Source organism: uncultured Maribacter sp. (assembly GCF_947500985.1).
Lineage (GTDB): Bacteria > Bacteroidota > Bacteroidia > Flavobacteriales > Flavobacteriaceae > Maribacter.
In genome coordinates, this window is record NZ_CANMTX010000005.1 from 1 (window position 1) to 115,343 (window position 115,343).

A 115,343-nucleotide genomic window follows, 5' to 3' on the forward strand; every position below is an offset into this window, starting at 1 on the left:
TAAATTCTTCATCAAACCTGACCTAAATAATAATTATTTATCGAATTTAGAGGTGTCCTAATAAGGGGAAGCCTACATTTTTAGGGAAGCCTACAATAAGGGGAAGCCTACATTATAAACGCCAAATTTTATATTTAGCGGACTTTATTAATATGCCCAGAACTTTCGGTTAAGCACGAACGCCCAATGTTTTTTATACATTGTTGTGCGGTCGTGCTTTTTTCTCATTTTCTTTTTTCTTTCAATAATTCTAGAATTGGAGCATTTTCAGTATTGGCAGGAATGATTGGTTTGTCATCTTCGGTAATAACCATACTTTCAGGGTCATGAATTCCAATTTCCCAAGCATTAATAAATTTCAATTTAGTTTTAAGTATTCCTAGTTCAGGGAATGGTTTTATATTAAAATCTTTATCAACATATGCAGGTATTAATAGGTATTTATTAAAATGTTTATAGCCATTAATAAGATTATCTAAATTGGTACTGTTAGTAGGTTCCATTCTATGAAAACGATTAGATAAAGTAACAAAACCACCATCTTTTATTTTATTTTTTTTAATATTCTTACTTACTAAAACTTTATACCAATATGGTTTATCTTTTCTAATTCCTTTAATTATTGATATAGAAATTGTTTCCTCTTTATCGATTTTACCGTATTCTTTTATCCAATTTTCAAATATTTTTTTTCCTGCCTCTTCATTTTCAAAAGTTAGCATAATTCCAAATGGGTTTGGTTGTGGCATTGCCACAAAACCAAAAGCTCTCCATGTAGCTTTATCCCATAAATAAGTGTCAATTATTGTTTCTGCGGTCATGTTTTTATGAGTTGCAGAATTGAAATCTGGTTTTTCTTTGTTGTTTTCATCCTTATCCAAATTAGATATAGATATTTCTATAGGATTTGAAATTCTTTTTAAAGGAAAGTCTCTATTACTTTCTTTTACCCAATTTTTTAGAAAGAATTTTGGGTTTGAAGTTAAGGTGTTTGTTAAGAAATTTTTATGTTCAACTATTAAAGTTAATCTTTCATGAACTTCGTCATTTTTGTATAAATTCTCAAAAAACTCTTTATAATCTTTAAACAAATAGTTACTTCCAATAATTAAGGGTATTAATTCGTCCATTAATTCAGGTATGTCTTTTGAAGTATACTCATAATTTTGATTAATGAATAAGTCAAATAAGTTTTTACTATCATGTTTTATTTCAAAGAATTTATCTAATTTCTCATATTTAATATTTAACGTGATTTTTTCAGATAATGGAAATGCATCCTCAAAAGCTGTTGCTAAAAATGATTCTAAATAAGCAAAAATTGTTTCTCCTAAAATTAAAAGCTGTATATCATCTTTTGAATTAATGATAAACTTTATTCCTAATATTCTAGTGTAGGAGCTTATCTCATTTTTATTTAAAAAATTAGTCTCAAAAGCCATTTGTTCTACAAAAGGTTGGTTTGCTAATTTATTATAGAATTCTTTGAAATTTTCTCTTGTATATGAAGGACTTCTAGATTCGTTAATTTCTATTAAATCTTCATATCCCAATAAATATAAAACTGAATCAGAACTTAGCCAAAGTTCATTTTTAGTTAAAATATTTGATAAATCTGATAATTCTTTGAAATTTTTAAAATCAGTATTTAATAACCTTGTAGAAAGGCAACCATCTATGAGGTTTTCAATAGAGATTTCTTCATTTTCTAAATTTATTTCTGATTCGAAATAATATTTTATAACGTTAAATAATTCATACCAAGTAAGTAATATAGGAATACGACCAAGTATAACCTCATTTTTTAAAATTTGTTCAATACTATTATATAGTCTTCGATTAATTGTACCTGTAGTAAAGAATTCGTTTATATAAAGGTTAATAGCAGAAATCACACAATTATTAGCAGCCCAATATAAACCTAGATTCGAATATGCTTCACTTAATAACATTAAGCAAAAATAAAATTCGTCTTGTGTTTCTTCTTTTGCTAGTTTTCTTACAGCTTTTCCAAAGAAGATTAAACTTTCTTTATTTAAACCATTCTTTAATTTAGTGCTTCCTCTATTCAAATAAATTTTAGCAGAAGCTAATTCTGAAACTCTGGTTGATTCTAATTCTGCAATTACAAGAATCAAATCATCATAATCTTCATTGTCAGGAAGAATTTTATCATAAACATTAATAAACTCCTTTAATTGCTCAAATGGTATATCTAAATGTTTTTCACTTAATTTAAAGTATTCTTTAAGTTTTATCAGCTCATCAGAAACTGAAATTCCATTTTCTATATTTCTTCTCAACTGGAAGAATGATAAATGGAATTTAGCAAGGAGAGAAGTAGATGGTTTTTCTTTGTTTTTAGCACATTTAGTAATGAATGCTATAAAATCTTGCTCTTCTTTTTCGATGTCAATTACAAGTATATGTTTCGCCTCTTCAATGTATGATACAGTTTTAAGAATATTTAAAAGATTCAAATAAAACTCTATATTGTTTAAATTTGGATGATTTGGAACTAATTTTTTTACAATTAAGAACTCTTCGTAAAAAGATTTATAGTCGTCATACCAATTGATTAATGTCCAAGCAAGTTGATAATGGATTCTTATTTCTTGCTGTACACTATTTAATTTATTTACAAACCTTTTTGCTCTCTCGAATTTTCCTATAACTTCTGTCTTTGGCAATTCTATCATTCTAGATAAGATGGCACTTTCTAAACAATCCTCTACTAATTGAAAGTCAACTTCAAAAGTTCTATCTGAGTTATTTATTGTTTCTTCAATTTCAGATAATTTCTCTATCCTTTTCGAATCATTTGCTCCTATTTTCTTTTCTTCTAGATGTAAAGATGATAGGTTTAAACTGTCGATTACTTCATTTAAAAGGTGATTACTATAAATCTTTTCAATTATCCATTCAGCATCAAGAATAATAATTTCAATTCCGTATTTTTCATTAAGTAGGTCTTGAGTTTCTTTTTTATCCTTGCTACGTATTTTTTGATTTGAAAAAAAATATGTTTTTGTGTAACCTCTATTAGTTTCAACAATTTTTTTTACATCAGATTTAACTTTTGGTTTCCAATCTTTTTTTGCACTTATAGCAAATGCCCAATTCTCATTTTCGTTCCACTTATTTTCACTGATAAACCATCTATCAGAAATATAGTTAGAAACTGGATATGTTTCTGAATCTGTTTTTCCATCTCCACCACCTGTAGGTCCAACTTGTGGAATTAAATTTGGAGTGATTAATTTTTCAGCTAATCTGCGACAAAGGTTTTCAAAACTATCATGTTTTTGGTTCGTCGAAATTTGACTTATTTCAAAAGCTAACTGTTCTTTAGTTAATAGAACTTTGGATTCTGTTTTAGAATCTGAAAAAAATTCAGGTCTTCTATTTCTATAAAATTGTGAAGGAGTTGGGAATTTTTCTTTTTCGTTCATATTTGTACATGAGTGAGTGCATGCCGCACAACGGCTCGGCTATGATTAGTGTGGGGCGGGGATTTACAATTCCCATTGCGCCACAGCTCGTAGCCAAATCTTTTTGTTTTGTTTTATTTTTTTTGTCTAAAGCAAAATCCTAAAGATTTTGCGACCTCATAAATATACACAGACCTTAGCGTAAAAACCTAAACCCCACATTAATTATAGGCATTGTTGCCACACGTTTTTATTCCGTTTTCAAATGATAATTTAGCCAATAACTGCCCATACTTAGTTTCTCGTCCGTAAACATATTTTTCAGTTCAACCTTTTGGAAATAAGTACAACCTGAACAAACTGAAACTAATTCGGTCGATTTTTTAATTTTCGAAATCAAATTCAATTCCGTTTGGTTGAGTTTGTACTTTTCGAGTTCAGTCAGTTTTTCAAGAGTGATAACTGACATATACTTTTCCGCATTATTTCCTGAATTCAACTTTTTCGAAATCCATTTATAGTTTCCGCCATTAAGTTTTTTCGCAAACTTTTTTACCGTTTTAGATTCGCTCCCCTCAGAAAAACAAGCAAATCCCACCATTTCATTTTTGTCCACGTTGTCTTGAGCACTTACAGCGCTTAAAATTCCAATTAGAAATACTATGGTTAATATTTTATTTTGCATTTTCTTAAATGTGTGGCAACAATTGTATATAGTAACAAGTTACTATATACATCTTATATCCCAACTAATATAAAACAAAAAAAACCATCACTTTTCAGTGATGGTTTTTTATATCAATAGACTACATCTTACAACTTAGTTTCCTTTTTGGTAATCTGCCAAGAACTTAGCTAAACCGCTATCAGTCAATGGGTGCTTTAAAAGTCCAACAATTGAACTTAAACCACCTGTCATAACATCGGCACCAATTTTAGCACAGTCTATAATATGCATTACGTGACGTACAGATGCTGCAAGAATTTGAGTTTCGTAACCGTAGTTATCATAGATCAAACGAATATCAGCTATCAATCCTAATCCGTCTGTAGAGATATCATCTAAACGACCAATGAAAGGCGATACATATGTTGCACCTGCTTTTGCAGCCAATAATGCTTGACCAGAAGAGAATACCAATGTACAGTTAGTTCTGTATCCTTTATCAGAGAAATACTTAATTGCTTTTACACCTTCTTTGATCATAGGTACTTTAATTACGATCTGTGGGCTAATTTTAACCAACTTCTCGCCTTCTGCAATCATACCTTCATAATCAGTAGAAATAACCTCAGCACTAACGTCACCGTCAACTACATCACATATTTTCTTGTAATGCGCCAAAATATTATCAGCACCTGTAATTCCTTCTTTTGCCATTAAAGATGGGTTTGTTGTAACACCATCTAAAATACCCATATCCTGAGCTTCTTTGATCTCGTCTAAATTCGCTGTATCTATAAAAAATTTCATCTTTTTCTAATTTTTAATTTATAATGAATGTCTTTAGGAGTAAAACCTAAAAATCGTTTACTTTAAAAAATCTATTACTTGTTGGTATACTTGATCACCGGTGAATCCGAATTTTTCATCAAGTACCGTTGCTGGTGCAGAATAACCAAAATGCTCTAAACCGAACACTTTTCCGTTAGCTCCTGCTAATCCTTCTAAGTTTACTGGTAAACCTGCTGTAAGTCCGAAAACTGGCTTGTTTGGCGGAATCACTGCTTCTTGGTATGCTTCTGACTGTTGTCTAAATATACCTTCTGAAGGTATAGAAGCGATATTCACTTTTAATCCTTCTTTTTCTTCCAATAATTTTGTTGCAGCTACCAATGTTGCTACCTCAGAACCATTTGCAATCAATATTACATCTGGATCTGCTACTTCTTGTACCAAGTAACCTCCTTTTTCAGCTCCTAATGCTTCTTCATAACGGTTACCACTCTTTGCAGGAAGATCTTTTATCCCTTGACGAGATAAAATAAGTCCGGTCGGCGTTTTTTGGTTTTCCATTGCCATTTTCCAAGCTACGTTGGTTTCTTGAGAATCTGCAGGACGCAATGCTACGAAACTTTGCTCGTGGCTGTGGTTCTTTAATTTCTCTAACAAACGTATTTGTGCTTCTTGCTCAATTGGTTGGTGTGTTGGTCCGTCCTCTCCTACCCTAAAGGCATCATGTGTCCAAACAAACTTCACCGGTAATTCTTGAATACAGCTTAAACGTATTGCTGGCTTCATATAATCAGAGAATACAAAGAATGTTGCTACTACTGCCATTACCCCACCGTGAAGTGCGATACCGTTTGCCATAGTTGCCATTGTTAATTCTGCTACACCTGCTTGTAAGAATGCGCCAGAGAAATCGCCTTTCTTTAAAATGTGTGTTTTCTTTAAGAATCCGTCTGTTTTATCACTGTTCGACAAATCTGCAGATGATACAATCATATTCTCTACATTTTGCGCTAAATACGCTAAAACGTTAGATGAAGCTGCGCGAGTTGCCTGACCTTCTTTCTGTGCTACAGAACTGAAGTCTAATTCTGGTAATTTACCTTCTAAGAAGCCATCTAATTTTGCAGAAAGCTCAGCATTCTCTGAACGCCATGCATCGATCTCTCTTTTCTTAGCTTGTGCTTCGTCTTTCTTCTTATTGATAATACCTTCGTAGTACTCTTCTACTTTTGAATAGATATCAAAAGGGTTCGCTACGTCTGCACCTAAATTCGCTAAAGTTTTTTCATAATCTGCACCTGTATCGCCAATTGGCTTACCATGTAGTTCTGTATACCCTTCGTACGTGGTACCGTCTGCAGTTACACATCCTTTACCCATTATCGTTTGACCGATAATCAATGTTGGCTTATCTGTTTCTGCATTAGCATCTGTAAGTGCTTTTCTTATTTGATCATGATCATGGCCGTCAATAGTTACAACTTTCCATCCCCATGCTTCATATTTCTTAGCTGTATCTTCTGAAGTTACCTCATCTGTTTTAGATGAAAGTTGAACATCATTAGAATCATAGAACATGATAAAATTGCTTAAGCCTAAGTGGCCTGCAATTCTACCTGCACCTTGAGAGATTTCTTCTTGTACACCACCATCAGAAATAAAACCATAAATTTTATGGTTCATCCAATCTCCAAAACGTGCTTTCAAAAAGTTAGCAGCTACTGCAGCACCAACACCCATAGTATGACCTTGACCTAATGGTCCAGATGTGTTTTCTATACCTCTTGCAACATCAACTTCTGGGTGGCCCGGTGTTACCGATCCCCATTGTCTAAAATTAGCTACATCGTCTTTTTCATAATTACCCAATAAATAATACTGAGCGTACATTAAAGTAGATAAGTGCCCAGCATCCATGAAAAAACGGTCACGAAACGGCCACTTCATATCAGAAGGATCGTAGTTGAAAAATTCAGAATATAAAATGTGCATGTAGTCTGCGCCTCCCATTGGGCCACCTGGATGTCCAGAGTTTGCCTTTTCTACCATCGCTACAGCTAATGCCCTTATATTATCGGCTGCTAATTGATCTAGTTCCTTGTTCATTATATTATTAGATTATTTTTCAGGTTCGTGTTTATTTTATGATCTACTAAAATCTCTCCCAAAGATACTTTATATAAGGCGCTAATTAAAATATTTCGCCCAACATAATTCTATAGAATTCAAGTCATAAGCGCTCATACACCACTAGTTTCGCATAAATAATGTAACGAAAGGGTTTTCGAAAACATTCTATAAATCATTTTTTAACGCAATTCACCTTTAATTACTATAAGTAAGACACTTACGCTGTACATTTGCTCGCTTTATGCATTTTTAGTGAAGACGTATTACTGTAAGTTTTTATCGAATTCAAATTTTTATAAAACTGACAACCTTTGTTATGTAACGTTTTTATGGTATTCTGTTTATTTCGGATGCTCACCAAAACACTATAATTACGCTTATGACCTCAAAAATAGTTTTACATATCTTCAATTACAGCATTATATTATTTGGTTTCTTTACTACCGTTAGTCCCGCATTTGCATAAGATTCAAACTCCAAACTTGATGCCGTTCAAATGAAAACTTATAATTATGCCGATACCCTACAACTTGATTTTTATACTATCCCATCTAATGGCATAGAACTTAAACCAACAGTTGTTTTGGTGCATGGTGGTGGCTTTACAGCCGGACAACGGAATGGTGGCGATGAAAAAAGATTGAGTACTTACCTAGCTAAAAAAGGATTTAACGTAGCTTCAATAAATTACAGACTTTCTAGAAAAGGGAAATCTTTTGGGTGCGATTGCCCAACATCTATAAAAATTGATACCTACGTAGAGGCGGTTGCCGATCTTTCTAAGGCTATTAATTACATAACGAAAGATTCATTACCCTTTAAAGCTGATCCTGAAAAAATATTCTTGATCGGTAGTAGTGCCGGTGCCGAAACCGTTTTGAACTATCAGTTTATGCGATACGATTATCGTTTTAAAAGACTGCCCTACCCCAATGCCAATGTTGCCGGAGTAGTTAGTTTGTCTGGCGCTGTGTTAGATGAAAATTATATTGATGCCAGCAATAAGACGCCTATCCTATTTTTTCACGGAGTTAAAGATTCCGTGGTGCCTTATGATACGAATGCACATCGATTTTGTAAACCTACGGATGTTGGCTATTTACAAATTAACGGACCTAAAGCTATTGCCGAACGCCTTTCTGAGATTGATGGGAATTATAAAGTGTATTTCAATGAAGAAGGCGGACACGAATGGGCGTCTCTCGGATTTAAATTTCCTGAATTGATTTATGAATTTTTAGCGGATGTATTACGTGGTGATGCTACTATGAAAGATTTTGAATCGATTACCTCACCCATAGCTAGTAAAAAATAGCACTACGCTACATTTACCCCGAACAAATGCCCGATCAATGCAGTGATAACCATGGCTACCGTACCCCAGAAACTAATTCTTAAAACAGCTGTCAGAATATTTGAACCGCCTGCCTTTGCTGCAATAGCACCTAACACCGCTAGAAACAGAACAGCAAAACCATATTGCACATATTCCATTTGCTCTAACGGACCAAAATAAGCTACCAGCACAGGTAGCAATCCGCCGAAAACGAAAGATGCACCAGATGACAATGCTGCCAATAACGGATTTGCCTGTGTAATATCATTAATACCCAGTTCATCTCTAGCATGTGCACCCAAGGCATCATGTGCGGTTAATTGTGTAGCAACTTGTAATGCCAAATCTGAATCTAAACCGCGCTCTTCATAAATTAAAGCGAGTTCTTTAAGTTCTTCTTCGGGCATTTCTTCTAACTCTTTCATTTCGCGAGCTAAATCGGCTTTTTCTAAATCTTCTTGCGAACTAACAGATACGTATTCACCTGCTGCCATTGACAAGGCACCTGCAACCAAACCTGCAACGCCTGCTAAAATTATAGGTTCTCTAGTTGTGCTTGCAGCAGCGACACCAATTACCAAACTTGCTGTAGACAAAATACCATCATTAGCACCAAGTACTGCCGCTCGCAACCAATTACTCCGCGTACCATAATGTTTTTCATCTTGCATAGTTTGTGAATTTTACTGTAGTTAACTACTATCTCTTTTTTACAATAGCCTTCTTCCCTTTGCCAATAATAACCAAATTGGTAGTGGTTAAGAATAAACCGGTTTCTACGATGCCTGGTATTGTTTTTAATTGCTGCTCTAAATCGGTTAGCTTTATATCGGTATCCCAAATATCAATATCAACGATATCGTTATTCTCATCGGTTTTATAATCGTCAGCACCCCTCTTTCGCTGTACAGGAGACAATTTCATTGCTTCTAATTCCTTAATAATAAGTTGTGTAGCAAAGGGTATCGTTTCAATAGGCAATTTGAACTTACCTAGTTTAGCAACATTCTTAGAAGAATCTGCAATAATAATATTCATATCAGAATTATGGGCGACGATTTTTTCACGTAGTAACGCTCCGCCTCCGCCTTTGATCAATTGAAAGTCTTCATCGACCTCATCGGCACCATCAATGGTAACATCTAATCTTTTTGCTTCTGCAAGGGTAATCACATGTATACCCAGTTTTTTTGCCAATTTTTCAGTCTCGTCAGAAGTTGCAACGGCTTTGATTTTTAATCCGTTTAATACCATTTCGCCTATTGCCTCTATCATATAAAATGCAGTAGACCCAGTGCCTAGACCAACGGTCATTCCAGATTTTATATATTTTACCGCTTCTAATGCTGCTACTTTCTTCTCGTTTACCGCGCTCACTTTTTGGTTGTATTATGGTTATTTGGCTATAAAGATATTTAGAATTAATTGATAGCATTCATCAAAGCATTAAGTAATGCCTAAAATTTTGTGATGAACACTTCGCTAATAATTATCTAAAAGGAAGATCTTAATGACTGATACTGATGTTATTTTCAATTAATTGTAATGATAACATTGGCACATGGCAGCAGAAAATTGATTTACCAATAATATAATCATTGCACAATTTTCTTAAATAACTATTTGTATTGTTAGACATAACAAGTAGCTGACAATTAGTATGATCAACATACCTTTTTAAAGTGGTTGTTAAAGAATGTTCGGTATCTAATTTGTAGAAATTATGATATATAGACCCTAGTTTTTCAGCTATAATCTCATGATTTATATGTTGTAACTCTGTGATCTGAGGCATCGCATTTTGAATACTTGCAATTTGTACCGTACTATTAAAATACCGTGCAAATTCTACTACCGGGCTTAATTCATCGCTCTTAAATAAATGGTTGAGTTCTGATACAACAGAAATCGAATGTAAGTTTTCAAAAACTGCCCTTGGCGGTATTACCATTACCGGACATTTATCGACATGGTTTAATATTCTTACCGTATTTCTTCCCAAGAAAATAGATTCATCATCTGAACCACCGCTGGCACTCATAATTACAAAATCTATGTGCTGTTTTTCTACTACTTCTTTCACTTCGTCAATAAGCATTGAGAAGCTAGATATCGTTTTATACTTATGAAGCGGATTTTTATACTCTTTTTTGACGCGTTGAAGGTTTTTTTTCAATGCTTTTTCTGATGCTGTTTGCGCAGAATAATCTTTGGCGGCATCTGATACTCTCCCCGCCATTAAGCGGTTACTATGTAATTCTGGAGTGTAGGCATTTAAAAAGTGGAATACACATTCAGATTCTGCGAATAATTGCAAGGCATACTTTATAGCATTCCATGCTGCTAGTGAAAAATCAGTCGGTATTAATATATTTTTCATAAATGAGACACATCATTTGATGATAAATGTAGCCTCCCTACAGAACTGAAACTATGACATTTATCAGAATACTAAAAAATTTAAAATCCGTCAGCTAGTTCCTGCAACATCTCCTCTTCTACGATTCCAATCTTTTTACCTTCTGTCTTTATGAGTCCTTTTTTCTTAAACTCAGAAATCATACGAATTAAAGATTCTGTTGCCGCACCAACAATATTTGCATAATCATCTCTACTAAGTGTCAATAATAGAAATCCATTTTCGTCTTCACTATAATTTTTCTTCAAATAAACAAATGCCTCTGCCAAACGTTGTTTAACAGTTTTTTGAGACATGTTTACAATGACATCATCTGCTTCTTTTAAATCATGCGCCATATGTCGCAATACTTCTAAAGAAAAATAAGGGTTGGTATTCAATGTATTTGTAATGATCTCTTTAGGTATAAAACAAACCTCCATATCATTAATAGCGGTAGCACTTAAGTTGGTAAAATCTTCTGCAATTACAGAACGCTGCCCCATTATCTCACCTTTATTGGTCAATTTTACAATTTGTTCTTTACCATTACTACTTAATTTAGACAACTTAGAAACTCCATCACGTACGCAAAATACACCATCAAGCTTCTGCCCCTCTATAAATAAAGCCTCTCCTTTTTTAATCTTCTTAGAGGTTTTAGAGTCTGCCACCTTTTTTAATTCGTCTTTGCTTAACGCACGGAGCGAATTAAACTGTCGGATAATGCAATTTTCACATCTACTTTCCATAGCTTCATAAATTAATCTTAGACAAAATTAAACAAGCTTATAATTGTAGTAACTGACAATTATCATGTTTTAAAAACTGTATCATTTTCACCTTTGTAATTATTATTCTTTAATATTTATGCAGGCAACTAATTGTTTTCATTGTGGTGATCCTTGTGATAGACAACTTATAACATTTGATAAAAAATCATTTTGTTGTGCTGGTTGTAAAACCGTTTATGAAATATTTTCAACAAACGACTTGTCTCACTATTATGAACTTCAAGCTGCTGCAGGCTCTACACCTGATGTCATTGAAGGTAAATATGATTTTCTAGACAACGAAGAGATCATAGCTAAACTAACAGAATTCAATGATGGCAATATTCAAATCATCAACCTATATATACCTACTATTCATTGTAGCTCGTGTATTTGGATTTTAGAGAACTTGAACAAGCTTAATAAGAATGTAACTAATTCTCAAGTAGATTTTCCGAAGAAAACAATTCGTATTACCTACAAACAAGAGGGTTTCAGCTTAAAAGAGCTCGTCTTACTTTTGGCTAAAATTGGATATGAACCTTATATTTCTTTAGAAGATTTTGACGGTAAAAAGAAGGTCTCTGATAAAACCTTAATTTACAAACTAGGTGTTGCTGGTTTTGCTTTTGGTAATGTCATGTTTCTCTCTTTTCCTGAATATTTCGACTTAAATTCAAGCGCCACTTCTGGCGGTGAATATTGGTTAAATAAATACCAAGACTTATTTCGATGGATGATGTTCATTTTCTCGTTACCCGTAATGTTCTATGCTGGATGGGACTATTTCGTATCGGCATACAAAGGTCTATGGGCTAAGCTTTTAAATATTGATGTGCCAATAGCTCTTGGTATTTTAGTATTATTTCTAAGAAGTACCTACGATATCGCTTTTAATTTAGGTAGCGGATTCTTCGATTCCCTTACCGGACTCGTATTTTTTCTACTACTAGGTAAATTTTTTCAACAAAGAACGTATAGCTTTTTATCATTTGAGCGCGATTACAAATCATACTTCCCCATTGCCATTACTAGACTAAACTTAAAAGGTAAAGAAGAAACTGTGCCTGTTCAAGAAATTGAAAAGGGAGACAGAATATTGATCCGTAATGAAGAAATGATTCCTGTAGATGGCACTCTAGTGTACGGTAATGCACAAATTGACTACAGTTTTGTTTCTGGTGAATCTGAACCCGTTTCTAAAAATATTGGAGAACAAGTTTTTGCCGGTGGAAAGCAACTCAACGGTGTCATTGAAATGATTGCTTTAAAATCAGTATCACAAAGCTATTTGACACAGTTATGGGGAAATGCCATTTTTAAGACAGACAAGGTTACAGCTTTTCAAAACCTTACGGATAGTATTGGTAAACGTTTTACCATTGCCGTACTTTCTATTGCATTTATTGCTACTGCTTTTTGGTTATTCTATGACCCTTCTAAAGCCATGAACGTTTTTACGGCAGTATTGATTATAGCTTGCCCATGCGCAATAGCATTAGCCTCACCATTTACCTTGGGGAATATGCTACGTATTTTTGGTAAGAAAAAATTCTATATTAAAGACACCCAAACCATTGAGCGCTTAGCAAAAATAGATACTGCAATTTTTGATAAAACAGGAACCATTACAACCACCCAAAAAAGCACGGCGCACTACGAAGGTATGCCTTTAACACCCGATGAAGAATCGATACTTAAGAATACGATCAGAGCTTCTAACCACCCTTTAAGCAGATCTTTATATGATCTACTTAAAGAACAGAATATCATAACTTTAGATGAGTACGAAGAGCATATTGGAAAAGGGCTAGAAAGCTCTAAAGATGATATAAATATGAAGATTGGTTCTGCAAATTTTGTAGGTAAAGGCACCTCAGAAAATTTGCTCGACACCTCTATTTATATTAGCTCTAATAATGCTTATAGAGGCAGATACGTTTTTCAAAATCAATATAGAGACGGACTCTCTTCTGTATTCCAAAACATGTCAGAAACGTTAAACCTGGCGATACTTTCTGGTGATAATGAAGGAGAAAAAGAAAGATTAGAGGCATTGCTGCCAAAATTGACTCCGCTTTACTTCAATCAAAAACCCGAAACGAAACTAGAATTTATAAAATCTTTACAAGATCAAGGTAAAAAAGTACTGATGGTAGGCGACGGCTTAAATGATGCCGGTGCACTTGCCCAAAGTAACGTGGGTATTGCCATTTCAGAAAACATCAATGTCTTCTCGCCTGCTTGTGATGCCATCTTAGATGCTACCAAATTTCAGCAACTCTACAGCTATATTTTAGCTTCTAAAAAAGCTATACGCATTATTAAAATGAGCTTTATATTATCATTGCTTTATAACTGTGTGGGTCTATACTTTGCCATTACAGGACAGTTAGAGCCCGTAATAGCTGCAATTCTAATGCCTTTAAGCTCTATTAGCATCGTTATTTTTACTACGTTAATGACGAACCTCATTGGTAGAAAACTTCCCTAATCAGATAGCTGTTACGAGTATTGTTTCATGTAAAAAATTATAATCAGATGGTATTGTATTCTGCGATTTACATTCATCTTTTCATAAAATATGACATCATATATTTTAACATAAATACAATTAAACACCTCGCATCTATAAACTACTCAACTCATTTATATACAATACTTAACAGGTATTCTCCTCATGCTCCACGTCCCAAAATATTTAAGTTTTTTAAGAAAATTTTTAAAGTATGACAATTGTCATTTTCTAAGGTTTACAACCCACTTATTTTTACATCATAATTCAGGTAGGTATGAGTGTTATTTATGTTTTACTAGGTATAAGTCTAGTGGTGGCGATAATTTTTTTCGTCGCTTTTATTGTATCGGTAAAGCAAGGTCAATATGATGATTCTTACACACCTTCTGTACGTATGCTTTTTGATGATGAACTGGTTAAACCTAAGAAGACCAGTACCAAAGAGTTCAAACAAGAAAAAATCCAACTAAATAAACAAGTATAATTATGGAAGTACAGCAGTTTTATTACGATAACAAAATCGTGAAAAATTTCCTTTATGCAACCATGTTCTGGGGTGTTGTGGGAATGTCTGTAGGCTTATTATTAGCCTTTATGTTCATTTTTCCCAATGTAACCGATGGTATACCGTGGTTAAGTTTTGGTCGTTTACGCCCATTACATACCAATGCGGTAATTTTTGCATTTGTAGGGAATGCTATTTTTGCGGGAGTCTACTACTCCACTCAACGTTTACTAAAGGCGCGTATGTTTAGCGATTTTCTTAGTAAACTTAATTTTTGGGGCTGGCAAGCAATTATTGTTTCTGCGGCAATTACGCTACCTCTAGGTTATACCAGTTCTAAGGAATACGCTGAACTTGAATGGCCTATTGATATTGCTATCGCAATAATTTGGGTTGCTTTTGGTGTTAACCTTATTGGTACCATGATCAAAAGAAGACAACGCCACCTGTATGTGGCTATCTGGTTTTATCTAGCCACTTTTGTAACTGTTGCGGTACTTCATATTTTTAACAACTTAGAATTACCCGTGAGTGCTTTAAAAAGTTACTCAGTATATGCAGGTGTTCAAGATGCCTTAGTACAATGGTGGTACGGGCATAATGCGGTCGCGTTTTTCTTGACTACTCCGTTCCTTGGTCTTATGTACTACTTTGTGCCTAAAGCGGCTAATAGACCTGTGTACTCTTATAGATTATCTATTGTTCACTTCTGGTCATTAATTTTTATATATATCTGGGCAGGACCTCACCACTTATTATATTCTGCTTTGCCAGATTGGGCTCAGAATTTAGGGGTTGCTTTCTCAATTATGCTATTAGCTCCATCTTGGGGTGGTATGATTAACGGACTTCTAACTTTAAGAGGTGCTTGGGATAAAGTACGTACCGATCCTGTTTTAAAATTTATGGTTGTTGCAATTACCGGTTATGGTATGGCAACCTTTGAAGGACCATTACTTTCTCTTAAAAACGTAAATGCAATTGCCCACTTTAGTGATTGGATTATTGCCCACGTACATGTTGGTGCATTGGCATGGAACGGGTTCTTAACCTTTGGTATGATTTACTGGTTGGTTCCAAGAATGACAAAAACCAAATTGTTCTCTATTGGTTTGGCAAACTTCCATTTCTGGATTGGTACTTTGGGTATAATACTTTATACATTACCTATGTATGTAGCTGGGTTTACCCAAGCTCTAATGTGGAAAGACTTTAATCCTGACGGGACTTTAGTTTACGGTAACTTCTTAGAAACAGTACACGAAATTATGCCTATGTATTGGATGCGTGCCATTGGTGGTAGCCTTTATATAGTGGGTGCTTGTGTTATGATTTACAACGTAGTTCGTACCATTAAAGCTGGTAGTACTATAGAAGATGAATTGGCTGAAGCAGCTGCACTTACTGTTGTTTCTAAACGTAGAACAGCTGGCGAAACTTTCCATACCTGGTTAGAACGTAAACCTATCCAGTTAACCATTTTAGCTACTGTAGCTATTTTGATTGGTGGTATTATACAAATTGTGCCTACCATTTTAGTAAAATCTAACATACCAACAATTACCAGTGTAAAACCATATACGCCTTTAGAACTAGAAGGTCGTGATCTTTATATTAGAGAGGGTTGTGTAAACTGTCACTCTCAGATGGTGCGTCCGTTTAGAAGTGAGGTAGAACGTTATGGTGAATATGCTAAAGCTGGTGAATTTGTATATGATCACCCATTCCTTTGGGGTAGTAAACGTACTGGTCCAGATTTATTAAGAGTTGGTGGTAAGTACTCTGATAACTGGCACTTAAACCATATGTACGATCCTCAAAGTACCTCTTCTGGTTCTATCATGCCTTCATACTCTTGGATGGTTCGTGACGAGCATGACCGTAGCAATATACAAACCAAAATGGAAGCTATGGTAACCTTGGGTGTTCCTTATTCTGATGAAGAAATTGAAAATGCATATGCTCTTATGGATGCACAGGCTGAGAAAATCGAAAATAACTTATATAGTGATCCCGATTTTGCAAGATCTTATGAAGCAGATAAAAAATATGCTGCAGAAAACGGTGAGGAATTCATAGAAATGAGAGACCGCGAAATTGTATCCTTAATTGCCTACCTACAAAGATTAGGTACAGACATTAAGGTCAAAGAAACTGGTGAAATATTATCTGACAACTAAAACTAAAATCATGTTCAAATTTGTAAAAGGTTACATGGAAACTATAGAGGGTGTAGCAACCTACCCCATGATATCATTACTTATCTTCTTTGTGTTTTTCACATTGTTATTTTGGTGGGTAATTACAGCCTCAAAATCATATATTAAAGAAGTTAGCGAATTGCCTTTAGAAGAAGATAACCAACAAAACAACCAATTATGAAAAACAATACAGCCTGGTGGTTAAGAATAACAGTGGCCTTTTTCGCCGTCATTGTACTTATGGAAGTTTATATTGATAGTGGTGATCAACCAGCATTTCTGGTTTACCCTACGTTAATGTTTGGCTTTATGGCACTTATCCTATTATTATTAATAGCGATTGCCTTTATTGTACAAGCAATAGAGAATGTGCTTTACAACACGCTTGACGAAGAAGCTAAGGAGCGTTATTTAGCCACCAAAGAAGAAAAATGGGAATGGACATGGGGTAAAAAAATGTACGACAAAATGTTGGGCAGTAAACCTATGGAAGCCGAAGGCGAAATCATCCTTGACCATAATTATGATGGTATTCGTGAGCTAGACAATAAATTACCGCCATGGTGGGTATATCTGTTCTATGCTTCTATTGTGTTCGCAGTGGTGTATCTAGTTCGTTTTCATCTCTTTAACGATTATAACCAAACATTAGAATACGAACAAGAGGTTGCTGCCGCTCAATTAGAAATTGAGGAATACAAAAAAACAGCCAAAGGTCTTGTTGATGCCAATACGGTTGAACTATTAACAGATGCATCAGATATTAGTGCCGGTAAAGGCATTTTTGAAGGCAACTGTGTTGCTTGCCACATGGCTGATGGTGGCGGTGGAATTGGACCTAACCTTACAGATCAAAACTGGATTCTTGGTGGTGGTATTAAAAACGTTTTCCATACTATTTCTGAAGGTGGTCGTGACGGTAAAGGTATGATTGCTTGGAAACAGAACTTGAAACCTGCAGAAATTGCACAAGTAGCTAGTTATGTATTAAGTTTTCAAGGTACTACACCAGCTAACCCAAAAGCAGCTGAAGGTGATATTTGGGTAGATCCAAATGCTTCTACACAAGAAACTCCGGCTGAACAAACAATGCCAGAAGTAGAAATTGATTCTGCTTCAGTTACCATGAACTGAATACAGTGAGAGTGTAAAAGCTCTCAAAGCATATAAAGAGAGAGAAAATGTCGCAAGATCAAGATAATTTTAGAGATTCCATTGGTACCATTAAAGAAGATGGTAAAAGAGCTTGGGTATTCCCTAAAAAACCGAGTGGCAAACTTTATGAGTATCGTAAATATGTAAGCTACGTTCTATTAACTTTCTTGATTGCTTCTCCTTTTATAAAAATAAATGGTAACCAGTTTTTGATGTTCAATGTCTTAGAAAGACGTTTCAATATCTTCGGTTTTCCATTTTATCCACAAGATTTTCACCTCTTTGTAATCTCTATGATTATTGGGGTGGTCTTTATTGCTCTTTTTACTGTTGCTTTCGGACGTATTTTCTGCGGATGGATGTGTCCACAAACTATATTCTTAGAAATGGTTTTCCGTAGGATAGAATATTGGATCGATGGTGACCGTGGTGCTCAAATAAAACTAGATAGACAAGAGTGGAATGCAGAAAAGATTCGGAAACGTGTTTTAAAGTGGATTATCTTTTTCATTATATCGTTTATTATAGCCAATGTTTTTCTTGCCTATCTTATTGGAAGTGACCGTTTAATTCAATATGTAACAGACGGTCCTGCACAGCATGTAAGCACTATGGTGTCCCTATTGATTTTTACAGGCGTATTCTATTTTATATTTGCTTGGTTTAGAGAGCAAGTATGTATCATTGCCTGCCCTTACGGTCGTATGCAAGGGGTTCTTCTTGATAATAAATCAATTGTAGTTGCCTATGATTATGAAAGAGGTGAGGCTGAAAACGGTAGAAAAAAATGGCGTAAAAATGAAGATCGTCAAGAACTCGGTAATGGTGATTGTATTGACTGTAACCAGTGTGTAAATGTTTGTCCTACCGGTATTGATATTAGAAACGGAACGCAGTTAGAATGTATTAACTGTACCGCTTGTATAGATGAGTGTGACACAATTATGGAGAAAGTTGATCTACCAAAAGGGTTGATTCGCTATGCCAGTGAAGATGAAATTACCAAAAAAGAAAAATTCAAGTTTACCCCCCGTTTAAAAGGGTATACTGCAGTTCTGGTAATTTTAACTGGAGTTCTTGTTGGTATGATGTTCTTAAGGAATGATCTTGAAGCAAATATTCTTAGATTACCTGGTCAGCTTTACGAACATAAAGAAGGTAATATTATTAGTAATGTATACACCTATAAACTACTGAACAAAACCACTAAAACGGTTGAAGATGTTCATTTTGAATTAATTTCTCCTAAAGGTGAAATAAAATTGGTACGTACAGATAATTTTGATGTTCAACCAGAAGCTTTAGCAGAAGGCACCTTGTTTATTGAAATAAACGCATCTGCATTAAGCGGCGATAAGAACAACCTTAAAATTGGGGTTTATAGTAACGATAAGTTAATAGAGACCACTACGGCTCGCTTTTTAGCACCACGTAGTTATAAATAGTAAATAAACAGAAAAATCATGAAAATTAATTGGGGTACCGGTATTGTTATTGCCATAGTTGCATTCATGGGCTTTATATTGTTTTTTGTAATTACTATGACCACCAGTCATAATGCTAATCATGATTTGGTTACCGAAGATTATTATAAAGCGGAGCTTGGCTTTCAAAAAGAAATAGATGCAGAGAAAAACGCTCAAATTGCAACTACACAAATAGAAATACAACAATCTGCTGAAGGGTTAATGATACTTTTCCCTGAAGGATATGATGATACCAATGTTAAAGGCATAGTGTCCCTATACAGACCATCCAACAAGAATTTGGATTTTAATTTGCCCATTAGTTTATCCAATTCACATTTGCTCATACCTGACAATCAATTGTTGGATGGTCGCTGGGACATTAAAATTACTTGGGAACACGAAGGAAAAGATTTTCTACATAAAGAAAGTATTACTTTTTAAATATGCTACTATCCGCTCTCATATTAGGTCTCATGGGTAGTTTGCACTGCGTTGGTATGTGCGGACCCATTGCTTTTATGCTTCCAGTAGATAGAACAAATAACTACAAAAAATTCGGGCAGATTTTCATCTATCACTTTGGTCGCTTAATGGCATATGGACTTATAGGTCTCATATTTGGACTACTAGGTAAAGGACTTTCCATTTTTGGAATACAGCAAAAACTATCTATTGGTATTGGCATTATTATGATCGTGATTGTTTTAATTCCCTATAAAACATTCAATAAATACAACCTGTCTAAACCTATCTATAAAATCATTTCAAAGGTTAAGAACCAATTGGGTAAAGAACTAAAGAAGAAATCTCCCGATACTTTTTTAACTATCGGATTCTTAAATGGTTTTTTACCATGCGGACTCGTTTATATGGCGCTTTTTGGATCTATAGCAATGGGCGATGCTTTACAAGGTAGTTTATATATGATGCTTTTCGGTTTGGGTACTTTACCCCTTATGACCGCTGCCATATATTTCAGTAATTTACTAAAAGGTGGCATACGCCAAAAAGTACAAAAGGTAATCCCGGTTTTTGTAGTTATCATAGGAGTTCTTTTTATACTTAGAGGTCTAGGTTTGGGAATTCCTTACGTATCGCCCGCACCAGTAACACAATTAGCTTCAAGTGCAATAGAGTGTCATAACTAATGGCTAAAGCCAAATACAAATTCATATGAAACCATTACCGAACGAAATAGTGCTTCGCCCTAGGTTTCAAATGAATGTGGAACAATCTAAAAAAACTGTTCTATCTAATTTTGAAGTTGCCGCCCAAACGCCTTTTCTGGTAAATAGGTTAGACGAGCATGTATTCATCAAATTCAACCAAAAAGAACATCACTTTTGGTCACCGCAATTACATTTAGAGATAGATGAAGTAGATGCGTTCAATTGTCGCCTACATGGTGTTTTCGGACCCAACCCTACGTTATGGACTTTCTTTATGTTCATTCATTTTGTAATTGCAACCCTTTTTATAATCATAGGTATTTGGGCATATTCAAGTGCATCTTTAGGTAAAGACTACCACATTCAAGTAGGAGTTATGATCATGCTGATTGCCCTATGGTTTGTGCTATATTTTGCCGGTAGAAGTGGTAAGAAAAAAGGAAAGCCACAAATGCACCAACTACATGATTTTATGACGAATGTTCTTATAGCATAAATTAAAAGGAGAATTACTTTATTTGTTATATAAAATATAGTAACTAGAATTTTATTTAAGCTTGAATTTTATAATTACTGTTTAAAACAAATAAACCCAAAGCATATGCCTTGGGTTTATTCTTGTTCATTGAAGAAGTTGGTATCTATATTTTAAATGTGATTACCGGTATTTGCGAATGGTTTACCACATCTTCGCCAATACTGCCATTAAACATATGAGAAATACCTTTACGACCGTGTGTAGGCATTGCTATAGCATCTGCTAAGATGGTTTTACCATAATTGATAATACCCTGCTCTACACTATAGTCATTATAAATTTCAACTTGTTGGGCAGAATTGGCCTTGGTCAAAAATTTGTTTATTTTTTGATAGGCATCTCTGTTACTCATAAATTCATCGTTTGGCGTGTTAATAAAAACAACCTCCATGTTAGCACCTAGCATTTCTGCAAACTCTTTAGCTTTTTGAAAAGCCGGTAAATTATCATCGTTAAAATCGCATGCGAATACAAAACGATCTAAACTTAAATTGGTTATCTCTCCCTTTATTACTAATACTGGTACTGTGGCGTTACGAACCACTTTTTCTGCATTAGAACCAATAAACATTTCTTCAAATCCGCTAGCTCCATTAGAACCCATTACTATTAAATCTGCATCATGCTCTTTTGCTATAGCATTTAGCTCACTGAATACTTTATAATGCTTAATTACCGGAGTTACGGTAATGCCTTCTAAATAAGGTTTTTCTAAAAACTCTTTTAAATTCTTTTCTGCCAATTTCACCAAGAAAACTGTCTGTTCGATGTACATACCATCTGGCGAAGTAATTATTGCCTGATTAAGTTCTAGCATATGAACTACCAATAGTTCAACTTTATGTTTTTTAGCCAAATCTGCAGCTGCCTTTAGCGCTTGTTCTGACTGATTTGAAAAATCTGTAAGTACGATTATTTTTTTCATGATAATTTTATTTAGCAATTATTAAGATTAGGAACTTCTATTTTAAAATTAAACGGTCATTGAGAAAAGTTTGGTATCCGGTGCCTTTTTTTGCAATGGCAAATCAAAAGCCATACACACATTTCTAACGAACGGTCTACCCTTTTCAGTAATTTGAAGACTACCTTCGGTAATGTTCACCAAACCATCTTCTTCCATTTCTTTCAACCTATTAATAATACTATCTATTTGTGGTAGATGTAACTTAAATTCGCTCCAAGTTGTTTTAAACTGGCACATTAAATTTAAAATATGTCTTCTTATAATTTGATCTTCTTCTGTTAAAATATGACCTCTATAAAGCGGAATTATATCATTTTCCACTAAGTTCTGATACTCCTCAACATTTTTTACATTTTGGGCAAACCCGTACCAACTATCGCTTATACTCGATGCTCCTAACCCAACCATTAAGTGGGTATTAGAACTGGTATAGCCCATAAAATTTCTGTGCAGGCTTCCATTTTCCATCGCTTGAAACAAACTATCTGATTCTAGTGCAAAATGATCCATTCCTATTTCATGATATCCATAATTCAATAGCAATTCTTTACCAACTTCATACTGCGTTCTCTTTTCATCTCCCGCAGGTAAATCTGCATCATTATAACCACGTTGACCGTTGCCTGCCAACCAAGGCACATGTGCATAACTGTAAAAAGCAATACGGTCTGGTTTTAATTCTTTGGTCTTTTCTATTGTATTAATTACATGTTCTAATTTCTGGTGCGGAAGACCAAATATGATATCGTGACTTATGGAAGTATACCCTATTTCACGAGCCCACTCGGTTACATTTTTTACATTTTCAAAAGGTTGAATTCTATTGATTGCCTTTTGTACAGTTTCATTATAATCTTGCACACCAAAGCTTACTCTTCTAAACCCAACATTATACAATGCTAACAAATGTTCTTTAGTGGTATTGTTAGGGTGACCTTCAAAACTAAACTCGGCATCATTTGCCTTATCGGCTATTCGTAGAATACCATCAATTAAATACTTCAAGTTTTCTGGAGTAAAAAATGTTGGTGTACCACCGCCTAAGTGTAGCTCTTTTATAATCGGTTTTTCATCAAACAACTCTCTATATAATCGCCATTCTTTTAATACAGCTTTTATATAGGGCATTTCTAAATCATGTCGTTTTGTAATTCGCTTATGACATCCGCAGAACGTACACATACTTTCACAAAATGGTAAATGTATATAAAGACTAATACCAGATACAGAGTTACTAACGTGAAAACTCTTTTTTACCGAAGCCTCCCACTTTTTTCCTGAGAAGGTATTGATATCCCAAAAAGGAACTGTCGGGTAACTAGTATATCTAGGCCCTGGTACATTATACTTTTGAACAAGCGAACACATAAACTTCTTATTTAGCCACAAACTTACATATCTAAGTCAGCATATAATATGATTTATATCAGTTCGCAGCACATCGAAAAAAGATAACTTCCCCAGAAATTACACAATGAATAGTGGTACTATGTAACCTTTGTTACCTAAGAAATTATTCAGATCCAATAATTTTGATTTAAAATTTTTAAACATGTTACCAAAAGGTTCTAAATTATACAGTATTATATTTTTGAAATGCCCTAGATGTCATAAAGGTGAATTTTTTGAGGCAAATCCTTATAAATTAAGTAACTTCAATAAGGTTAAAGAACGTTGTCCAAAGTGCGATTTAAAATATAGTATTGAGCCTAGTTTTTATACGGGATCAATGTATGTTTCTTATGCAGTAGGAATTGCCGTAGCAGTTGCCGCGTATGTATTAACTTTACTATTCGGACTTCAACTTTCAATAGGTGCTTTATTCGTTGTTATCGTTGCATCATTAGTGGTAACAATGCCATGGATATCCGCAGTATCTAAATCGATTTGGGCGAATATATTTTTTAAATTTGATAAAGAAATAGCACAGAAAATTAATTAGCCAAGAATGATTCAAGATTTAAAGGAAGAATACGGAGATATCTTTGAAGAAGAGCTCATCAATGAAATTGTTCAGGTAGGAACTTTTAAAGAAGTACCTGAAGGTTATAAATTCATGGAGATTGGTGACTACATAAGAGGTATGCCTTTATTAATTTCTGGAGTCATTAAAATTTTGAGAGAAGATGAAGATGGCGATGAACTTTTACTATACTATTTAGAAAAAGGTGATACCTGCTCTATGACCATGGCGTGCTGTATGGGCGATAAGAAAAGTGAGATTAGAGCTATTGCAGAAACGGATGCAAAACTAATTATGGTGCCTATTCAAAAAATGGAAGAATGGACCGCCAAATATAAATCTTGGAGAAACTTCGTATTCAATAGCTACCATGTTCGCTTAAACGAGCTTTTAAGCACCTTAGATAATATCGCATTCCAAAAAATGGATGAACGTCTAATCGGCTATTTAAAAGAAAAATCTAGAGTAACAAGAGATAATATCATTCACAGTACCCATCAAGATATTGCCTACGACCTTCATAGTTCTAGGGTAGTAATTTCTAGGCTTTTAAAGAAGCTTGAAGAAATGGGAAAAATTAAACTTCACCGTAATTATTTAGAAATATTAGATTTATAATACCTCTGTAACCAATGTTACTGCGCAGGTTTCCGTACCGTTCTACTTTTGTAATATCAAATACATCACATGGAAATTTTGCACATTTTTGGATACATAAGCGCTTTGGTAATAGGTGTTTCATTAGGACTCATCGGAGGCGGTGGCTCGATACTAGCCGTGCCTGTATTAGCCTACCTTTTTTCAATTAACGAAAAAGCCGCAACCGCTTACTCCCTTTTTATTGTTGGCGCAAGTGCATTGGTCGGTGGTTGGCAACAGCATTTAAAAGGCTACGTAGATTGGCGTACCGCGATTGTTTTTGGTATACCCGCAATTGTTGGTGTTACGCTTGTTAGGCACTATGTGGTACCTGCAATGCCCGATGTTTTATTTGAAGTTGATCACTTTCAATTTACACGTAGAATGGCAATGTTCGGGCTATTCGCTATTTTAATGATTCCTGCTGCGTATTCTATGCTAAAAAAGGAAAAAAGTGTTATAACAGCTGGTGAAGTTTCTTATAACTATCCATTAATAGTATTAGAAGGGTTACTTGTTGGTAGTATAACAGGATTGATTGGCGCCGGTGGCGGATTTTTAATTATTCCTGCATTGGTCATTTTGGCGAATGTTGAAATGAAAGTTGCCGTTGGTACCTCGTTAATTATAATTGCCATTAAATCTTTAATGGGTTTCTTTTTGGGTGATGCGATGACCATGCTCATTGATTGGAAGTTTCTTGCCGTTTTTACATCATTATCTTTTGTTGGTATTTTTATCGGCAGTTACCTCAGCAACTTCATAGATGGTAAAAAATTAAAGAAAGGTTTCGGCTATTTTATTCTTGTTATGGCTGCCTTTATTTTCTATATGGAATTCTTTTAAAAATTTTCGCTTATGTGACCAATGTCACTGTACACGTCCTATACAAAGGGTAATTTTATAGTATTAATCAAATAAATAACAACATGAAAGTAGAACAAATTTATACCGGATGTTTGGCACACGCTGCCTACTATATAGAAAGTAATGGTGAAGCTGCAGTTTTTGATCCGTTACGTGAAGTACAGCCATACCTTGACCGTGCTAAAAAAGACAACGCAAAAATTAAATATGTTTTTGAGACCCATTTTCATGCAGATTTTGTGAGTGGTCATTTAGATTTACAAAAAAAGGTGGGTGCAGAAATTATATTCGGCCCCGGTGCAAAACCTGCTTATAAAGCTACCACAGCACAAGACAATCAAATATTTGAAGTGGGTGATTATAAGGTAAAAGTGATTCACACTCCTGGGCATACGATGGAAAGTACTACCTACCTCTTAATTGATGAAAATGGAAAAGAACATGGTATTATCACTGGCGATACCTTGTTTATTGGTGAGGTTGGCAGACCAGATTTAGCACAACACGTCGTAGCGGATTTAACCGAAGAAAAGCTCGCTGGTTATTTATACGATTCTTTACGCAATAGAATTATGCCACTGAGCGATGATTTAATTGTGTACCCTAACCATGGTGCCGGTTCTGCTTGTGGTAAAATGATGAGTAAAGAAACTACCGATACATTAGGGCATCAAAAGAAAGTAAACTATGCGTTGAGACCAGATATGACCAAAGCCGAATTTATAAAAGAACTCTTAACCGGACTCACAGCTCCTCCAGGGTATTTTCCTAAAAATGTTTTAATGAACATTCAAGGGTACGAAAGTTTAGACAAGATAATGGACCGTGCCACTACCCCATACACTCCCGAGGCTTTTGAGGCTGTTGCCAATGAAACTGGAGCTTTAGTTTTAGATACTAGAAATGCCGAAGATTTTGCAAAAGGATTTATTCCTAATAGTATCAATATTGGACTTGAAGGTAGTTTTGCGCAATGGGTAGGTGAAATGATACCAGATATTAAGCAAGAAATTTTATTGGTCACTTACAAAGACAAACAAGAAGAAGCCATTACCCGTTTGGCAAGAGTTGGTTATGATCATACTGTAGGCTTTTTAGATGGTGGTTTTGATACATGGAAAAATTCAGGAAAAGATTTTGAGGTAAGCAACAGAATTAATGCCGATGAATTGGAAGCTGAATATGAAACAGATAAACCTTTAATCATTGATGTTAGAAAAAAGAGTGAATTTGATGCTGAACATGTGGTTGGGGCAATCAACGTTCCACTAAATGAAATTAACCAGCATCTATCTCAGTTTCCAAAAGACAAGCCCTTTGTTTTACATTGTGCCGGTGGGTATAGAAGTATGATCGCAGCTTCGATTTTAAAGCAAAGAGGATGGCAAGATTTTACGGATGTTAGAGGTGGTTTTGAGGCTATTTCAAAAACAACACTACCTAAAACTGCATATGTTTGCCCTTCAACACTTTTGTAAAATCTAAGACTAAAACAGCGCTGATTTTTCAGGGCTGTTTTTACTTCTAAATACCTATGTAACCTAAGTTACTGTGTAGTCCTTTTTACAAATGTAATTTTGTTTTAATAATAAATATGAACTTATGAAAGTAGAACAAATATATACTGGTTGTCTTGCACAAGGTGCTTACTACATTGAAAGCAATGGAGAAGTCGCCATTATTGATCCTCTACGAGAAGTACAGCCTTACATTAAAAAAGCTGAAGCAGACAATGCTAAAATCAAATATATTTTTGAAACTCATTTTCATGCAGATTTTGTAAGTGGTCATGTAACCTTGGCCAAAGAAACTGGTGCAGATATTATATATGGACCAAAAGCAAATCCGTCTTTTGAAGCTATTATCGCAAAAGACAATCAAGAATTTAAATTAGGTGATATTACCATTACGGCTTTGCATACACCTGGTCATACCATGGAAAGTACCACGTACTTACTAAGAGACGTTAACGGTAAAGACTATGCTATTTTTAGCGGAGACACCTTGTTTTTAGGTGATGTCGGCAGACCTGATCTTGCACAGAAAATGGGCGAATTGACAGAGCGTGAACTTGCCGGATTCTTATTTGACAGTCTACGTGAAAAAATTATGCCTTTAGCAGATGACGTCATCGTCTACCCAGCTCATGGTGCCGGTTCTGCATGTGGTAAGAATATGATGAAAGAAACGGTTGATACCTTGGGCAACCAAAAGAAAATGAATTATGCCTTGCGTTCAGATATGACAAAAGAAGAATTTATTGAAGAAGTGATCGATGGTTTACTACCGCCACCTCAATATTTTCCTTTAAACGTAAAACTAAACAAAGAGGGCTATGAAGATATAAAAGAAGTCTTGGAACGTGGTACAAGAGCACTTTCCCCAAAGGCTTTTGAAGCTGCAGCAAATGAAACTGGAGCCATAGTTTTAGATGTTCGCCATCAAGATGATTTTGCCAAAGGTCATATACCACGTTCCATATTTATAGGATTGGATGGTAGTTTTGCCCCATGGGTAGGTGCCTTAATCGCAGATGTAAAACAGCCTATTTTATTGATTACCCCTGTTGGTATGGAAGAAGAAGCTGTAACTCGGTTATCTAGAGTTGGTTTTGATGGTACGTTAGGATATTTAGAAGGCGGATTCGATGCTTGGAAAAAAGCGGCGATGGAGTATGATACCGTAAGCCAGGTTGATGCAGATGAACTTAAAAAAGCCATTGAAACTGATCAGGTACCTGTATTCGATGTTCGTAAAGAATCTGAATATCTTTCTGAACATATTATAGAAGCTAACAATACCCCTTTAGATTTTTTAAACGACCATTTACCAGAGTTTCCAGATAATAAACAATTTTATGTTCATTGTGCTGGTGGTTATAGAAGTATGATAGCTTCTTCTATTTTAAAAAGTAGAGGTATTCATAATCTTATAGATGTAAAAGGCGGATTTAAAGATATTAAAGATGCTGGTATACCAGTAACTGAATTTGTTTGCCCTACTACATTATAATTATTTTTATTGGTTGGTTATTGAATATTAATTTTAAATAAAATACTATGTCATTTTTAAGTACACTCTTTGGTAAAAAAGAAGAAACCGCAGGTAATATCACTATACTTAACAAGAACGAATATGCCACGCAAATTGTAGCTAACAATATCAAACCTTTTGATGTTAGAACACCGTCTGAATATAACAGTGGTCACATTAAAAACGCTATAAACGTCGATTTTTTTTAACGGTGGAAACTTTAACGCTTATTTTGAAAAAGTAAATAAAGAAAAACCGGTATTTGTATATTGTAGATCAGGTGCAAGAAGCCAAAAAGCAGCTCGTAAACTATTAAAAATGGGCTTTACACAAGTATATGATCTTAAAGGAGGTTATACTTCTTGGAATTAAAATCAAAAGCTATCTTTAATAGGTAGCTTTTGGTAGTTTATCTACTAAGGGTAGTATAATTTAAAGGCAATCAACATAGTTTAAATGTCATACTTATGAAAAATATCATTTTAATATTAGCGATTGTTTTTGCATTCAGTTGTAAAGATTCTCCAAAGGTAAAACAAGAAGTTTTAGACAATTCTGACAGTACATCTTTGAGCATTGGCACACCAGAAATAGATACTAAAATAAACGATAGTCTACTTTTAGAAAAAGGTAAAATGTATGCCCAAACTACCCAAAAAGTTTTAGGTAAGAATCTTATGCTCAACATTCAAAAAAATGGTCCATTAGGTGCTGTAGCGTTTTGTAATGAAAAGGCATATCCTCTAACAGATAGTATGGCAATTGTTCATAATGCTAAAATTAAAAGGGTAAGCGATAAACCTAGAAATCAAAATAATAAAGCAAGTAAAAAAGAGCTTGAATATATTGAGTTTTTTAAATCAAAAATTAATAACAACGAGTCTTATGAACCTATACTAATTAACGAGAATGGAATTACTAATTTCTATTCCCCTATTGTTACTAATACCATGTGCCTAAACTGCCATGGTGTGCCAGAAACAAATATCGACCCAAAGGTTACCCAACTTTTGAACGATAAATACCCATTCGACGAAGCCATAGGCTATAAAGAAAATGAGGTAAGAGGCATTTGGAGTATAAGTTTTAAAGACGAATAAAATAAATAAGAAATGACATCAGTAATTCCTATTCAAAATTTAAAATGTGGTGGCTGTGCCAAAACAATTGTCTCAAAATTAGAAGAGATACCTACCATAAGTAATGTATCGGTATCAGTAGAATCATCTTCGGTTTCTTTTGATGCTTTAAAGCAAGAAGATATAGCTACCGCAAAAAACAAATTAAAGTCGATTGGCTACCCAAGTCTAGACCAAGATAATTCGGTACTATCAAAAGCGAAGTCCTTTGTAAGTTGTGCTACGGGCAAACTATCTGACTAATTTTAAGAATCTAAAGAAGAAGTAATTATATATTACTTCTTCCTTGTTTTAAAGCCGTGAGTCAGCTGACCTAAAAAGTTTTCTGGCAAATTCTCATCTCCTGGGTAACCCAATTTCACATCTCCACTATCTTCTGGTATGTAATTGGTTTTAAATATATAATCCCAAAGGCTCAAGCTAATTCCGAAATTTACACCATATGTTCCTTCTGGTAAATCATATGCATGATGATATAAATGCATTACTGGGTTGTTTAAAATATATTTCAAAGGACCCCAAGTAATTTTTATATTAGAATGATTGAAATGCCCAATTGCTATGGCTATAAAATGAACAATATAAGCTTGTTCTGGCTCGAAACCGCCAAGAATCATAACTCCGAAGGTCTTCAAGGGTTTGTACAAAATATTCTCCATCCAATGGTATCGTAAATGAGCTGCAAAGCCCATTTCTTTTACGCTATGGTGCACTTGATGAAATTCCCAAAGAAAGGCATATTTGTGTAATAAGGTATGTGTAAACCATTGCACAAAATCTAATACGATAAAGAATAATAAAAGCTGACCCCACATTGGCCAGTTAGATATATCTATTAGTGCCAAACTATTTGCTTTTACCCCGATATCAGTAAAAAACACTTGCAATAATCTATAAATACCACTTATGGCAATGGCAAACAAAAAGAAGTTGAAGAACATGTAAAAGCCATCTAACCAAAAATCTTTTCTAAATACACCTTGTTGTTTTCTCCAAGGAAAAATAATTTCCAAAAACCAAACTATAAGCGATATAGAAATTAAGCCCCAAAAGTAATTAAGATACCAGGGTACTTGAAAAAGGATTGATTTCCATGTCCAACTAAAAGTTCCCGTCACCGCATTTAAAAACGCATCTATATAGGCTTCCATTCTACATTTTCTTTTTGCAAAAATAAACTTTTAAAAATGACCCTACTGTAACCAAAGTTACTTTACAATAGAATGATATAGAGCAATTTTGCATATGACCAATATCATTTGTCGCACTATTATTTAGCACTACTTTGCAGTAGAAAAGCTAACTAAAATTTGTTCGCTTTTGACTAAGTCTGAAATATCGTAACAACATTACATTTTGACTTAATTCATTAATTTAAAAATAAGTATCATGAAAAAAAATATGGGAACCACAGACAAATTCATAAGATTCATTATTGCGGCAGCGCTTTTAATCGCATTTTTGACAGATACCGTAACCGGTGTTTTAGGTCATGTGGCGTTAGCAGTTGCAGCCATTTTCGTATTAACTTCATTTGTTAGTTTTTGCCCTCTGTATACGCTGTTCGGTGGCAGTACCTGTAAGGTTAAATAGTAAGATTATTACCTAATAAGAATTTAAGCGACCAACTTGTCGGACGCTAAAAATTATAGTTAAGAATTAGGTCTAAGTGAAACATATCTACCTTATTAAAATAGAAATTAGGATTATCTGGTATATCGCCATTTCCAATTTTAGAGGTCAATAATAATTCTGGTCTTAAGCGCTTTAACTTTTTAATATTGAAGAAAACATCTAAATTAATATGGGTGTAATCTGGCATCGCATACTTATTTAAGGTAGCATCGGTTGGATCTGGTTTCCAGTGCTTACCGATACTTAAGATCGACATAAGATTTAGATCTTTTAATAGGGTAAAGTCCTTTTTATAATTTAAAACTAAAGCATGATTATCAGCTGAACCTTCGCTACGTTCTCGCTTTTGAAAACTGAACAAATCTTCTCTACCCCACTCTCTTAGCGAGATAAATTGACCATGTGGTAATATTCTATTATAACTCAAAGAAACTAGACCTGCTTTACTTTTGTACGCGATTTTCATCCCCAAAACATCTGATGATTTCTGATTAAAATAGCGAAGGGAATCTATACCGCTACCCCCATCACCTACCTTATTTTGATGTAACCACTCCCCTTCTAAAATAATAGATTTAGATACTTCTAATTTAGGTTTTATATAGACAGAATTAAAAACGTTATCCACATATTGGTTCCAGACTTTTACACTAAATTCTTTTGGTAATTTAAACTCGGCATTTGCCATTAATACATAGTCCGATTCAGTATTATCAGCATATGCCGATGCATTACCATAAATATTTCTACCAACGGGATAGGTTCCAATACTTTCCCCAATACCATACAATTCCCCTGTTGACCTTGGTGCTATTTCATTTAGTACACCCAATTGAAACTTTGTCTTTTCTGCATCAAAATTATACCAAAACCCTTGTACCAAAGTGGGTATCATTCTACCATCTTCAGGGTTAATTAACGGTGTATTTATTTTCATCCGCCCAAGCGTAAATGAATGCTGAGCTAGGTGATATTTCGCATACAGTTCTCCTAATAAAAAAACAGCATCATTTTCTAAATCTAATCTATCGAACAACCCTTCTTCATATCTACTAATTCTTCCTGTTGTCGCATCGGGTATGGTTAAATCTTGTAATCCTAAATTCGTAGCGTTATATAATGCTACACCTACTTCTAAGTTTTTAAATAGATTATACTGGTACTTTAATTTACCTCCTGTTGCCAAAGCATTAAAATCTTTTAATTCCCCTTTATTTGACGTCATCATATAATACGTACGCCATTGCCCAGATAAGGTTCCTTTTTTCTTTACCGCAACAGTATCTTGTGCCATAGAAAATATGGGCAAACAAAAAATGAACAGATATACAAATCGCATGGGGTTACTTTGTTTTGGTAATTCCGTATTCCTTTTTGTAAAAGTCCATTATCGGTAGAAAAGGTCCGTATTTATGCTGTTCTGCAGAAAAATCATCTACCCATGGACCGTAGGGTGTTGAAACCGGTTTTAGTTTCTTGTCTGGGTAATCGTTTTCGGTATTTAATTTATGTGGTCTAGAGAAACTATTGATATATCCTGCTACATGATACGCTTCTTCATCGGTCAGCTTAGGGTTGTCCCAAGTCGCTTGTAAATAAGGCATGTTGCTTTTAATAAATTCTGCCGAAGTAATTACCCTATTCATACCTGCACCATCGTTAAAACTATCTGGACCCCATAGTGGCGGATACGTGTAGCTTTTACCATCGACCGCATTTAGTATACCGGCACCATTTTCGCCATGACAGATGATACACTCTTTTTGATATACCTGATTTCCTTTTTCTAAATCTACTGCAACAGCAGGAATCTTAATTTTTGGATATCCTTTAAACTCAGCCTTTCTATTTTCTGGTACATCTTCACTCAACCAATTCATATAGGCTACAATCGCCTTCATCTGGTCAGAATCTACCGGAAGCATTTTGCCGTTCATACTACGCTCCATACACCCATTTATGCGATCTTCAATCGTACCTTGTTTGTTACCTCGACCACCAAATTGAGGAAATCGTTCTATAATACCCACCCAAGAACCAGAGCCCGCCTGTGCCCCCTTTTGTAAATGACAATTAGTACAAGCTAAATTATTGCCGCTATACCTATCTACAGCATGCTCTGCATTCGGACCCATAAATTTTGAAGATTCTGCAATTAGGTAGTACCCCTCTTTAACTGTCGCAGGCATAGTAGCCAACTCTGCCATTGCATCTTTAGGTTGCCAAATATCATTAACTACAATTTCTTCAGTTTTAATAATCGCATCTTTTTCAACGCTACGCTCATACGTTAATAGCCATATAAAGACAAGGCCTACCAAAACGAAGATCATTGCAAATAGCTTTAAAAATAGTTTCGCAAATGCTCGTAAATCTTTCATAGAACTGTAATCTTACGCTAATTTAAATAACGAATCTATAATAAACACATGATTATTAAAGTAACCCAAGTTACAGTAACGTTAAATACTTTAACTTACTTTTATTCCAATCAAAAATAACGGACATTAGTAGTAATCAACATATTATTTTAACCAAATTATATTCTTTTTAAAATTGACGAACACATGAAAAAAGCACTTCTAATTGCAATAGTACTTATGGCAACACAAATTACAACTGCCCAAGAATGGACAACGCCCGTTATTGATGGTTACGGGAAAATTAAAGAATTTAAGGATGTAGCTGTTCAAGCTGACCCTACCAAAGAATATAACCTGTTATTTGATCTTAAAGATGATCGTGAGTTAGATGGCATTAATGTAGGTTATTTCAAAATCGCCAGAATGATAAATATGCTAGGCGCCGGTGGTGTTTCTGCAGATAAAGTGAACATCGTTGCAGCTATACATGGTGGCGCAACTTTCACTGCTTTAAATGATGCGAAATACCAAGAAAAATATAAAAAGGAAAATCCTGATGCAGCCGTTATAAAATTATTAAAGGACTACGGAGTAGAATTTTATGTTTGCGCACAAGCAACTGCCGCTAGAGATATTACTGGTGCAGATTTAAACCCGAATACAGAATTAGGGCTATCTGCAATGATGGTACTTGCCAATTATCAAATGGACGGGTATACTTTTATGCCATAAACCGTAACAATTATTCTGAGAAATATCAAATTATAAAAGGGACACATACGTGGTTCCTTTTTACTTGCATACCCATTACACTTAATAAACAAATTTATATAAAGATTACACTCTAAATTTTTGAAAATATATTCGCTTTCTGATTGCTAATTGATTGAAAAAATCGAGTAGTTGTCATTTGTTGTTAAAAAAAGTTAAAAATCGCAATATGTAACTCATGTTACCCACGAAATAAACAATATAGATTATCTTTATCAAATATTAAATAACTAATAAATTTTATCTATTACATACATATTCAAGATCATGGCAAATACAGATTTATCAAACATCGGATTAAACAAAAAAGACTCTAATGATATCGCAAATCATTTAAATGATTTACTATCAAATTATCAAATGTTCTATATGAACCTAAGAGGTTTTCATTGGAATATTAAAGGGAGAAAGTTTTTTGAACTTCATTTAAAATTTGAAGAGTTATATAATGATGCTTTAATAAAAGTTGATGAAATTGCTGAACGAGTTCTTACCTTGAGCAATACCCCTATTCATACTTTCGCCAAATATATTGAGCATTCAGAAATTAAACCAAGTGAAAATGTAGTAGATGGCGATAAGGCTATTGATAACATCTTAGCTAGCTTATCTATTTTACTAAAAAAAGAAAGAGCTACCCTTAAAATTGCTGCTGAGGCAGAAGATGAAGGTACAGTATCATTAATGAGTGATTATATTACACAGCAAGAAAAATTAGTTTGGATGCTTTCTGCATATAAAGACTAAGTCAATTATTTATAATTCTGAATCCCTAGAATTTGTTCATACAATTTCTAGGGATTTTTCTTTGCTATTATTTTCAAGATACTAATTAAGAATTAACTTATAACATATTAAAAAACAGTTCTCAAACTTTAATTCTTTAAGCTCTTTGATTTTGTTTTATTTTGAATTTTCCTCAAATATGTAACATAGGTTACCTTTAAAAATCAGGTGTTGTTTACTTTTGTCATCATACTAGCTATTACAAAATATATAGACTATGGAAGACATGATTTTTTATGATAGACTGCAATTTGCTTTTACTATCACATTCCATTATATATTTCCACAATTAACAATGGGGCTATCTTTATTGATAGTTTATTTTAAATGGAAATACCTCAGAAATAAGATTGAAAAATATAATGATTCGGCTAAATTTTTCATGAAAATTTTTGCCATCAACTTTACTATGGGTGTCGTAACCGGCATACCGATGGAATTTCAATTTGGTACTAACTGGGCAAAATTCTCTGAACTTACTGGTGGTATTATCGGCCAGACTTTAGCTATGGAAGGTATGTTTTCTTTCTTTCTAGAATCTTCCTTTTTAGCGCTCTTTATTTTTGGCGAAAAGTTAATGGGGCAAAAACTCCACCTATTAACAGGCTTTCTTGTATTCTTAGGTTCTTGGGCAAGTGGTTGGTTCATTTTAGCGACGAATGCTTGGATGCAACACCCCGTTGGTTACGAAATATTAGAAAACGGTAAATTCGTTTTAGAAAACTTCTCTGCACTGTTTAGTAACCCGTGGCTCTTACCTGCGTTCTTGCATAATCAACTCGCTTCTGTTGTTACTTCTTCGTTTGTTGTAGCAAGTATAGGTGCCTTTTATATCTTAAGAAATAAGCAAGTTGAACATGGCAAACTGTTTTTGAAAACGGGAGTCATTTTTGGTTTAGTTTCTAGTATTTTGGTTGCTTTCCCTACGGGAGACTGGAATGCGAAAAATGTTGCTAAACACCAACCTGCAGCTTTTGCGGCTATGGAAGGTATTTTTGAAACTGAAGAAGCTGGTGCCGAAATTGTGCTAATCGGGCAACCTAATATGGTTGAAAAAAAATTGGACAACAAAATTGCCGTACCAAACATTTTAAGCTTTTTAACCTATCAAGATTGGGATAAACAGATTGATGGTATGGATAAATTCGAAAAAGAAGAATTACCAGACAACGTTCCTGCCCTATATTATTCTTATCATATTATGGTTGGTTTGGGTACTGTGTTTATGGGTATCATGGCATTGGCTGCCTTTTTATTATGGCGTAAAAAATTATACAATATCAAACCACTACTTTGGACAATTATGTTTCTAGTTCCGTTCCCGTATATCGCAAACCTAACAGGTTGGTATACTGCTGAATTAGGTAGACAACCATATTTGGTTTATGGCTTATTAAGAACTAGCGATGGTATTTCGCCAACCGTTTCATCTGGTAACACCTTGTTTACTTTACTAGGTTTTGTTGCTTTATATATGCTACTTGGGCTACTATTTTTAGTCTTAGTTGGTAAAACTATTAATGAAGGTCCTAAATCTAAATTACATTAATTATGGAAATATTCTGGTACATTTCAATAGCCGTTGTTTTAACTGTATTTTTTATTTTAGATGGTTATGATTTCGGAACGGGAATCATTCATTTATTCTTCGCTAAAACTGAAAAAGACAAAGAAGTAATTGCAAAATCTGCCGGTTTATTCTGGGATTCTAATGAGGTTTGGTTAGTCGCTGCCGGTGGTATGCTTTTTATGGCTTTCCCCACTTTTTACGCTTCTGTTTTTAGCGGATTCTATTTGCCGCTAATACTCGTTTTATGGCTTATAATCTTTAGAGCTATCGGACTAGAATTAAGGAGTCAGTTTAAATTTCAAATGTGGAAAGATATCTGGGATACATCTTTCGGTGTTTCTAGTTTACTATTAGCCTTATTCTTTGGTATCGCTTTAGGCAACATTGTAAGAGGCGTTAACCTAGGTGGTTTCGATAATGGAATATCTGTTCACGAAGGGCATTATTTCTTTTTACCATTATGGGATGGTAGTTTTAGCCCTTTATCCGAGCACCCTGGTGTTATAGATTGGTTTACAATTATTATAGGATTAATAGCTGTGGTTACCTTAGCTATACATGGCGCAAACTGGATTATCTTAAAAACCAATTCATCTATAAATACGAAACTTAAAGGAGTCATTTTTAAGCTAAATATTGTTTTAGCTGTTCTTACAGTTTTTTCATTAGTTGTATGGCAAGTAGTGAATCCGAATTCATTAGATAACTTTGGTGACAAACCATATTTACTCATATTTCCATTAATTTACTTAAGTGGATTAGTAGGATTGTTTTTTATCAAAAAAATAAAAAAAGACAGTCACGCATTTGTACTATCATCTTTATTGATTGTTGGTGGTATTACATCATCGTTAGCTTCTTTATTCCCTATAATATTACCTTCTGTAAATGATACTCACGAACCGTTGACTATTTATAATACTGCGGCATCAGAATACGGATTGTCTGTGGCCATTTATTGGGGCATTTTAGGGTTTCTCCTTATATTAATTTACATGATCATTCAAAAGAGATTGATGAAAGGTAAAGTCGACAATATGGATTATGGGCATTAGTATATACAGAACATCATGACAGGTACGCTAATATCATTGATCAGCATTCTTATAGGTATAATTGCCGCTAACGTTTTTGGTAATTTTAAAAAGAAGTATTCTTTTGGATTTACCGGCAATACCGTAATTGGTGTTTTTGGAAGTATCTTATTCATAAAAACCTTTGGTCGCTTAGGCTTTAACCCATGGTCAATCATGAATGATGGTGATTTTGATGGTTTTCGCCTAGCCCTAAATTTAGTAGTATCTGCTATTGGCGGTGTTTTGGGCCTTTTAATTGCTAAAAAGGTTTATCAGAAATTCAATAAATCTTAAACTATAAAACCCATTTATTTTAGAACCAACTTTTCTATTTAGGTCAGATTTATTCCTTCTCTTCTTTTTTTTTGTTGAGCTTATAAATAAGCCAAATAAAACCTACAACAAAGTGAAGCAAGATGATACCTGCAATAACATAAATCAGTGTATTTGAACTTCCTCTCATTTGTAATCCATCTTAGAAAATACATTCAAAACTAATCATCATATTGAAATAGAAATATGATATTAATCAAACTATAGCTATAATTTTCACCTGAAATTATTGATTAAAAAAATGCATAAGTCAACCAATATTGATATGTATTAATTAGAACAATAACTTCTGTAACATTTGTTACCTACGTTGTTCTTATAATTCCATTACTTTGTTCTCTCAAAAGAATACTATGAATTTACTATACGACCCATGGCCATGGTATGTAGCCGGACCTTTAATTGCCCTCACGATGTTTATTCTGCTCTATGCAGGTAAACAATTCGGTATGTCATCTAACCTTAGAACTATGTGTTCTATTGGCGGTGCTGGCAAATACTCAGATTTCTTTAAGTTTGATTGGCGAGCGCAACGGTGGAATTTGATTGTTGTGGTTGGTGCCGTAATTGGCGGCTTTATCGCTTCTCAATTTATGTCTGATAATACAGTGAAAATTAATCCTGAAGTTGCTCAACAACTTTCTACCGATTACGGAATTGAAAGTGCTGGTGAAGCATATTTACCAACTGAACTTTTTGCTTCTGAACATCTTACAGACCCATTTGTATTGGCAATTTTAATTATTGGCGGATTCATGGTGGGCTTTGGTGCTCGTTATGCCGGTGGTTGCACCAGTGGTCATGCCATATCTGGACTAAGTAATTTGCAGTTACCTTCTTTAATTGCCGTTATCGGTTTCTTTATTGGCGGCTTAGTTATGATTCACCTTTTATTCCCTCTAATATTCAGTTAATATGAAATATATAAGTTATTTAACCATAGGTATATTTTTCGGTATCATCATGTATAAATCTGAAGCTGCCTCGTGGTTTCGCATTTACGAGATGTTTCAATTTGGATCCTTACATATGTATGGTATCATAGGCTCTGCACTTGCTATCGGTATTATTGGTGTGCAAATCATCAAAAAATATAAGATCAAGGCGATTGGTGGAAATGAAATGAATTTACACCCTAAAAATAAAAGTGTTGCCCGTTATTTAATTGGTGGTATTATTTTCGGATTAGGCTGGGCCTTGGCTGGTGCTTGCCCCGGTCCAATGTATGTGCTTGTTGGTGCTGGCTACTACTCTATTCTTGTTGTTATTGGCGGAGCACTTTTAGGTACTTTCGTGTACGGATTAGTAAAAAATAAATTACCTCACTAAATTAATAAATTGATTTAGCCTTCGGCGGATAGTTTTGGTGAAAGCCACAACCACCCTATCCCTAACAGAAATAGGATATAAAATACTAGTAGAGAAATAGGACGGTCCACAACAACCGTTCTATTTTTTTTTGTTCCGTTTCCAAATTTCTTTTTATTAGCTGCTATGTTCGCAGTACTTCTTAAAGCGCTCCAATCTATATTGTCATAAACAAAGTATGAAAAGCTCGTACTATCATTTTCAACTTGTAATGTATTCCACCCTGTTTCCTTCGGATGCACAGTACCTGAATAGTGACTCGGCAGTAACGGCTTTTGAACAAGCGACACCGAAATTCTGTCTTCATTTATAACCCCAAATTCGGCTACATTTGTTCGAACCTGAAAATGAAATGGCTCGTCTATTCTTGGGATTTTGGTATTAGATTTCCATGAAACTACCTGCCCTTTCTTCTTTGCTATCTTATCTAAAAGAGTGGTCCAAATACCATGGTACACTTCACTCTTTCCATTCAACAAAATCTGATAACTATTTAATAGTGTTGTCGTTGCAATTTTTCCGTTATCCATTTGTCGATACGCAGCAATATTTGATGATCCCCCCAAACGAATTGGTTCTACTAATAATTGTTCATCAAACTGATACGGGTACTTTTCTGTTTCAGCAGCGAATTCGGGTAATGGTACTGTACTAATCCTGTCCCGTTTAAATTTAAAATAGGCGTCGCTGCTTCGACTATTAAAAAGGAAATCACTTGGCTGAATAAATAGTCCTAAACCACTTTCTGCAATACTCTTCTCAAATCTAGATTTGGCAGATTTACCGAAACTTACATAGGTTTCGGCATCTACAATAATGATATCAAACTTTTGCAAAACCGCATCAGTAAATTGATAAACCGGTTGTGTCGGAGTATTGAAATATTCAAACTTATATTTTCCTTTTGTCAACTGACTTCTAACAATAACTTCATGTCCAGATTCAGCTAAGAAATTCTTCAGGTATTTTGTCTCAAATGTGGGGAAGGTATTTAAAATCAGAACTCGTAATAGTTCTTTCTTTTGAATTTCTATAGGAAGCGGATTCGTTTCTAAGATAACGCCAGCACTATCTTTAACCGCTAATTGATATATATAAACTCCAGCTACTTTTGGGCGAGTACTCAGGTTAAAATCTGCATTCTTATCTCCAACGAATTGTATAGAATCTAACCCGTTATTTCTTGAATCTTGTAGTACTAAAAATGACTTTTCTATGGGTTTTGAATAACTACCAGAAACCCTTAATTCATTACCCAATACTAGCTGTTCTGTATAGTTCAATCGCGTAACTCCCGTTGGGGCAGCATTAGGAATATAGGTTGTGGGAATGCTATCGAACAAATAAAAATCATACGGCTCAACACCATCACCAAGCACAATAACATTCGTGAGGGAATCCAGTTCTTTACGAATCGATTTTTTAGGATTATAATCTAATACCTTTATGTCCTTATAATGGTTTAAAAGACTGTCTTTTGCTACTTCATCAAAATTATCGGTCAGCACTAATGCTTGACTATCATTAATCTCAACTTCTTTTGTGGGCTCTAGAATTAACATAGCCAGTGCCAAGATTGTTATCAAAGCAACAATAGAATTTACAACAAACCGACCTCTTTGTTTCGTTTGCCATTCTTTCCAAACATAAATATTAAAAACTACTAATCCGCCAAGTAAAATGGGGATTATGAGCTCTTTTTGCAAAAATGAGAAACCATCAATCATACACCTCTAGTTGTTTTAGAAATAATGAATTGATATCGTCGGTATACTCTTTTTTAGCGCCAGGTACTTGTGCAGTTTTTGGTAAGGCAGCTAATAATCCTTTTTGAACAAATTTATAATTAGCCATGGTCCGCTCCGTATTATTTTCAATTCGTTTTAAGCCTTGTAAGACTTGTAAATACTTACTTGGGTTAGCTATTGCCAATTTAGCCAACTCATTGCCTGCAGCTGTAAAAAGGGCATTATCAGCCTCATTAAAAGTGCTTTCTTGCTGAATGAACTGTTCTAATCGAGCAACTGCATTCTCAAGTGCTTCAAAAGGATTTTCTACCTCTTTAGTTTCGTTCTTTCGATAATTCTCTATATCCTTTATTTTACCGGTAAGTCTACTGTCTTCCTTTATTGGTGGTGGATCAAAACCTATTCTGTGTACATAAATACGGGCACTATTCTTTATTTCTTGAATGTATTTTAAAGCTTCATATTGAAATGGTAATGACTTTTCTGGCTCGTTTAATCGTAGGTGTAATTCGGCATCCCACATGATACTTAATGCCTTTCGCAATTTTGTTTTCAAAGATTCTTCAAACAGAGTAGATTCCTCAGGATCATCATGATTATGAAGATAGTCGTGTAATGGATCTTCTGCTTCTTCGGTATCATTTTCTTCATGATGTTCATGCTTTTCTACCAGATTATGCTCATTATCACCATCATGGTCATGCATGAATTCTTTTATTACATTTTCTTGATCTTCAGCATGATCATGGTCCTCACCTTCTTCTTCACTTTCGATCTCTTCTGGAGCTTCTTCCATTTCAGATTCATCGCCCATAAACTGACCATATTTTAAGCGCAACGCTTTTTGGTCAAACCCCAGTTCATTACTTCTCGACTTAAATTCGGTAATCGTAATGCTCGGTTTATCTTTTATCAACTTCTCCGTATCGATAATCAACTGTCGCTGACTTCTAAAATAATCGGGCATTTGATCTACGCCCAAGGTTCCTTCCACACCATATTGCTCACCAACCGTATCTTTAATTACAGCGAAGTAGGTTTCGCTACGCGACACATTTCGTTTAGGTCGTTTTTCGTCGAAGGCTTCAATATAAAAATAAAGCTCATCGCCTACTTCCATTTTTAAGGTATTTAAATCCAGCGTTTTAGTTGCTCGTATAGATTTCACACCTTTTGTAATAGCTTGCTTAAATTTCAATTTTTCTTCCCTAAACTTGACCGATTCTCCCGATCCTTTACTTACGGTTGCTATGATATAGGCTTCGTCAATTCCGTAATCATCGGTAATTGTACTTTGTAGTTCGACAACTTTTTTATCTGAAAAATCAAAATACGTGTACTGCTCCAATCCTAAAATCTCTATTTCTGGCGGATTATCGGGTATTGCTTCCAACGAGAATAAATCTGATGTAAATTCAATACCATCTTCATTCTTGAATTTGAAACTATAGAATCCCGATTCTAACAATACTTGCTTAATACGATACCCGTTTTCGCCTTTTTGCAACGGAATTAGTTCCCCCATGCGGTCTAAGTAAACCTCAGTAACAGAGTTATCAAAGACCAATAGCCACTGAACCGTAGCACCAGCAATCGTCTTTATGTTTGGGTCACTTACAGCAATTGTACCTTTTCGGGTATAGGATGGGTAAGTAACACTAATATCTTGACTAGAAATTTTTGGAATGATGGACTTCTCAATAATACTATCTGTTGCTATAAACTGAATTTGTGTTTCGTTAGTAGCATTCTCTAAAACGCTTTCTACGCTTTTAAACAAGTCTAATTGTTGCACAACAATACCAAGCAAGACCAACCCTAGCGTAACCATTAGCGCCTGTTTTAATTTATTAGGCGGATGAATAGCACCTAACCTTTTGCTAAGCTCTTCTGATACTTTATAGCGTTGTAGCTTGGCAAGATTTGATAATGAATCTTCTGGCTGCAACAATAGTCCTGTACTAAACGATGCTTCATCTACATGTGCATCCACATAAGTGCCTGTGGTAGCTAAATTATGTTTCCAAGGCCTCTGTATAAAAAGCACTGCGACTACCGCAACTACAAAGCTTAAAACGCCAAGCCATAGATTTTTAGAAACTAAATAGAAAAGAACGGCAATGCCAATAGCATACAAGGCAGCTTCTGCGTATGACAAGATTTGCCAACGCTTATGAAATTTTATCAAGTGTAGTTTACCTGATTCCATTACTGTTTTCGTTTATATGCTACAAAGCGTTCTACAATCAATAATACTAGCAGAACAATCCACAAATACGGATTCAGATTCCATCTGGCTTGGTGGGTTTTAGATGTGCTACTTTCTATAAAATTAGTTTCTAAATCTGCTTCCGTAACCGAGCGAATATCAGCATTAGCTTGTAGTTCACGTAGCTCTTCATCGACATCTAAAATGCTTAGTAGATTCTCTGTTAATCGCCCAGATAAGGCATTTTCTGTGGTTATTCTTTCTGTTATATAAAATGTATTTTCATTTTCATCATTTGTTATAAGTGAATTAGCAATGGAATCATTTTTAAATACAAGTGTCTTTCGAGCTGTAACTGGAGCAGGCTTAGTACTTAACCAAATCATTAAATCCGCTTCCTTATTCTCCAATAGTTCGCTATCTAAAAAACTTTCGACTTTTATTTCTCTATTTAAGTAAGTCGATAAAGCTGCCAATGCTGCTTCAATATACCTTTTATCTGTACTTAGACTATCGGTATACACCAAAGAAACTTCTAAAGCAGATTGTTGAATTAAAGGAATTTTTACTGAACTTGAACTTGAAACCTGTAAACTATCACCATTTGATGTTAGTTGGTATGCATCACCTAGCTCAATAGTCTTCGTTGCTATTTTTGAAACTACCGGACTGTTATTGGCTGTAAATAAAGCTATATTTTTTTCTTTCTGATATGCTAATAAAGGCTTCTCAACAGTTTGAGCCGAATCCAAAACTATCCAGTTGATATCATGTATGGTTTCTGGTCTTGCTCCTTTTAGTTCTTTGGCATATCCGTTGGTAAAAACAATAATACTATCGGTTTCTAAGGCATCCATTTCTGATGCTAATGACCAGTGATCTACACTTCTAGAATCTTCTAATTTGTCAAGCTCAATATCATTTTTAGGCAAACCCGATTGTAAAAGCCTTATTTCTTGATCTGCCTGTACATCAGTAAAACGAGCCATGAAATTTTCATTCCTTGCTAATTCAGGTTCTATAACATAGGTCAGTTTACTGTTGTTCACCTTTGATTGCCATTGCGGTTTTGCCATAACCAAAGTAATCAACGAAATAATCGCCATACGCAGTAGCAACAACCACCATTCGTTTAATTGTATACTGCTAGATTGTCTCGATTTTGATTCTGATAGCAATTGAACACTACCAATTTTTATAGTTTTCGCTTCCTTTTTACTCCATAAATGGATTGCTATCGGAACCAAAAGTCCCAATAAAGCCCATAAATATGAAGGTTGTGCGAATGACATATTAACCGAGTCTTTTACGTTGTTTTAAAAATAATTGTAATGCTTCACCCAAGTGTGCATCCATACGAAAGACATAGTGATCAATGCCGTTTGAAAGTAATTCGTCCTTTACTTTATTCAATCTACTTTCTAGAGCAGCTAAATACTCTATTTTTGCTTTTTCTGTATCTACTTTTACACGTGCCCCTGTTTCCCAATCTTCAAAAGTGATGTTTGGACCGTAATTAAAATTCATTTCAGCTGATCCCATCACTTGTAGTACCACAACTTCATTTCTGGCGGATTTTAATCCTTTGATAAACTTTGAAATCTCCTCGCTGGTTTCATACATATCGGTTAGAAAGAAAATCAATTCTTTACCGCCTCTATTCGGAATGCGCTTATTAGCAATATGGGTTTCTGGCCATTTACCAGAATTAGAAAGATTAATTAATTCTAGCAGCAATCTGTTGTAGTGCTTTTTATCTACCTTGGGGTAAATACTAACGACATCATTTTCATTGAGTGCGAAAAGACCAACTGAATCTCCTTGCTTATGAGCCATATATGCTAGTGTAGCCACCAAGACTCGTACAAAATCAACCTTCGACAAGTCCTTTTCTTTATGCAGCATTGAAGCACTGGCATCGACAATAAACTTAATGGTTACCTGACTTTCTATCTCTGACTGTTTGATGTAGTACCTGCCCGAACGTGCCAACATTTTCCAGTCCAGCAATCGTAAATCGTCACCGGGTTCGTAACCTCTGTACTGACTAAACTCCATACCAGGACCCACACTGGCACTTCTATTTAAACCGGACGTAAAGCCCTCGACCACAATACGTGATATCAAGGAAAGTCCCTCAACCGTATTGATGACCTCTGGTTTTAATAAATCGTGATAGTCCTGTTTTGCCATGTACTCGGTAATGGAGCGTTGTTTATTTGCCTTTTATTTCAATAGCATTTAACAAATGAGTAGCTACTTTATCTGAAGTTATGCCTTCTGCCTCTGCTCTAAAGTTGACCAAAACTCTATGGCGAAGCACTGGTAACGCTACACTTTTAATATCGTCTAACGTAACCGATAACCGACCTGATAACAATGCATTAGCCTTTGCCGTTAAGATCATTGCTTGACCTGCACGCGGACCTGCACCCCAGTCTACCCAGTCTTTAACATAAGAATCTGTTGTGGTTTCCGGTCTCGTAGCACGAATCATATCACTCACAAAACTGATGAGTGCATCGCTTATAGAAACTTCGCGAACTAACTGCTGCAATCGTACAATATCATCACCAGAAATAACCTTATTCAGTTTCTTTTTTATACCTCCGGTAGTTGCCTTTAATATGGTTTCCTCATCTTTTTGAGTAGGATATCCAATTTTTATATATAGCAAAAAACGATCTTGCTGTGCTTCTGGCAAAACAAAGGTTCCCGATTGTTCTATAGGGTTTTGTGTTGCTAGAATGAAGAACGGTTTATCTAAGGGATACGTTTTATCTCCGTAAGTAACCTCAAATTCTTGCATTGCTTCCAATAATGCCGCCTGAGTTTTTGGCGGTGTACGGTTTATTTCATCCGCTAGTATAATATTAGAAAATATAGGTCCTTTATTGAACTTAAAGAACTTTTTACCTGTGGTATGATCTTCCTCCAATATCTCGGTCCCGATAATATCCGAAGGCATTAAATCGGGCGTAAACTGTATCCTTTTAAACTTTAAATCAATTGCATTTGCCAAAGTTCTGATCATTAAGGTTTTTGCCAAACCGGGTACTCCTTCTAACAAAGCATGACCACCGGCTAAAAACGTAATCAATAATTGCGATACGGTTTCTTCTTGACCTATAATCACCTTTCCTATTTCTTGCTTTAAAGCATTCAATTTACCGGAAAGCATTTCCACCTCATCTGCAATACGTTGTAATTCTTTATCCATTCAAAAATGTGTTTATGAGGTTAGGGCGTACATGACGATGTTTACCCCAAACCGTGTATTGTCTATTTTATACCAACGTTTATTTCTAAAATCATAATCCCATTCGCAGCCGTAATCTTTATTACTGTACAAAACCCCTATTCTTCCATTGATGACAATTGCCTTTAAATAATCATGCACCAAATCATCTCCCCAGCCGTTCAGCTCTTGTGATGTGGTTGGTGGTCCATCTTCAAAGTCAAAGAAAATGGAATATAATTCGTGGTCGTTGGGTATTTTTTTTAATTCGGACGGACCAAATATTTCTTCCATTTGCCGCTCAAAAGATTTGGCAAACAATCCGTCAATATCGTGATTACAATCATCTGCGAAAATGAATCCGCCGTTACGCACATATTTTTCAAAATTCTCTTTTTCCTTTTTGGTAAACTCCACCAACTTATGACCAGAGATATAGCAAAACGGACTCTTAAAAATATCATCGCTTGCCAGCGAAATAATCTTTTCTTGAGTATCTACTTTCAACGTAGTATACTCCACCAATGAATTCAACAGATTCGAGGGCATACGTTGGTCAACGTCCCAATCGCCAGACTCGTACTGTAATCTCGTAAAGAAAAATTCGTTGCTCAAGGGTAAGTAGTTTGTGTTTTTATTCAGTAGGAAAAAAGAAAACTGGCTGCTGTGATATGTCACAAACAACCAGCTTACCTAATCAAAATATCAATTATACTGCATCTGAAAGACTCGTAAACGTAAAGTCACGAACTTTCATATATGGTATTAAATTACCGTCGATACGCACTTGCTTACCAAGGGTTTCTAAGTTGTTCAGCATGATTATCGGACTCTCATTAAACCTGAAGTTTTTTACAGGGTATTTAATTTCTCCGTTCTCAATGTAAAACGTTCCGTCTCTTGTCAATCCCGTATACAATAAGGTCTGTGGATCTACGCTACGTATGTACCATAAACGTGTTACAAGAATTCCCTTTTTAGTACTCTTAATTAACTCTTCTAAGCTTGCATCACCACCGGTCATAATTGCGTTGGACGGGAAAGGAACTGGCTCAACCCCTTTTTCCTTTGCCCAAAAACGGTCGTACGCCAAGTTTTTAACCACTCCGTTTTCAATCCAGCTTGTTTTCTTTAATGGCTGTCCTGCACCGTTCCAAGTTGATGTTGGTACTTCAGGATTCAACGGGTCAGAATATATATTAACACGTTCGTCAACTATTTTCTCTCCTATCTTATTTTTACCATCAGCTGCAGACATAAAGCTTCTACCCTCATCAGCAGTACGTGCATTCAATGAACGAAACATGTTACGCAACAAATCTGCCGAAGCAGCTGGTTCTAATATCACCGTGTATTTACCTGGCTCTATTGCTTTTGCCTCTCTAGAAAGCACTGCTTTGTCTATTGCGGTTTTTGCAGCTTCATCAGCATCGAACTTATCAACATCGTTGAAATCTCTTGATACCCAGCCAGAACCTGTACCGTCATTGGTACGCATGGTTACCGTAAAATCTACATCTGTAGATTGGTTGTAAGCGAACAATCCTTTTGAATTGATCATTGCGCTAAAGCCTGCAGAATCATTTAAAAATCCTGCTGCGGTAACATCTTTTGCATCCGCAGGAACAATACTACTGTTCGCTACTTCTGCTCGATATTCCGGAGTTACATTTGCCGTAGATTCGCTGTATGTTACCGATTCATCATACATCTGAGGACCTAAAGGCTCCATAAACTCAGGGTTCTCTGGGGAAAGTTGTGCCAATTCCTCAGCTCTTCTCACCACCTTTTCCAATGATGCATCATCGAACTCATCAATAGTAGCCGTACCTGATTTTTTACCAAAACTAGATTGTACCGCCAAACTTTGATTAGAACTGTACCCAGATGTAGATACCGTATTTCGTGCATATCTTATATTGCCGCTGTTATAACCGCTTAAATTTATCTCGCAGGTATCGGCTTTGGAAAAGCTCAATGCTTTCTCCAATATTTTTCTTGCTTCTTCTTTTGTATAAATTGCCATTGTTGTTCTTTTTTGAGTGAAACAATTAAATGTTTCTACCAGTGTTAATTACGTTTACATCATTGAACCTGGCAGTAGAACTACCATGAGATACTGCGCTCACCTGTGAAGGCTGCCCTTTACCATCGAAGAATGTACCGAACAAACGGTAATCATCTTTATCGCAAATCTTAACACATGAATTCCAAAACTCTTGGGTATTTGATTGGTATGCTACATCTTCTAACATGCCCACGATTTCACCATTTTTAATTTCGTAAAAAACAGTACCACCAAATTGGAAATTGTAACGTTGCTGATCTATTGAATATGATCCACGACCCGCTATATAAATACCTTTCTCTACATCTTTGATCATTTCAGAAATAGAATATTTCTCTTTGCCCGGCTCTAAAGAAACATTAGGCATACGCTGAAACTGAACATCGTCCCAACTTTGTGCGTAGCAACAACCGTGAGATTCCTCTTCACCGATCATATGTGCTTGGTCACGTATGGCTTGGAAATTTGTCAATACTCCGTTACGTACCAAATCCCATTTCTTGGCTTTCACTCCTTCATCATCATACCCAACAGCGCCTAATGAACCAACTTGGGTCTTATCTGCAACAAGGTTTACAATATCGCTACCGTATTTAAAATTGCCCGATTTCAACTTATCCAAAGAGGCGAAACTAGTACCGGCATAATTTGCTTCGTAGCCTAATACTCTATCCAATTCTAATGGGTGACCTACAGATTCGTGAATAGTCAATCCAAGGTGATTCGGTTCTAATACCAAATCATATTTACCGGCATCAACGGACTTTGCCGTTAGTTTTTCTTTAGCCTGTTTCGCTGCCATCGTAGCATCTTCTACCATGTCATAACTATTTCTGTATAAACGTAACCCTGCAGGACCTTCAAGTTTTTCAGATTCTAATCCGTCTAAATACTCATACCCCATACCTACGGGTGCACTCATATTCTCTCTAGTCTTAAAAGTACCCGCAGCCTTATCAACTGCAGTAACTCTCAAAGTAGGCCACAAGCGGTGTATGTCCTGATCTATATAAGAACCATCGGTAGATGCAAAATACTTTTGCTCGTTAACCATGAATAAGGCGGAGTTCACAAAGTTTGCTCCGTTATCCAAAGCGGCTGCATTTGCGCTTAATAAAAGGTCTACCTTTTCTGAAACAGGAACTTCTTTAAAGTCTTTCTTGATCGGTGTTTTCCAAGAAACTTCTCCGTAAGCATTTACGGGAGCCAATTTTACCGGCTCTTTTTGAATTTTAGAATTTGCTTTGGCGATTGCAACGGCTTGTTCAGTTGCTTTTTTAATACCGTCTTCGGTAACGCTATTGGTTGAGGCAAAACCCCAAGTTCCATTAGCAATAACACGAATACCGATACCGAAAGATTCTGTATTTACTACATTCTGTACTTTATCTTCCCTAGTAAAAACATATTGGTTCAGGTACCTACCAATTCTGGTATCTGCATATGTTGCTCCTAAAGATTTGGCGGTGTTCAATGCCACATCTGCCATTCTCTTTTTTACCAAGGTATCCATACCAGGTTCTAGTAAAGCCTCCGTGGGGATGTCATTTCCTAGCAATAATGATGGCATCATTAGTGCTCCGGCACCCAACCCGGCGTACTGTACAAAATCTCTTCTTTTCATGTGTTAGTTTTATAGTGTTTCAATGTTGTTAGCGTTGTTCTTTAAGAAAACAACTATTTCTATGCTTACCATATGTAATAAGGACAACTCGTGAATATCCCTTTTTACGGTTAGTATGAAATATGTAACTGAATTCGTGCCCTCTAAAAATAGTTAGGCTTTTGAAACTATTATGTTAACCTTAACATAAATTATAACATTCAATACCGCTTTTGAGAATAATATAAAAATGGGGCATTGATTTTTTGTTCTTCGGAAGTATTATAAAGGAAACTAATATTCTATCTTAATTTTTACATTTTCAAATATAAAAAGTAAAGTTTATGAAATTATTCTCTATGTTTCTTTCCCTTTAAGATTTTTCCATTTTCATACTGGTATATCAATTTATTACCGTCTTTATCATAACAAACCTCCTGCCCGTTTTTCTTCTTACCAGAATATTGACAGCTGTAGGTTAGTTCTTCCTTTTCAAACTGTTCAACTAAAATCTTTTTTCCGTTTTTGTCAAAACTTATTATTTGAGTCCATTTACCAGATTTTGGGTAATAATATTCTTTTTCCTTTGACCACGGCTTATATCGGTTATAATCATTTTGATAAATTAACCTTCTGTTTGAACCTTTTAAATATTGATAATCAAATAAAATTATGCCATCATTATATACTTCTTCAAAATAAACCTCATTCTTTTTCCTTTTCAACTGTACAACTCCGGTAAAACGAAAGTTATCTGAATACCTATAGACCAGTTCATTTTCAATGTAAACCTCTTTCATATCCAAAGTATCCTGTGAATGAACATCTTGAAAAATCATAAAGAATAGAAAAGCATAAATGATATTGGAAAAATTCATGGTGATTGCTGAAATTAAAATAACGTAAACAAAAGACTATCCTACCTATGCATCTTATCTAAAATCTCAATAATCTCGGTTTTCTTACGAACAGAAACAGGAACATTCTCTCCATTCTTAAGCATTAAATAACCGCCATCGGTTTTTATAAAGGCACTGATGCATTGTAAATTGACCAGGTGACTTTGATGCACACGAACAAAATCGTGACTACTTAAAAGGTCTGCAAAGTACTTTAAGGTCTTTGTTACGAATATCTTGCGTTTATCCTGTAGATGAAAAATGGTGTTGTTACTATCAGATTCGCACCGAATGATATCATCTAAACTCACGATGATAATCTGGTCTAGCGTGTGTAACGATATCTTATTTGGTTTTTTCTCGGGTGCAGAAATAGTCTCCTTTAAAATCTGTAAACGTTCTTTATTAGGCTGCAATTGCTCTTTTGCTCTAGATATAGCTAAGCTCAAATCTTCATTAGAATATGGTTTTAACACATAGTCTATTGCGGCAAACTTGAAAGCACGTATCGCAAATTCATCACTTGCAGTTACGAATATGATTTTGGATTTTAAATCGGGAAAAATCTCTAAAAGATCAAAGCCCGTACCATCACCCAACATAATATCCAAAAACAGAATATCTGGCTGATTCTTACGCAGTACCTTGGCGGCTTCCACTACACTCTGTGCCGTGGCGATAATTTCAATATCTGGATGCTGGGTCTCAATATCCTTTTTTAAAAGGGTCATGGCATCGATCATGTCTTCTACTATTATCGCTGTATGCATAGGTCTTTAATAATCTGTTAGTAAAGGTAATTTAAAGGTAATTTTTGTGCCTTCGATATTACCGTCTTCATTTTTAAGTTCGTTGATCTGCAAGGTATTCTTCCCGGCAATAGATTCCAATCTTTCTTTGGTAACGGTCAATGCCATAGATTGATGGTCGGTCTTCGGCTTTTCGCTTTGCGACTTAAAAATACCTAATCCGTTATCAACAATACTACATTGTAAATGGGTCTTACTAGTACTAAAACCTATCTCAAGTTTGCCCGGTTTATCGCCTTTTAAAATACCGTGTCTAATTGCATTTTCTACAAATGGCTGAATTAACATTGGCGGAATCAATATCTCTTCGGCATCAGGGTTAGTTTCTACCCTGATAGTATACTCAAAAGGTTTCTGTGCCATTAATTGCTCTACTTCTACATAATGCCGCAACGCCTTAATTTCTTGGTCTAAACTAATATGTTCTTTCCTTGAATTCTGAAGTGTTTCTCTCAATAATATGGCAAAGCTATTAATGGTGGCATCCATCTTTTCTGGCTTGTTGCCTGCCATTGCTTTTATCCCATTTAAAACATTGAATATAAAATGCGGATTCATTTGTAATTGCAATGCTTTCTGCTCTAAGGTTAGCAGGTAATTCTGTGTTTTCAATCGTTCTTGCTCCGCTTTGTTCTTTGCTTTTATCTTACGAATGTAAAACCACCCAACACTTAACAATACAACAATTGCCAATGCTAAAACGGACCATTGAAACCAGTCTTTTTTGTACAGCGGACTATCAATAAAAAAACCGAAATTTATAGGTTCACTTTCTTGCCATCTGTAATTTCTAGATTGCACTTGAAAAGTATGAGACCCATAAGCCAGACCCGCAAAATTTTGCTTGTTCTCTTTTACCCACGGACTCCAATCCGTTTCATCTAATCGTGTTCTGTACTCAATTTCATTTGGGTGATCCACATCTACCGTTCTGAATGAAAAACCTAGTTGTGTCTGCTCTGGAGTTAGTTGTAGTACCTTGTTACTATTTGTCCAGTCTTTTAGAATTAAGGAATCAATATTCTTATACCGCTCCTCTACTCCCGTAAAATAAACTGTTGGTGCTAACGACGCCTTTTTGCTTTCACTAGGCACATGTTTGGTTAATCCGTAAATGGCACCAAACCATAGATTTCCAGAGTCATCTTTATCTACGGCATTTAAGCAGGTTTCTATTCCTAAAAATCCGTCATTTCTACCAAAGTGATAGACGTCTACAATTTCGTTATCAGGATTTAATTCTATTTTATCCACTCCCCTTTCGGAACCTGCCCATATATATCCTTGGTCATCGAAAATGAGCTGATAGATGTTATTAGAAGATAAATTCTTGCTTCCTTTTAATTGCTGAAAATTTACAGGATTAGTGCTGTTCGCATACCAAATACCCTTACCCGATGTACCTAAGAAAATAATATCATCATGAAACAAAATAGTATTAACTGCAGTTTGTTGTTCTAAACCGGTTTCAATATTGGTAACCTTGTTATTTTCTATATACCCTAAATGACCGTTTTGCGTGGAGTACCACAGTTTACCATCTGGTGCTTTTACCATGCCTTTTATCAGCATATCGGCAATGCCATTTCGCTTAGAAAAGGTTTTTCTAATCACAAGGCTGTCATTATCTGAATAGTAATTGAATTTCACAATACCATATGCATACGTAGCTGCCCATATATAATCATCATCGGCAATTACGGTACGCACCCAATCTGAAGGAAAGCCTTTGCTCTCATCAATGATATGATTGGTGGTTCTTTCTACAGAAACCGTATCTATCTGTATTAAAAAGGTTTCGCTTGACGAGAACACCAAACTGTCTACCATTTTAGTTTCTCGAAATAAAAGTCCTCTATTGTCTGATCCTGCCCAAATATTGCCTTTTACATCGCTATCGATTGTCTTGATCTTAACATCGAAAAATGTACCCTTACTTGGTAGTGATTGAATTCCTGAGGAATCTATTTTTGCTAAGCCAGCTTCTGATGTGGAAAACCATAATCCGTCTGCAGCATTATGCACCGCATAAACCCGATTTCCCTTAAGGCCTGATCTTTGATTATAGTGCTTAAAGTTATTCTGAAAGTACTTGTAAAATCCGCCACCAGATGTTGCAATCCATAGATTATCTATATCATCTTTTACTACTTTACGTATATGCGGAGTCGCCAAACCACTAGCTGTATTCAATTGCTTGACCTCAGCAAAGGTATTCGTCTCTACAATTGCTATACCCTCATTGTCAGTAGCTACCCATAACTCATCTGTATTTTGAATTGACATGGAGTTTATACGTGATGGTTCTGGCATTAGAAACCGGTCATCGTTAGTATCTTGATCTATTATAAAAACACCATCATCAAATGTCGCTGCTAGTATTTTGTTATTATGTTGAATGACAGACTTAAAATTATTCACCTCAACCTTACTCTTTTCAGAGGCTGATTCGCTCAATGCATTCAATTTCCACAAGCCGTTATTAGTAGCTAGCCAATAGTGATTTCCATCAAAAAGAATGGAATTAATTTCGCTAGAATCTATTTCAGGATTAATAGTAACCTTACTTAATTCTTTATTTTTAGAATAGCTATAGAGTCCCTTTTTAGTACCTACATACAGTTCATTTACAGCAGTGTAGAATTGAAGAATTTGTGGGGAATTAAAATTTACAAAGTTGTTCTTTACTTTTATAGAAAGTCCTTTTCTGGTTCCCACAAAAAGAGAGTCATTTGCGGTATATAAGGCATCAATATAATTAGAGAGTAAACCGTCACTTTCATTCCATACTTCAAAGATTTCGCCATCAAAATTTGCCAATCCGCCACCTTGGGTTGCCAACCACAGATAACCCATTTCATCTTGTACAATATCATATACTTGAGACTGTGGTAAACCATCTGCAATGGTATATGCCCGTAACTGGCTATTTTGCGCAGCTAAGTACATTGTTCCAAAGAAACAAAATACCAATAAGACGTATGTTCTAAGCAGATTCAAATATTAGTTCTATTTTAAGTAATTATCTAACGTTGTTATGCCTATAATATTTGATATAATAAAGGGTCTTGTATGTTTGTGTTTTGGTACTCACTGGTATCATTAGCCTGCAAAATAGGTGCCAATACGCAGAGTACGGTTGTTTTTCCTTTTATTATTAATATATTTCCTTGTACCCTACTTCTCCAACGGAATTTTTCTACCGGAATGTTCAATTTAAACAGTACCTCAGCCATTTCTGGAGATTCTGAAATCCAATCCATAATTGCTTCTTTGTCTTCTAAAGTAGGAATATCGGTAACAGTATCAAAAGTAAACTCCCAATCTACCGGAATATTAAACTTGAAACTATAGGCTTTACCAAATGAAGACTCTTGCCTTGTCTTTAACGCTTTAAACCAATCGATAGCTACATCAGGATATGCTTGTTTAAACTCCTTTGCAAGATACGCAGGTCCTTTAGATTCTGCTGTTGGGTAATACGCGTAGTAGGGTTTTGCCAAATAGTGATCTGCATATTTACCGCCAAATACATTAAAATATGAGGACGCCACTACTTGATCTGCTTTAAACGTATTTTTCAATTCTTGAAGTAAGGGTTGATTTTCCCCTAATCCGCACGAATGAAATATGATTTTAGAACTACTAGCAATGTTATCACACATTGTTTCTATACTATAATCTTGTACTGCATTTTGTAATGTACTTACGGTAATTCGCTCTCCTGTTTTTGTAGTCTTTAAAGACATGCCCAACCAGGCATTGCTATGGCTTACAATGTGTATTTCTTTAAAACGCACTTGATTTTCTCCTGCACTATTTAGATAACTTAAAATCTCATCAATAGCATACAAACTATCTACAATTGGCATTCCTTGCTTTTCAAAATACTGCTTGGCATTGCTATAATAGGTGTTATCACCTTCATCAAAACCAGCAATAAAAACAATAGCTTCTTGTACCATTTCTTTTTTGGTAGGTGAAGCAAGTGCCGCTACCGACTGTTGCGAAAACGGCTTCTTACTACCTAGCATTAGCACACTAACCAATACTATAATTAAACACTTATTCATAATTATTTTTTAAAAGTCTATACTAACTACAGCATCATCCCTAACCTCACGAACTTGTTCTTTTTCTGTCAACTTAGAGCCGTTCCACACATACTTTGTGGTAATGAATTCAACGTTGTTTTGAGCCAATGCATCATCAAGTGTTTTGATGTTTTTTGTTATAGTCGTTTTCAGTAAAATAGTACTCTTAACGCCTTGCATATCCGACGGAAAAACAAAAGACTCGGTCTTTAAGTAATTAATGTCTGCATAATCTATTAAATCCGCCACTTTCTTGAATCTACCATTATTCCAAAACAGGTAGCTCTTACCTACTTGGTAACCTGTGTCTTTATCAGCTAAATCTACTGTAATCACATCTTCTACATTGAACAGACCTAAACTACCGTGGTTTTCAATATGAACCGGAATCGCAGCCAAACTATCTAACACCATTTTGTCTAATTGTTGTCCGTTTTTAAAGGCACGTAATTGGTATTTTACTTCTGTAATACCTGCTTCATTTGTAGCACTGCTTTCATAACCGTATACAAACTTTACTTGGTTGTCCGCAATACTTCCAAAAGATTTCTGAGCGATCATTCCGCCCCAAACCCAGCCGGTTTCATTACCTGTAGTTACTCTGTACCAGTGACTTTTAATTCCATCAATCTCTTTGGCATAAAGGCTCTTTTCCCACAAGACCATTTTAGTACCAATATTAAGTAAGGTTACTTTTTTACTACGTACAGATGGCTTTTCACGAAGAAATACTTTGTGAGCCAATAAGTACTCATAGGTTAATTCTTCTGCAGGAATATCTTTATCCATCACTTCAAATTCTACTTGTTCTATACTTTGGGCGAACATGTTTACAAATGCAAATAAGCATAGGAATAAGGCACTTTTCTTTAAATTTTTCATAATTCTAAATTTTAAGGGTTATTAATAATTAATTGCTGTTATAGCGTCTTCAGTATCAAAATCATCGTCGTTCCAGGCAATGCTTCTAAGTACTTTAATGTCTTTAATAGTAGCTGTTTCTGTGTATTCTAATGCTGCTCTTAGTATGGTTCCTTCTTTACCGAATAATTGGTTAGGAAAAATGTAGTGTATGTCTAAAATAGGCTCGTAGGCATACTCATTCTTTATACTTGGCAGCGCGATAAAATCTTTGTCATTACTTACCAAATAATAGAATTCTTCTGTGCTTGAACAGCAAGCGTTATATTCTAGGGTTACTTTTAAGATTTCATTGATATCTTCTAAATCCGGATTACTTAAAACCGAAATGCGTATTTCATCTAATAAACCGAAATCTGAGATAGATAATGTCGCAACATGACTTTCTGGATTGTTTGATTCGATTACGTCTACCAACCAGGTGTCTTCCTCTTCTTGACCACTACTTCTTTGGTTTGTAATATCGTAGGTATCCGTTAATTGAAACTCCTGTGCATTGGTGATACAAATGCTGAATAAAAAGGCGAATAGGATTAAATTTTTCATATTGTTATTTTTAGTTGTTTTCTTTCTACACTACTAAATTACAGCAGAGACAGCGCTTTTATGAGGGTGTTCTAGTATTCGTAGCACCTCATCTAGAATTCGTTGAAATACCCGTATTTATTCAGATACTATCTGTTCTAACTTGGAATAATAGCAAAAGAAAAACCTGCAAAATGTTACACATCTTACAGGTCTTCTCCTCCTTTCGGAGAACCAACTAACAAAAACTAACTACCTATTTTTTCAGAGTTATGGTCATTTCTTTTTTAACGGATTGTAAACTGATTTTCTCCAATTCTAATAGCATGCTTTCATCCACATTCCAGCTTCCATTCTCTAATTTTTCTACACGTATCACCTTACCTTCTGCATTGAATTTTATGCGCAAGCTTTCATACTTTTCTAAGTACTCGGTTATTAGTTTGGTATACATCACTTTGAACTCCATCGTCAATTGTCTTTTTACATTCTTCTCTATTTCGTTTTCAAAATCTATGCTAAAGGTGCGTTTGAATTTGCTACTTTCTTTTACCTCTGCTTCTGCACCAACGGCTGAATTATTTACATTGTTAGGCATTGGTAACGGTTGCTTCACTTTGGTAAATGAGCCGTCCTCATTTACTATGGCTTCATCTACCGCTACAAAAGAAGTGTAGTTGGTAAGTAGGTTGTATTTCAATCCCAATTCAATTACTTCTGCTTTTACGTCTTCATTGAACAAGTTTTTATAATCATCTAACTCCGCTATTTTCTTTCTTGCCCATAAGTAACGTAATGCTTTGTTCTGCTTACTTAATTGTCCGTCAGATACATTATATACTTCTCTAAATCGCTTCTTGCCTTGGTAACCGGTAACTATAATTTTCCCTTCTGCCTTGCCCCTATATTTTCCATGGATAACAACTGGTCTTGCCGCAAAAACATCTGGTATACTCTTTTGGGCTAGGTCATACATTTCAAAGCCTTTTGCCTCTACTTTTACTCTCGTCAATAATGGTGTAGCAATATATTTAGCAAAGTCTTTGGCTACTTCTGCCGCTTCTTCAGATGTCGTTGCAATAAAGGATTCACTATTAGAAACCTTTGCCATACCTTCTATTAAATACCTATTGACGCTAGAACCGATACCGAAGGTGAATACATTGGCTTTGTCCAAATTTGAGCTGATCAGCTCAAAAGCTTCTTTTTCAACACTTACATAGCCGTCAGTGATAATGACCATTGAACGGGCACTACCCATATCTTTTCTTGGTAATTTATATGCTTCGTGTAGTGCACTTAGTAACTGAGTGCCTCCACCGCCTTGACCATCGGATAAAAAACGAATGGCTGCTTCAATATTCTGCTCGGTCGATTCTACCGGTGTGGGGCTAAAAACAGTTGAACTAGAAGCGAATAACTGAACATTGAAGGTGTCGCTCATTCGTAAATTGCAAAGTAGGTTTCGCATTAATTGTCTTGATACTTCTAAAGGGTATCCGTTCATAGAACCTGATACGTCTACAATAAACAAGTACTCACGTGACGGAATATCATCTAATTCCACATTTTTACTTGGCTCCATTTGATAGGTAAAGAAGTTCTCTTCTTCCCCTTCATACATCAATAACCCCGTTTGTATTTGGTTTCCTCGTAAGTTATAATTCAATATAAAATCTCTGTTCGACGGATTTGTATTCTCTTCGGATAAAAAGACTTCGGCTGTTTTCGCATCAGGATGCTTTACAGTTACTTTATGACTTGTACTGTTTATATTTTGAATGATCATACCAGCATTTAAGGTCACTGTCATATCAAAATCAAAACTATCTGCAATACCCTTTGCCGTGTATGACATATTAAAGCTCTCTTCGTTTTGAGTACTCTCGCCAGTAAATCTCGGACCAACAACACCTGGTGCCACAAACTGATATTCCCCATTTACCGGCACTAATATTTCTGTGTAATAGATATCTATGGCAATTTCATCACCAGGCATAATATTACCCACATTCATTTTAAACACATTGGGTCTATCTTGGTCTAACTTCGCTGCTCGCTTACCTTCGCTCAAAGCCGCTTCATAAACTTCTTGAGCTTCTTGCTTTTCAAATATTTTGGCATTTACAATTCGGTTGCCAATAGTCATCTGCATTTTATGAACCGCTGCCTGTGTAGAAAGCGGAAATATGTATTTAGCTTCTATTGCCCCTGCTCCCTTATTTTGATATATCTGCGTTACCCTAACATGAGCAATAGTACCAGATATTTCAACTTCTGTTTTTGAAGATTTTAAAGGAATAACAGCATCTTCTGTAGATACCAATAAATACGGACTGTCATTATCTTGAGAAAAGCCTGTGAAGATGGTGCAACACAGTAAAAAGGTGTAAAGTAGTTTCATGATCGTAGTTTTAGATTATTATTATTTGAAGTCAAATCTAACTGCGAACTACTCGTAAAATGGGTACCTTTTAGTATTCGTTGGGTATGAACTAGAATTCGTAGTCCACTATAGTTTTTCAACTACTGACGAATATCATGTACCACTAATTCAATGATTTATACTTTTATCTCATCAACAAACAACAATAAGGTCATGAGAAGAAATTTAAATCAACAAGAATGCAAAACATTATTAGCACAGAACTACATTAGTAGACTGGCTTATATTTCTGGCGGATGTCCACATATTGTACCTATCACCTATTTCTATGATGCAGATACCAACACCCTAACAAGCTATTCTTCTGAAGGTCATAAGATTCAAGAAATGAGAAAAAACCCATCTGTGTGTTTATCTATAGATAATATTACCTCTATTTCTAATTGGAAATCTGTGTTGGTTCAAGGCACTTTTGAAGAACTTTCGCGTATTGATGCCAAGCATATGCTACATGAATTCTCTGAGGGCGTTAAAGAAGTAATATCAGATAATTACGGTAAAAACCCTAAATGTATAAGTGAGTTTTCTGCAAAAATAGATACTGAAGAATCGTCTATTGTCTTTCGTATAAAAATCAATGAACTAGCAGGAAAATTAAGGAATACCGACTAGAATACCTTCAAAGTAAATTACCTAAGGGCAAGCCTGGGAGTCATTAAAAGAAAATTTACGTTTGATTTCGAGGCAAGCCTCGGAGCATTCAAATCTCGATTATCGAGTAAAAAATATAAAAAATGCTCTCAAATATTTTTGAGAGCATTTTTATTTTTAATTGCTATCTATGAGAAATCGTTTCTCGAAACTGTTCTTAAGCAGTTGTCTTGCCGACGCCAACAACTCTTCTACCTGCTCTAGTTTTGTTTTACGTATGTCTGCTATTTCTTCAATAGTTAAACCTTCGTTCGTAAAAAGTTCAAATACCGTTCTCATTGGCAGGTTCATTTTATCTAAGACCAATTGTACATGATTATATATACGTTCTTTATCTAATGTAGCATCTAGCTTATCTGCCAATTTCTTTTCTTCCTCCGTTATAAATACATGATTAAGAGAATAGTTGCTTTTATCCAAGGATTTATCATCCATCTCATCTAAAAGTAAGAAATCACCATCGGCATCTTGTGTATAGTTTTCTTCCATAGCATCCCATTCTGGTTTAGAATAGGTATCTATATTATCAAAAAAAACATGATCAAACTCCTCCTCTACCAAACTATCTTCTAATAACTCATCTACTTTTTTAAATAGAAAAACATGCAATTCATTTTCACTTTTTATATCATCGATATTATCATATACCTCTATAAATAGTTGATCGGTAAAATCGCTCGGGTTAAACATACCTTTATTCAGCTTGCCGTTTGCCACGGCCCTATTCAATCTTTTAGAAACGTATCGGTAAATTTGAGGGAGTACCTTTAATAGTTCTTTATTAAAAGATTCTCTATTCTCTTTACGCTTAAACGTAACCAGCTGAGAGTATGTTTCTTTCATTATTATTCTTATATCGTTCATGGCAGTTTCCATAATAGTTTACTTTTAAGATTATTACACTATAAAATTGCAATCTTATAGGCGTAAATCATATGATAAATATCAGTGAGTTACCTAAAGATTTCAGATACTTTAGTAGTTATTAATTTTAATGGAACCAAAACTAGCACATGATCAACCCTACCGACTTTGGAATTGCTGGACTCACAGACCAACAGGTTGATGCTTCTAAAAAAGAACATGGCTTAAATTCTTTTAATTATAAGAAAGAAAATAGCTTTTTAAATGCCTTAAAAAGCATTGCTAAAGAGCCCATGGTTATATTGTTACTTATAGCTTCATCTATATATTTCATAACCGGTAATTGGGGTGATGGCGTTTTCTTGGCTTCTGCCATTGTTCTTGTTGGCTCCATATCGCTATATCAAGATTCTAGAAGTAGAAAGGCTTTAGAAAATCTCGAAAACATTACCCACCCAAAAAGCAAGGTCATACGTAATGGTGCCGTTGTAGAAATTAATAGCCAAGATATTGTTGTTGGTGATTTTCTTATGGTTGAAGAAGGTACTACCATTTCTGCGGATGGCGTTATAGTTCACTCAAATGATTTTTCTGTAAATGAATCCATATTAACCGGCGAATCACTTTCTGTATATAAGGACGCCACAAGTACAGATAATTTAATTTTTACAGGAAGTACCGTTGCTAGCGGATTGGCAATTGCCCAAATTACAGCAATTGGCAACTTAACTAAACTGGGGGAAATAGGCAAAAGCCTTGAAGACATCACCGAAGAAAAAACACCTTTGGAACTGAAGATTTTCAACTTCGTAAAATTAATGTCCATCTGGGGCGGCGTTATATTTCTACTCGTTTGGGAATAAATTACCTGCGTTCTGGTATTGTACTCGACAGTTTACTTAAGGCATTGACCTTAGCCATGAGTATTTTACCTGAAGAAATTCCTGTAGCATTTACCACTTTCATGGCATTAGGTGCGTGGCGATTAATGAAAATGGGAATCGTTGTAAAACAGATGAAGACCGTTGAAACCTTAGGTAGTGCAACTGTTATTTGTACTGATAAAACTGGCACTATTACCCAAAACAAAATGGCTTTAGCCAAACTGTTCACATTAAAGACCGGTAACATAGTAAACACTAAAGATATTTTAGGCGATAATGAAAAAGAGCTTATAACTACTTCTATGTGGGCAAGTGAACCAATACCATTTGACCCTATGGAAATTGCCATACATAATGCATATGGTACCTTAACAGATAACGATGAGCGCCCCAATTATAAAATGGTTCATGAATACCCCTTAGGTGGTAAACCGCCAATGATGACCCATGTTTTCCAGGATGATGAGGGCAACCAAATCATTGCCGCTAAAGGTGCGCCTGAAGCTATTATAGCAGTAGCCAATCTTACTACTTCTGAAATTGAAATGATACAAAACACACTTACCGAATTAGGTAAAGATGGGTATAGAATGCTTGCCGTGGGCATGGCGATATTTGAAGGAGAAGATTACCCAAAAGAGCAACAAGATTTTAAATTTGATTTTAAGGGAATTATCGCCTTCTACGACCCACCAAAAGAAAATATTTCACAAGTACTGAAGGACTTTGATAGTGCTGGCATACAAGTGAAACTGGTTACTGGTGATAATGCTAATACCGCTATGGCAATCGCCAAACAAATCAATTTTAAAGGATACGAAAAATGTATTTCTGGCGATGAGTTAATGCAACTAACAGATACCGAATTACAAGAAAAAGTAAAGCACATCAACGTATTCTCTAGAATGTTCCCCGATGCGAAACTGAGAATTGTAAATGCATTAAAGAAAAACAATGAAGTTGTTGCCATGACCGGTGATGGTGTAAACGACGGTCCTGCTTTAAAGGCTTCACATATTGGTATTGCCATGGGTAAAAAAGGCACCGAAATTGCCAAGCAAGCGGCATCCCTTATTTTGGTTGATGATGACCTATCTAGAATGGTTGATGCCGTTGCCATGGGTAGAAAAATATACACCAACTTGAAAAAGGCTATTCAGTATATAATTTCTATACACATACCCATCATTCTTACTGTATTTATACCCTTGGCGTTACGGTGGATATATCCAAATATATTTTCACCCTCCCATGTTATTATTTTAGAATTGATTATGGGTCCCACCTGCTCTATTATCTTTGAAAATGAACCTCTAGAGAAAAATCTTATGTTCAAAAAACCCAGACCTTTTTCAACTACTTTCTTTAACTATAAAGAACTAACTACAAGTGTTATACAAGGTTTAGCAATAACTATTGGTGCATTAACAATTTATCAATATACAGTGGCTGTTGGGTTCTCTGAGAATACGACTAGAACTATGGTTTTTACGATGTTAATAGTCGCCAATATCTTTTTGACTTTGGTCAATCGTTCTTTCTATTATTCCATATTTACAACCTTGAAATACAAGAATAATTTGGTTCCGCTAATTATAGGTCTAACTATCATTCTTTCCTTAGCGATAATCTATATACCTATGTTAGCCACCTTTTTTGAATTTGAAAGTCTAACGCTATCTCAGTTAGGTTTGACCATTCTTATAGGTGCCATCTCCGTTCTTTGGTACGAATTTGTAAAAGCAGCAAAACGTACTAAGAAAAAGGTATAATTATAGCTTTTCGCCATATGCTAAATCACCAGCATCGCCTATACCTGGTATAATATAACCGCGAGCATTCAGTTCTGGATCTACTGCGGCAATCCATAAATGAGTATCAGTTGGGAAAACACTTTTTACAAAGTCAATACCTAGTTGAGAGCCTATAACAGAGACAATATGAATTTGTTTAGGAGTGCCATGTTTTTTTAAACCTTCCAATACATTTTCTAAGGTTCTGCCTGTTGCTAACATAGGATCTGTAAGTACAAGTACTTTACCTTCTAAAGATGGTGCCGCAAAATAGTCCACAATCACTTCAAAATTATCTTCATCACCTTCATGTTTTCTGAATGCGGATATGAATCCGTTTTCTGCAGTATCAAAATAGTTTAAAAGTCCTTGGTGCAGTGGTAAACCTGCTCTTAATATAGAACATATAACTACTTGATCTTGGATTAAGTGCATAGATTTATTTCCAAGCGGAGTTTCTATATTTTTAGAATTATAAGCAAGCTCTTTACTAAATTCATAACCTAAAATTTCTCCTATACGCTCAATATTTCTACGAAAGCGCATTGCATCTTTTTGTATATGCGTGTCTCGTATTTCTGAAATAAACTGATTGAGAACTGAATTTTCGTCGCCTAAATTATGAATGATCATGAATGCAATATTTTAATTCTAAGGTACTGCTTTCAAAAATAAAACTTGTCATTATGAATATGGCTATTAATGACCTCATGTTTTATAAAAATATAATGAAATAGTGGACGACAATATATTCCCCATACCCTCTTCACCTAGATTTACGATTGTCTTTCTTTTTATTAAAATATTGAAAATTAACGTCTTAAAAGTAAAAGTTATGTTTTGCTTTTACTCCTCATGATATTTATCATAGGTTTTTTTCACACCCTCCAATACTTTTAAAGTATCAATAATAGAAAGCTATGAAAAATATTCTCATTCCTACAGATTTCTCGAGCAATGCAGATCACGCGATTGCATATGCCCTTAATATTTTTAAGTGTGAGCGTACCAATTTTTACTTTATACATGCATATGCAGATGAAGTATATGGACCTTATCATAAGGTAGACAAGGATACATTCGACAAACAAAAAAATAGTATTGCCGATGAATCTGAGAATAAATTACAAAAGCTTGTTGCCGATACGCAAACAAAAACGCACAACCCGCTTCATAAATACGAGGCAATTTCATCTTTTGAATCTTTGGTTGATGCCATTAACGATTTTGCCGATTCAAATAATATCGACTTAATAATTATGGGTACCAAAGGTAAAACCGCCAGTTCTAAAATCACCTTTGGTAGTAATACCGTACAAGTGTTCAAGTATGTAAAATGTCCGGTTTTGGCTGTACCTGATCAATACGATTATAGTCAACCTAAGAAAATACTTTTCCCTAGTAACTACATGCTTCCTTATAAACGTCGAGAATTAAAACTGTTAGATATTATGGCAGGAGAATTCAAAGCAGAAGTTCTGAGCTTGTACATCTCTGATTTTGAAGATTTAAGCCTTAGACAACTAGATAACAAAAAATTCTTAGAAGAGTCATTGCCAAATGCTAGGTTGTCATTCGTAAGAACTGGAGTACATAATAGGGCAAATGCGATTACCGAATATATTAAAGAGAATGATATCGATTTACTAGTAATGGTAAACTCAAGACATTCGTTTTTAGAAGATTTACTGTACCAATCTACTATTGATGAAATTGGTCTTTCACCTACTATTCCGTTTTTAGTATTGCAAAACCTACCCCGCTAACTAAAGTTATTCTACTATGAAAAAGATACTCATTACTACAGATTTCTCAGATAATGCCTGGAACGCCATTTTTACAGCATTAAAAATATACACAGAAGTAGATTGTCATTTTTACTTATTGCATGCTTATGAACCTACACCTTTAAATTTAATGGGTTCTAAAAGCCAACAAAGGTTGGGTGTTATATATGATTCACTTTCAAAAAACTCTGTAGATGAACTAGAAGAAGTACTCTCATATCTTAAAATAAACCACAAAAATCCAAAGCATCAATTTACAGCACTTTCTAAACCAGGTAATTTAGAAGATTCAGTAGAAGCCGTTTTGGACGAGAATGATATTGATATATTGATTATGGGTACGCAAGGTGCAACAGGCGCCAAAGAAGTTTTCTTAGGCAGTAACACTGTTAAGATATTAAATCTTATAACAAGCACACCCATTCTTGTGGTACCTACCGGTTTTAACTTTCAAAGTCTAAAAACACTATTTTTTGCAACTGATTTTAGTGCCCCTTACAAGAAAAATTTATTTGACTCTATTATTCAGCTTACCAAAATTTGGAATGCTAGTATTGAAGTGGTTCACGTAGCCATAGAATTTAATTTAAATGATCATCAAGAAGCACATAAAGAAGTTTTAAAAGAACGGTTGTCTGGATTTGATATTAAATTCAAGAACATACCTTTTGAAATCAATACTTCTAAAAGTATTGACACATATACCGAAGACAAAGATGATAGCTTCTTAGCTATACTACGCCATCAACATACTTTTTGGGAAAAAGTTATTGGTGAGGCAGTTGTAAAAAAGATTGCATTTCATTCTAAAATACCGGTCTTATTCTTACCCCAATAGCGCCGCATCTTTTCTAATACTTTAAACTATTATAATGAAAAATATATTAATCCCTACAGATTTCTCTGATAATGCCTGGAACGCATTGGTTTACGGAATTTCCTTTTTCAAAAAGACACACTGTACCTTTCATATTGTTCACGTTAATGCCATTGATACCAACGTTAGTGGTGAAGCTGCAATGTACATAGCACCAGATATTTTAGAATCCACAATATTGGCAGAAAGTAGAGAACAACTTAAGGCCCTTAGTCAAAAAATAGAACAATTACCATTAAATGTAAAGCATGAATTTCATTTTAAAGCTATCTATGGTTTTTTAACTGATCAGCTTAAAGATTTGGTCAAAAAAAAGAGTATTGAACTTATAATTATGGGTACAAAAGGGGCTTCTGGTCTTAAATCTGTGTCTATGGGTAGTAATACCGGTAATGTTATTACAAAAGTGCCTTGCACACTAATGGCTGTACCAGAAGATGCTACCTATGAAAAAATTGAAGAAATTGGTTTTCCGTCTGATTTAAATTTAGCTTATGATGTAAGAATACTAGATACCATTAAAGATATTATTCTCTTGAAAAAATCTGCATTAAGATTGTTGTATGTATCTAGCAAAGGAGAAGAACTAAACGCCAATCAAATAAAAATAAAAAACTTATTACTTGACTATTATAAAGAAACGGAATGTACTTTTCATGAAGTTACCGGCAAGCATATAGATGAGTCCGTTCAATGTTTTACAGAAAGTAGAAATCTAGATATGTTGATAATGGTCGCCAAAAACCTTAATTTTTTAGAGCGTATTCTATTTAGACCTACTGTTGAAAAAATTAGCTACCATACCAAAGTGCCTTTTTTAGTCATTCACGAATAATATGCAACAGCTAAAATAAAAGAATCATAAATGTTCTTTTATGGCTATTCTTATATTTTCAACTGGCATTAAATCTGTATGTCGCAAAGGGGTGTACCGTTACTAAAGAATATTAAAGCGGGTAGACCTGTTATTTTATATCATTTTACCATTCCATACCTCGTGAGCTTACCCAAGGTTGATTACTATTTAATAATAGCTATTAATAAAATCTTCCCTGATGACGAATATCATACTATTTGTAATCTTCTCTGATTACTTTTAAAATATCAAAATTATAGTACTATGACACGTATTTTATTACCCACAGATTTCTCTAAAAATTCTCTAACGGCAATACATTATGCGCTGAAATTGTATAAAGATTTAAAATGTACTTTTTATCTTTTAAATAGTTACATGCCGCCTGTATACCATACCGAATATTTAATGGGGAGTCCGGCACAAATAGGTCTTGGAGATATTGTACAACAGAACTCTCTAGACAACCTTAAAAACCTGAAGAAAAAATTGCAAAAAGAGTTTGAAAATCCTTTACATACCTTCATTACACATTCTGCTCTAAATGTACTGTCTAGCGAAGTTACCAGAACTGTAGAAGCTGAAGGTATAGATATTGTTGTAATGGGAACACAAGGTGCTACTGGTGCACAAGAAATATTATTGGGTACCAATACGGTGCATGTTATTAAAAATGCTAAATGCCCTGTTTTAATCATACCATCTGGTTTTGAATTTGAAGTACCAGAGCAAATACTTTTTCCTAATGATTTTGAAGTATCGCTAAATAAAAAGAGCTTGGCACAATTGCTAAAAATTACCAATTCTCATGTATCGCAGGTAAATGTCATGCATGTATATACTGGTAATGACCTTACTCTTGTTCAAGAAAATAATAAAAAACAATTAGGTAAAGTACTATCTGAAAGCGGATTTTTTCATGAAGTAAGTAGTAACGAGATTATTGCAGCGATAAATGAATTTCAGATAAAGCAAAAAATAAATTTGTTAGTCATGGTACAAAACAAGCATACCTTTTTAGAACGCTTGTTTATTGAGCCCGTAATTAAGAAAATAGGCTTTCATGTTACAGTACCATTTTTAGTAATTCCACAATAAAAACTATGAAAATTAAAAACATACTTGTAGCAACAGATTTTTCTAATGAAGCCTATAACGCGCTGTTTTATGCTACCAAAATTTTTGCATCAACGGCATGTACATTTCATATAGTTCATGCCTATGATGATATTGTTCTGAGTGCAAAAAATGCGCTATTTACAGGTCAGAAAGAGATGGAGCATTTACAAAACCTATCTCAAGAAAACTTAACAAAAACAGCACATAAAATTGTACTTGACACTGGTAATAAAATACATAAATTCGATACCATTTCTAGTAATGGTAGTCTTGCCAGTGTAATTTCTAAAACGATAGATACTCATGACATCGATTTGGTGGTAATGGGCAACAAAGGTAAAACGGGCCCCAAAGAATTATTTATGGGCAGCAATACCATACAAATTGCAAATACTATTACTACATGCCCTATTCTGGCCATACCTAGAGAAATCGCCTTTAAACCTATTGAAGAAATCGCTTTTGTTACCGACTATAAAAAGGGTTGTACTAAAAGCTCTATTTCTACGCTATTAGACATCGCATCAATTTCAGATGCATCTGTTGCAGTTCTGCATATTAATGAAGAGGAAGTAATGACTTCTAAACAGCTATCTAATCAAAAACTATTAGATACCTGCTTACTGAAAACACCGCACAGCTATGATGAGATTTGGAACTATGCCGATAGGGCAAATGTTATTCAAGATTTCATAGTCGAAAGAGAGATAAATATGTTGGCAATGGCATATCATAGAAGAAAATTCTTTGAACGTTTTTTACATGAGCCCGTAATTATGGATTTAAGTATTTATGCCACTATTCCGTTTCTAATTCTACCGGTACAAGACTGATATTTATCATTGTAATTCAATTAACTAGACAATATATTTATAGAACAATCTAAATCATTTAACAATGAATAAGCGTATTTTAATACCTACAGATTTCTCTAAAAATGCCTTAAATGCAATTAGATACACCATTGATTTATATGCTAAACTAAACTGTGATTTCTATTTTTTGAACGTATTCAGTTTTGATAAATACACAACTAATAATTTAAGTATACCAGAAGAAGGTAGTGCTGTATTTGAACAAGCTAAGGAGGATTGCGAAAATAACTTTGTAAAGCTTCTAGATACCTTAGCATTGCACCCAGACAACCTCAAGCACAATTATTACATTGAATCATCTTATAGTTTTCTTTCTGAAGCTATACAGAAAATTATTACTGAAAAAGATATTGATTTAGTTGCCATGGGAACCAAAGGTGCTACAGGATCAAAAGGTGTTCTATTTGGTAGTAATACAGTTATGACTATGGAAAAAATAAGGGAATGCCCCGTATTGGCTATACCCGAACATGTATCTTTTATGTGTCCTAAAGAGATTGTTTTTCCGACAGATTTTAAAGACGCTTATAAACGATCGGAGTTTAGATACCTTATAGAATTGGCTAAAATGCATAATGCTGAAATTGCCATATTACATCTAGAAAAGAATAAAGAACTTACTGAAACCCAACTAAGCAATAAGCAATTATTATCATCAATATTAAGTGAGACTGCACACCAATTTCACACACTTACCGAAAAGAATTTGGGTAAAGGTATACAGAGCTTTGTTGAAAGTAGAGAAAGTGATATGGTGTCTTTCATAAACCGTAAACATTTCTTTTTTGGTAATGTTTTCTCTAGACCCTTAATTAAAGAAATTGGTTATGATAGTGATGTACCTATTCTAGCATTACATTAATATGTTTCTAGAATTGATACGTACCTACAAATAAAATTATTATAAATTATTTTAGACATCTTTGGTTGGTTGATGTCTAAAGTTAAACCGTCAAAGAATTCGCTTCATTGGCGGTTTTTTTAAATAATCTATATGGATACATTTTCGAGCTTATTAGAGAATACAACGCTAATTAAAATGGTTAAGTTAATTGCGTGGATACTATTTATAGTTTTCATTATCAGCTTTGTAAGAAAAACACTTAAAAAAAGAATTGAAGATGTTTCTATTAGATACAAAGCACAAAAAAGTGTTGAAATTGTTGGCTATGTACTTATAATCTTCTTAGTTCTAATGGCATTTACAGTCGACAGTTTTAAAGATTACACCATAATTATCGGCTTATTTACTGCTGGTATTACCTTCACCTTACAAGAACTGATATTAAGCATCGCAGGTTTTTTTATATTTTTTTCGTTCGCGTATATAAACCTGGTGATCGTATTGAAATCAATAATATAAAAGGTGATGTTATTGATATTGACAGTATTTACACCACTATTATGGAAATGGGAGAATGGGTTAGCAGTGACAACTATTCGGGTAGAATTGTAAAAATTAGTAATGCTTTTGTTTTTAAAGGTCTAATTAAGAATTACTCGATGGATTTTCCTTTCGTTTGGGACGAACTGAACATTCTCATCACTTGTGGTTCTGATACTGAACTTGCCAAAACTCTTATGCTTAATACCGCCAATGAATTTCTATCTGATTACACAGAAAAATCGAAAGCCAAATGGCAACAAATGGTAGCTCATTATTATATAGAAGATGCAACGATTGAACCGACGATAGCCATGAATCTTACCGATAATTGGATACAATTAAATCTAAGATATATAACAGATTATAAAAGAAGAAGAAATACAAAACAGACGTTATTTCAACATATAGAAAAAGCGATTTCTAATACAAATGGTAAAGTAACCCTAGCTTCTACTACATTACAATTACTAGAGGTACCACCGCTTAATGTTAAGCTAAAAAAGTAATATGGATACTAAAGAATCTATTGACATTATAAAATCTTCTGGGCAGAAAATGAAGTTCTCGTTAGACAAACTTCGTAAGTCTCTTAAGCATAGTGGAGCTAACCATGAACTGGTAGAAGAAATTGTCAGCAAGGTATATGATGAACTTTTTGAAGGTATTACCTCTAGTGAAATCTATAATAGAGCGTATTCGCTGCTTAAAAAAAACAAGTCCGTTTTCGCCTCTAAATACAAACTCAAAAAAGCAATCTATGAATTGGGACCGACCGGTTTTCCATTTGAACGTTTTATAGCCGCTATATTGCAATATTCAGGTTATGAAGTTGAAGTAGACATCGTAGTAAATGGAGCATGCGTTACCCATGAAATTGATGTTATTGCAGAAAAAAATGGTTCGGCAACTCTTATAGAATGTAAATTCCATAATGAAGAGGGGCGTAATTGCAACGTTAAAATTCCGCTATATATCCATTCTAGATATAATGATGTAAAAGCACATTGGGTTACGAACAAAAAAAACAAACCGTTGAATAAAGGTTGGGTAGTTACCAATACTAGGTTCACGCAAGATGCCTTAACCTACGGTAAATGTGCAGACCTCTATCTTTTAAGTTGGGATTTTCCAAAAGACGACGGACTAAAAGACAGAATTGATAGGCTTGGTCTCTACCCTATTACAGTTGCTAGCTTGTTATCTAAAAGAGAAAAACAATTTCTATTAAGCAGAAATGTGGTACTGTGTAGACAACTCGTTAAAGACAAATTTTATCTGGATCACCTTGGCATTTCTACAAATCGTAAATCAAAGATTTTAGACGAATTCTCACAACTTTGTAAATCTTAATAGTATGAAAAAAGTACGTATTAAATTTTTAGGCGCTTCTGGTACGGTTACAGGTTCTAAATTTTATTTAGAAACTCCTGAACTGAACATTATGATAGATTGTGGCATGTTTCAAGGTCTTAAAGAATTACGTGAAAAAAATTGGGAGCCCCTATCTATAGATGCTAGTAAAATAAATGTGGTATTGTTAACGCATGGTCACCTAGACCACACCGGGTACTTACCACGATTGGTAAAAGAAGGTTTTGAAGGAGATATCATAGGCACCTACCCTACCTCATCTGTTGCTCGTGTTATTTTACTTGACAGTGCCAAAATTCAAGAAGAGCAAGCAAAAAAAGCAAATGAAGAAGGCTTTTCTAAACACCCTAAAGCACTACCTTTTTATAATATTATAGAAGCTGAAAAAACCATTAAATTATTCTCAGGGAGAAAAAGAGATAAATGGTTTCAACTTTCAGAAAACATTAGATTCAAATTCAGATATAACGGCCATATCATTGGTTCTACTTTTATTGAATTGGAGATATTCGGAAAAATGTTCGTTTTCTCTGGTGATGTTGGTAGGTTGAACGATGAACTTTTAATGGTTCCCGAAAGACCAGAATGGGCTGACTATTTGTTTTTAGAAAGTACCTATGGCAACAAACTACATCCTAAAGAAAATATCACTGAAATTTTAAGTGATTTGGTTCAAAAAACTATTAATGACCGTGGTACGTTGATTATACCTTCTTTTGCCGTTGAAAGATTACAATTGCTAATGTTCTTGTTTTGGGATTTATTTAAAAAGAACAAAATACCCAACATACCCATTTTTATAGACAGCCCAATGGGTAGTAATGTTTTAGAGGTATTTGGGCAATTTACAGATTGGCATAAGCTTAGTCAAACCGATTTTAAAGCTATGTGCAATCACTTTACCATTACATCATCATACGCAGACACTTGGAAAACTATTGACGACCCAAGACCTAAAATTGTAATTGCAGGTAGCGGCATGGTTACTGGCGGCCGCGTACTCACCTATTTAAAACAGTTGATAGATGAACCCAAAACAAAGGTTCTATTAGTTGGTTACCAAGCAGAAGGTACTCGTGGTAGACAATTGTTAGAGGGTACGCATGAACTTAAGCTCTTTGGTAAATACTACCCTGTAAAAGCTAGTATTCATTTTATAGAAAGTCTTTCTGCTCATGCAGACCAAGCAGAACTTCTTCATTTTATAGATGGTATTAAAAATACCCCGGAAAATGTTTTTCTAATTCATGGTGAACCAGGCGCCTTAGATGCTTTTAAAGTAAAAATAAGAGATACCAAAGGTTGGAACTGCCATATACCCAAATTAGAAGAAACGATAGATTTGCTTGTATAGTAGCCATTACTACTATAATTTGCTAAGTACATGGACTGACAATGGTCATATCTCTAACTTTTTCAAAATAGTATCTTCGAAAAATATTAGTATTAAATACACCTGCCTTATGAAAAAGTTAATTATAATATTATCATTGATGTTTATGGGTTGTTCTTCTATTAGTTTAGTAGAAAACTGGAAAAATCCAGATATCGTAATATTCAATGCCAACAAGGTTCTAATTGTAGGTATGGCACAGAATAATGATACACGAGAAGACTTTGAAACCAAATTACAAAAAGAATTTACCGGTAGAGATGTAGAAGCATGGCGCAGTATAGACATTTTCGACCTATCGCTTACCGATTCTCGTAAGACCGATAAAGAACTAGATGATGTGGAACAGAGCCTTTTAGATAAAGATTTCGATGCTATTTTACTTACCAAAATTATAGGGTCTGAAAATCGCGAGAACTTTGTAAAATCTATCTCTAGATGGGATGACCACCAGTCTAGATTCAACGATGATTATTTAGAACATCAAGGTATTTATTACGATGACAACTATTACGACCAATATACCATTTACCATGCAGAGACTACTTTATATTGCATTTGTGAAGGTAAAGAAAGAGCTATGATATGGAGGGGAATCATCGAAATCACTGAGCCTAACAATATTGATAAGGCAATTAAAGATTACGTTAAAATGATTATCGTTGCGATGGAAGATCAAGATTTGGTTTTTACTTCTCAAGTTGAATAAACAACTCTAGAACAACGGACTCAGTATTTTGCCAACACCTTCTTTAAGCTTTTTGCTCCAAGGTCTTTTTATAAATTCTTCATAAGTCAATTCATTGCTAATAAGACAATCATTTAGAAAGTCTTCTTTCAATTGTTTGGCTATCTGTTTGTGATACATAATAGCATTTACCTCATAATTTTGCTCAAAGCTTCGGTCATCTAAATTTGCCGTACCTATAGAAGATATAGCATCGTCGCTCACCATTATTTTACTGTGCAGAAATCCGTCAGGGAAAAGATATATTTTTATACCTGCTTTTAAGAATAGCTCAAAATAAGAATGTACCGACCAACTTACCACCTGGTTATCTGCCTTTTCTGAAACAAGCAACCTAACATCTACCCCACTCAATGCTGCAGTTTGCAATGCCCTTACCAATGCCTGCCCTGGTATAATATATGGATTGGTAATATAAATATAGTTCTTGGCCATATTTATCATAGAAAAATAAGTCTGCTCTAGTACCGGGAAATCATCATCTGGACCGCCAGCCACAATTTGTACCAATTCACTTGCATTAGGATCTTTTTCAGTATTTAGAGGTAGTTTTATGGGCTCTAATAATTGTGTACTTACCAAGTACCAATCTGTCATAAAAACTTGATCTAGCTGTGTGGCTGAAGCACCTATAAGCCTTAAATGCATATCATGCCATTTGCCTAGACCTACTTGACCTTTTAAATATTTATCAGATACATTAATACCACCGGTAAAAGCAATTTCACCATCTACTACAATTATTTTACGGTGGTTTCTAAAATTCAATGAATAAAAGTACCTGCCAAATTTAAATGGCAGAAAAGAATATACTTCTACACCAATTTCTATTAGTTTCTTTAGGTATTTCTTACTTAATGAGAAACTACCAATACCATCATAAATCATTCGTACCGCAACACCGTGCGCTATTTTTTCTTCAAATAAAGCTAATAGCCTATTGGCTAAATCTCCGTCTTCATAAATATAATACTGAATATGTATTCTAACCTTTGCTCCTTCTAATGCCTCAAATATAGTTTCAAAAGTTGTTCTGCCGTCTTTCAGTATTTTTAAATCATTGCCTGAAGTTGGCGGATAATGAGAATTCTTATAACTAAGCGTCATTAATTTACCATACTTACCCTCAAAAACGTTGATTTGTTCTGTATTTGGCTTAGGTAACTTTTTAAACAAGTCTTTTTGATTCTGAATAAGCTTGTACCTTCTTCTATTTCGACCTAATAATAAATAAAGGAAAATACCACCCACAGGTAGTGCGAAAATGGTTAAAAGCCAAGCCAGACTTTTAGTAGGCTTTGCTCCGTATAATAAAATAGACAACACTATAGACAATGCAATCAATATATAAATACCAATAAAAATTGAAGTCCACATAAGGTTCGTATTCTAGAAATCACTTTAGACTCTAGCGCTATTTAATTGAAAGATTTTAAATGTGATTTGTTACAAGTTACTAGATTTACCAACAATACGGCCATCTTCCATTTGAATGATGTAATCTGTTCGTTTGGCAAAGTCCTCATCATGCGTAACAATAAGTAATGACAACCCTTCTTCTTCTTCTATAATTACAGTATTATCTTCGACTGCAAAATCAGGATATTATACCTTGGGAGCGCTTTCAAAAATCGTCTCAACCACGAATGTTTGTGATGTCTCGGCTTTTTTTGGATTTATTTTAATCACCGTAGCTGTAAACATTTTCATTTGTTATGCATCTAAGTTCATCAGTATTTTCTGACCCAACTTAATTTTAATGATATCGACCTCATCTATCAACATTACTATTTTAAAGTCGATAACGCCGCCAATCTTCCCTAACGGTTCAAATATTAATTAACTCACCAGGTTCCTTAGACAAAGTATATACTTTACCGTGGAGCTTACTATTTAATGAATAATCTTCTACTATAATTTTTGAGGATGAATTATAGATTATTATAATTCAAAATAACAGGAATTTTTTTAGGTATTATATGAGTAAAATCATGCTTGAAAGAATCTACGTGAAAATGCAACCAAGTATTGAAGGCAAATTAAATGATGACCTAAGTAGTATTCGCTTTAAACTCAAATAAGGTTTAAGAGTTCCAAGCATAAAAAAACCGAGATTTTCATCTCGGTTTTTTCTATCTTATTTCAAAGCTTTTTTAAGTTTTGCCTTTTTACTTTTCAGTTTATTAACCGAGGTGCTTAACTTGCTTTTTATTTTTTTGATTTTACTTTTCTTTGCATCTTTCTTTTTAGCTTTCTTCAACTTGCTCTTTAAATCATCTACTTTTTTAGCTGATTTTTTAATTTTTTTAATTGCTGCCTTCATCTTTTTACTTAATTTAAAATCACTTGACTTAATCTGTTTATTAATTTCTTTCTTCTTTTTAGAAATGGTCTTTTTCTCTGATTTCTCTTTTTTTGAATCTTCCGGTTGCTTCTCAGCATCTAAATCTGCTTCTAAATTCTGGATCGCATCAACAATTGTTACACCTTGTTCCTGAACTACAGTACTTTCTTGTGATAATGATTGTTCACCCGCTAACGCATTATCATTATTTTCTTCAACCATCTTTATTTTTATAAAAGGTGTATTAAACTATTAACCTATTTAGGTTGATTTAGTTCAACCTAAAATTTAAATTAGTCATTTTTCTTTTATTTCATGCAAATAATTGTCTTACGACTTAAAAATGAGGTTGTTCGGTTTATATCTTGGACTTTAACCAAATTGACTCCTTTACATTAATACAAATTCCACACTTTGTTAGTCTATAAGTAATATGATTTTGGTCATTATTTTTTAAGACTATGGACTATAACTTTATCCTTGAATTAAAATGATTAAATCATGAGGTCATTTATTGTAGTTACTAAATAAAAGGAACTGAACATTCATTAATCGACCTAAAAAATAAAAATATGAAACAGTTACATAAAGTATTAAATGAAATTACCCAACTTACTAGCAATATAGAAACTAACTACCCAGAACTATACCGTTCTTTAGACGAAAACCCGATGACCCTGCCTGTTAGTCAACACCCACATATGGACAAGATAGTCATGCAAGAATACCTGGAAAGCTTAAAACAAATGTTACATCATTATTTGGAAGAACATGAAGCTGAAAAATAAAATTTTCAATACACAGAACTATAAATCTAATGGCCATATTAAGAATTCCAACTCAAAAAGAAATAAAGCGGTACGCTACCCTATTCAATGTACTGGTTAAATACGGTTTTGAAGATGTGTTATCACATAGTCCCATTCTTAAAATAATTCCTAAAAAATATTTAGAAAAACATCCGGAGACGAAAACAAATCTTTCCTTTTCTAAATATGAACGCATAAGAATGGTTTTAGAGGAATTAGGACCTACCTATATAAAACTTGGGCAGATTTTTAGTACTCGTGAAGATATGCTACCGCTTGAGCTAATAGATGAGCTAGAAAAATTACAAGATCATGTACCCAAACTTAAAGACTTTGATGTTGTAACTACTATTGAAGAAGAATTAGGTATTGAAAAATTCAAGTATTTTGCTACCATCGAATTAGAGCCATTAGCAGCAGCATCATTAGCACAGGTACATCGTGCGCAGCTGATAAGCGGTGATGAGGTAATTTTAAAAATTCAAAGACCAAATATTGCCGAGATTATTGAAGCCGACCTTATGGTTATGAAACAGGTTGCAGATAGTCTTGAGAAATACAGCTCGCAGGCAAAAGCTTTTCAACCTATTCGTATTATAGAATCTTTTGAACGCAGTATAAAAGAAGAGCTTCAGTTTGCAAGAGAAATAGACAACACCGAACGTTTTGCCCAAAATTTTACGGGTAATGAGTTTATTCATGTTCCTGAAGTCTATAAAGAACTTTCTACAGATAAAATTATTTGTATGGAGTTTATAGATGGCATTAAAGTATCTAATGTAGAAGCATTGATTACCGCAAACATAGATCCAAAAGCAGTTGCCAAAATTGGTGTAGACCTTTATATTGAACAAATATTGGATTTTGGATTTTTTCATGCAGATCCGCATCCTGGTAACATATTTATACTTCCGGAAAGCGGAAAAGTATGCTTTTTAGATTTCGGAATGATGGGTACTATTTTGCCAAATGAAAAAGAATCTATAAATGATCTATTGCTCTATTTTTTAAGTAAAGACGTTAAAAAAATAATTACTTTACTAGAGAAAATTGCCATTAGAACCAACATATTCGATTATAAAAAACTAGAACAAGATTTATATCAATTACTTGAAGGTGTTAGTAATACCGCCATCCAAAACATTAAACTTGGCGATACCTTATCGCAGTTTAAGATTGTTTTGTACGAGAATAAAATTATAATACCACATTACCTTTATATGCTTATTAGAGGTATTATTCTTATTGAAGGTGTAGGTCTTAAACTTGATCCTGAATTTAATATCACTGAAAATCTAGAACCGTATACAGCAAAAATTTTACGAAAGAGATTTAGTTTAAAATACCTGTTTAAAAAGAATCTGAATCGTTTAAAAGATATCAATGCCTTAGCAGATACATTACCTGATGATATAAATACTATCATTAAAAAAATAAAGGAAGGTAAGTTAGAGATTGTGCATGAACACAAGGGTCTTAAAGAATTTCAGACTGCTACTAGTAAGGCTGTGAACCGTTTAGTTTTCGCTGTTATTATAGCTGCACTTTCAATAGGATCATCATTATTAGTAATGGCAAAAATGCCGCCGCTAATTAATGGAATACCACTTTTAGGTGCTATTGGCTTTGTAATTTCTGCACTTTTAGGATTTTATATTATCATTTCCATTTTCAGAAATGATCAATTTTAAGCGTTAAAAAAATGGATGAAGTCGAGAAAATAATCAATGTTTTAGATCCTTATATTTTAGGGGTACTCATTAGTTTGGGCATTGGTCTTATTCTCGGACTCGAGAGAGAATATAACAACCTAAAAGAAGATAAGGGGTTTGCCGGTATACGAGCTTTCCCAATTGTAGCCATTTTAGGTTTTACACTCGGTAGCCTCACCGAAACATACTCTACCTGGCTGCCTATTATCGGATTAGGTGCGTTTATATTCTTTTTAGGTTTCAATCATTTATACAAAGAGACTGTAGAATATGAAAGAAGTTTCACAACTAATTTAGCGCTAATAGCTACCATAATATTAGGCTTAATGGTGTCTGCCGAATATTATAGAAATGCAGTTGCAACAGCAGTTATAATAGTGACCTTGCTTTCTCTAAAAGCTCGTTTTCATACTGTTATTAGAAACATTACTTCTGACGAGCTTTTTGGCTTAATAAAATTTTCCATTATCGCTTTATTGATTTTACCCTTTTTACCCAATAATAATTACGGTCCTAACGAGTTGATAAATCCCTTTGAGATTGGCTCTATTATTGTCATTGTTTCTTTCTTAAACTTCATTGGTTATTTTCTGGTCAAATTTGTAGGCTCTAAAAAAGGAATTCTATTAACCGCAATTCTTGGCGGACTCATTTCAAGTACCGCCGTAACCTGGAGCTATGCATCTCGTAGCATTGAATCTCCAGAGCTGTCTAAAAAATATGCTGCTGGTATCATCATTGCCTAGGCAATAATGTTTCCTAGACTTGCTTTATTGACCTATATATTCAACAGTGCACTATTCATGTATGTCGCTATACCTTTTGCGGTATTTTCTGTTATATGCCTTGTTATTTCTCTAATTCTAATTAAGGAGGATACCAATAAACCTGACACAAATATTAACCTTGGTAACCCAATGAATCTTCTTAATGCTATAGGATTTGGTGTTATTTATGTAGTAATACTCTTTGCTGTTTTTTATAGCAATCAATTTTTTGGAGAAAGCGGATTGTATTATTCAGCTTTAATTGCTGGTTTGGCAGATACCGATGCTATTACTATTAGCTTAGCCAAATTTGCATCTGACGGAGAAAAAATAAAGCTTGCCTCTTCCGTTATAGTCACCGCCGTCATGAGTAACATGCTCGTTAAATTAGGTATTGCCGTATTCAAAGGTTCTAAAGTTACAGGCAAATTAATAGGCTATTCTTTTGCCGGTATTATTGTAATTGGTGTTTTATATGCTGTGATTGCCCATTAAAATCAAACACCTAAAGCTTACAATTGAAATACATAATCTACAAGTGTCGCTTAAAGTAACTTCTCGAAAATCTTTATTCAGATTCCATTAAAATAATACTACATTCAAAATTATTTCAAAAGTTTAGAGACCAGTTTACGACTTAAAACCTATCTAAATAATAAGGTGAAATGAATTTTATTAAAAAAACTTGGAATAAGTTCAAAGAACTTTTTAAACAAGGGCTTACTCCTAAGCAATTGTCATTAAGTATTACTGTTACTATTGTTGTTTCTCTTTTTCCAATTTTTGGTATTTCAACAATAGTTCTTACTGCACTTGCAGTTAAATACAAATTAAACTTACCCATAATGCTCGCATTAAGCTATGTTGTGGAACCTATTAAGGCATTACTTTTTATTCCTTTTATCAATATCGGTGAAACACTTTTTGGAACGGCACATACCTTATTAACTTTTGAAGCTATAAAAGCAAGTTATGACCTCAGTTTTTGGAATACGCTAAGTTCACTTTCCTATGAATTACTCTGTGGTTTTGTAGGTTGGGGCTTAACTATTTTACCCGCTTCAATATTTTTTTACTTTTTATTGAAAGAAATGTTAAAATATTTCGTCAAAGGTTCTAAATCAACCAAATGAGTACAAGAAAAACTATCAAATTTCTAGGATATTTAGGATTAATTGGGTCCATTCTAGTAGGGTTAGGAGAATATTTACTCCACTACTCTACTAATATTTTAGGTCATTCCGAAGATTATGAATTCTTTGCTTTTGTAGACTTAGAACATATGACTATGGGTCACTTTTTAGCGGTAATTGGTCTTCCCTTTTACTTTGCGGGGTACATTCATATATATTTAATGTTAAGATCAGGTAATGAAACATTGGCCAGACTAGTACTAGCTATTGGCTTTATTGCTTTTGCCGTTGGAGGAATATGGATTGGGTCTCGTTCTTCTATAGGTAACATTGTACATCTTAAAGATTCCATGAACCCAGAAGTTTATAAAGATCTGCTAGCGCATTATACAAATCATATGGAAGTATTAGTGCAAGCACTAAGGGTTATAGTTGCATTGCTATCTATTGTTTTCATTGTTGCAATACTTAAAGGCGGTACGTACTATAAAAAATGGATGGCAATTTTCAGTCCAATTGTTATCTTAATAGCTGTGGCACTAGTTGGTTTAGCAATTCCTTCTATTGGTCAGCATACCTTACCTATTTTAATGAATATCACTCATTTTATACTTTTTGGCTTATCGTTATACCAACTAAATATTCTTATAAAACCTTTACAAAATGATTAAAAAACTACTTAAAATAATAGGTACGCTCCTATTGATGATGATAATCTTAGTCTTTTTCAGATTCTGGCGAGATTCTGTTTCTGATAAATACGATGTTAGTATTGAATCGGAGAAAATACCTGAATTTTCAAATGTACCCCTAGATTTTGTTCATAAATACACTGGTGAAAAATCACTTCCATTAGCGCCTTCAGCACTTATTGATATTGATAATGACAACATCGATGAAGTATTTTTTGGTGGCGGAATGAGCCAAGAAGATGCCATTTACGCATATCGAAATAATGAATTCGTACTAGTTTCAGAAGAAGTTGGTTTACCAAAAAAAGGCAACACCACAACTTCATTAGGACTTGTTTCTGGAGATATGGACAATAATGGCTTTACTGACCTTATTATTGCTCGCGAAGATGGTCTTCGTATTTACTATAATGATGGTAAAACGTTTACAGAAACAATCGTTAATACACCGGTAAACAAAAAATCATCTCCTGCAGGAATTACCCTTGGTGATATTGATAAGGACGGAGATTTAGATATTTTCTTAGCTACCTACCTGCACAAAGAACTGATGGAGGGTCAAAACATTTTTGAACGCTATGATTATGGTTCTACAAGTGAGTTATTATTAAACAACGGTGATAATACTTTTAAGAGTATTACGAAAGCTGCTGGCTTAGACTACATACATAACACCTTTCAAGGGGTTTTAGTAGATATTGACAATGACTCTTGGTTAGATCTTGTTGTAGTTCATGATACCGGCGAAGCTAGAACATATAAAAATAACGGTGATTTGACTTTTACTATGAAATCGAATCCGTTAACTGGTAAGTTCGCTTACCCTATGGGACTTGCAGTTGGTGATTATAATAATGACGGCTTGGTAGATTTTATGTTCTCTAATGTTGGTACGACTGCCCCAAATTTTATGGCAAGCGGCGACATTAAGGATAAATCCCTTTTTAATGATAAATGGATTCTGTTTAAAAATGAGGGCAATTTTGAATTTACCGATGCCGCAGAAGAGGCTAAAATTGCTGATTATGAGTTTTCATGGGGATGCACTTTTGCCGACATGAATAATGACGGACTACAAGATTTGATAGTTGCAGAAAATTATGTCGATTTTCCTTTCAGTAAAATATTTAAACTACCTGGGCGATTATTGATTCAAAAAGAAGACCACACCTTTGTTCCAACAGAAACAGAAAGTGGTGTTGAAAATCCGTTTTACGGTATAACCGCACTTGTAAGTGATTTTAATGCTGATGGGCATTTAGACCTTATTTGGACCAATATCGACGGTCCTTCAAATGCTTTTATCAATAAAGGAAATGCTAACAATTTTGTACAAGTAGATTTAGCAGATGCTGCAGAAGCTATGGGAGCCAAAATTACCGTTGTTACACCAGACGAAACGTATACTGATTGGCTGGTAACCGGTGAAGGATTAGCGAGTGATCAAACTGCATTACTTCACTTTGGATTAGGCAAAACTCAGCATATCGATAAAATAACGGTAGCCTATTCAAATGGTAACAAAGACGAGATTATTTCACCTAAAATTAATTCGGTTGTAGATGTTATCAAAGAACGTAATCTACAAATGGCAAATGATACTGTAGTAACAACCTTGAAAATAAAAAAATGATAGAATCTCTAAAAAGAATGTTCAATAAAAGACCAGACGAGTTCGATAAAGTTCCTGAAGGTGTTTGCCCTAATTGTTGGGGTGACCAAGAATATGGAAACGTAGTTCGTGAAAAATATAAGGATCTACAGATTGAAGTTAATAATCACAGTAGTAAACATGCCTTTATTCAAAATTTTGTGGTTACCCATTTAACAGGTATACAGCTAAAAAGTAAGGTTAGCGGTCTAGAGTGCCCCACTTGTCATATAACCCTTAAAAATGAAAGCTAGTACTAATTTATACTGGGTTATAAATATACTATTCCTCATCGGTCTTTTTGGTGCGGGTAGTCTAGTTATTACAGAATTTACAACAGGTGATGGCTGCCCCAAATTTGGGGCTGTGCCCGCCTGTTTAATCATTCTAATATGTTTTATACTTCCCTTTATTTCGCATTTGCTTAAAAAATGGAATCTCATTTATTTCTTATTTACCGGTATTGCAGCACTAATTGCTTTAGTGGCATCGGTAATGCAGTTTATAGGTAATGCAGAATGCCCTAAAACTGATTCAGGAATACCTATGTGTTATATATCATTACTGATTTTCGCATCACTTATCATCCTTAAAAAAATTCAACTTAATTACCCTAATAACAAATAACTAAATTTACCTACTCCCTTTTTGTATTTATCGCTTATATAAATTTAGCGAGACTCCACAATCATACCACGTATTAAAATGTATTTTCCTTCACCCCTATTTACACTTTATTAAGCTCATATTCAGTACCTAATTAGGTAGACTACTTCTTATTGGTTATTACTGTACTGTTTTTTACTTTCTCGAAAACGTAACTTAAATACTACGTTACACAAACTATTTTCAAATAGAATCAATTATATTTGAGTACACTTGATGTAGTTGGAATAGTCCTTTTATTTGAAATATTAAACGACTCGAATCGTTCAATTAAAAAGCCATTACAAAGCTTTATAATTTTCAAGTCAATATATATGAAAGACACCAAAGTAAGATGGCTCCAAGACTTAAGACGATTTGTTACACTCAAAAGCCAATTTATACTTTCTGGCAATACCAAAGATTTACAACTGATTAAAAATGACTTTAATGGTTTTAGCTGGCATCGATTAGAAAATGCAATTGATATTGAACTTAAAAGTTTAGGTTACACCGAGGTCATATATTATAACCCTTTAGATGGGTTTGACATTCCCTTTTTTACTGGAAATCCTGAAGAAAAGAAAGCATTATTCAATAAGTTAAATATACCTCTAAGTAGTCCCTCTAGCTTTAACAATTTAGAGACCTTTAATAGCGTTCTCCAATCAATAGTAAATTTTAAAGAGGCCCCAATTGCTTTGATAGTAGATTTTGCATCGCAACTTCTTATGAATCCAGAAAGTTTGGTGAAAGCGGAACACGATACTTTTAGCCTCGCAAATGTATTATCGCAAACGACGAATACGAAACCTCATGGCACCCCGCCTTCCCCATTTTATAATACCGTAATTTGGATTGTAGACAAAGAAGGTGACCTACCAGATTGGATGGTGGTAAACAATCCTAAAATACGTCACATCCCTATAGAAAAACCAGATCACATTGTTCGTAGAAGACTTGTAGAAACGCTTATACAAGGCTTTGGAAAGCAAGAAAAAGACGTAGATAGAATTGTTACCGATTTTGTAAATGAAACAGAAGGCCTATTACTTTTAGATCTTGTTGCAATTATAGAGCTTACAAGGGCAGAGTCTATACCTATTACCCATATTGCAGATGCAGTACGTAGATACAAAGTTGGGGTTACAGAAGATCCTTGGATAAATATTGACAGAGAGAAAATTGTACAGGGAGAAACCTTTATTAAAACCCGTGTAAAAGGGCAAGATCATTCGGTGCAACATATTATGGATATTGTTAAAAGAGCTATTACAGGTGTAGGCTCTTCTAAGCGCAATAGTCGCCCTAGAGGTGTTGTATTTTTAGCAGGACCAACGGGTGTAGGTAAAACAGAACTAGCAAAAACACTTACTAGCTTGCTTTTTGGTGATGAGAATGCATACATACGTTTTGATATGTCTGAGTTTAGTGCTGAACACTCTGATCAGCGACTTTTAGGCGCACCTCCTGGGTACGTAGGTTATGATGTTGGTGGCGAGCTTACCAATGCGGTACGCGAAAAACCTTTTAGCGTACTTCTATTTGATGAAATTGAAAAAGCTCATCCACGTATATTAGATAAGTTTCTTCAGATCCTGGATGATGGAGTTTTAACCAGTGGACGTGGTGATAAGGTATATTTTTCAGAAACCCTTATCATTTTTACTTCTAACCTTGGTATTTACAAGAAAACAGCTACTGGTGGTCGTATAGCTCATACTTCTTATGAAGATCCTTTTGAAACCATTCAAGAAAAAATTAAATATGAAATAGAGAACTATTTCAAGTTTGAATTGAACCGACCTGAACTTCTAAATCGTATTGGCGATAATATTATCGTTTTTGACTACATCAGACCTCATGTAGGCGAGATGATTTTTGATATGATGTTAAATGGTCATTTAAAAGCCATTCAAAAGCAACTCAATATTACCTTAGATTTAGACGATTCTGTAAAAACTAGTCTAAAAGAATTAGCCTTAAAAGACCTTAGTAATGGTGGTCGAGGTATTCGAAATAAAATAGAATATCACTTTATCACGCCTATTTCTAGATCTCTTTTTAGTCTTGACCCTGCGCCTAATGATGTCTTGAAAGCTACTACTATTACGGTAGATAATACAGGTACGACCATCACGTTACAAAAACAATAATCGCTATGGATATACATATATCTCGTATGCATTATCCTGTAACAACCTTAGGACCCGGAAAACGCATAGGTATTTGGTTACAAGGTTGTTCTATACACTGTGAAGGTTGTATTTCTATGGATACTTGGCAGTTTAATATTAACAAGGTTTCCATTAACGACCTAAAACAGGTTTTAGAAACATGGCTACCTGAATGTGATGGAATTACGATTTCTGGCGGAGAACCTTTTGACCAAGAAAATGCACTAATAGAACTACTCGAATTCTTAAATTCTTATAACAAGAACATATTGGTTTATAGTGGATATTCTTTTGATGTTTTGAAGGATAGAAAACTTGTACAAAACGGATTAATAGATGTTCTAATTTCTGAACCTTATGATAATACAGCAAGTCAGACCAAACGACTTCTAGGTAGCGATAATCAAAAAGTTCATTTTTTAACTTCGTTGGGTAAAAGTGAATTTGCTACTTATTTAGAACAACCGTTAGAAAAAGAACTGGACATTCATATTACCAAAGAAACCGTTTGGATGGCAGGAATACCTATCAACGGTATGAAAGAAATTGCTCAAGCCAGTAAAGAAAATAATGTAACCTTATCGCATAGTCAAGCAGTGACTAAAAATAAATAATTTATGGAATTTGTAAGAGTTTGTCCTGCTTGCCAAAGTGAACGTCCTGTTCAAGAGATGTATTGCCAAAATACGGTCAACGATGCTACGTGTAGTTGGTTGTTAATGAACGTTACACAAACACCTAAGGGCGGTAAAATAGAAATTAAAAATACCCCTATAGTCAACATTGCACGCCACTGTACTAACGGACACGAAGTACAGCCAAACGACTTTATGTGTATGGAATGTGGTGCAGATATAGAAACAGTATCCACACCTCAAAAAAATGCAGATGCTAAGCAAATAGACGAATATCAGATTGTAAAAACTGTAAAGACACAACGCACCACCAAAGAGTGTTATATCGTTAAAGACACTGCAGATAAAGAATATTTTCTCACCCTATATTTCGAAAACAGCGAGCCAGACAAGGGCATTTATAAGGTATTGGACAAAAAGGATACCGACCATGTTGCAACACTCATAAAAACGGGTACTTGGAATGGACGATTTTTTGAGGTCTCAGAGCGTATCGCAGGTGGATCTTTAGATAAATTGGGGTACTTAGAATTAGACAAGATTGAAAAACTAGTAGATGAGGTTGGCCGAGCCATACACGACCTTTCTGAAGCAGGCATACGACACCGCGATATTTGCCCTACTAATATACTCTTGAGAAATTCAGAAAGTTTTGATCTTGTAATTATAGATTTTAGTTCGGCTCGTTTGTCTGATTATGACCTTGATACCGACACGCCTATAGAACTTACTAGGTACACCGCCCCAGAAGCGATTATTGGCGGAATTAGTCCCGCTTCAGATTGGTGGAGCCTTGGTATGATTGTTTTGGAACACATTACAAAAGGGGCTTTCTTTGACAATATCAATGACAAAGCCTTTATGATACATTTAATCACTAGGGGTGTGGATATTCCGCCTTCTATTGATGAGCGCATTTTACTTTTACTTAAGGGATTACTTTACAGAGACCCAGTTAAACGTTGGAATTGGGAACAGGTTGATAAATGGCTCAAAAATGAAGAGGTCTTAGCTCCTGTAGAACAGCATACAACAACTACAAAAAAAGAAAAGAAGATTACGTTAGGTTCTGAAAGCTACACCAATGTTGCTTTTTTTGCACTAGCCGCTGCCGAAGAAGAACATTGGGAAGAGGGTTTATCGCTTTTTAATTCTGGTTCTCTTGCAAGTTGGGTAAGTGAAGTACTTGGTAATGACCAAAAATCTGCTGCCGTACGTAATCTTAGAAACAAAGAAGACATTGCGCTAGAATGGCGCTACCCACTAGCCTTAATGATCTTAAACGAGTCATTACCGTTAACTTGGCGTGGACAGATCGTAATCCCGGCATGGCTAATAGGGAATACGAAAGAAGCTATTAAACTTGTTGAAAGCCAAGTGCCCGATTATCTTGCAAGTATCCAGCGAGAAAAGTGGCTTACACAACTTAAAGAAAGAAAAGCTAACATTGCGCGTAAAGCCAAAAATCAGGCAATTCAATTAGACAACGATAAGTTTTTAATCTACAGCCTTAGTTCTTCTCGAGTTAAACTTAAATCTGAATTAGATTTCTTACGCCGACTCTACCCGGATGCTCATAATGGCGGTCTCTCAGATGTCATGAGTAATCTACGTGTGCGGGAAGAAGATATGATACTTGTTTTAAGTGCCAACCGTGATCAGTTTATTACACTTGAAGAACTTTTAAACAAGACGAAAAAACTTGCAAAAAAGCATGATCTAGAACTCAATATTCCTTTTTATGAAGCATGCCTTGTAAAGTATAGATTAGAGATTTTTGAGATGCTCAACAACCATTTAGAAGGTTTCTCTCGCTGTAATAATGAAGCGCTAGATAGATGGGCAGATCGTTTTAGAATTGAAAAGCGATTGCCCATAATACCTTCAGTTTTATGTCTTTCCGTACCAAAAAATAGATGGATTGCCCCACCTAAACATGAATACGGCTCTAGCTTATTACGCCATTTTGAGAAAAAAGTTGTGTACGCTTCTTCTAGAGGACCATTGGTTAGGTTAATCATATCAAAACACTCTGCACGTATAGATTTAAATGAACTTGGCACAAGCTTAAAAACTACGGAGAAACTTGTTCAAAACATTCTTAAAAGGTCTACAGGTACTGAAAATGTAGACCCCTTGGCTTTCAATAAAAATGCACTATTAGCAAGACGCACTAGAAGAATGCTGCTTAAAGCTGCCAATTTTAAAAGAGATACGGGACTAGATTCCCTGTTTATGGGTTTTCCTTTTTTGATCGCCCAACAGAAAATGACCCACAGGCCGCGCATAATGCCTATTCTATTATGGCCCGTTCATCTAGACTTTAGCTCACGGGCAACTACATCTCTAAAAATCAGTTTTGATTATGCCCAAGGTGAAGTAAGACTGAATCCTGCTCTTGCAAATACATTAGATCCTGATAGCTACAAAAAAATAGAAAAAATAAGCCGTGAGATTCTTGGGAGACAATCGCTGCATAGTTCTGAAATTATAGATGCTTTTAGCGCATGTTTTCCTGCCAAGAGCAACGAGCTTGCCGCCCACCCTAGCGTTAACTTTAAAAGAGATGAAGTTGGAACGGAGCTTCATCCATCTGCAGTATTCTTTAATGCTAATTTTACAGGTCAGGCTATTAGTGAAGACTTAAGACTATTACAAAAATTACCGCATACAGGTTCGTCAATGGAGCCTATCTTAAAAATATCTGAACCTGAAATTATAGAACAGGTTGCCGATAGTACAGAAAATGACCGCTACACTACAATGGCAATTGACCCATCTCAAGATAATGCCGTACTAAAAAGTAGAACAGCTCCAGGTATTGTAATAGAAGGTCCACCGGGTACAGGGAAAAGTCAAACCATTGTCAATATAATTTCAGATTGTATTGGTCGTAAAGAAAAAGTATTGGTCATTTCTCAAAAGAGAGCTGCAATACAAGTTATTCTAAAAAGATTACAGGCTGTAGGTCTAGAAAAGAGAGCTTTGTTGATTACAGACTTAGCAAGAGACCGCCAACCCATAATACAAGGTATTCGAGAACAAGTAGCGCATTATTATTCTCAACCTTACAATCAAAATACATTAGATAACCTTGCACAGAAACGCGAAAATCTAGGAAAAAAAATTGATCGAATAGAGGCTAATCTTGATGTACTATCGCATCAAATTCATCTTGTAGACGAAACTTCTGGTTTAAGCTATCGCAATGTACTTTCAGAATTAATTGATATTACCTCTAAAGAATACATTGAAGTTCCAGAGCTGAGAATGCTTTTTGAAAACAGCACTAGAAATAAGCTTAACATCCATATTGAAGAAATAAGTAGTTTAATAACAGACTGGGTTCCGTCTAAATATGAAAACAACCATCTTCAAAACCTACAAGTCACTTCTTTTGACAGCACTACAGAAAGTGTATTAACCAATGACTTAAAGACCTTTTACGAAGCAGAGAAAGAACGTGTACAATTCATTAAAGAAACCTCTGGAAAGTTAGACACCCCAAACGCCGCCCATTATAGTGAATGGTTAACTGAACATAAAGAAGTATTACTTAATGTATCAAAACCGCAGGCTTCTCAAAGTCAACTCTGGCTAGACCTTCTTTATGATGAATTTGACAACCGTTCTATAGGAGATGATATTCATGATAAACTTCTCAATTTATTAGCGCAAGTAGAACTATTGATATCCAATTATCAAGACGACCGATTCGCTCAATATTTTGATTCTTTAGATGATGAAAAAGTATTGAAATTAAATAAAGCTTGTGCTACCTACTTGAGTACTTCTAGTTTAAAAGTGCTCAATCCTTTCTATTGGCTATCTAAATCACAACTTAAAAAAGTAGCGAATAAGCACAATCTTCAATTAACCGAAAAAACCGTTAGAGAATTACAAACTGCCGTAAGCTATGAGAACAATTTTAGAGCTTACTGTAATGAATATGCCCAACATCTGGTAAAGCTAAAAACCAATTCGCTCGTTATAGAAGAACCAAGACGACTAGCGGTAGACATAAAATCAACTGCGCGTGAACTTGAACAAGCCAGTTCATTAGTACGTATTTTAAAAAGCTGTCCAGCGAAAGAAGAAGCAAGAACAGTTTTAGAAACCGGAAATGAAAATGGGTATACAGAATTTTCAGTTGCTTTAGAAAGTGCCAGCAAACGTTATAAAAACAGGCAACAATCTATTGAAAAATTACAGGTGCTAGAAAAATGGTTAACACCAGAATCCGTCTCCGCATTTAATGGTGCAATAGTGCAAAACGACACCGACTTAGACATAATGGAGAATATCATTGCTGATATGACTGCTTTTGTTCCCTATCAAAAATTCAGAATACGCTTCAATGACAGTCCGTCTAAAAATAAGCTCATAGAAATATTCGCTATTCTCAGAAACTACGAAAAAGAAATATCAAGTTTTTCTCAGGAAAAATGGTCAACTATTATTGGCACTTCACTACATCGTGAAGGTTTATTGGCTTGGAAGCAGCGTATAGAAAAGTCATACCCATCCATGCTTATGGCCGAGAGCGAGGTACTTAATAAAATTAGTGATCTAGAAGATAATCTAGAGGCAATGAAAGCGCTTAATCGGAATATTTTAGCCCTTAACTATAATTTTGATGATATAGAATCGCAAACCGCATGGAATAGTATTACCAGATTAAGAGGTAAGAATTATAAAAAACTCCGTGAATTTATTTCGGAAGGTGAGCCTTTAGGCCTATTAGAATTAAGACCTGTTTGGCTTATGAATCCAGAAGTGGTTTCTCAGGCATTACCGCTACAAGCCGGTATGTTTGATGTTGTTATTTTCGACGAGGCATCGCAAATGCTAGTGGATCATGCCATACCTGCACTTTATAGAGGAAAACGGGTGATAATAAGTGGTGATGAAAAACAAATGCCCCCTACAGGATTTTTTACTAAAAAATTAGAAGAGAATGATGATGAACTAGATCAGGCAGAACTTGACGAAGACCATTCTGAAGAGGAGCTTGAAAATTATGAGGATGCGTGGAATAAAAAAGAGGTAAAAGACAGTCCGGATCTTTTATCACTGGCTAAAACAGTTTTGCCTACCACTACCCTACAAATTCATTATCGATCAAAATACAAGGCGCTCATCAACTTTTCCAATTATGCGTTCTATGATGCCATGCTTCATATTCCTGCATATCACCCTAAAGAAGAAATTACCGTTGTAAAGCCTATTGAAGTTCTTCGTGTTAACGGAATCTATGACGAACAAACCAATGTTGCAGAAGCAAATACCCTAATTGAATATTTAGCCGAACATTGGACGCTTCCTGAACACGAGAGACTAAGTACGGGTATTGTTACCTTCAATAAAAAGCAGGCAGAACTTATAGAAGATACCATAGAACAACATGCTGCACAAGATGATACATTTGGACGTGCACTAACCATAGCACGTAATAAACAGCAAGATGGAGAGGATATGGGCTTCTTCGTTAAAAATGTGGAAAATGTTCAAGGAGATGAACGGGATATGATTTTATTCAGCACCACTTTTGGTATTAACCCATTAGGAGCCTTCCGTCGTAATTTTGGAGCGCTAGGACATCGCGGTGGTGAACGCCGTCTTAATGTGGCTATTACCAGAGCAAGAAACAAAGTGGTAATTGCCACCTCTATGCCTACCCAAGCAATATCAGATATTTTGTCTACAGGTAGACTAGCCTCTAAACCACGGGACTATATACAAACCTATCTTAACTATGCGGAAATACACTCTAACGAGCAAATAGATATTGCTACTAAAACTTTACGTCTTTTATCCACTAGTGATCATCAACAAATAACAAAGGTTAGAAATGATGGATTTAAAAATATCGTTAAGGCATTCGTTGAAAGCTTAGGCTATGAAACTGTAGAAGACAATGAGAACTCCGTATTCTATATGGACCTTGCCATTAGAGACAAAAAACGTGGTCATTTTATATTGGGTATAGAATGTGACGCCCCGTATGATAGTCTTTTAAAGCAGGCTCGTTATAGAGAACTGTGGCGACCTAAAGTTTTAAAAAGGTCCATTCCACATATTCACAGAACCACCTCTTACCAGTGGCTTGAGAATACACAAGAGGAGCAATTAAAATTAAAAAACGCCATTGAATTGGCACTTATACAAAATACATGAGCGGACCTAAAGTAGTATGTATTGTTACACCACAAGAACGACAAATCATAAAAGATCGATGGCTATCACAACTTGCATATGCCTTAAAACGAACTGAAGATTATGCTAGAAATAATAATCTATTAGACAAAGATTTGGAGAAAGGCTTAACAGAAAGATATGAACATTTTGCCAATTTAACCATCGATGATTACTTGCAAATTGAACAAGAAGTACCGCAACAAATTGAATTCTTAAACGCTGAATTAAAGAAATTACAAAAAAAAGTAGCTAGCGAGCGTACCACAGATTGGGATAGTTTTAAACATCTAAAAAGTACCCATAACGAGTTGAAAGCACTATCAATAGAAAATAATATTTCTATTGAACCTTTTAATGCTCCGAGTATTATCACCAAGAGTCACCTTGCCACATATAAATTGCAAATAGATAAGTTATATGAAGTGCTACAAAAATCTATCTCTAAGGTAGATGAGTTATCTGAAGAACAATTAGAAATGCAGCAACGTTTATCGCAAGGCGATAGTATGTTATCGGTCACTGCCTGGAAAGCAAAACTACCAGGAACAAGGTCACGATTAAGAAAACTAGAAGATACCCTCAAAGAAATGTATGTTCATGAGATGTCTCAAGAAAAAATACAAACATTAATAGATCGTTGTAGTTTACTTGATTCAAGCGAAGCAAACTATGAGGTTCAATTAGATTCTCTTATTATTGACGCTGCAGAGTTTACTAAAAATGAACTTGCACTTAGAGAAGCTCGCGAAGATTTAAGTAATAGCTTATTACTCATAGAAACACTAGGCGAAGATTTTAAATTTATTCCACAGTGGAGAGAGAAACTCGAAAATTCGTCACTTACAGATTTGTTAGAAACCGCTGCAAAAGCTAGTGCATTTTATAAGAATACTTCAGAAAACCGAATCGTTGAAGCAAGAAGAATAGCCATAAAATCTGCGCTTGAAAAAGCAGGGTATACCATAAACGAAACAATGCAAACTGCATGGGTAGAAGATGGTCGTCTGGTCGTAAAAAAGGAATCAAATTCACTTTACGGAGTTGAAATTATGAGTCCGACAAACCTCAACCGAATACAAGCACGTGTTGTAGCTGACGAGAACCGATCTAACGAAAGGTCTCCGAGTCTTGATAAAAATGAAGAGGAAACATGGTGCGATAACATTGACCATATAAGAACCTTATTAGCTGATGAAGATCTTGAAATAATAATTGATAAGATGGAAGAGCCCGGGGCAATTCCTCTCAAAGAAGTGCCTTTAAATAGTGGGTATGAAAGTCGTAAGCAGGGTGTTGAGAATAAACGAAGGGAATAAAACCATGTTGCTACGAGTAACTCATGTTTAATTTTTATAGAAAAATGAAAAAATTAAAGCACTGTAAATGTTCAATTGAACAAGGATTTTTATTCTTAATACTAATTGATGGACAGGATTGAATTAAGCTTACTTAACATCATATAACTTCTTTGCTCTATTGACTCGTAGTGCAATACGCTTAATTAATCGCTCTGGCTGTAAAACCTTCATAGCTTCTCCGTAACCCAGTATAATTCGTTCTAACTCAAAATTCAATTTTACCTTAATACATATAACTATGCTACCGTCTTCATTTCTTTCTTCAATGCATTGCGAATGATGTAAAGGTTTTGTTTCAACGTATGGTGCGTGCCTTTGATGTACCCACAACTTTACATTACCTGCTCTTTCTCCTTGGTTTACAGTTACTCCAATTACATTCTTATAAAATTCATCTGCATTAAAATCTTCTTGAATATAAGGCTCAACAAAATTGTAATCAACACTTTTAATACGGTCTAGAGCTAGATTAACGACCCCTCTAGATTTTGCTCCTTTCCCAATTAGAAACCATCGATTATTGAATTCTTTTAATAATATAGGATGAAACTGAATCAACCCAGACTGCTTTGCTTTAAATGATTGATACTCTATTGTTAATACTATTTTCTTCTGAATTGCTTGGTACAATTCATCTAACCAATGAAGCCCTTTTAAGTTCTCGTTTTTGTCTAAGTGAATGATTGAAGCTTGATGTGTTTTCTCTGTGTACACCTTATCTTCTAAACGTTGAATAATGCCCCCTAATTCAGAAAACAATGAAAAGTCTTTAAATTGTTTTAGCATTTCTACAGTCTCCGAAAGTACGTTCATATCATTTTCTGTTAAAGGAATATCAGTAATGGAATACTCATCCTCCTCGTACTTGTAATATTTCTTATCGTAAACTTTTATCGGTGCATTATAACCCAACTTATCGCTTCGCATTAACTGAATATCCATTTGTACGGTACGCTTGCTTACATTGATTTCACGCCCCTCATATTCATACAAAGCATCTGAACAAGCTTCGATTAAATCATCTAATGTCCATTGACGGTATTTATTCTGAAGACATTTATCGATGGTTTTATAACGGATAAGTGCATTTTTATTGATAGCCATTTAACAATGTTTTTACTTAAAATAATAAATCAAAAACAACTACGCAAAATAATTGCGCACATGATTCTCAAGTTTGTACCAGAATCATAAAGGAGACGAGTTAAACAGTCTTCATGTAGTGCTCTGCCGAACGAATGGAATCGGCAGAGCTAATTAAAAGAAATTATGAAAAATACAGTAAACATCACAGGAAAAGAATTAATCGATTTAGGTTTTCGTTCAGGAAAATGGTTTCCAGAAGCCATAGATTATATTAATGCTAACCAGTTAGAAGGAGAAGCTATGTTAGATTTCTTAGAACAATATCGTTTACCACCTATGATAAATTTACATACTACTGCAGCAGAATTCGCTATAAACATTAAAGCGGAAAATGAAATGGAAGAGACCAATGTAACCAAAGTAGTTGATTCAATGAAAGTTTTGATGCGCACACCTACTACTGTCAATGGGGCTATAATGCCTGATGCATGCCCTACTGGACCACTAGGTACAATACCTGTTGGTGGTGTTGTTGTAGCAAAAAATGCTATTCACCCAGGTATGCATAGTGCAGATATCTGTTGTTCGGTAATGTTAACCGATTTCGGAAAAATGAATCCAAAACTAGTTTTAGACGCTGCTTATTCTATTACACATTTTGGACCTGGAGGAAGACCACGTGGAAAACAATTTCAATTGACTGAAGAATTATCAACGGAGTTTAAAGCCAACAAACTTTTGAATACTCCGAAAGATATAAGTCTTGCAATAGAACATTTAGGAACCCAAGGTGATGGTAATCACTTTTTGTTTGTTGGTATTTCAGAAAAAACAGGCAATACTATGATGATTACGCATCACGGGTCAAGAGCTCCAGGAGCTAGGTTATATAAAAAAGGAATGCATATCGCTGAACGATTCAGAAAAGATCTTTGCCCAGCTGCCTTAAAGCAAAATGCATGGATTCCTTTCGAAACCGAAGAAGGACAAATGTATTGGAACGCTTTGCAGACGATAAGGAAATGGACCAAGTTAAACCATGAGTGTATTCATAACTCCACTTTAGAAGTTCTAGAGATGGAAGCTGAAGACCGTTACTGGAATGAACATAATTTTGTTTTCAAAGATGGAGATTTGTTCTATCATGCTAAAGGAGCAACTCCGTTGGATGCTAAATTTATGCCTGATATTACGGGACCTAGATTGATTCCTTTGAACATGGCAGAACCTGTATTAATTGTAGAAGGTAAAACAACGGCAAACAATTTAGGTTTTGCACCACACGGTGCAGGTAGAAATATGAGCCGTACCCAACACAAAAGAAACAATGCAGATTTTACGAAAGAAGCCTTGTTCGATTTGGAGACAGAAGGGTTAGATGTTCGTTTCTTTTCTAAAGAAATTGATATCTCTGAATTACCTAGTGCTTATAAAAATGCGCAAACCGTTCGCTCTCAAATGGAAGAGTATGGTTTGGGAGAGATTATTGATAAAGTAATGCCTTACGGTTGCATTATGGCTGGAGATTTTCAAGTAAATGCACCTTGGAGGAAGAAACGTAGAGCAAGGGATAGCAAGAATTCTGAGTAATTCAACCTAAAATTTGGTTTGATTCCTAGAATTATCTCATATTTGCATCACAATAATAACAAAAACAAGAAAAATAGTACATTATGCTAAATCATTTTAATCACATACCGGACGCTGTAAAGCTAGGATTGCATCGAATTGATGGGTAGATACTATTAAAAACAGATACATAACTAGAGCGTCCAAGAAATTGGACGCTTTTTTTATGTATTTTTTTCAAGAATTCTCAAAATTCAAAAAGAATGCCATTTGAAAGCTAAGCACTTAAAAAACAGCAAATTGTTGAAATATGCTGCTATCCGTTAAACAACGGACAGGAATTCCTATACCTAAAATTTTATATAAACAATTGATAATCAATAAATTATAATTAATTTTATTTGCATAATCTAAAAAGACCTTTTAGATTTGCACCGCAATACAGCACATAACAATATTAAACTGAAGTATATGACTTTTTTAAACACATATCAGAATACGCTAAAGGCACCAAGTGCTTTAACTGCGTTGCTTCAGGACTTCCTATATACATAAATCTTCATACGATTATGATTAAAAGTCCGAAGCCTTAAAGTTTCGGACTTTTTTATGCCTATTAATTAAAGGCAAAATTTTCCGAGACATTTTATCAAATTAAGTATGGCTTTTCAAAAGTGGAACGGCCATTCTATTCTCTAAAATGAATTATCATGGGAAAGAAATTAAGTGGAAAAGACCTAATAAAATTGGGCTTTCCAAAGAACAATACTATCAATATTACTTTAGGTCAAATAAATAGGTATCACAAAAGAGTAAAAAAAGACAAGATATTAAGTGAAGCCAAAAAAGTGTTGTTGCATCCTGAAAACTATAAGGGGGATGGTGTTTGGGGCAAAATTGCTGAAAGTTTATTAGACCCGGTAATAGTAAAAAAACAAGCGCTGAGTTCAGTACGAGCACCTTTTCATATTTATGGCGAAAATGAAATTGAAGAGCAAGCAAAATACCAATTGTATGATGCTTTAAAACTTCCGATTTCTGTTGCTGGCGCTTTAATGCCCGATGCCCATAGTGGTTATGGTTTGCCAATTGGAGGTGTTTTGGCTACCAAGAATGCGGTGATCCCATATGGGGTTGGTGTCGATATCGGTTGTCGAATGTGTTTAACAATTTATCCAATACCGGTGTCATATATCAAAGGAAAGAAACACCAATTGGCAAATTTCCTTTCAGAGCATACCAAATTTGGAATGAGGGAAACTCACCAAATAAAGCATGACCATGAAATTTTTGAGCGAGATGAATTTAAAAATATACCTCTCCTAAAAAGATTAAAGGATAAGGCATACAAACAATTGGGAACCTCTGGTGGTGGAAATCATTTCGTAGAATTCGGAAAAGTCACTATTACAGACAGCAAGAACGAATGGGGTTTGAAATTTGGTGAATATCTAGGTGTATTATCCCATAGTGGATCGCGAGGGCTAGGAGCCAACATTGCTAAGCATTACACTTATTTGGCAACAAAGCAATGTCCGTTACCAAGACACGTTCAACATTTAGCATGGTTAGATTTAAATACGCATGACGGGCAAGAATATTGGTTGGCAATGAATTTAGCGGGAGATTATGCAAAAGCATGTCATGATGATATTCACGAAAGACTTGCTAAGCTTTTAGGTGAAAAGCCCGTGGCTAAAATTGAAAACCATCACAATTTTGCTTGGAAACAAGAGGTAAATGGCGAAGAATGTATTGTCCATAGAAAAGGAGCAACACCAGCTGCGAAAGGTGAATTGGGAGTTATTCCCGGTTCCATGACAGCACCAGGTTACATCGTTAGAGGTTTGGGCAACAAGGAGAGTTTAAATTCTGCTTCTCATGGTGCAGGAAGGCTTTTTTCAAGACGAAAGTGTAAAGAAACTTTTACGAGAAGTGAGATTAAGAAGCAACTAGACTCAAATGAAGTAACCCTTATGGGTGGAGGAATTGATGAAGCGCCAATGGCTTATAAAGACATCAAAAAGGTCATGGCTAATCAACAAGAATTGGTTGAAGTAATCGGAACCTTTACGCCTAAAATAGTACGAATGGATAAGTAATCATTAGTGTTCAGTTGGCAGTTGCAGCTAGTAGTATTATCTCAGCTGTCATTCTGAGCGCAGTCGAAGTCTTTAGAAAGCTAAAGCTAGGCTATCAATAAAAAATATGGAAAAAATTATACAAATAACATCTGGTAGAGGTCCAGTAGAATGTGGCTGGGTAGTTGCCCAAGTACTTAAACGATTTTTGGAAGAAACCAAGATGAAAGGGCTAAAACATATCATAATACACCGAGAAAAAGGAAACCAAAATGGAACAGTTCAATCGGTGACTATTCGCTTGGCAGGAGAAAACCTTGAAGCCTTTTTAGCAACTTGGTTGGGAACCATTCAATGGATTGGTATCTCTACATTTCGAAAATACCATAAAAGAAAAAACTGGTTTATTGGAGTTTTTGAATTGAAGCAAATGGAAAACATGAATGTAAATGATAATGACATTTCTTTTCAAACTATGCGAAGTACGGGTCCTGGTGGTCAAAATGTAAATAAAGTAAACTCTGCGGTAAGAGCAATTCACAACCTTACTGGGGTTCAAGTAGTTACTATGGATAGCCGCTCACAACACCAAAATAAAAAAATAGCAATTTCTAGATTGAAAGAAAAAGTAAACGAAGTTAATCTAGAGCAGTTAAAAATCAGGATGACAGATGAATGGGAGAATCATATGAATCTTCAACGAGGAAACCCTATTCGGGTTTTTAAGGGAAAAGATTTTAAATATCAAAAAGAGAATAAAAGCTTTAAGCCAAAACGGCAAAAGCTAAAAAACGATTTAAAACAACAAAAATGGGACTAACAATAACAGACACCTATTACTTAAAGGCAAAGGCGGCATCTGATTACGATTGGGACGAAGTTTGTGAATCACTAAATTATGCCTTGTCTTATGATGAAAACCACTGCGCAGCACTTTGTCTTTTAGGTAAAGTATATGGCGCAAACTTAAACCAATATGAAAAAGCCTTTTATTGCTTTGACAGAGTCATTGCAATTGATAGCCACTATCTGGGTGTTTATCCACTTTACGTTAAGTACTTAATTTGGGCTGATGAAATTGAAAGAGCAAATAAACTAATTGCTTTTTCCCTTACTTTAAAAGGGATATCAAAAGGAAATATATTTTGGCTTTCAGGCGTATGCGTTAGAAACTAAGGAAGCTTACAAAGATGCTCTGAAGTATCTTAAAAAAGCTAAAAAGCATTCATACAATGACGACTACTTCTCTTTTATAGAGAATGAAGAAAAAAGAATTAAAAAAAAGTTGAAATTGGATAAGCCCAAAGTAAAAAAGAAGAGAAAAAAGATAGATAAGTAAAACCTACTACTAAACCCTTATTATAAATATCAAAATGAAAACAAATAATTTTCATTTTGATATTTTTTATTCAATTAGTTTAATCATCTATCACTTCGTAGCGTTGACAATAGCATCTGCAATTTCGGGGTAAACCCATTCGAGGGTATTTCTATTGAAGATGCCGAATTCATCGGCATTGCCGTTATCCCACCAAATGGGACAAATACCGCGTTCAGCACATAACTCAGCATAATATTCGGCATGAGCCAAACGATCCGCTTCATTGTTTGCAAATGTAGAACCCCATTCACCCATTACTACTGCCCTACTATCATTCTCAAACTTATCTTGAATTGTATTAAACTCTTCAGTTAGCTCTGCTTTATCAGCATCTGTACCCCAAGTTGGGTCAGTTCCTGCTAAAGAGAATAAATATGGGGAATAACTATGAATTGATGCTATTACATTTTCATCATTATTAGGTACTTGATAATCTTCTAGTACGTTTTTGCCAGTGCCTGCGGCATAAGTAGAAACCATAATTTTTCGGATTGCATTGTTGCCTTCCGTAGCACGGATTGCATCAACACTTACTTGGTGATATTGATTTACAACATCTCTACCTTCGGCAGTGCCACCTTCCCATTCTTCAGGAGACCCTTCGTGGCGAGGCTCATTTAAAGTTTCAAAGATTACATAATCTCCATAAGGTTTAAACCTATTAGCTATTTGTGTCCATGTTTTTATTAATCGATCTTTTACTGCCGTTGCATTTTCATACGTAGGTATGATCCACTCATCATCATGATGAACATTGATGATAACATACATGTCATTATTTAAAGCATAATTTGCAATATCTTCTACCCTATCTAACCAGTCAGATTCTAAAATATAATCTGGTGCTGCGCCTGTATGAAACCTCCAAGTAACTGGTAATCTTAAAGTTTTAAATCCTTTTTCAGAAATCGCATCAATCATTGCCTTGGTTGTAAAGGGATTTCCCCATGCTGTCTTATCTACATCTTCAGTATCTAAAGTATTACCCAAGTTCCAACCAGAACCCATGTCCAACACAAATTCTTTGGGCGATATATCTCGCATATCACCATTAATAACTTCATTTGGTATAACATTATTTTCAGGTGTTTCTACGCTGTCTGTACCTTCTGAAGTACTATTATTTACTTGATTTTCTGAACTAGAGCATCCTATTAAAATAGTAATACTTAAAAGAAATAAAAACGGGGAAAAATTTTTCATTTGTGCCTACTTTTCCAATGAACAAATCGTGTATGCTTACTACTACTACTACAGTAGTAATTTGTTTATATATCAATGGAATATAAGCAATTAGAAAATAAAATACTATTCAAGATAAATACATCCCTTTTAAGGCTTCCTAAACTAAAGTAGGATTTACATAATCCTAATAAACCCTCGTTGCAAATGATAAAGTGAAGGCTAACGCCTTCTCACTTTTTTTGATTCCAATCACTTACATAAGCAGGACAAAAAAGGATTTACATAATCCTAATGAACCCTTGTTGCAAATAACAAAATAAAGGCTATCGCCTTTTCATTTTTTGTTTCCAATCGTTTACAAAAACAAGAAAAAAAAGGATTTAAATAATCCTAATGAACACTCATTGCAAATAACAACATGAAGGCTATCGCCTTTTCATTTTTTGTTTCCAATCGTTTACAAAAACTATGTTTTTGACACTTTTGCAAACAAAAAATGAACTGTTCTCACAGTTCATTTTCTTATTCAGTCGGGATGACAGGATTTGAACCTGCGACCACTCGACCCCCAGCCGAGTGCGCTACCGGACTGCGCTACATCCCGAAATATTAATGGAAGATTATCTTCCTTATTTTATATATTTTTAAACTATCTAAGATCCACTGTAGTGCAGTTTATCCTGAGCGTAGTCGAAGGGCTACATCCCGAAAATTCCGATTGCAAAAATAGAAAAGTTCTGTAAATTAAAATCTATCTTTTCCTAAAACTTAAATTAGTTATCTCAACGAAACTATCCAGTCTATCATTCTATCTCCCCAATCTTTCAAATGCTCATTATGCAAACCTAATCCGAATCCGTGACCGCCTTTTGGGTAAATATGCATCGTTGCAGAAACCCCTTTATCCTTTACCGCTTTATAGAATAACAAGCTATTTTCTACGGGTACTACAGTATCATCTGTAGCATGGAGTAAAAAAGTTGGTGGCGTTTGTTCTGTAACTTGTTTTTCATTCGAAAAATAATCAACCATGTCAATCGTTGGGTTCTCGCCTATTAAATTATTCTTCGAACCTTGGTGTGTCATTTCGCCAAATGATATTACAGGATACCCCAATGCCATAAAATCTGGTCTAGCACTTTCATTATCAATATCATCAACAGCTTTATACACTTTTTCGTTAAAATGTGTTCCTAAGGTCGATGCTAAATGCCCGCCTGCTGAGAAGCCTATTATTCCTATTTTATCCGACTCAACATTAAATTTTTCTGCAATATTTCTCACCAACCGTATAGCTCTCTGAGCATCTATTAGTGGTACATATTTTTTATCTTTTTGAGAAACATCAGAAGGCAAACGATACTTTACCACCACCCCTGCAATTCCCTTACTGTTAAAGAATTTTGCGATATCTGTACCTTCCCAATCATAGGCAAGTATACCATATCCTCCTCCTGGAAAAATTAAAACTGCTTCTCCTGTTGCATCTCGTTTTGATGGTAAATACACCTCAATAGAAGGGACTTGAACTTTGCTAATTCGCAAAATTTCATTTTGTTCATGTACTTCCTTTTCTAAGCTCTTTATCTGGTTAGGAATTTTATCTTTTGGCCATAATTGCATAATGGTATCTTGGGCAGCGGCATCACCCATAACAATCAGCATTAATAACAATAGTGTGTTTTTCATATTTAGTCTACTAGGTTATTCGCAATCCCATTTAAAGTCGGCTATAGGGTCATGAGATGCTCCTTGTAAATTATAATGCCACCACTCTGTTCTGGTGGACCAAAAGCCATGTTTTTCCATGGTTTCCTTGAGCAACTTTCTGTTATCTAAAATTTCCTGAGATAAGTCAAAATTATCGTGATAAGCACGTTTTCCGAAGAAATCAAAATCAGATGGCATTTTTACTTCTTCTCCATCTAAAGTAACCAAAGTAATATCGACAGCCCCACCCTTATTGTGAATAGAACCTTTTACCGGGTTGGCTACGTATTGCGGATTAGGGACTATTTTCCACATTTTATATTGTACAGAATTAGGTCTATAGCAATCATAAAATTTTATTTTTACGCCGTGCTTTTTAAATTCTTCATTTGCTTTTAATAATGCCTTTACAGTTTTTGCCCTGGTATAGCATTCACCACAATCATATACCTGCTCTTTTAAAAAGTTATTATCCGTAGCGTATCTTAAGTCATACGCAAAGCCATCGCTATAGTCTGCTAATCGAACGAATGTAGTATCTGCAACACCTTCTAAGCTTTTAAATACAGGTTTCTCTACTTTAGGTTCTATTATCGAATCAACCACAATCTGACCTAAGGGCTCATGTTCTGCTGTGGTCTCTTTTTTGGAAGTTTCAGTTTTACAGCCAACAAGTGTAATTATATTTAAAAATATAATTGATATCGTCGTTTCTAAAATTAATGTCTTTTTCATTTATAATTAGTTATAAGTAAGAAACTTATATTTTTTTGCAAAATCGTTTCATGATAATGAAAGTAAAAATAACACTCTAAAATTTTATAATAAGCAATTACATAAGAAACCCCATAATCATCAGTTCTAGAGCCACAAAAAAACCTCCTATTAAATTAAAAATAGAAGGTTTTGCATTCAAGTTGGTTGTTGGTTTACTTCAAGGTTTTTAAATACACCAAGCTCTTTGGAACTTGGGTAACGACATTTTTAGATTCATCTTCTATAAACATGTATTCAATACCTAATTTTTTAGCCTCGGCAACTATGCCAGCAATATCTATTTGTCCAGTTCCTAAGACAACATTGGTATTATCTTCTTCGTGACCTGTATTATTACCTTCAATCCCTTTTTCCATATCCTTCAAATGTAAAAGGGTGAATTTCTTCGGATATTTCTTCATCAATGCCAACGGATCTGCACCACCATGTTGCGCCCAGAACACATCTAATTCAAAAGTAAAGTCTGTTGCATTCTTAGCCATGTAATCGAATAAGGTACCACTTCTATAAGGTCTAAATTCATACCCATGCGGGTGATAAGCCAATACGAGTCCGTTTTCTTTCAGCTTCTTACCTGCCTTATTGAAAACTTCTGTAGCATGTTTTGTTTCTTCTAAATCCCATTTATTATCATCGTGAGGTACCCATGCACACATTACATATTTAGCCCCAAAATCTTTGGCATTTTTTATGACCTTGTCTACATCATTCTCCAAGTCCTCGAACCCAGTACCTACACTCACCATCTCTAAATCATTTTCAGCTAGTAAAGCTTTAAAATCTTCCAATGGCATATCATAAGTTTCGCCACCTTCGATTTTGGTTATTCCCCATTCATTGATCAACCCTAGAGTGTTAGAAACATCCATTTTAAATTGATTTCTAAGGCTATACAACTGTAAACCTACCTCTTGGGCCTGTGTTAAAAAACCACTACCCAAAAGGATAGTGGCAATCATTACTTTTTTTATCATCGCTATATCAATTACGTAAGTAAATTTCCTTCATCATCCCATTCAGCCATTACGTTACGCTGACTTTGGTCTACACATTTTGCAATCCATTCTGGATCATAAGCGACACCATGTTGATCAAGTACATCTTGGGGTACACCGTCCCACACATTAGGTGAATTTCCTTTATATCCTAAATCTGCAATACCTACTTTAGAAGTATAATACCCCGTAACGGTTAAGCCACGCATAGTATAGAAAAATTGAATTTCTAATGGTTGCTCGCTTAAAGGTTTCTCTGTATCATGCCAGCAAATTTCATCGCAAATCTGTTTTTTCTGCTCTAAGGTAGCCGACTTAAATTCAGTACCAAATTCAGTATTGCTCTTATGATCTAACCACATTAGTCCTCCTAATAGTGTAGGAGCCATTTCTGGAATATCTTTACCCATAAATTCTACTAGCGCTGGCACTTCTGCCTCTATAGGACCACCATGTGGCTCTTTTGGAGGAAGTATCACTACGCTTAAAGCTGCAATAGTTTCCATCTCATGCTCGTTGAACAATTGCTCTGCATTTAATTTTTCTATACGATCCAATTCTTCTGGCGTTCTACCAAAATATTTTTCGCTACTTGCTACAATATCTTGATCTACAGATTCGCCATTTTCAGTCTTACATGAATTGAAGACCAGCCCAGAAGTTGCCGCAGCACCACCAAGTATTAAAGTTTGTAAACTCTTTCTTCTATCCATCATCCTAAATATTTTGTGCCTTTAATTGTTCAATGATATAATCTGATGCTCTCCATGAAAGCGCCATAATCGTCCAAGTACAGTTCTTATCTGCTTGAGATACAAAAACCCCTGCATCTACTATAAATACATTGTCTGCATCATGTAACTGCTGAAACTTATTGGTCACCGATGTTTTAGGATCATCTCCCATTCTGGTTGTACCTACCTCGTGAATAATCTCACCTGGTTTGTTTAATCCGTAATCTTTATCCTTTCCTGGCTTATCACCTAAATAGTGACCACCCATGTTATGAATAATCTCCTCAAAAGTATCTTGCATGTGCTTCGCCTGATTTACTTCGTATTCTGAATGCTTATAGTTAAACTTCAAAACCGGTATACCAAATTGATCTACTGTTGTAGGGTCGATTTCACAGTAATTATCTTTGTAAGCGATCGCTTCTCCACGACCACCGAATCCTATAACGGAACCGTAATATTTCTTTACATCATCACGTAAGCTATCTCCATATCCTCCTGATTTTAATCCGAAGTATTGGTTCATGGCATTCGGGTCCCAACCAAAACCGTAGTTTGGCTGACCCATACCACCCCAAACTTCTATGTGATATCCTCTGGGGAAATTTAATTTAGAATTATCGCCCCACCATGGTGAGTAAACGTGCATACCACCTACACCATCTTCATTATAAGATGTCTTTCTGTTCATTAAACCTGGTATTACACCCGATGCACTTGATCCTGTTGAATCATGTAAATACCTACCAACAAGGTTACTACTATTACCTAACCCATTAGGGTGTTGCTTACTCTTAGAGTTTAATAGTATACGTGCAGAACTACATGCAGATGCAGCCAATACTACCACTTTACCTCTAAGTGTATATTCTTTTCTATCTTCTTTGTTGATGTAAGATACACCTGTTGCTTTACCTTCTTCGTTGGTAAGAACCTCACGTACCATTGAATTCACAAATAATTTCACTTGACCGCCACTCTTTTGAGCCGGAAAGATCAAACAACTACCTGCTGAGAAATCGGCGTAAATTTGACATGATCTACCGCATTGTCCGCAATAGAAACAAACGCCACGATCTTCATTAATTCTTTTGGTCAACATTGAAAGTCTCCCCGGAATTACCGGTATGTTCGACTTCTTTGCCCCGTTGATATAAAACAACTCGTGCAATCTTGGTTTCGGGGGAGGAAGAAAGAATCCGTCAGGATCGTTTTCTCTACCTTCATTGGTGCCAAATACACCAATTAACTTGTCTAATTTATCGTAATATGGTTTAACATCTTCGTATCCTATTGGCCAGTCATCGCCATGACCATCACGGGTTTTTCCTTTAAAATCTTTTGGTCCGAAACGTAAAGAAATACGTCCCCAGTGATTAGTTCGTCCTCCAAGCATTCTTGCTCGCCACCATTTAAATTCAGTACCTTCTGCATGTGTATATGGCTCTCCTTCTACTTCCCAATCTCCCCATGACATATCCCATTCACCAAAAGCTCTATCTGTACCTGCTCCTCTTCTTGGAGAATCATATGGTTGTTTTAATTGCGTCATGGTCTTTGGATCAGCTGGATCAAAAAATGGACCCGCTTCAACAACAGCTACATTTAAACCTGCATCTGCCAATTGTTTGGTAGCCATACCACCACCAGCTCCTGAACCTACGATGATAACATCAAAGATTTCTGAGGATTCCTTTATCTGCATAATTTGAAATTAGTTATTGATTACAATTTAATTCTTTATTAAAATAAGCACCTTGTTTTTAGCTGAATAACCATCGTTACTGGACGGACGGATATTTTTTAAGCACAATTGTCCGTTTTGGGAAATTTTATTATTCACTTACAAAGGTTGAGGCAGGCAAACCAGCGGCATTGAACAAAGTACCTATGTCTGTACTTTTAAAAGCATATCTAACCCCTGTCGGATTCTTCACTTCTTTTGAGCTTACTACTACTTCATTATTCTTCAGTTTTGCCTTCGCAGAAGACCACTCTCCTGCTGCATTTGAAACTTCAAAAAGTGTTATTTTCTTTCCTTTATTATATAATCCGTCAGCGTTGCTGAAGTTCACTTTTAACTGATTGCCGTCTACTTCAAAAGATTCGTAAAGCGGACCATATACTTCTGTATTGGCTAATAGACCGTAGTGATTTTTAAGTGCAATATTCGCCAATCGTAAACCTACATCTTGTTTGTTTAAAGGATGAATGTTTTCGGTCGTACAGATATCACTCGTCATAGCCATACCTGTATTTTTCAACGCCAAAGTTTTTTGCTGCTGGTCGCGTACCATACCACCCGCAAACTCTTGGTCATATTTAAACGGAGCTATTTGTACGTAGTAAAACGGAAAATCGTCGTTCCATTCTGTTCGCCAAGAAGTAATCATTTTACTAAAAAGTTCATGGTAGCTTTCTGCGTTTGCTGTATTGGCTTCGCCTTGATACCAAAGTGTACCTGCAATTTTAAACTTGGTCAAAGGTGCTATCATGCCATTATACAGAGTAGATTTCTCTACCGTCACCCATTTATTAGTCTCGACCTTTTTGTGAGCTTCGACCAATTCGGGATAGGCTTTAAAAACAGCGTCTGGTGTCCAAACCTCAGCACTTGATGCACCCCATGCATTATCTATTAATCCGATGGGAATATTTAATTCTTTTTGAACTTTTCTCGCAAAGAAATAGGCGACAGCACTAAAATCTTGCATGGTTTCAGGTGAACAAGCTACCCAAGTTCCCGCTACATCTTCTTGAGGATATTTAGCTGTTCTCTTCGCAACCGTGAACAATCGGATATTTGGGTAATTGGCATTCTCGACTTCAAAATCTCTATTTGCGATTTTACTGTTTGCACTCCATTCCATATTACTTTGCCCAGAGCAAAGCCATACCTCACCTATCAAAACATCTTTTAAGGTTATTTCGTTTTTACCACCCTTAAAGATTATTTGAAATGGTCCGCCTGCTTCGGGTGTTTTTACTGTAATCTCCCATTTTGCATTATTGCCTGTTTTGACGGCAACGGTCTCATCGTTCCAACTTGTATAAATCGTAAATTCTTCGTTTGGATCCGCCCAACCATACAACAACACATCGGTCTCACGTTGCAATACCATTTCATTTGAAAATATCTTAGGCAGTGTAATTTCAGCCTTGGCAAAAGTTGTTACCAAAAGGCATAACATAATCAGTATAAAACGTAAATTCATTGTAGTTATAAAATTTTGATTTAAATATACCTAAATATGCCTCACATTAACAAATTCACAATCATTGAATGCTATTTTTAAAGGATTTTACATATTGTCTCTTATATTTATGATATTCATAATCTACTAAAAATCAACTTACCATGTCTAGCCAACCCCAATCCATTAAAAGACGAAATTTTATTAAAGGTGCTTCGGCATCTTTACTATTTACTTCTTTACCCGCCTTCGGATTCGAATTTTTCGCTAATGAAAAACCGAAAAAAGTAGCACTTATTGGTACTGGTTGGTATGGTACTGGCGATTTATTGCGTCTTATCCAGGTAGCAAATGTAGAAGTGGTTTCGCTTTGTGATGTTGATACAAATCAATTAAATACTGCGGCAAAGTTAGTTTCTGAGCGGCAAAAAAATGATAAAAAACCAAAGCTATTTACACATTATAGAACTATGCTGAAAAGCGACAAATTAGATATTGTTCTTATTGGCACACCCGATCATTGGCATGCCTTAACCTGTATCGCAGCACTAAAATCTGGAGCTCACGTTTATGTTCAAAAACCGATTAGCGTTGATGTTATAGAAGGCGAAGCAATGGTCGCTGCTGCTAGTAAATATAACAAAGTGGTTCAAGTAGGTACACAGCGAAAAAGTACGCCGCATCTCGTAACAGCTAAAAAACAAATTATTGATACGGGTTTGCTTGGAACTATCGGTCACGTAGATATGAGTTGCTATTACCATATGCGCGCAAATGGTAATCCGCCAGAGCAAGAAGTGCCCGATTTCTTTGATTATGAAATGTGGACAGGTCCCGCACCTATGAGACCTTACGATGGTCTGCCTCATAAAAGATGGTGGCGTACATTTCGAGAATATGGAAACGGAATTACTGGTGATATGTGTGTACATATGCTAGATACCGTTCGTTGGATGCTTGACTTAGGATGGCCAAAACGTATAACTTCTGAAGGTGGAATTTTTGTTCAGAAGGATGGAAAATCGAACATATCTGACACACAATCTGCCGTATTCGAATATGACAATCATAATTGCAATTGGCAGCACAGAACATGGGGAAATCCAGATGATGCTGATTACCCTTGGGCTTTTAAAATATATGGATCAAAAGGTGTTCTAAAGGGTGATGTCATGAAAGCTGAATTTGTACCCGTAGATGGTAATGAAACTATTCGTTTTGATGTTGTTTATGAAAAAGAGAAATATCCTGAAGACTTATCTGAAAAAGACATTGAATTGCATGCCGCACCCGCTACTCGTAAGCATATGATAGATTTTTTGAATGCTATACAAAACAATACCAAGCCTGTTGCTGATATTGAAAACGGACACATTTCTACCGCTAGCTGTATTTTAGCTAATTTATCGATGGATCTAAAAAGACCTTTAGTGTATGACCCACAAAGTAGAACGGTAATAAACGACCCAGAAGCTACTGCATTATTGCAACGCAATTATCGTGGACAATGGGTGCACCCACAACCAGATACGGTGTAAATTATTGTAATTTTTTGGTGGAATCTCTTACTAGCAAACTAGTTTTCACGACCTTAGTCTCGTAAGGCAAACCAGGGTTTTTAATTCTGTTAATCAATAGTTTAGCTGTTTGCTCGCCTATATATTTACCATGCTGACTTACCATTGTCAGTGACGGAGTTACGTATTTTGACAACTGCCCGTTGGTAAAGCCAATTATTGAAATATCATTTGGTACGTTATATCCTCTTGCCTTGACTACTTCTAAGACTTGAACAGCAATTAGTTCATCGATACCTATAATCCCATCTATAGTTTTATAATTCAGTAAAAAGGACATCAATAAATCTAAATCATCTTTTATGGTGAGGTTAATAACCAGCTTTGGATCAAACGGAATATCTAATTCTTCCAACGCTTTTTTATACCCCAAAAGTCTTAATTTACCAACGCTTGAACTCGAAATAGGATTTACTACCGCTATATTTTTACAGCCTATATTTATTAGGTGCTTGGTTATTTTATAGCCTGCCTCTAAATCGTCAACAACGACTTTATCACATTGCACGTTTTCTGAAACCCTATCAAAAAGTACTACAGGAATATCATTATTAATAACATCTATTAATGCTTCATGCGTGTCTTCATTCTGGCTTTCTTCTGCTAAAGACATGATAACACCATCTACAGTACCTGCATCAAAAAATTCAAGTGTTTTTGTTTCTTTGGCTTTAGATTCGTTGCTAATACAACTAATAATATTATAGCCACTTTCATTGGCCACTTTTTCAATTCCGTATAGCACCTGAACAAAAAAGTAGTTTAAAATATTGGGCACGATTACACCAATAGTCTTGGTGCTCTTATTCAATAAATTAAGTGCTAGCCGGTTAGGCTTATAATGTTTCTCTTTAGCGTATGCCTGAATCTTTATCTTTAGGTCATTACTAATTTCGTGACTATCATTTATCGCTTTAGAAACGGTAGAGATAGAAACACCAAAATGCCCAGCTATATCTTTTAGAGTTACTTTTTTCATAATTAATACTACAAAAGAACAGATTTAAATTGACATTTAAATAATTCGTAAAAGCAAACTGTCCCTAATGGTAAACCAAGGGACAGTTATTTTCATATTTTATAAAAACCATAACCCAAATCACCAATGATTATTGGTTAGAGTTGGTGAGATACAATTTATATGTATTGATTGATGATGTTCTCAAACAATTCTTGCTTACCACTCTGTAATTCTAACTCGCCATTTTCTTTGGCGATATTGTAAAGATCTTTCATATCTAACTTACCGTTTTCAAAATCTTTTCCCTTACCTGAGTCAAAAGAACTGTATCTGTTTTCACGTAACTTGTTATATGAAGATGATTCAATAATTTTATCTGCAGTGATCAAAGCTCTTGCAAAAGTATCAGCACCACCAATATGTGCGTGGAACACGTCTTCTAAGTCCGTACTATTCCTTCTTATTTTAGCATCAAAGTTTACTCCACCACCTTGTAATCCACCAGCAGCTAAGAATACCAACATTGCTTCTGTTGTTTCTTGAATGTTATTTGGGAACTGATCGGTATCCCATCCATTTTGGTAATCACCTCTATTGGCATCTAAACTACCTAACATTCCCGCTTTTGCTGCTACAGCAATTTCATGCTGAAAAGTATGCTGCGCCAACGTTGCATGGTTCACTTCGATGTTCATTTTAAAATCGTTCTCTAAACCATATTCTTTTAAGAACCCAATTGCAGTAGCACTGTCAAAATCGTACTGATGCTTCATTGGCTCCATTGGTTTCGGCTCTATAAAGAAGTTTCCTTTAAACCCTTGGCTACGAGCATAATCTCGTGCCATAGTTAAAAACTGACCCATATGATCTACTTCGCGACCTAAATCTGTGTTCAACAAAGACATATAACCTTCTCTACCTCCCCAGAAAACATAATTTTCACCTCCTAAAGCAATTGTAGCATCTAAAGCCAATTTAATTTGACCACCTGCTCTTGCCAATACATTAAAATCAGGATTGGTAGAAGCACCGTTCATATATCTTGGGTTTGAGAAACAGTTTGCTGTACCCCAAAGTAATTTCTTACCAGATTCTTTTTGCTTTTCTTTTAAGTAGTCAGTAATCGTCGCTAATTTTTTTTCAGATTCTGCAAATGTTGACCCTTCTTGAATTAAATCGAAATCATGAAAACAGTAGTAATCAAATCCTATTTTATCAAAGAATTCAAAAGCAGCATCTGCCTTGTCTTTTGCTGCTTGTATGGCATCTGAAGATTTATCCCATTCAAAACTCTGTGTACCGGGACCAAATGGATCTGAACCTTGACCACAGAAGGTGTGCCAATAGGCCGTTGAAAACTTAAAGTGATCACGCATGGTTTTACCAGCCACTACTTGATCCGGATTGTAATATTTAAAGGCTAACGGATTGTCAGATTCCTTTCCTTCAAATTTAATTTTGTCTATTCCTTTAAAATATTCCTTGTTTGCCATTATGTTGATTTTATAAGTTGTTCAATATTAATTCTAATTCTTTTTTCCAAGTTGCATAAGCTTCTTGGTATGCCGATTTATCTTTCTTCGGACTAAAAGTCATTACGTAATCATTATCTAAAATTGCCTTACCGAACGCCTCAAAATCGCCTTTATAAAGATTAGCAGCTCTTGCCGCACCAATTGCCCCTGTAGTATCATAAATTTCAATGTCATACCCTATTAAGGTTGCCACAGTATTCGAAAATATTCCTGAACGAAAAAGATTGTCGTTACCGGCACGCATCACATTCACTTTTATACCGTCTGACTCCATTATTTCCATTCCGTAGACAAACGAAAAAGCAATGCCTTCTAATGCAGAACGACACAAATGACCGTTACCGTGATTATTTAAATTTAGGTTAAGAATTCTTGTACCTACATCTTTACTTTTCAACATTCTTTCGGCTCCGTTACCGAACGGAATCATTGTGACACCATCTGAACCAATTGGTACTTCATTTGCCAATGTATTCATCTCTTCGTAAGATTCAACATTAAGATTATTTAATAACCATCTATATTGAATACCCGCTCCGTTAATACAAAGTAGTTTACCAATTCTGGCTGGTTTACCAGGTGAATAATTTACGTGTGCAAAGTTGTTTACTCGTGAACTTTCTTTCACAGAAAGATTATCTGTCACGGCATATACCACTCCTGATGTACCACCAGTAGCCGCAACTTCACCAGGGTTAAAAACATTTAATGTCAATGCGTTATTTGGCTGATCGCCTGCTCTATATAATATGGGTGTACCCGCTGATAATCCACTTTCTGTTGCCCCTTTTTTATTTACTTTAGATTGTACTGAAAAAGTATCTACGATATCGGGAATCATTTCTTTATTTAATCCGTATTGATCTAATACCAAATCAGCAATTGCGTCCTTTTTGAAATCCCAAAAAATACCTTCTGATAAACCAGATACAGTTGTATTTACTACTCCAGATAATTTATAAGCGATGTAATCTCCGGGAAGCATCATTTTATAAATCTGCGCATAAATTTCGGGCTCATTTTCTTTGACCCACTTTAGTTTAGAAGCCGTAAAGTTTGAAGGGGAATTTAGAAGATGCGTATCACAAGTTTCTGCTCCTATTTCTTCATAGGCTGTTTGACCAATGCCCACTGCCCTACTGTCACACCAAATTATAGATTTTCTTAAGGCATTTCCTTCTTTATCAATAAGCACTAGACCGTGCATTTGATATGATATTCCGATACCTGAAATATCAGATTTAATAATATTTTCTTGTACACATAATTTCTCGATACCGCTACAAACGTAGCGCCACCAATCTTCTGGACTTTGTTCTGCCCAGCCATTTTTTACAGCTTCCATAGACATTTCTGTCTCTGGCTCTGTAACTACTCCAACACTTTTTCCTGTTGAAGCATTTACCAAAGCAATCTTAATAGATGAACTTCCGATATCTAATCCTAAATGGTACATAAATAGTATAAATTGGTTTGCTGTAATAAGTTAAACCAAAAATAGTTACTATACCGACCATTCAATATTTGTACTACGAAATATTATCGTAAATAGAATTTTCAGAAATATAACGACCTCAATAATATTCTATAATAATTTGATTATCAGTTATTTAAATCTATTTTAAAAAACATTTTATTTTCGAAAAGGTTTTCGCACTACTCTAGAAATCAATACTTAACAAA

The 115,343-nt window shown here is 35.1% G+C and carries 100 protein-coding genes, 1 tRNA gene and 1 pseudogene; 58 read left to right on the top strand and 44 right to left on the bottom strand.

The genetic code is table 11. The features are described 5' to 3' along the window. Positions 1 to 224 precede the first annotated feature (224 nt). The 4 genes from Q0871_RS11930 to Q0871_RS11945 all read right to left on the bottom strand — a co-directional run bounded on the left by Q0871_RS11930 (position 225) and on the right by Q0871_RS11945 (position 6,993). Positions 225 to 3,452, bottom strand: coding sequence for a hypothetical protein (locus tag Q0871_RS11930; RefSeq protein ID WP_299323435.1), 3,228 nt, complete (start codon positions 3,450 to 3,452; stop codon positions 225 to 227). Between the two features lie 229 nt (positions 3,453 to 3,681). Then, positions 3,682 to 4,116, bottom strand: coding sequence for a hypothetical protein (locus tag Q0871_RS11935; RefSeq protein WP_299323439.1), 435 nt, complete (start codon positions 4,114 to 4,116; stop codon positions 3,682 to 3,684). A 135-nt stretch (positions 4,117 to 4,251) separates the two neighbouring features. Next, positions 4,252 to 4,905, bottom strand: a complete 654-nt coding sequence (gene fsa, locus Q0871_RS11940; RefSeq protein ID WP_073245215.1) for a fructose-6-phosphate aldolase — start codon at positions 4,903 to 4,905, stop codon at positions 4,252 to 4,254. A 57-nt stretch (positions 4,906 to 4,962) separates the two neighbouring features. After that, positions 4,963 to 6,993 carry a transketolase gene (locus Q0871_RS11945; protein ID WP_299323448.1) on the bottom strand — a complete coding sequence of 677 codons (2,031 nt, stop codon included), beginning with the start codon at positions 6,991 to 6,993 and terminating at the stop codon, positions 4,963 to 4,965. Positions 6,994 to 7,513: 520 nt separating this feature from the next. Between Q0871_RS11945 and Q0871_RS11950 the strand changes: the two genes are divergently transcribed. Next, a complete protein-coding gene (locus tag Q0871_RS11950) occupies positions 7,514 to 8,332 on the top strand; it encodes a carboxylesterase family protein (RefSeq protein ID WP_299323453.1) in 819 nt (272 codons plus the stop codon). 2 nt (positions 8,333 to 8,334) lie between these two features. On the opposite strand, the gene Q0871_RS11955 is transcribed toward Q0871_RS11950, so the two are convergent. The 4 genes from Q0871_RS11955 to Q0871_RS11970 all read right to left on the bottom strand — a co-directional run bounded on the left by Q0871_RS11955 (position 8,335) and on the right by Q0871_RS11970 (position 11,503). Then, complete coding sequence (locus Q0871_RS11955; RefSeq protein WP_299323456.1) at positions 8,335 to 9,024, bottom strand: VIT family protein; 690 nt, start codon at positions 9,022 to 9,024, stop codon at positions 8,335 to 8,337. 28 nt (positions 9,025 to 9,052) lie between these two features. Then, positions 9,053 to 9,730, bottom strand: coding sequence for a ribose-5-phosphate isomerase RpiA (gene rpiA / locus Q0871_RS11960; RefSeq protein WP_299323461.1), 678 nt, complete (start codon positions 9,728 to 9,730; stop codon positions 9,053 to 9,055). Between the two features lie 130 nt (positions 9,731 to 9,860). Continuing rightward, positions 9,861 to 10,733 (bottom strand): universal stress protein, encoded by an 873-nt coding sequence (locus tag Q0871_RS11965; protein ID WP_299323465.1) that lies wholly within the window; start codon positions 10,731 to 10,733, stop codon positions 9,861 to 9,863. 80 nt (positions 10,734 to 10,813) lie between these two features. Next, on the bottom strand, positions 10,814 to 11,503 hold the full coding sequence (locus Q0871_RS11970; protein ID WP_299323470.1) for a Crp/Fnr family transcriptional regulator: 690 nt from the start codon (positions 11,501 to 11,503) through the stop codon (positions 10,814 to 10,816). Between the two features lie 118 nt (positions 11,504 to 11,621). Here Q0871_RS11970 and Q0871_RS11975 point away from each other — a divergent pair, with 118 nt between their 5' ends. From Q0871_RS11975 to Q0871_RS12015, 9 genes are all read left to right on the top strand, one after another. After that, entirely contained in the window at positions 11,622 to 14,018 is a 2,397-nt protein-coding gene (locus tag Q0871_RS11975; protein ID WP_299323473.1) for a heavy metal translocating P-type ATPase metal-binding domain-containing protein, read from the top strand. Between the two features lie 298 nt (positions 14,019 to 14,316). After that, positions 14,317 to 14,526 (top strand): cbb3-type cytochrome oxidase assembly protein CcoS, encoded by a 210-nt coding sequence (gene ccoS / locus Q0871_RS11980; protein WP_073245237.1) that lies wholly within the window; start codon positions 14,317 to 14,319, stop codon positions 14,524 to 14,526. 2 nt (positions 14,527 to 14,528) lie between these two features. Continuing rightward, complete coding sequence (gene ccoN, locus Q0871_RS11985; RefSeq protein WP_299323485.1) at positions 14,529 to 16,727, top strand: cytochrome-c oxidase, cbb3-type subunit I; 2,199 nt, start codon at positions 14,529 to 14,531, stop codon at positions 16,725 to 16,727. 10 nt (positions 16,728 to 16,737) lie between these two features. After that, on the top strand, positions 16,738 to 16,929 hold the full coding sequence (locus tag Q0871_RS11990) for a CcoQ/FixQ family Cbb3-type cytochrome c oxidase assembly chaperone (RefSeq protein ID WP_299323489.1): 192 nt from the start codon (positions 16,738 to 16,740) through the stop codon (positions 16,927 to 16,929). Continuing rightward, the gene (locus Q0871_RS11995; protein WP_299323492.1) at positions 16,926 to 17,882 is read left to right on the top strand and encodes a cbb3-type cytochrome c oxidase N-terminal domain-containing protein; all 957 of its coding nucleotides are present in this window, start codon (positions 16,926 to 16,928) and stop codon (positions 17,880 to 17,882) included. Before Q0871_RS11990 ends, Q0871_RS11995 begins: the two co-directional genes overlap by 4 nt. 47 nt (positions 17,883 to 17,929) lie before the next feature. Further along, positions 17,930 to 19,348, top strand: coding sequence for a cytochrome c oxidase accessory protein CcoG (ccoG, locus tag Q0871_RS12000; RefSeq protein WP_299323496.1), 1,419 nt, complete (start codon positions 17,930 to 17,932; stop codon positions 19,346 to 19,348). An 18-nt stretch (positions 19,349 to 19,366) separates the two neighbouring features. Then, positions 19,367 to 19,813, top strand: a complete 447-nt coding sequence (locus Q0871_RS12005; protein WP_299323501.1) for a FixH family protein — start codon at positions 19,367 to 19,369, stop codon at positions 19,811 to 19,813. A gap of 2 nt (positions 19,814 to 19,815) precedes the next feature. Then, the gene (locus tag Q0871_RS12010; protein ID WP_299323505.1) at positions 19,816 to 20,520 is read left to right on the top strand and encodes a sulfite exporter TauE/SafE family protein; all 705 of its coding nucleotides are present in this window, start codon (positions 19,816 to 19,818) and stop codon (positions 20,518 to 20,520) included. Between the two features lie 25 nt (positions 20,521 to 20,545). Beyond that, entirely contained in the window at positions 20,546 to 21,037 is a 492-nt protein-coding gene (locus Q0871_RS12015) for a GTP-binding protein (protein ID WP_299323509.1), read from the top strand. 145 nt (positions 21,038 to 21,182) lie between these two features. Here Q0871_RS12015 and Q0871_RS12020 read toward each other — a convergent pair whose 3' ends face one another. Together Q0871_RS12020 and hemN are read right to left on the bottom strand one after the other, a co-directional pair. Then, entirely contained in the window at positions 21,183 to 22,004 is an 822-nt protein-coding gene (locus Q0871_RS12020) for a universal stress protein (protein WP_299323513.1), read from the bottom strand. A 48-nt stretch (positions 22,005 to 22,052) separates the two neighbouring features. Continuing rightward, positions 22,053 to 23,414 (bottom strand): oxygen-independent coproporphyrinogen III oxidase, encoded by a 1,362-nt coding sequence (gene hemN / locus Q0871_RS12025; protein WP_299323517.1) that lies wholly within the window; start codon positions 23,412 to 23,414, stop codon positions 22,053 to 22,055. Between the two features lie 184 nt (positions 23,415 to 23,598). Between hemN and Q0871_RS12030 the strand changes: the two genes are divergently transcribed. From Q0871_RS12030 to Q0871_RS12065, 9 genes are all read left to right on the top strand, one after another. After that, positions 23,599 to 23,988, top strand: a complete 390-nt coding sequence (locus Q0871_RS12030; protein ID WP_299323520.1) for a DUF983 domain-containing protein — start codon at positions 23,599 to 23,601, stop codon at positions 23,986 to 23,988. A 6-nt stretch (positions 23,989 to 23,994) separates the two neighbouring features. Continuing rightward, the gene (locus tag Q0871_RS12035) at positions 23,995 to 24,627 is read left to right on the top strand and encodes a Crp/Fnr family transcriptional regulator (RefSeq protein WP_299323523.1); all 633 of its coding nucleotides are present in this window, start codon (positions 23,995 to 23,997) and stop codon (positions 24,625 to 24,627) included. 69 nt (positions 24,628 to 24,696) lie between these two features. Continuing rightward, a complete protein-coding gene (locus Q0871_RS12040; protein ID WP_299323528.1) occupies positions 24,697 to 25,494 on the top strand; it encodes a sulfite exporter TauE/SafE family protein in 798 nt (265 codons plus the stop codon). Between the two features lie 83 nt (positions 25,495 to 25,577). After that, positions 25,578 to 26,993 (top strand): rhodanese-like domain-containing protein, encoded by a 1,416-nt coding sequence (locus Q0871_RS12045; protein WP_299323532.1) that lies wholly within the window; start codon positions 25,578 to 25,580, stop codon positions 26,991 to 26,993. 124 nt (positions 26,994 to 27,117) lie between these two features. Beyond that, positions 27,118 to 28,527, top strand: a complete 1,410-nt coding sequence (locus Q0871_RS12050; protein WP_299323537.1) for a rhodanese-like domain-containing protein — start codon at positions 27,118 to 27,120, stop codon at positions 28,525 to 28,527. Between the two features lie 47 nt (positions 28,528 to 28,574). Next, positions 28,575 to 28,757, top strand: a complete 183-nt coding sequence (locus tag Q0871_RS18745; RefSeq protein ID WP_367275145.1) for a rhodanese-like domain-containing protein — start codon at positions 28,575 to 28,577, stop codon at positions 28,755 to 28,757. Then, entirely contained in the window at positions 28,747 to 28,920 is a 174-nt protein-coding gene (locus tag Q0871_RS18750; protein WP_367275150.1) for a rhodanese-like domain-containing protein, read from the top strand. The genes Q0871_RS18745 and Q0871_RS18750 overlap by 11 nt, the downstream gene beginning before the upstream one ends. A 95-nt stretch (positions 28,921 to 29,015) precedes the next feature. Then, on the top strand, positions 29,016 to 29,648 hold the full coding sequence (locus tag Q0871_RS12060; RefSeq protein WP_299323541.1) for a DUF3365 domain-containing protein: 633 nt from the start codon (positions 29,016 to 29,018) through the stop codon (positions 29,646 to 29,648). 12 nt (positions 29,649 to 29,660) lie between these two features. After that, entirely contained in the window at positions 29,661 to 29,930 is a 270-nt protein-coding gene (locus Q0871_RS12065; protein ID WP_133688625.1) for a cation transporter, read from the top strand. Positions 29,931 to 29,962: 32 nt separating this feature from the next. Here Q0871_RS12065 and Q0871_RS12070 read toward each other — a convergent pair whose 3' ends face one another. Next, positions 29,963 to 30,838: a sterol desaturase family protein gene (locus Q0871_RS12070; RefSeq protein ID WP_299323554.1), complete on the bottom strand. Its 876-nt coding sequence runs from the start codon at positions 30,836 to 30,838 to the stop codon at positions 29,963 to 29,965. A gap of 238 nt (positions 30,839 to 31,076) precedes the next feature. Here Q0871_RS12070 and Q0871_RS12075 point away from each other — a divergent pair, with 238 nt between their 5' ends. Continuing rightward, a complete protein-coding gene (locus Q0871_RS12075) occupies positions 31,077 to 31,280 on the top strand; it encodes a DUF2892 domain-containing protein (protein WP_299323559.1) in 204 nt (67 codons plus the stop codon). Between the two features lie 46 nt (positions 31,281 to 31,326). On the opposite strand, the gene Q0871_RS12080 is transcribed toward Q0871_RS12075, so the two are convergent. Together Q0871_RS12080 and Q0871_RS12085 are read right to left on the bottom strand one after the other, a co-directional pair. After that, on the bottom strand, positions 31,327 to 32,616 hold the full coding sequence (locus Q0871_RS12080; RefSeq protein WP_299323564.1) for an OprD family outer membrane porin: 1,290 nt from the start codon (positions 32,614 to 32,616) through the stop codon (positions 31,327 to 31,329). Between the two features lie 49 nt (positions 32,617 to 32,665). Beyond that, entirely contained in the window at positions 32,666 to 33,703 is a 1,038-nt protein-coding gene (locus Q0871_RS12085) for a c-type cytochrome (RefSeq protein WP_299323568.1), read from the bottom strand. A gap of 186 nt (positions 33,704 to 33,889) precedes the next feature. Between Q0871_RS12085 and Q0871_RS12090 the strand changes: the two genes are divergently transcribed. From Q0871_RS12090 to Q0871_RS12120, 7 genes are all read left to right on the top strand, one after another. Then, positions 33,890 to 34,417, top strand: a complete 528-nt coding sequence (locus Q0871_RS12090) for a DsrE family protein (protein WP_299323572.1) — start codon at positions 33,890 to 33,892, stop codon at positions 34,415 to 34,417. A gap of 306 nt (positions 34,418 to 34,723) precedes the next feature. Continuing rightward, on the top strand, positions 34,724 to 35,203 hold the full coding sequence (locus Q0871_RS12095; protein ID WP_299323575.1) for a DNA starvation/stationary phase protection protein: 480 nt from the start codon (positions 34,724 to 34,726) through the stop codon (positions 35,201 to 35,203). A 256-nt stretch (positions 35,204 to 35,459) separates the two neighbouring features. After that, positions 35,460 to 36,791, top strand: coding sequence for a cytochrome ubiquinol oxidase subunit I (locus Q0871_RS12100; protein ID WP_299323583.1), 1,332 nt, complete (start codon positions 35,460 to 35,462; stop codon positions 36,789 to 36,791). A 2-nt stretch (positions 36,792 to 36,793) separates the two neighbouring features. Further along, on the top strand, positions 36,794 to 37,867 hold the full coding sequence (cydB, locus tag Q0871_RS12105; RefSeq protein ID WP_299323588.1) for a cytochrome d ubiquinol oxidase subunit II: 1,074 nt from the start codon (positions 36,794 to 36,796) through the stop codon (positions 37,865 to 37,867). Between the two features lie 15 nt (positions 37,868 to 37,882). Beyond that, entirely contained in the window at positions 37,883 to 38,182 is a 300-nt protein-coding gene (locus tag Q0871_RS12110) for a hypothetical protein (RefSeq protein ID WP_299323592.1), read from the top strand. A 392-nt stretch (positions 38,183 to 38,574) separates the two neighbouring features. Next, entirely contained in the window at positions 38,575 to 39,135 is a 561-nt protein-coding gene (locus Q0871_RS12115) for a YeeE/YedE thiosulfate transporter family protein (RefSeq protein ID WP_299323597.1), read from the top strand. Position 39,136: 1 nt separating this feature from the next. Then, positions 39,137 to 39,550 (top strand): DUF6691 family protein, encoded by a 414-nt coding sequence (locus tag Q0871_RS12120; RefSeq protein ID WP_299323602.1) that lies wholly within the window; start codon positions 39,137 to 39,139, stop codon positions 39,548 to 39,550. 14 nt (positions 39,551 to 39,564) lie between these two features. On the opposite strand, the gene Q0871_RS12125 is transcribed toward Q0871_RS12120, so the two are convergent. From Q0871_RS12125 to Q0871_RS12195, 15 genes are all read right to left on the bottom strand, one after another. Further along, the gene (locus tag Q0871_RS12125) at positions 39,565 to 41,316 is read right to left on the bottom strand and encodes a hypothetical protein (protein ID WP_299323606.1); all 1,752 of its coding nucleotides are present in this window, start codon (positions 41,314 to 41,316) and stop codon (positions 39,565 to 39,567) included. Further along, positions 41,309 to 43,546, bottom strand: a complete 2,238-nt coding sequence (locus Q0871_RS12130; protein ID WP_299323611.1) for a DUF4175 family protein — start codon at positions 43,544 to 43,546, stop codon at positions 41,309 to 41,311. Before Q0871_RS12130 ends, Q0871_RS12125 begins: the two co-directional genes overlap by 8 nt. After that, a complete protein-coding gene (locus Q0871_RS12135; protein WP_299323616.1) occupies positions 43,546 to 44,838 on the bottom strand; it encodes a BatA domain-containing protein in 1,293 nt (430 codons plus the stop codon). The genes Q0871_RS12130 and Q0871_RS12135 overlap by 1 nt, the downstream gene beginning before the upstream one ends. A gap of 1 nt (position 44,839) precedes the next feature. Continuing rightward, a complete protein-coding gene (locus Q0871_RS12140) occupies positions 44,840 to 45,739 on the bottom strand; it encodes a DUF58 domain-containing protein (RefSeq protein WP_299323620.1) in 900 nt (299 codons plus the stop codon). Positions 45,740 to 45,761: 22 nt separating this feature from the next. Then, on the bottom strand, positions 45,762 to 46,766 hold the full coding sequence (locus Q0871_RS12145; RefSeq protein WP_299323624.1) for a MoxR family ATPase: 1,005 nt from the start codon (positions 46,764 to 46,766) through the stop codon (positions 45,762 to 45,764). Between the two features lie 12 nt (positions 46,767 to 46,778). Continuing rightward, positions 46,779 to 47,399 carry a DUF4159 domain-containing protein gene (locus Q0871_RS12150; RefSeq protein WP_299323628.1) on the bottom strand — a complete coding sequence of 207 codons (621 nt, stop codon included), beginning with the start codon at positions 47,397 to 47,399 and terminating at the stop codon, positions 46,779 to 46,781. A 94-nt stretch (positions 47,400 to 47,493) separates the two neighbouring features. Next, positions 47,494 to 48,810 carry a TldD/PmbA family protein gene (locus Q0871_RS12155; RefSeq protein ID WP_299323632.1) on the bottom strand — a complete coding sequence of 439 codons (1,317 nt, stop codon included), beginning with the start codon at positions 48,808 to 48,810 and terminating at the stop codon, positions 47,494 to 47,496. A 25-nt stretch (positions 48,811 to 48,835) separates the two neighbouring features. Then, a complete protein-coding gene (locus Q0871_RS12160) occupies positions 48,836 to 50,476 on the bottom strand; it encodes a TldD/PmbA family protein (protein ID WP_036155444.1) in 1,641 nt (546 codons plus the stop codon). A gap of 329 nt (positions 50,477 to 50,805) precedes the next feature. Continuing rightward, positions 50,806 to 51,333: a hypothetical protein gene (locus Q0871_RS12165; protein ID WP_299323643.1), complete on the bottom strand. Its 528-nt coding sequence runs from the start codon at positions 51,331 to 51,333 to the stop codon at positions 50,806 to 50,808. Between the two features lie 41 nt (positions 51,334 to 51,374). Next, positions 51,375 to 52,124 carry a LytTR family DNA-binding domain-containing protein gene (locus Q0871_RS12170; protein ID WP_299323648.1) on the bottom strand — a complete coding sequence of 250 codons (750 nt, stop codon included), beginning with the start codon at positions 52,122 to 52,124 and terminating at the stop codon, positions 51,375 to 51,377. A gap of 6 nt (positions 52,125 to 52,130) precedes the next feature. Then, complete coding sequence (locus Q0871_RS12175; protein ID WP_299323653.1) at positions 52,131 to 55,112, bottom strand: two-component regulator propeller domain-containing protein; 2,982 nt, start codon at positions 55,110 to 55,112, stop codon at positions 52,131 to 52,133. A gap of 92 nt (positions 55,113 to 55,204) precedes the next feature. After that, complete coding sequence (locus Q0871_RS12180) at positions 55,205 to 56,236, bottom strand: hypothetical protein (RefSeq protein ID WP_299323657.1); 1,032 nt, start codon at positions 56,234 to 56,236, stop codon at positions 55,205 to 55,207. A gap of 9 nt (positions 56,237 to 56,245) precedes the next feature. Further along, positions 56,246 to 57,139 (bottom strand): SH3 domain-containing protein, encoded by an 894-nt coding sequence (locus Q0871_RS12185; RefSeq protein ID WP_299323660.1) that lies wholly within the window; start codon positions 57,137 to 57,139, stop codon positions 56,246 to 56,248. Positions 57,140 to 57,160: 21 nt separating this feature from the next. Next, on the bottom strand, positions 57,161 to 57,724 hold the full coding sequence (locus Q0871_RS12190) for a hypothetical protein (protein ID WP_299323664.1): 564 nt from the start codon (positions 57,722 to 57,724) through the stop codon (positions 57,161 to 57,163). Positions 57,725 to 57,959: 235 nt separating this feature from the next. Further along, on the bottom strand, positions 57,960 to 60,107 hold the full coding sequence (locus Q0871_RS12195) for a VIT domain-containing protein (protein ID WP_299323674.1): 2,148 nt from the start codon (positions 60,105 to 60,107) through the stop codon (positions 57,960 to 57,962). A 195-nt stretch (positions 60,108 to 60,302) separates the two neighbouring features. On the opposite strand from Q0871_RS12195, the gene Q0871_RS12200 reads away from it, so the two are divergent. After that, a complete protein-coding gene (locus tag Q0871_RS12200; protein WP_299323679.1) occupies positions 60,303 to 60,761 on the top strand; it encodes a pyridoxamine 5'-phosphate oxidase family protein in 459 nt (152 codons plus the stop codon). A 156-nt stretch (positions 60,762 to 60,917) separates the two neighbouring features. On the opposite strand, the gene Q0871_RS12205 is transcribed toward Q0871_RS12200, so the two are convergent. Further along, positions 60,918 to 61,676, bottom strand: a complete 759-nt coding sequence (locus tag Q0871_RS12205) for a sigma-70 family RNA polymerase sigma factor (protein WP_299323683.1) — start codon at positions 61,674 to 61,676, stop codon at positions 60,918 to 60,920. 137 nt (positions 61,677 to 61,813) lie between these two features. On the opposite strand from Q0871_RS12205, the gene Q0871_RS18755 reads away from it, so the two are divergent. After that, complete coding sequence (locus Q0871_RS18755) at positions 61,814 to 62,527, top strand: HAD-IC family P-type ATPase (RefSeq protein ID WP_367275146.1); 714 nt, start codon at positions 61,814 to 61,816, stop codon at positions 62,525 to 62,527. Further along, positions 62,518 to 64,320, top strand: a complete 1,803-nt coding sequence (locus Q0871_RS12210; RefSeq protein WP_367275147.1) for a cation-translocating P-type ATPase — start codon at positions 62,518 to 62,520, stop codon at positions 64,318 to 64,320. Before Q0871_RS18755 ends, Q0871_RS12210 begins: the two co-directional genes overlap by 10 nt. Here the strand turns inward: Q0871_RS12210 and upp are convergent, their stop codons facing one another. Beyond that, positions 64,321 to 64,974, bottom strand: coding sequence for a uracil phosphoribosyltransferase (gene upp / locus Q0871_RS12215; RefSeq protein WP_299323686.1), 654 nt, complete (start codon positions 64,972 to 64,974; stop codon positions 64,321 to 64,323). Positions 64,975 to 65,261: 287 nt separating this feature from the next. Here upp and Q0871_RS12220 point away from each other — a divergent pair, with 287 nt between their 5' ends. The 11 genes from Q0871_RS12220 (at position 65,262) to Q0871_RS12270 (ending at position 74,715) form a co-directional block, all read left to right on the top strand. Further along, on the top strand, positions 65,262 to 66,107 hold the full coding sequence (locus Q0871_RS12220; protein WP_299323690.1) for a universal stress protein: 846 nt from the start codon (positions 65,262 to 65,264) through the stop codon (positions 66,105 to 66,107). Positions 66,108 to 66,123: 16 nt separating this feature from the next. Further along, the gene (locus tag Q0871_RS12225) at positions 66,124 to 66,966 is read left to right on the top strand and encodes a universal stress protein (RefSeq protein WP_299323695.1); all 843 of its coding nucleotides are present in this window, start codon (positions 66,124 to 66,126) and stop codon (positions 66,964 to 66,966) included. A 34-nt stretch (positions 66,967 to 67,000) separates the two neighbouring features. Further along, positions 67,001 to 67,840 carry a universal stress protein gene (locus Q0871_RS12230; RefSeq protein WP_299323700.1) on the top strand — a complete coding sequence of 280 codons (840 nt, stop codon included), beginning with the start codon at positions 67,001 to 67,003 and terminating at the stop codon, positions 67,838 to 67,840. 285 nt (positions 67,841 to 68,125) lie between these two features. Beyond that, entirely contained in the window at positions 68,126 to 68,959 is an 834-nt protein-coding gene (locus Q0871_RS12235) for a universal stress protein (RefSeq protein WP_299323704.1), read from the top strand. 5 nt (positions 68,960 to 68,964) lie between these two features. Beyond that, positions 68,965 to 69,813, top strand: coding sequence for a universal stress protein (locus tag Q0871_RS12240; RefSeq protein ID WP_299323709.1), 849 nt, complete (start codon positions 68,965 to 68,967; stop codon positions 69,811 to 69,813). 64 nt (positions 69,814 to 69,877) lie between these two features. Beyond that, on the top strand, positions 69,878 to 70,717 hold the full coding sequence (locus Q0871_RS12245) for a universal stress protein (RefSeq protein WP_299323712.1): 840 nt from the start codon (positions 69,878 to 69,880) through the stop codon (positions 70,715 to 70,717). 132 nt (positions 70,718 to 70,849) lie between these two features. After that, entirely contained in the window at positions 70,850 to 71,218 is a 369-nt protein-coding gene (locus Q0871_RS12250) for a hypothetical protein (protein ID WP_299323716.1), read from the top strand. After that, the gene (locus Q0871_RS12255) at positions 71,215 to 71,748 is read left to right on the top strand and encodes a mechanosensitive ion channel domain-containing protein (protein ID WP_299324761.1); all 534 of its coding nucleotides are present in this window, start codon (positions 71,215 to 71,217) and stop codon (positions 71,746 to 71,748) included. Before Q0871_RS12250 ends, Q0871_RS12255 begins: the two co-directional genes overlap by 4 nt. 1 nt (position 71,749) lies before the next feature. Next, entirely contained in the window at positions 71,750 to 72,592 is an 843-nt protein-coding gene (locus tag Q0871_RS12260) for an ATP cone domain-containing protein (RefSeq protein ID WP_299323719.1), read from the top strand. A gap of 4 nt (positions 72,593 to 72,596) precedes the next feature. Next, the gene (locus tag Q0871_RS12265) at positions 72,597 to 73,967 is read left to right on the top strand and encodes an MBL fold metallo-hydrolase RNA specificity domain-containing protein (protein WP_299323722.1); all 1,371 of its coding nucleotides are present in this window, start codon (positions 72,597 to 72,599) and stop codon (positions 73,965 to 73,967) included. A gap of 109 nt (positions 73,968 to 74,076) precedes the next feature. Continuing rightward, the gene (locus Q0871_RS12270; protein WP_299323726.1) at positions 74,077 to 74,715 is read left to right on the top strand and encodes a hypothetical protein; all 639 of its coding nucleotides are present in this window, start codon (positions 74,077 to 74,079) and stop codon (positions 74,713 to 74,715) included. 6 nt (positions 74,716 to 74,721) lie between these two features. Here Q0871_RS12270 and cls read toward each other — a convergent pair whose 3' ends face one another. Together cls and Q0871_RS12280 are read right to left on the bottom strand one after the other, a co-directional pair. After that, positions 74,722 to 76,131, bottom strand: coding sequence for a cardiolipin synthase (gene cls / locus Q0871_RS12275; RefSeq protein WP_299323730.1), 1,410 nt, complete (start codon positions 76,129 to 76,131; stop codon positions 74,722 to 74,724). Positions 76,132 to 76,891: 760 nt separating this feature from the next. Continuing rightward, a complete protein-coding gene (locus tag Q0871_RS12280; protein ID WP_299323733.1) occupies positions 76,892 to 77,320 on the bottom strand; it encodes a hypothetical protein in 429 nt (142 codons plus the stop codon). A 350-nt stretch (positions 77,321 to 77,670) separates the two neighbouring features. Here Q0871_RS12280 and Q0871_RS12285 point away from each other — a divergent pair, with 350 nt between their 5' ends. The 12 genes and pseudogenes from Q0871_RS12285 to Q0871_RS12340 all read left to right on the top strand — a co-directional run bounded on the left by Q0871_RS12285 (position 77,671) and on the right by Q0871_RS12340 (position 94,833). Continuing rightward, entirely contained in the window at positions 77,671 to 77,886 is a 216-nt protein-coding gene (locus tag Q0871_RS12285) for a hypothetical protein (RefSeq protein ID WP_299323737.1), read from the top strand. Positions 77,887 to 77,915: 29 nt separating this feature from the next. Then, on the top strand, positions 77,916 to 79,598 hold the full coding sequence (locus tag Q0871_RS12290; RefSeq protein WP_299323742.1) for an AarF/UbiB family protein: 1,683 nt from the start codon (positions 77,916 to 77,918) through the stop codon (positions 79,596 to 79,598). Between the two features lie 11 nt (positions 79,599 to 79,609). After that, positions 79,610 to 80,881, top strand: a pseudogene (locus tag Q0871_RS12295) (MgtC/SapB family protein). A gap of 170 nt (positions 80,882 to 81,051) precedes the next feature. Further along, a complete protein-coding gene (locus tag Q0871_RS12300) occupies positions 81,052 to 81,519 on the top strand; it encodes a DUF2062 domain-containing protein (RefSeq protein WP_299323746.1) in 468 nt (155 codons plus the stop codon). Further along, on the top strand, positions 81,516 to 82,190 hold the full coding sequence (locus Q0871_RS12305) for a DUF6796 family protein (RefSeq protein ID WP_299323748.1): 675 nt from the start codon (positions 81,516 to 81,518) through the stop codon (positions 82,188 to 82,190). Before Q0871_RS12300 ends, Q0871_RS12305 begins: the two co-directional genes overlap by 4 nt. Beyond that, complete coding sequence (locus tag Q0871_RS12310; RefSeq protein ID WP_299323751.1) at positions 82,183 to 83,844, top strand: CRTAC1 family protein; 1,662 nt, start codon at positions 82,183 to 82,185, stop codon at positions 83,842 to 83,844. Before Q0871_RS12305 ends, Q0871_RS12310 begins: the two co-directional genes overlap by 8 nt. Next, positions 83,841 to 84,116 carry a hypothetical protein gene (locus tag Q0871_RS12315; RefSeq protein ID WP_299323755.1) on the top strand — a complete coding sequence of 92 codons (276 nt, stop codon included), beginning with the start codon at positions 83,841 to 83,843 and terminating at the stop codon, positions 84,114 to 84,116. The genes Q0871_RS12310 and Q0871_RS12315 overlap by 4 nt, the downstream gene beginning before the upstream one ends. Beyond that, the gene (locus Q0871_RS12320) at positions 84,106 to 84,489 is read left to right on the top strand and encodes a hypothetical protein (RefSeq protein WP_299323760.1); all 384 of its coding nucleotides are present in this window, start codon (positions 84,106 to 84,108) and stop codon (positions 84,487 to 84,489) included. The genes Q0871_RS12315 and Q0871_RS12320 overlap by 11 nt, the downstream gene beginning before the upstream one ends. A 353-nt stretch (positions 84,490 to 84,842) precedes the next feature. Further along, a complete protein-coding gene (locus Q0871_RS12325; RefSeq protein ID WP_299323770.1) occupies positions 84,843 to 86,663 on the top strand; it encodes an AAA family ATPase in 1,821 nt (606 codons plus the stop codon). 5 nt (positions 86,664 to 86,668) lie between these two features. Beyond that, a complete protein-coding gene (locus tag Q0871_RS12330) occupies positions 86,669 to 87,298 on the top strand; it encodes a 4Fe-4S single cluster domain-containing protein (protein WP_299323774.1) in 630 nt (209 codons plus the stop codon). Positions 87,299 to 87,301: 3 nt separating this feature from the next. Further along, positions 87,302 to 93,496, top strand: coding sequence for an AAA domain-containing protein (locus tag Q0871_RS12335; RefSeq protein WP_299323781.1), 6,195 nt, complete (start codon positions 87,302 to 87,304; stop codon positions 93,494 to 93,496). Next, entirely contained in the window at positions 93,493 to 94,833 is a 1,341-nt protein-coding gene (locus tag Q0871_RS12340) for a hypothetical protein (protein WP_299323787.1), read from the top strand. Before Q0871_RS12335 ends, Q0871_RS12340 begins: the two co-directional genes overlap by 4 nt. 129 nt (positions 94,834 to 94,962) lie before the next feature. On the opposite strand, the gene Q0871_RS12345 is transcribed toward Q0871_RS12340, so the two are convergent. Continuing rightward, positions 94,963 to 95,979 (bottom strand): WYL domain-containing protein, encoded by a 1,017-nt coding sequence (locus Q0871_RS12345; protein WP_299323792.1) that lies wholly within the window; start codon positions 95,977 to 95,979, stop codon positions 94,963 to 94,965. A 165-nt stretch (positions 95,980 to 96,144) separates the two neighbouring features. Between Q0871_RS12345 and Q0871_RS12350 the strand changes: the two genes are divergently transcribed. From Q0871_RS12350 to Q0871_RS12365, 4 genes are all read left to right on the top strand, one after another. Further along, entirely contained in the window at positions 96,145 to 97,551 is a 1,407-nt protein-coding gene (locus tag Q0871_RS12350; protein ID WP_299323797.1) for an RtcB family protein, read from the top strand. Positions 97,552 to 98,240: 689 nt separating this feature from the next. Continuing rightward, entirely contained in the window at positions 98,241 to 99,632 is a 1,392-nt protein-coding gene (locus Q0871_RS12355) for an RtcB family protein (protein WP_299323802.1), read from the top strand. A 106-nt stretch (positions 99,633 to 99,738) separates the two neighbouring features. Further along, positions 99,739 to 100,431, top strand: a complete 693-nt coding sequence (prfH, locus tag Q0871_RS12360) for a peptide chain release factor H (protein ID WP_299323807.1) — start codon at positions 99,739 to 99,741, stop codon at positions 100,429 to 100,431. Further along, a complete protein-coding gene (locus Q0871_RS12365; RefSeq protein ID WP_299323811.1) occupies positions 100,422 to 100,787 on the top strand; it encodes a hypothetical protein in 366 nt (121 codons plus the stop codon). Before prfH ends, Q0871_RS12365 begins: the two co-directional genes overlap by 10 nt. A 253-nt stretch (positions 100,788 to 101,040) precedes the next feature. Here the strand turns inward: Q0871_RS12365 and Q0871_RS12370 are convergent, their stop codons facing one another. From Q0871_RS12370 to Q0871_RS12405, 8 genes are all read right to left on the bottom strand, one after another. Beyond that, positions 101,041 to 102,195, bottom strand: a complete 1,155-nt coding sequence (locus Q0871_RS12370; protein WP_299323814.1) for a glycoside hydrolase family 5 protein — start codon at positions 102,193 to 102,195, stop codon at positions 101,041 to 101,043. A 512-nt stretch (positions 102,196 to 102,707) separates the two neighbouring features. Next, positions 102,708 to 102,781 (bottom strand) — tRNA-Pro (locus Q0871_RS12375). Between the two features lie 173 nt (positions 102,782 to 102,954). Continuing rightward, positions 102,955 to 103,866 carry an alpha/beta hydrolase gene (locus Q0871_RS12380; RefSeq protein ID WP_299323819.1) on the bottom strand — a complete coding sequence of 304 codons (912 nt, stop codon included), beginning with the start codon at positions 103,864 to 103,866 and terminating at the stop codon, positions 102,955 to 102,957. A gap of 15 nt (positions 103,867 to 103,881) precedes the next feature. Next, on the bottom strand, positions 103,882 to 104,622 hold the full coding sequence (locus tag Q0871_RS12385) for a M15 family metallopeptidase (RefSeq protein WP_299323822.1): 741 nt from the start codon (positions 104,620 to 104,622) through the stop codon (positions 103,882 to 103,884). Positions 104,623 to 104,816: 194 nt separating this feature from the next. Then, positions 104,817 to 105,638: a sugar phosphate isomerase/epimerase gene (locus tag Q0871_RS12390; protein ID WP_299323827.1), complete on the bottom strand. Its 822-nt coding sequence runs from the start codon at positions 105,636 to 105,638 to the stop codon at positions 104,817 to 104,819. Positions 105,639 to 105,649: 11 nt separating this feature from the next. Next, positions 105,650 to 106,372, bottom strand: coding sequence for a gluconate 2-dehydrogenase subunit 3 family protein (locus tag Q0871_RS12395; RefSeq protein ID WP_299323831.1), 723 nt, complete (start codon positions 106,370 to 106,372; stop codon positions 105,650 to 105,652). A gap of 4 nt (positions 106,373 to 106,376) precedes the next feature. Continuing rightward, positions 106,377 to 108,098: a GMC family oxidoreductase gene (locus Q0871_RS12400; RefSeq protein ID WP_299323835.1), complete on the bottom strand. Its 1,722-nt coding sequence runs from the start codon at positions 108,096 to 108,098 to the stop codon at positions 106,377 to 106,379. Positions 108,099 to 108,228: 130 nt separating this feature from the next. Continuing rightward, on the bottom strand, positions 108,229 to 109,608 hold the full coding sequence (locus Q0871_RS12405; protein WP_299323839.1) for a sialate O-acetylesterase: 1,380 nt from the start codon (positions 109,606 to 109,608) through the stop codon (positions 108,229 to 108,231). A gap of 143 nt (positions 109,609 to 109,751) precedes the next feature. On the opposite strand from Q0871_RS12405, the gene Q0871_RS12410 reads away from it, so the two are divergent. Beyond that, positions 109,752 to 111,125 (top strand): Gfo/Idh/MocA family oxidoreductase, encoded by a 1,374-nt coding sequence (locus Q0871_RS12410; protein WP_299323844.1) that lies wholly within the window; start codon positions 109,752 to 109,754, stop codon positions 111,123 to 111,125. Between the two features lies 1 nt (position 111,126). Here Q0871_RS12410 and Q0871_RS12415 read toward each other — a convergent pair whose 3' ends face one another. From Q0871_RS12415 to Q0871_RS12425, 3 genes are all read right to left on the bottom strand, one after another. Next, positions 111,127 to 112,143, bottom strand: a complete 1,017-nt coding sequence (locus Q0871_RS12415; RefSeq protein ID WP_367275148.1) for a LacI family DNA-binding transcriptional regulator — start codon at positions 112,141 to 112,143, stop codon at positions 111,127 to 111,129. Between the two features lie 158 nt (positions 112,144 to 112,301). Beyond that, positions 112,302 to 113,627, bottom strand: coding sequence for a xylose isomerase (xylA, locus tag Q0871_RS12420; RefSeq protein ID WP_299324766.1), 1,326 nt, complete (start codon positions 113,625 to 113,627; stop codon positions 112,302 to 112,304). A gap of 1 nt (position 113,628) precedes the next feature. Then, entirely contained in the window at positions 113,629 to 115,116 is a 1,488-nt protein-coding gene (locus Q0871_RS12425; RefSeq protein ID WP_299323849.1) for an FGGY family carbohydrate kinase, read from the bottom strand. Positions 115,117 to 115,343 lie beyond the last annotated feature (227 nt).

Bases quoted from the DNA above. Each gene is read 5' to 3' on its own strand.
- Q0871_RS11930 (WP_299323435.1), bottom strand. From the start codon at position 3,452: ATGAACGAAAAAGAAAAATTCCCAACTCCTTCACAATTTTATAGAAAT.
- Q0871_RS11935 (WP_299323439.1), bottom strand. From the start codon at position 4,116: ATGCAAAATAAAATATTAACCATAGTATTTCTAATTGGAATTTTAAGC.
- fsa (WP_073245215.1), bottom strand. From the start codon at position 4,905: ATGAAATTTTTTATAGATACAGCGAATTTAGACGAGATCAAAGAAGCT.
- Q0871_RS11945 (WP_299323448.1), bottom strand. From the start codon at position 6,993: ATGAACAAGGAACTAGATCAATTAGCAGCCGATAATATAAGGGCATTA.
- Q0871_RS11950 (WP_299323453.1), top strand. From the start codon at position 7,514: ATGAAAACTTATAATTATGCCGATACCCTACAACTTGATTTTTATACT.
- Q0871_RS11955 (WP_299323456.1), bottom strand. From the start codon at position 9,024: ATGCAAGATGAAAAACATTATGGTACGCGGAGTAATTGGTTGCGAGCG.
- Q0871_RS11965 (WP_299323465.1), bottom strand. From the start codon at position 10,733: ATGAAAAATATATTAATACCGACTGATTTTTCACTAGCAGCATGGAAT.
- Q0871_RS11970 (WP_299323470.1), bottom strand. From the start codon at position 11,503: ATGGAAAGTAGATGTGAAAATTGCATTATCCGACAGTTTAATTCGCTC.
- Q0871_RS11975 (WP_299323473.1), top strand. From the start codon at position 11,622: ATGCAGGCAACTAATTGTTTTCATTGTGGTGATCCTTGTGATAGACAA.
- ccoS (WP_073245237.1), top strand. From the start codon at position 14,317: ATGAGTGTTATTTATGTTTTACTAGGTATAAGTCTAGTGGTGGCGATA.
- ccoN (WP_299323485.1), top strand. From the start codon at position 14,529: ATGGAAGTACAGCAGTTTTATTACGATAACAAAATCGTGAAAAATTTC.
- Q0871_RS11990 (WP_299323489.1), top strand. From the start codon at position 16,738: ATGTTCAAATTTGTAAAAGGTTACATGGAAACTATAGAGGGTGTAGCA.
- Q0871_RS11995 (WP_299323492.1), top strand. From the start codon at position 16,926: ATGAAAAACAATACAGCCTGGTGGTTAAGAATAACAGTGGCCTTTTTC.
- ccoG (WP_299323496.1), top strand. From the start codon at position 17,930: ATGTCGCAAGATCAAGATAATTTTAGAGATTCCATTGGTACCATTAAA.
- Q0871_RS12005 (WP_299323501.1), top strand. From the start codon at position 19,367: ATGAAAATTAATTGGGGTACCGGTATTGTTATTGCCATAGTTGCATTC.
- Q0871_RS12010 (WP_299323505.1), top strand. From the start codon at position 19,816: ATGCTACTATCCGCTCTCATATTAGGTCTCATGGGTAGTTTGCACTGC.
- Q0871_RS12015 (WP_299323509.1), top strand. From the start codon at position 20,546: ATGAAACCATTACCGAACGAAATAGTGCTTCGCCCTAGGTTTCAAATG.
- Q0871_RS12020 (WP_299323513.1), bottom strand. From the start codon at position 22,004: ATGAAAAAAATAATCGTACTTACAGATTTTTCAAATCAGTCAGAACAA.
- hemN (WP_299323517.1), bottom strand. From the start codon at position 23,414: ATGTGTTCGCTTGTTCAAAAGTATAATGTACCAGGGCCTAGATATACT.
- Q0871_RS12030 (WP_299323520.1), top strand. From the start codon at position 23,599: ATGTTACCAAAAGGTTCTAAATTATACAGTATTATATTTTTGAAATGC.
- Q0871_RS12035 (WP_299323523.1), top strand. From the start codon at position 23,995: ATGATTCAAGATTTAAAGGAAGAATACGGAGATATCTTTGAAGAAGAG.
- Q0871_RS12040 (WP_299323528.1), top strand. From the start codon at position 24,697: ATGGAAATTTTGCACATTTTTGGATACATAAGCGCTTTGGTAATAGGT.
- Q0871_RS12045 (WP_299323532.1), top strand. From the start codon at position 25,578: ATGAAAGTAGAACAAATTTATACCGGATGTTTGGCACACGCTGCCTAC.
- Q0871_RS12050 (WP_299323537.1), top strand. From the start codon at position 27,118: ATGAAAGTAGAACAAATATATACTGGTTGTCTTGCACAAGGTGCTTAC.
- Q0871_RS18745 (WP_367275145.1), top strand. From the start codon at position 28,575: ATGTCATTTTTAAGTACACTCTTTGGTAAAAAAGAAGAAACCGCAGGT.
- Q0871_RS12060 (WP_299323541.1), top strand. From the start codon at position 29,016: ATGAAAAATATCATTTTAATATTAGCGATTGTTTTTGCATTCAGTTGT.
- Q0871_RS12065 (WP_133688625.1), top strand. From the start codon at position 29,661: ATGACATCAGTAATTCCTATTCAAAATTTAAAATGTGGTGGCTGTGCC.
- Q0871_RS12070 (WP_299323554.1), bottom strand. From the start codon at position 30,838: ATGGAAGCCTATATAGATGCGTTTTTAAATGCGGTGACGGGAACTTTT.
- Q0871_RS12075 (WP_299323559.1), top strand. From the start codon at position 31,077: ATGAAAAAAAATATGGGAACCACAGACAAATTCATAAGATTCATTATT.
- Q0871_RS12080 (WP_299323564.1), bottom strand. From the start codon at position 32,616: ATGGCACAAGATACTGTTGCGGTAAAGAAAAAAGGAACCTTATCTGGG.
- Q0871_RS12085 (WP_299323568.1), bottom strand. From the start codon at position 33,703: ATGAAAGATTTACGAGCATTTGCGAAACTATTTTTAAAGCTATTTGCA.
- Q0871_RS12090 (WP_299323572.1), top strand. From the start codon at position 33,890: ATGAAAAAAGCACTTCTAATTGCAATAGTACTTATGGCAACACAAATT.
- Q0871_RS12095 (WP_299323575.1), top strand. From the start codon at position 34,724: ATGGCAAATACAGATTTATCAAACATCGGATTAAACAAAAAAGACTCT.
- Q0871_RS12100 (WP_299323583.1), top strand. From the start codon at position 35,460: ATGGAAGACATGATTTTTTATGATAGACTGCAATTTGCTTTTACTATC.
- cydB (WP_299323588.1), top strand. From the start codon at position 36,794: ATGGAAATATTCTGGTACATTTCAATAGCCGTTGTTTTAACTGTATTT.
- Q0871_RS12110 (WP_299323592.1), top strand. From the start codon at position 37,883: ATGACAGGTACGCTAATATCATTGATCAGCATTCTTATAGGTATAATT.
- Q0871_RS12115 (WP_299323597.1), top strand. From the start codon at position 38,575: ATGAATTTACTATACGACCCATGGCCATGGTATGTAGCCGGACCTTTA.
- Q0871_RS12120 (WP_299323602.1), top strand. From the start codon at position 39,137: ATGAAATATATAAGTTATTTAACCATAGGTATATTTTTCGGTATCATC.
- Q0871_RS12125 (WP_299323606.1), bottom strand. From the start codon at position 41,316: ATGATTGATGGTTTCTCATTTTTGCAAAAAGAGCTCATAATCCCCATT.
- Q0871_RS12130 (WP_299323611.1), bottom strand. From the start codon at position 43,546: ATGGAATCAGGTAAACTACACTTGATAAAATTTCATAAGCGTTGGCAA.
- Q0871_RS12135 (WP_299323616.1), bottom strand. From the start codon at position 44,838: ATGTCATTCGCACAACCTTCATATTTATGGGCTTTATTGGGACTTTTG.
- Q0871_RS12140 (WP_299323620.1), bottom strand. From the start codon at position 45,739: ATGGCAAAACAGGACTATCACGATTTATTAAAACCAGAGGTCATCAAT.
- Q0871_RS12145 (WP_299323624.1), bottom strand. From the start codon at position 46,766: ATGGATAAAGAATTACAACGTATTGCAGATGAGGTGGAAATGCTTTCC.
- Q0871_RS12155 (WP_299323632.1), bottom strand. From the start codon at position 48,810: ATGGCAATTTATACAAAAGAAGAAGCAAGAAAAATATTGGAGAAAGCA.
- Q0871_RS12160 (WP_036155444.1), bottom strand. From the start codon at position 50,476: ATGAAAAGAAGAGATTTTGTACAGTACGCCGGGTTGGGTGCCGGAGCA.
- Q0871_RS12165 (WP_299323643.1), bottom strand. From the start codon at position 51,333: ATGAATTTTTCCAATATCATTTATGCTTTTCTATTCTTTATGATTTTT.
- Q0871_RS12170 (WP_299323648.1), bottom strand. From the start codon at position 52,124: ATGCATACAGCGATAATAGTAGAAGACATGATCGATGCCATGACCCTT.
- Q0871_RS12175 (WP_299323653.1), bottom strand. From the start codon at position 55,112: ATGTACTTAGCTGCGCAAAATAGCCAGTTACGGGCATATACCATTGCA.
- Q0871_RS12180 (WP_299323657.1), bottom strand. From the start codon at position 56,236: ATGAATAAGTGTTTAATTATAGTATTGGTTAGTGTGCTAATGCTAGGT.
- Q0871_RS12185 (WP_299323660.1), bottom strand. From the start codon at position 57,139: ATGAAAAATTTAAAGAAAAGTGCCTTATTCCTATGCTTATTTGCATTT.
- Q0871_RS12190 (WP_299323664.1), bottom strand. From the start codon at position 57,724: ATGAAAAATTTAATCCTATTCGCCTTTTTATTCAGCATTTGTATCACC.
- Q0871_RS12195 (WP_299323674.1), bottom strand. From the start codon at position 60,107: ATGAAACTACTTTACACCTTTTTACTGTGTTGCACCATCTTCACAGGC.
- Q0871_RS12200 (WP_299323679.1), top strand. From the start codon at position 60,303: ATGAGAAGAAATTTAAATCAACAAGAATGCAAAACATTATTAGCACAG.
- Q0871_RS12205 (WP_299323683.1), bottom strand. From the start codon at position 61,676: ATGGAAACTGCCATGAACGATATAAGAATAATAATGAAAGAAACATAC.
- Q0871_RS18755 (WP_367275146.1), top strand. From the start codon at position 61,814: ATGATCAACCCTACCGACTTTGGAATTGCTGGACTCACAGACCAACAG.
- upp (WP_299323686.1), bottom strand. From the start codon at position 64,974: ATGATCATTCATAATTTAGGCGACGAAAATTCAGTTCTCAATCAGTTT.
- Q0871_RS12220 (WP_299323690.1), top strand. From the start codon at position 65,262: ATGAAAAATATTCTCATTCCTACAGATTTCTCGAGCAATGCAGATCAC.
- Q0871_RS12225 (WP_299323695.1), top strand. From the start codon at position 66,124: ATGAAAAAGATACTCATTACTACAGATTTCTCAGATAATGCCTGGAAC.
- Q0871_RS12230 (WP_299323700.1), top strand. From the start codon at position 67,001: ATGAAAAATATATTAATCCCTACAGATTTCTCTGATAATGCCTGGAAC.
- Q0871_RS12235 (WP_299323704.1), top strand. From the start codon at position 68,126: ATGACACGTATTTTATTACCCACAGATTTCTCTAAAAATTCTCTAACG.
- Q0871_RS12240 (WP_299323709.1), top strand. From the start codon at position 68,965: ATGAAAATTAAAAACATACTTGTAGCAACAGATTTTTCTAATGAAGCC.
- Q0871_RS12245 (WP_299323712.1), top strand. From the start codon at position 69,878: ATGAATAAGCGTATTTTAATACCTACAGATTTCTCTAAAAATGCCTTA.
- Q0871_RS12250 (WP_299323716.1), top strand. From the start codon at position 70,850: ATGGATACATTTTCGAGCTTATTAGAGAATACAACGCTAATTAAAATG.
- Q0871_RS12260 (WP_299323719.1), top strand. From the start codon at position 71,750: ATGGATACTAAAGAATCTATTGACATTATAAAATCTTCTGGGCAGAAA.
- Q0871_RS12265 (WP_299323722.1), top strand. From the start codon at position 72,597: ATGAAAAAAGTACGTATTAAATTTTTAGGCGCTTCTGGTACGGTTACA.
- Q0871_RS12270 (WP_299323726.1), top strand. From the start codon at position 74,077: ATGAAAAAGTTAATTATAATATTATCATTGATGTTTATGGGTTGTTCT.
- cls (WP_299323730.1), bottom strand. From the start codon at position 76,131: ATGTGGACTTCAATTTTTATTGGTATTTATATATTGATTGCATTGTCT.
- Q0871_RS12280 (WP_299323733.1), bottom strand. From the start codon at position 77,320: ATGGTTGAAGAAAATAATGATAATGCGTTAGCGGGTGAACAATCATTA.
- Q0871_RS12285 (WP_299323737.1), top strand. From the start codon at position 77,671: ATGAAACAGTTACATAAAGTATTAAATGAAATTACCCAACTTACTAGC.
- Q0871_RS12290 (WP_299323742.1), top strand. From the start codon at position 77,916: ATGGCCATATTAAGAATTCCAACTCAAAAAGAAATAAAGCGGTACGCT.
- Q0871_RS12300 (WP_299323746.1), top strand. From the start codon at position 81,052: ATGAATTTTATTAAAAAAACTTGGAATAAGTTCAAAGAACTTTTTAAA.
- Q0871_RS12305 (WP_299323748.1), top strand. From the start codon at position 81,516: ATGAGTACAAGAAAAACTATCAAATTTCTAGGATATTTAGGATTAATT.
- Q0871_RS12310 (WP_299323751.1), top strand. From the start codon at position 82,183: ATGATTAAAAAACTACTTAAAATAATAGGTACGCTCCTATTGATGATG.
- Q0871_RS12315 (WP_299323755.1), top strand. From the start codon at position 83,841: ATGATAGAATCTCTAAAAAGAATGTTCAATAAAAGACCAGACGAGTTC.
- Q0871_RS12320 (WP_299323760.1), top strand. From the start codon at position 84,106: ATGAAAGCTAGTACTAATTTATACTGGGTTATAAATATACTATTCCTC.
- Q0871_RS12325 (WP_299323770.1), top strand. From the start codon at position 84,843: ATGAAAGACACCAAAGTAAGATGGCTCCAAGACTTAAGACGATTTGTT.
- Q0871_RS12330 (WP_299323774.1), top strand. From the start codon at position 86,669: ATGGATATACATATATCTCGTATGCATTATCCTGTAACAACCTTAGGA.
- Q0871_RS12335 (WP_299323781.1), top strand. From the start codon at position 87,302: ATGGAATTTGTAAGAGTTTGTCCTGCTTGCCAAAGTGAACGTCCTGTT.
- Q0871_RS12340 (WP_299323787.1), top strand. From the start codon at position 93,493: ATGAGCGGACCTAAAGTAGTATGTATTGTTACACCACAAGAACGACAA.
- Q0871_RS12345 (WP_299323792.1), bottom strand. From the start codon at position 95,979: ATGGCTATCAATAAAAATGCACTTATCCGTTATAAAACCATCGATAAA.
- Q0871_RS12350 (WP_299323797.1), top strand. From the start codon at position 96,145: ATGAAAAATACAGTAAACATCACAGGAAAAGAATTAATCGATTTAGGT.
- Q0871_RS12355 (WP_299323802.1), top strand. From the start codon at position 98,241: ATGGGAAAGAAATTAAGTGGAAAAGACCTAATAAAATTGGGCTTTCCA.
- prfH (WP_299323807.1), top strand. From the start codon at position 99,739: ATGGAAAAAATTATACAAATAACATCTGGTAGAGGTCCAGTAGAATGT.
- Q0871_RS12365 (WP_299323811.1), top strand. From the start codon at position 100,422: ATGGGACTAACAATAACAGACACCTATTACTTAAAGGCAAAGGCGGCA.
- Q0871_RS12370 (WP_299323814.1), bottom strand. From the start codon at position 102,195: ATGAAAAATTTTTCCCCGTTTTTATTTCTTTTAAGTATTACTATTTTA.
- Q0871_RS12380 (WP_299323819.1), bottom strand. From the start codon at position 103,866: ATGAAAAACACACTATTGTTATTAATGCTGATTGTTATGGGTGATGCC.
- Q0871_RS12385 (WP_299323822.1), bottom strand. From the start codon at position 104,622: ATGAAAAAGACATTAATTTTAGAAACGACGATATCAATTATATTTTTA.
- Q0871_RS12390 (WP_299323827.1), bottom strand. From the start codon at position 105,638: ATGATAAAAAAAGTAATGATTGCCACTATCCTTTTGGGTAGTGGTTTT.
- Q0871_RS12395 (WP_299323831.1), bottom strand. From the start codon at position 106,372: ATGGATAGAAGAAAGAGTTTACAAACTTTAATACTTGGTGGTGCTGCG.
- Q0871_RS12400 (WP_299323835.1), bottom strand. From the start codon at position 108,098: ATGCAGATAAAGGAATCCTCAGAAATCTTTGATGTTATCATCGTAGGT.
- Q0871_RS12405 (WP_299323839.1), bottom strand. From the start codon at position 109,608: ATGAATTTACGTTTTATACTGATTATGTTATGCCTTTTGGTAACAACT.
- Q0871_RS12410 (WP_299323844.1), top strand. From the start codon at position 109,752: ATGTCTAGCCAACCCCAATCCATTAAAAGACGAAATTTTATTAAAGGT.
- Q0871_RS12415 (WP_367275148.1), bottom strand. From the start codon at position 112,143: ATGAAAAAAGTAACTCTAAAAGATATAGCTGGGCATTTTGGTGTTTCT.
- Q0871_RS12425 (WP_299323849.1), bottom strand. From the start codon at position 115,116: ATGTACCATTTAGGATTAGATATCGGAAGTTCATCTATTAAGATTGCT.